The organism is Streptomyces sp. NPDC005017 (assembly GCF_042873115.1).
In the GTDB taxonomy this organism is placed as follows: domain Bacteria; phylum Actinomycetota; class Actinomycetes; order Streptomycetales; family Streptomycetaceae; genus Streptomyces.
Window position 1 is genome coordinate 292,213 of record NZ_JBIALD010000005.1, and the last position, 81,700, is coordinate 373,912.

The following is an 81,700-nucleotide window of genomic DNA, read 5'->3' on the forward strand; positions in this document are numbered from 1 at the left end:
CCGCCGTTGCCGGACCCTGGCCCTGCGCCGCCGGTCCGCCCCGCGCCGCCGGACCGGCCCTGCGCCGCCGGGCGGGTCGGTCCCCCGTTCAGTCCCGTTCTGTCCCCGTTCAGTCCCCCCGGTCCTTCTCCGCCAGGTGGATCACGCACACCGCCACCGCGATCAGCAGGGCCGGGTCGGCGTCCTCGCGCACGACGTCCACGCCGTAGGTGTCGCGGACGTGCAGCCATCTGCGGGAGATCACGGCCAGCAGCTCCCCGTCGTACTCGATCGCGAACTCGCGGTCGGCGATGCGGCCGCTGACGTCGAGCTCGGTGGAGCCGTCCGCGAGGGCGACGCGGTAGTGGTTGCGCAGCAGGGAGAGCCGTTTGCGGCGGATCGTGGCGAGCGGCTCGCCGTCCCGCTCGATGACCATGGTGTCCCGCAGGGCGAACATCTTCTGCCGGATGTCGATCAGCACCCGCCCCTCGGTGTCCTTCACCTCGAACGTGTCCCGCAGGCGCATCGCCTTGCCGTCGACGAGGAACACCCTGTTGCCGTGGTCGTCCTCGATCCAGTAGTCCTCACCGAAGCCGAGCAGCCGGTCGCGCACGAGAAATCTCATGTCACGAGGGGTTCCCCCGCGGCCGGTCCGAAACGCCGCCGGTAGGCCGATGGGCTGAGCCCCGTCCCGCGCCGGACGTGCGCGCGCAGGTTCGCGGCCGTGCCGAGGCCGCTCTCGCGGGCGACCACGTCCAGCCGCTCCTCGCCGCGCTCGATGAGACGGCAGGCCAGGGTGACCCTCCCCCACTGCCTCAAGGGCGTGGGGGGACCCCACCCCCGTCAGCCAGGCCAGCGGCGTCGTGCCGAGCTGGGCCTGGAAGCGCCGGTGCAGGGTCGCGGGGGAGACCGCGGCGCGGGCGGCCAGGTCCGCCACTGTCAGCGACTCGGCCAGCCGCTCCTGCGCCCAGGCCAGCAGCGGGGCCAGGGACTCGTCACGGATCTGCGGGACCGGACGTTCCACGAACTGGCGCTGCCCGCCGTCCCGGTGCGCGGCGAAGACCAGCCGCCGGGACACGGCGTTGGCGAGCTCGGCGCCGTGGTCGCGCCGCACGACGTACAGCCCGAGGTCGAGCGCGGCGGCGCTGCCCGCGGCGGTGAGGATGTCGCCCTCGTCCACGAAGAGCACGTCGGGCTCCAGCCGGACCCGCGGATGCAGCGCGCGGAAGGCGTCGGCCCACATCCAGTGCGTGGTGGCCCGGCGCCCGTCGAGCAGCCCGGCCTCGGCGAGCGCGAAACTGCCCGTGCAGAAGCTCAGCAGCCGTGCCCCGCGCGCGTGGGTGCGGCGGATGGCGTCCAGGACGGCCGCGCCGCGCGGTACGACGCTGTCGGGCCGGCCCGGTACGACGAGGGTGTCGGCGGTGTCCACGGCGTCCAGCCCCGCGGTGCCGGTCATCGTGAAGAAGCCGTGGTTCATGCGCACGGACCGGGTCGGGGTGCACAGCGTCACCTCGTACAGCGGTCCGGGCAGCCCCAGTTCGGGCCGGGGCAGGCCGAACAGCTCGGTGGCGACGCCCACTTCGAAGGGGTTCGTCCCCTCATCGACGATCACCGCCACCCGGTGCGGAGACTGAGAGGATCCTTGCTGTGCGATTACCAGCACTCGCGGCGGCCGCGCACCAGCGGTCAGGATCGGGTCATGACCTACGAACCCGTATCCCTGGCCACCGCCCTCGCGTCCTTCTCGCAGGTGTGGAGCCCGCGCATCGTCACGACCGTCAACGACTACGACGTCCGGGTCGCCAAGGTCGAGGGCGAGCATCTGTGGCACGTCCACGACGACACCGACGAGTTCTTCCTCGTCCTCGCCGGCGAACTGCACATCGCCCTGCGCGAGGAGGCGGGCGAGCGCACGGTGAGACTCCCGCGAGGTTCCGTCTTCACCGTGCCGCGCGGCACGGAGCACAAGCCCTACGCGCCCGTGCCCACCGAGATCCTCCTGCTGGAGCCCACCGGCACGTCCACGGTCGGCGACCGCCACGAGGAGGTCCCTGACCATGTGGACGCGACGACCGGGCACGCGCTCGGCTGACGCGCGCGGCCCGGCCGGCTCACACGCCGTAGCCGTCGCTGTAGCCGTCGCGGTGGTGGCGGCGGTGCGGGTCGTCCTCGACCACCGGCGTCGCCGGCGGCACCACCACCCGGCGGCGCCGGGCGATGCTGCTGAACGTCGAGACGCCGATCAGGCCCACGGCCATGAGGATGATCCCGACCACGTCGAGGTTCACCCCCTTCATGTCCCAGTCCGTCGCGAACGTGAGGATCGCTCCCACGGCGATCAGGATGATGCAGCCTCCGAGGCCCATCCCACCTGCCTCCCTCCCAGACATGCCCTGTGTGTTCGAAGGATCCGGGTACCCGGACCCTTCGATCGAACACCTGGGAGGGGCGGATCAGCCTTCCAGGAACGCCGTCAGAGCCCGCGTCAGGAGGGCGGGGTCCTGCGTGCCGCACAGTTCACGGGCGCTGTGCATGGAGAGGATCGCCACGCCGATGTCGACGGTGCGGATGCCGTGCCGGGCGGCCGTGATCGGGCCGATGGTGGTGCCGCAGGGCATGGAGTTGTGCGAGACGAAGGTCTGGAAGGGCACGCCCGCTCTCTCGCACGCCGCGGCGAACACCGCGCGGCCCGAACCGTCGGTGGCGTAGCGGTTGTTGACGTTCACCTTGAGGATGGGGCCGCCGTCGACCTTGGGGTGGTGCGTCGGGTCGTGCCGCTCGGCGTAGTTGGGGTGTACGGCGTGGCCCGTGTCGGAGGAGAGGCAGACGGTGCCGGCGAAGGAGCGGGCCCGGTCCTCGTAGGAGCCGCCGCGGGCGAAGACCGAGCGCTCCAGGACCCCGCCGAGCAGCGGGCCGTCGGCGCCGGTGTCCGACTGGGAGCCGTTCTCCTCGTGGTCGAAGGCGGCCAGCACCGGGATGGAGGTGAGGCCGGCCCCGCTCGCCGCGGCGGCCGTCAGGGAGGTGACACCGGCGTGCACGGACAGCAGGTTGTCCATCCGCGGACCGGCCAGCAGCTCGCGGTCGCGGCCGAGGTAGGCGGGCGCCTCCACGGAGTGCGTCATCAGGTCCCAGCCGACGACCTCGCCGGCCGGGACGCCGGCCTCCTGCTCCATGAAGGCGATCAGGTCGCCGTCGTGGACGGCGTCACCGAGCCCCCACACCGGCTGGAGGTGGCGCTGCTTGTCGAGCTTGAGCCCCTCCGAGGTCACCGACCGGTCCAGGTGGACCGCCAGCTGCGGCACCCGCATCAGCGGCCGGTCCACGTTGACCAGGCGCGTGGAGCCGTCCCGCAGGGTCAGCCGGCCGGCCAGGCCCAGATCGCGGTCGAGCCAGGAGTTCAGCAGCGGTCCGCCGTAGATCTCCACGGCCACCTGCCGCCAGCCGAACGACCCGGTGTCGGGCTGCGGCTTGACCCGCAGGTTGGGCGAGTCGGTGTGCGCGCCGACGATCCGGAACGGCGTGTGGGGCGCCGCTCCTTCGGGGACGTACCAGGCGACCACGGCGCCGCCGCGCGTGACGTACTTGCCGCCGCTCGTGCCGTCCCAGGCGTCCGTCTCCGCGACCTGGCGGAACCCTGCCTTCTCCAGCCGCTCGGCCACGCTCGCCACGGCGTGGTACGGCGTCGGGCTGGCCGTGAGGAAGGCGATGAGGTCGTCGGTGTGACTGTGGTCGCTGCGGGGGGGTTGGGTCATGGGTTCACCTTAACGACGGACGAGGGCCCGCTCCCCTTGTTGGGGAGCGGGCCCTCGTCAGGACGTGGACCGGCTGCCGGACGTGTCCGGACAGATCGGAAAGGCCGGGCCGGAACCGGCCCGCCGGGTGCCTAGAACGCGGCCTCGTCGAGCTCCATCAGGTCCAGCTCGACGTTCTCGGAGACCTTGCGGGCCAGGGTCACGCCGGGCAGGACGTTGGCCGCGAAGAACTTCGCCGCCGCGATCTTGCCGGTGTAGAACGCCTTGTCCTTCGCGGAGGCCGACGCCAGCTTCTCGGCGGCCACGGCCGCGCCGCGCAGCAGCAGGTAGCCGACGACCACGTCACCGCAGGCCAGCAGCAGGCGGGTGGTGTTCAGGCCCACCTTGTAGATGTTCCTGACGTCCTGCTCGGTGGCGGCGAGGTCGGTGAGCATCAGGCCGACGATGGCCTCCAGCTCGACGGCCGCCTTGGCCAGGTGCTCGCGGGCGCCGGCCAGCTCGTCGCCGCCGGTGCCGACCGCGAGGAACTTCTTGATGTCCTCGGCCAGGCCGTTCAGGGCCGCGCCCTGGTTGCGGACGATCTTCCGGAAGAAGAAGTCCTGGCCCTGGATCGCCGTGGTGCCCTCGTAGAGGGTGTCGATCTTGGCGTCCCGGATGTACTGCTCGATCGGGTACTCCTGGAGGAACCCGGAGCCGCCGAAGGTCTGGAGCGACTGGGCGAGCTGCTCGTAGCCCTTCTCGGAGCCGTAGCCCTTGACGATCGGCAGGAGCAGGTCGTTCAGCGCGTGCTCGGCCTTGGCGTCCTCGCCGTTCGCCTCCTTGACCGCGATCGTGTCCTGGACGGAGGCGGTGTGGAGGACGAGGGCGCGCATGCCCTCCGCGTACGCCTTCTGCGTCATCAGCGAGCGGCGCACGTCGGGGTGGTGCGTGATGGTGACCTTGGGGGCGGCCTTGTCCATGAAGTTCGCCAGGTCGGGACCCTGGACGCGCTCCTTGGCGTACTCCAGGGCGTTCAGGTAGCCGGTGGAGAGCGTGGAGATCGCCTTCGTGCCGACCATCATGCGGGCGAACTCGATGATGCGGAACATCTGGCGGATGCCGTCGTGCTTGTCGCCGATCAGCCAGCCCTTGGCGGGGTGGCGGTCACCGAAGGTCATCTCGCACGTGTTGGAGGCCTTCAGGCCCATCTTGTGCTCGACGTTGGTGGCGTAGGCGCCGTTGCGCTCGCCCAGCTCGCCGGTCTCGAAGTCGAACAGGTACTTCGGGACGAGGAAGAGGGAAAGGCCCTTGGTGCCGGGGCCGGCGCCCTCGGGGCGGGCGAGGACGTAGTGGAGGATGTTCTCCTCCATGTCGTGCTCACCGGAGGTGATGAAGCGCTTCACGCCCTCGATGTGCCAGGAGCCGTCCTCCTGCTGGACCGCCTTGGTGCGGCCCGCGCCGACGTCCGAACCGGCGTCCGGCTCGGTGAGGACCATGGTGGAGCCCCAGGTCTTCTCGACGGCGATCCGGGCGATCTTCTTCTGGACCTCGTTGCCCTCCTCGAAGAGGATGTTGGCGAACGCCGGGCCCGAGGAGTACATCCACACGGCCGGGTTCGAGCCCAGGATCAGCTCCGCGTACGCCCAGATCAGCGACGGCGGGGCGGTGGTGCCGCCGATCTCCTCGGACAGGCCCAGACGCCAGTACTCCGAGTCCATGAAGGCCTTGTAGCTCTTCTTGAAGGACGGCGGGACCGGCGCGGTGTTGGTCTCCGGGTCGAAGACCGGCGGGTTGCGGTCGGCGTCGGTGAAGGACTCGGCCAGCTCGTTCTCGGCGAGCCGCGTCAGCTCCTCCAGAACGCTCTTGGCGGTGTCGGTGTCCATCTCCTCGAACGGGCCGGTGCCGTACAGCTTGTCGCGCCCGAGTACTTCGAAGAGGTTGAACTCGATGTCGCGGAGATTCGACTTGTAGTGCCCCATGGCGACGGCTCCGTAGAGGGATCGGCGAGGCACTGACTCCTCGCGACTGATTCACGTACCAGCAAGTGTCTACGATGATGCTACCCGTCAGTAATAAGACGCAACCCCCATGGGGCCGAGTGTGAGAAGGGTCTACTCGGTACCCTTGCGCCCATGTACGGATACGGCCAGCCGATGGACGGGGGCGCTGCCCAGCAGCAGTACGCCACGTCGCAGCAGCAGATGCCCGGCGGGTACGGGCAGCAGCCGCCGCTGTACCCCGAGCCGTCGCCGCCCTCCCTCGCCGACGCGGTGCGGGCCTTCACCACGGGCCAGGTGGCCGCGGAGGACTTCCAGCAGGTCTTCGCGACCTCGAAGGTCTACTGCCCACGCGGTGACAACCCTGGCTTCCTCGCCCTGCACAACACCCAGCAGCCGGTGATCCCCATGTTCACCTCGCTGAAGGAGCTGCGCCGGTACGCGGGCAAGGAGTCCAAGTACTTCGTCATCACCGGCGCCGAGGTGATCGACCTGCTGCCCACCGGCTACGGCTTCGTCCTCGACATGGAGGGTGAGCACCGGATGGTGTTCGACGCCAAGGCCGTGGAGCAGATGGTCGAGTTCGCCATGCGCCGGATGTACGGCTGACGGCGGTCCCTTCGGTCGGTCCCGCCCCTGTCGGGCGTTCCGCGGTTCGTGCCCCCGCCGCTGGAACCGGCGCTGCGGGGGGCGTTTCCCGCCGTTTCTGCGACAGGCGGTGCGTGGGGGACCGGCGGCGGTGCGGGCGCGGCCCGATCACCCCGCCGGCGCCTCGTGGCGCCTCTTGCCCGGGCCGCGGGAGGTGCGGGGGCTGAGCCGAGCGCCGTCGAGTATCGGCCTGACCGGGTGCCCGGAGGGAATTCCCTCCGGGCATTCTTCGTTCCGAGGTGGCAGGAAGTTCAACACTCAACTAAAATCGGAGCACAAGGAGGTACCGACATGCCTGCAGTGACCGTCGAGAACCCGCTGCTTCTGCCCCGCGTGGCCGCGCCGGGCGAAGCCGTGGCACGTCCCGTGCTCGCCGTCACCACCGCGCCCAGCGGCTTCGAGGGCGAGGGCTTCCCGGTGCGCCGCGCGTTCGCTGGGATCAACTACCGCCATCTGGACCCGTTCATCATGATGGACCAGATGGGTGAGGTGGACTACGCGCCTGGCGAGCCCAAGGGCACCCCCTGGCACCCCCACCGTGGCTTCGAGACCGTCACCTACATCATCGACGGGATCTTCGACCACCAGGACTCGCAGGGCGGTGGCGGGACCATCACCAACGGCGACACCCAGTGGATGACGGCCGGCTCGGGCCTCCTCCACATCGAGGCGCCGCCGGAGCACCTGGTGATGTCGGGCGGCCTCTTCCACGGGCTCCAGCTGTGGGTGAACCTGCCGGCGAGCGACAAGATGATGGCCCCGCGCTACCAGGACATCCGCGGCGGCAGCGTCCAGCTGCTGACCTCCCCCGACGGCGGCGCGCTGCTCCGCGTGATCGCCGGCGAGCTGGACGGGCACGCCGGTCCGGGCGTCACCCACACCCCGATCACCATGCTCCACGCCACCCTGGCGCCGGGCGCGGAGATCACCCTGCCCTGGCGCGAGGACTTCAACGCGCTGGCCTATGTGCTCGCGGGCCGCGGCTCCGTCGGCACCGACCGCCGCCCGGTCCACCTCGGCCAGACCGCGGTCTTCGGCCCTGGCTCCTCGCTGACCGTCCGCGCCGACGAGAAGCAGGACTCCCACACCCCGGACCTGGAGGTCGTCCTGCTGGGCGGTAGGCCGATCCGCGAGCCCATGGCCCACTACGGCCCGTTCGTGATGAACACCCAGGACGAACTCGTCCAGGCCTTCGAGGACTTCCAGAAGGGCCGCCTCGGCACCATTCCCGCGGTCCACGGCATGGACGAGAAGGGCCCCGAGGGCGCCTGACCGGTCGCCGGGAGCACCAGGGTCCGGGGTGTGAGCGCTCCAGGGTCCGGAGGTGAGCGCCCCGGACCCGAACCTCTGACGTCTCGTCAGTCCCCTTCACCCGGGCGGGCCGTCCGCGCAGGACAGCCCGCCCGTGGCGTGATCCGCTGGGAGGATGCCGGACTCCGCAGCCCTGCTGCCCCGCCCCGCCCGCCGGGTCGCCGCCTGGTGCGCGCTCGTCCTGCTGGTCGCGGGCGTCGGCTGGGTCGTCGTGCGGCTGTGCGTGGAGCTGAAGACGGCCGTGGTGCCGGTGCTGCTCGCGCTGCTCGGCACCGCCCTGCTCCGGCCCCTCCACCGGCGGCTGGTCAGGGCGCATGTCCACCGGTCCCTCGCCGCAGCGCTGACCTGTGTCGCCGTGGTGGCCGTCGTCGGCGGCGCCGTCTACATCGTCGTCGCCGCGCTCATCGACTCCGGCGAGCAGATCACCGCCTCCCTCAGGGACGCGGCCGAGTCGATCGCCGAGCACTTCGGGGCGGCCGGCACCTCCCTGGACGACATCGCCTCCAACGCCCGCGGTCTGCTGTCCCGCTTCGGCAGCACCGCGGCCTCCGGGGTGATCAGCGGGGTCAGCGTGGTCGGCGAGACCATCGCCATGGCCGTGCTCGCCCTGCTGCTGGTCTTCTTCTTCCTGCGCGACTCCCACATGGCCGCCGCCACCCTGCGCTCGCTCGCCCCGAAGGGTGGCGGGGACGTCCTGGAGGCCATGGCGCGGCGGGCCTTCCAGGCCGTCGAGGGGTTCATGCGCGGCACCACCCTGATCGCCCTCATCGACTCCGTCTGCATCACCGTGGGGCTGCTCGTCCTCGACGTGCCGGGCGCGTTCGGGCTCGGTGCGCTGGTGCTCGTCGGCGCCTACATCCCCTACCTCGGCGCGTTCGTCTCCGGGGCGGTGGCCGTGCTGGTCGCGCTCGCCGACCGGGGCTTCGTGATCGCGCTGTGGGCGCTCGGTGTGGTGCTCGCCGTGCAGGTGCTGGAGGGGCACGTCCTCCAGCCGGTGATCCAGAGCAGGACCGTGCAGATGCATCCGGCGGTCGTCATGGTCACCATCACCGCGGGTGCCTCCGTCGCCGGCATCCTCGGCATGCTGCTGGCCGTGCCGGTCACGGCCGCGGCCTTCGGTGTGCTGCACGAGCTCCGGGCGCGCTACGCCCCGGGGAAGCCGTCGGAACCCCCGGGCTCGCCGGGCTCCCCGGAACCGTCGCCCTCGTAGAGGTCGAACCAGATGCTCTTGCCCTCGCCGCGCGGCGCGACGCCCCACGCGTCGGCGAGCAGCTCGATCAGCACCAGGCCGCGTCCGGAGGAGGCCAGCTCGCCGGGGTGGCGCTTGTGCGGCAGGTCGTCGCTGGTGTCGGTGACCTCCACCCGCAGCCGCCGCCGGTCGTCCTGCCCGGTGACCTCGGCGACCAGCAGCGCGTCGGCGTCGGTGTGCACCAGGACGTTGGTCAGCATCTCCGACATCAGCAGGACCGCCGAGTCGAGCTGGTCCTGGGAGGCCCAGTCGTGCAGCAGGTCCCGCAGATGCCGGCGGGCCACCGCGATCCGCTCCGGCTCGGCCTGCGCCACCGTCAGCATGGTGCGCCGCACCGGAGCCCGTACGGCCACGGCGTCCCCGCACCCGCAGCCCTCGCCCTGGCGGCACAGCAGCAGGAAGGCGATGTCGTCCTCGCGCCGGTCGGCCAGCGGGCCGGTGGTGTGGTGCGAGGACGGACCGTGCACGGCCTGCACCAGGAGCTCGGCCAGCTCGTCCAGGTCGCCGTCGTGCTCCTCCAGGATGCGGCGGATGCGGGTCCAGCCGGTGTCCAGGTCGTGGCCGCCGGTCTCCATCAGGCCGTCGGTGCAGATCATCATGATCTCGCCCGGCTCCAGGGCGAGCCGGGTGGTCGGGTAGTCGGTGTCCGGGTCGATGCCCAGCGGCAGCCCGCCCGCCGTGACCCGGACCAGGACCGTGCCGTCCGGCATCCGGATCACCGGGTCCAGATGGCCCGCGCGGGCCGCCTCCACCACTCCGGTGACCGGGTCCACCTCGACGTACAGACAGGTCGCGAAGCGCACGTCGGCGGGGTCGTCGCCGGTGTGGCCGATGCCGTGCAGGAAGCGGGAGGCACGGGAGAGCACGGCGTCGGGGCGGTGCCCCTCCGAGGCGTACGCCCGCAACGCTATCCGCAGCTGCCCCATCAGCCCCGCCGCCCGTACGTCGTGCCCCTGGACGTCCCCGATGACCAGCGCGATCCGCCCGTTGGGCAGCGGGATCAGGTCGTACCAGTCGCCGCCCACCTGGAGACCGCCGCCGGTCGGGATGTAGCGGGCCGTCACGGACATGCCCGGGATCTCCGGGCCCAGGGTGGGCAGCATCGAGCGCTGGAGGCCGTCGGTCAGCTCCCGCTCGGACTCCGCGGCCCCGGCGCGCGACAGGGCCTGGGCGAGCATCCGGGCCACCGTCGTCAGCACCGAGCGCTCGTCCGGGGTGAAGGCCACCGGGTAGGTGAAGGCGGCCATCCAGGCGCCGATCGTGCGCCCGGCGACCGTCAGCGGCAGGAACGCCCACGACTGGCGGCCGAACTGCTGGGCCAGCGGCCAGGTGAGCGGATAGCGGCGCCCGTACTCGTCGGGGGAGGGCAGATAGACGGCCCGGCCGGTGCGCACCACGTCGGCGGCCGGGTAGGCGGTGTCCAGGGACATGTGGGCGAAGGGGCCCTCGTCGCCGGGCCGGTGCCCGTGGTGGCCGATGACCGTCAGCCGGTCGCCCGAGACGCCGAACACCGCCAGCCCGTCCGGGGAGAACCCCGGCATCGACAGCGCCGCCGCCACCCGCAGCACCTCGGCGGTGGACCGGGCCTCGGCCAGCGCCCGGCCCGCGTCCAGCAGGAACGCCTCGCGCGAGCGGCGCCAGTCGCCGGTGACCGTGCTCCGGTTCACCGAGGTGCCCGGCAGCGGCTCGGTGACCTCCTGGAGGGTGCCGATCAGCTCGTAGGCCCGTTTCTGACGGTCGAACGAGGGCTTGGAGCGGCTGCGGACGATCCGGACGATCCGGCCCTGCTCGTCCATGACCCGGATGCGGACCTCGGCGAGGGTGCTCTCGGCGGCCGCGAGCTGCACGACGCCGGTGATCTCGTTCCAGTCCACCGGATGCAGCCGGGCCCGCACCTGGGGCTCGGTGAGCGTCGCCTCCTCGGCGGGCAGCCCGAGCAGCCGGGCGGCCTCCGCGTCCAGTCTGACCAGGCCTGTCGACGTGTCCCAGTGCCACAGGCCGGTCGCGAGAGAGGCGAGAACCTGCTCCACGGCGGGCAGGGGCTCACCAGTGCGCATTGCCCCACTTTAGGAAAGAGTGTTCGCATCCTGCCACCGAAGGGTGTCCCGGCCGCCCGCCGCGCATCTCCCGCACCCGGCCCCTAATAGAGGAAGCCGATCTTCGCGTGCCCGGTACCCTGGGTGTGTTTCACGTGAAACATGCCCCCGATCCACGAAGGCTGGATGAACGACGATGCATCGGTACAGGTCCCACACCTGCGGCGAGCTCCGCGCCTCTGACGTCGGCACCGACGTCCGGCTGAGCGGCTGGCTGCACAATCGGCGCGACCTGGGCGGCATCCTCTTCATCGATCTGCGCGACCACTACGGCATCACGCAGCTGGTCGCCCGTCCCGGTACCCCGGCGTACGAGGCCCTGGACAAGATCTCCAAGGAGTCGACCCTCCGTATCGACGGCAAGGCCGTCTCCCGCGGCGCCGAGAACATCAACCCCGAGCTGCCCACGGGCGAGATCGAGGTCGAGGTCGGCGAGGTCGAGCTGCTCGGCGCGGCCGCCCCGCTGCCCTTCACGATCAACGCCGAGGACGGGGTCAACGAGGAGCGGCGCCTGGAGTACCGCTTCCTGGACCTTCGCCGCGAGCGCATGCACCGCAACATCATGCTGCGCACCGCGGTCATCTCCGCGATCCGCCACAAGATGACGGCGCTGGGCTTCAACGAGATGGCGACGCCGATCCTGTCCGCCACCTCCCCCGAGGGCGCCCGCGACTTCGTCGTGCCGTCCCGCCTGAACCCGGGCAAGTTCTACGCCCTCCCCCAGGCCCCGCAGCAGTTCAAGCAGCTGCTGATGATCTCCGGCTTCGACCGCTACTTCCAGATCGCGCCCTGCTTCCGCGACGAGGACGCCCGCGCCGACCGCTCGCCGGGCGAGTTCTACCAGCTCGACGTCGAGATGAGCTTCGTCGAGCAGGAGGACGTCTTCCAGCCGATCGAGCGGCTCATGACCGAGCTGTTCGAGGAGTTCGGCGGCGGCCGCCACGTCACCTCGCCGTTCCCGCGCATCCCGTTCCGCGAGTCGATGCTGAAGTACGGCTCCGACAAGCCGGACCTGCGCGCCCGGCTGGAGCTCGTCGACATCACCGACGTGTTCGAGGCCAGCGAGTTCAAGGCCTTCGCGGGCAAGCACGTGCGTGCCCTGCCGGTGCCGGACGTCTCCGCCCAGCCCCGCAAGTTCTTCGACCAGCTCGGTGACTTCGCGGTCTCCCAGGGCGCCAAGGGCCTGGCCTGGGTCCGCGTCGGCGAGGACGGCGCGCTGTCCGGCCCGATCGCCAAGTTCCTCACCGAGGAGAACGTCAAGGTCCTCACCGAGCGCCTCGGCCTGGAGGCCGGTCACGCCGTGTTCTTCGGCGCGGGCGACTTCGACGAGGTCTCGAAGATCATGGGCGCGGTCCGTGTCGAGGCCGCCAAGCGCGCCGGGCACTTCGAGGAGGGCGTCTTCCGGTTCTGCTGGATCGTCGACTTCCCGATGTACGAGAAGGACGAGGACACCGGCGCCATCGACTTCTCGCACAACCCCTTCTCCATGCCGCAGGGCGGCCTGGAGGCCCTGGAGACCCAGGACCCGCTGGACATCCTCGGCTGGCAGTACGACATCGTCTGCAACGGCGTCGAGCTGTCCTCCGGCGCGATCCGGAACCACGAGCCCGAGATCATGCTCAAGGCCTTCGAGATCGCCGGCTACGACCGGGAGACCGTCGAGGAGAAGTTCGCGGGCATGCTGCGCGCGTTCCGCTTCGGCGCCCCGCCGCACGGCGGTATCGCCCCCGGCGTCGACCGCATCGTGATGCTGCTGGCCGACGAGCCGAACATCCGCGAGACCATCTCCTTCCCGCTCAACGGCAACGCCCAGGACCTGATGATGGGCGCGCCGACGGAGCTGGAGGAGGCCCGGCTGAAGGAACTGCACCTGTCGGTGCGCAAGCCGCAGGCGAAGTAGGGCGACCGCGAAGGCGCCCCGGACCTCGGGTCCGGGGCGCCTTCGCGTTTCCCGGGCCCGTCCTCAGAGACCTGCTACCGGCTCACCCGGGCCACGATGGCCTGCGGCATCACCTGCTCAAGGCGCTTCCGGAGACGCAGCACAGTGAGTTCGTGCTGCCCTACGGGCGTCGGCATGTCGTGGACGATCCCGTGCTTGGTGATCTCGAACTTGCCGGGGACGGTGTCGTCCATCGATTCGAGGAGGTCTCGCATCGCTCTGAAGAGGTGGGGCACGCCCTGGTGAGCGTTGGTCATGGGGCGGGTTCTCCTGGGGTGGGGCGGCAGTCGCGGCAGCGGCCCGGTTCTGGTGCGCGGAAGGCGCGGTCGCAGCGGTCGCAGGTCTGGAGGGGGTGTCTGGGCTCCGGGGCCGGTGGGACCGGGGGCCGGAACGGGGGAGGCGGTGGGAACTGGGCGGTCAGGCGGTGGGCCAGGAGGGCGGCCGGGCGGATCAGGGGTTCCAGCGGCAGGTTCTCGGTGAGGGCGCGGCGTACGGCGGTGGGGGTGAGGTCGCGCTCCAGCCAGGCGGCGACGCCGGGGGCGAGGTGCTCGGCGTCCGTGGCGGAGAGGAGCAGGCGGGGGTCGTGGCGGCGGAGGCCGGCGAGGACGTCGACGGCCGTCTGGAGGAGCTCGGGGGATGTGAACGAGGGCATCGGTACGGGTGGGAGCAGTCGCTTGCGAGGGGGCGGCTCGTCCGGTGCCGCGCGTCGGACGGGCCTGTCGGGGGTGTCGGCTGCGGGCCTGTGGCCCGGCCTGTTGCTGGAGACCGTGCGGGTGACGATCCGCCCGGTCGGTGCCCGCAAGCGGCTACGGCGGAGGTAGCCGTGGGTTTCGAGTTCGCGGAGCGCCGCCGCGATACGGGTGGGGCCCTCCGGGAAGCGAGCGGCGAGGCTCTTGATGTCGATCGCCGTGCCCGGTCGCACGGACTGGATGTGGCAACCCAGCCCGATCGCCAGCAGCGACAGCTCCCGGTGCTGGGCGAGGTCGTTGCCGATCACCGTGAAGTTCTCGGTGAGGCGGACGTTGTCGTGGATCACGCCGGAGTTCGGGCGCCCATGGGGGTGGTTTTTGCCCGGGATACGGGACCGGGTGGACGCGGGCGCGCTAGGGTTTTCGGTATCCATCGGGAAGTTGCCTCTTCCTCGGTGGTCAGGCCCTCGCAGGGATCGCTAGTCCCGGCGGGGGCCGTCCCATGTCTGGGGGGGTGTGTGTCTTGCTGCGGTGAGCGTAAGGCAGGCAACCGGTCCCGAATCCAGTCCAGTTGGGCATATTCACTCGCGGGAGTGAGTTTGCCCGGCGGGAGGGAGGGGTGGGGCTTGGTGGGGTGCTTTCTCCCCAGTGGGTGCTTCATAGGGAGCGCAGGTCGGACCGGGGTGTGGGGCGTCACGCTTCGGTGATTTCGGGGCCGGGAGGGTGAGTTCGGCCCAGACCGTTTCGCGAGGGTGAAGGACCGCATCCTCGGGGATCCGGCGCACCGCACGTGCTCCGGGACGGGCACGCGAAGGCGCCCGGAGGTCGGCCTCCGGGCGCCTTCGGTGGAGTGGTCGGTCAGGAGAGGGACTTGTAGCCGCTCCAGCCCGTGCCGAGCTTCACGCCCGCCGAGAACGTGCCCCTGCCGGTGCCGGAGTGGCGCCACAGGGTGCCGCCGGTGTCGCGGGCGACGAGGTCGGCGTGGCCGTCGTCGGTGAGGTCGCCGACGCCGACCACCACGTTGTAGGCGCCGCCCCAGCCGGCGGAGAGCTTCACCCGGGCGCCGAAGGTGCCGTTGCCCCTGCCGTCGTAGCGGTAGAGGGCGTTGGCCTTGTCCTGCGCGATCAGGTCGACCCGGCCGTCCCCGGTGACGTCGCCGACGCCCACGACCTTCTTGTAGGTCCGCCAGTCCGAGTAGAGCAGCACCGCGGTGGACAGCCTGCCCGTGCTCAGGCCCTTGTACAGGTACACCGCGCCCGTGCTCGCCTTGCGGGCGATCAGGTCCGGGAGGCCGTCGCCGCTGACGTCGCCGGGCGAGGTGAGCACGTCGAACGTCGTCCAGCCGCCGGTCGCCAGGGTCGTGTACGGCGTCGACGTCCTGGGCGCCGTGTTGCAGCCCGGCTTGTACAGCCGCAGGGCCCCGCTGCTCAGCCGGACCAGGACGTCGTTGCAGCGGTCGCCGCTCAGATCGCCGAAGGGGACGGCCGTGACGGTCGAGGGCCAGCCGGTGGCGGTCGTCCGCTCCCCGACCCTGCCCGTGCCGGTGCCCGCGTGGAAGGTCAGGGCACCCGAGGTGGTGAGGGTGAGCAGGTCGCCGCGGCCGTCGGTGCCGTCGGCGCTGACGAAGTCACGGCGGACCGGCATGCCCCCCTGGAAGAAGACCTTGCCCGTGGTCACCGTGTTCGCGGCGGTGCTTCCGACACCGGTCGCCCTGAGCGTCCAGGTGGTCCAGCCGTTGGGGAAGCGGAGCCCGTTCGTCGCCAGGCCGTTCCACCGCGCGGAGACATGGGCCGCGGTCGCTCCGCCGGTGAGCGTGCGGGTGGCCTTGCCGTTCGCTCCGCTCTGGACGGAGGTGAAGGCCAGGGACCAGGAGGTGACCGGACGCGACAGCAGCCACTCGCCGGTCCACGGCGTCGCGTTCGACGGCTGCGCGTAGGACTCGGTCTCGGCGCGGAAGGCCGTGGTCGCGGACGGCGCGATGCCGGTGGTGACGACCTGCGTGCGCTCGTAGCCGTCGAACCAGGCCACCAGGCCCGTGTACTCGTCGACCGTCCAGCGGTAGCGGCGGTCCACGGGCAGCCCGCTGTCGGGCAGGCCGGAGGCGACGACGCGGGTCGCGCCGGTGGCCGCGTCGGTCAGGACCAGCTCGTCGGCCGCGTGGTCGTGGCGGACGGTGAAGCCGTCGCCGAGCAGCACGTCACCGGGGGCGACGGCCCTAGCCGTACCCGCCTTGCTGTCGTACACGCCCGCGGAGGCGGTCCCGCACGCCCAGTACACCCAGCGTCCCGCCGCCTGGAGTTCGCTCGGCACACAGGCCAGGCCCGGGACGGTCACGGTGGCGAGCGTCCTCATCTCGACGAGGCTGTACGAGGAGAGCTTGCCGAGGGTGCCGGGGCTCCACAGGGTGGGGCCGTTCAGGGCGGCGGCGCGCACCGACCGCTTCACCAGCTGGCCGTAGCCGAGCCGGCCGACGTACTGCGTGGGCGTCGCGCCGCCCGAGTCGTAGACGGCGTAGTCGTCGGAGACGTCGACGATCGCGCCGCCCCGCGTCCCGTAGTCCAGGTAGTGGCCGCCGAGGGCGCGCAGGCGGTCGTCGCCGCCGTTCTCGCCCTCGTCGGTGCCGCCGTTGGTGTCGAGGTACACGTCCTCGCCGTCGAGGCCGCCCCACAGCGCCGAGCAGGTGGTGCCGGGGTACGGGCAGACGGGCTCGTACATCGCGCCGCTCTCCGTGGCGGCGGAGGCCGTCAGCACGGTGGAGCCGTTGGTGGAGAGCGTGCGTACGGACGAGGTGTCCGTGGTGGTGCTCGCAGGGTCGTCCTCGGCGACGCGCAGGCTGCCGCGGCTGAGGGCGATGCCGGTCTTGGCGTTCTCCAGGGCCGGGGACCGGTACAGCTTCTCCAGCTTCAGCGTCCCGTCCGCGGCCTGGGTCACGCGCTGGACCCACCGGTCGGTGATGGCCGTGCCGCCGCTGACGAGCGCCTCCCCGTCACCGCCCGCGAGGGCGTACTCGCCGACGCTCGCCAGCAGGGTCTGCTTCACGGACGGGTCGGTGAGGTTCACCGCGAGGAGTCGGGTGACGGTCGGGCTCACATAGCGCGGCAGCAGTACCCAGTCGCCGACCAGGACCGGTTCGCCGTCGAGGCCGCCGGCCAGCTCGGGCACCTCGACCCGTTGTTCCGGTGCGGCGAGGTCCTTGCGGGACTTCAGGTGCAGATAGCCGCTGTAGGTGTCGTACCAGCCGACGCGGTCCTCGCTCATCACGGTCTTGGGGATGTACGAGGTGTCGGTGAACGCCGTGGTGGCCACGGCCGTCTCGACGTCGATGTAGGCGAGCCCGTAGTTGCCGTCCGCCACGAGCACACCGGAGGAGTCCGCGGCGCGTACGTCCGTGCTCCGCACGCTCGTCGAGTCACCGCCGACGGGGCGGGTGCGCCAGGCGCCGTCGACCTCGTCCAGCAGGGCCGAGGTCGTGAGGATCGTGTCGCCGGCGAGGGCACGGTAGTAGCCGTGGTCCTGGGCGTTCCACTCGACGGTCCTGGTGGTGCCCGTGGCCGGGTCCCACAGCGTGGCCTGTGCGTCGGACGCGGTCCTCGGCAGCGCGATCGTGTCGCCGTCCGAGCCGTACCAGGCGTCGCGGCAGGCCGAGTCGACGGTGGCGCACGCGGTGTCCGGCGTGTAGACGCCGGACGCCTCCCCGACCGTGACGGTCCGGCCCGTGGCGTAGTCGGTCCACAGCAGGCCGTCCTTGCCCGCGTGGCGGTGCAGGAAGCCCGTGTCGCCCACGACGTAGGGGCGTTCGGTGCGTGCCGCGGTGGTGCTGGGATCGGTGAGTGTGATCCCGGTGGTGCCGGCGGCGGTCTCGGCGGCCTCGCCGTCCTCCGACGAGAGGACGAACAGGGACGACGCGGCCACCGCGACCACCAGCGAACAGACGGCGGCGGCCTGGCCGCCCCGTCTCAGGGCGTGTCTGCCCACGTGAGAACCCTCCCCGCGAGAGTCTCCGCTCTCGCACAAGTGGGCGAATCCTAACGCGGGCCTACACCACCGGGATCGAGAGGCCTGCCTACCGCGCGACGTACTGCGTGAGGATCGCCTGGACCTCGTAGATGTCGACGCCCTTGGTGAAGGTCTTGGTGATCGGCAGCTGGGTGCCGGAGACCCAGATCTTCAGCTCGGCGTCGAGGTCGAAGGTGCCGGCCGTCTCCACCGCGAAGTGCGTGATGCTGCGGTACGGGACCGAGTGGTACTCGACCTTCTTGCCGGTGATGCCCTGCTTGTCGACCAGGATCAGACGGCGGTCGGTGAACAGGATGGTGTCACGGATCAGCAGGTAGGCGGCGTGCACCGTCTCGCCCTGCCCGAGCAGCCTGGCGTAGTCCTGCGCGGCCTGGGCCGGGTCGATCGGGTGTGCGTTGCCGAAAAGCGCCATGGAAAGAGGGACCCCCCACTCGATGTCACCCGGCCTCGGTCGGCCGGGGTGATCATGGTCAGATATACCTGGTGGGTGAGGGGTCCGAGAAGGGCTGTTACGCGGCTGTTTCCCCGCCGAAGCGCTCCTTGTACGCGGCGAGGTCGTCGTCCGTCAGCTTGGCGAACATGACCGGCGGCACGGTGAAGGGCGTCCCGGCCGGGACGGAGGACAGGGACTTCGCCTCGTCCTCGGAGACCCAGGACGCGGTGTCGTCGGCGAGGGAGAAGGCCTGGCGCATGGCCGCCGCGGTCGTCGGGACGAAGGGCTCGGAGACCACCGAGTAGAGGTGGATGAGGTTCATCGCCGTGCGCAGGGTCAGGGCCGCGGCGTCCTGGTCGGTCTTGATCTCCAGCCAGGGGGCCTTCTCCTCCAGGTAGGAGTTGCCTGCCGACCACAGGGCGCGCAGCGCCGCCGCCGCCTTGCGGAACTGGAGGGCCTCCATCTGGGACTCGTACTCGGCGAGCAGCCGGGCGATCTCCTCGCCCAGCCTGGCCTCCGCCTCGCCCGGCTCGCCGCCCGCGGGGACGTCGTCGCCGAAGCGCTTGCGGGAGAAGGACAGCACGCGGTTGACGAAGTTGCCGAGGGTGTCGGCGAGGTCCTTGTTCACCGTGGCCGTGAAGTGCTCCCAGGTGAAGGACGAGTCGTCCGACTCCGGGGCGTTGGCGATGAGGAAGTAGCGCCAGTAGTCGGCGGGCAGGATCTCCAGCGCCTGGTCGGTGAAGACGCCGCGCTTCTGCGAGGTGGAGAACTTGCCGCCGTAGTACGTCAGCCAGTTGAAGGCCTTGACGTAGTCGACCTTCTTCCACGGCTCGCGCACGCCGAGCTCGGTGGCCGGGAACATCACCGTGTGGAACGGCACGTTGTCCTTCGCCATGAACTGGGTGTACCGGACGTCGGTGTCGACGTCGTACCACCAGGACTTCCAGTCCCCGCCCGTGGCGTCGGCCCACTCCTTCGTCGCGCCCAGGTACTCGATCGGGGCGTCGAACCAGACGTAGAAGACCTTGCCCTCGGCGGCCAGCTCCGGCCAGGTGTCGGCCGGGACGGGGACGCCCCAGTCCAGGTCACGCGTGATCGCGCGGTCGTGCAGTCCCTCGGTCAGCCACTTGCGGGCGATGGAGGAGGCCAGCTGCGGCCAGTCGTCCTCGTGGCGGGCGACCCAGGCCTCGACCTCGTTCTGCAGCCTGGACTGGAGCAGGAAGAGGTGCTTGGTCTCCCTGACCTCGAGGTCCGTGCTGCCCGAGATCGCCGAGCGGGGGTTGATCAGGTCGGTCGGGTCCAGCACGCGGGTGCAGTTCTCGCACTGGTCGCCGCGGGCCTTGTCGTAGCCGCAGTGGGGGCAGGTGCCCTCGACGTAGCGGTCCGGCAGGAAACGGCCGTCGGCGGGCGAGTAGACCTGACGGATCGCCCGCTCCTCGATGAAGCCGTTCTCCTGGAGCCTGCGGGCGAAGTGCTGGGTGATCTCGCGGTTCTCCGCGCTGGAGCTGCGGCCGAAGTAGTCGAAGGCCAGCGCGAAGCCGTCGTAGACCGCCTTCTGCGCGTCGTGCGCCTGCGCGCAGAACTCCGCGACCGGGAGGCCCTGCTCCTTGGCGGCCAGCTCGGCGGGGGTGCCGTGCTCGTCCGTCGCGCAGATGTACAGCACCTCGTGGCCGCGCTGGCGCAGGTACCGGGCGTACACGTCCGCCGGGAGCATGGACCCCACCATGTTGCCCAGGTGCTTGATCCCGTTGATGTACGGAAGGGCGCTGGTGATGAGGTGTCGAGCCATGCCGGCTGCTCCCAGGTCGGTTGTTTTGCGAACCTTGAAATCGTAGCCGAAACGGGTGGGCCGCCCGCTTCCCTTTCTGAGGGGTGGGAAGGGGCGGCCACGGGGGTTGTCCGGGTGGTTCCGGGCGGTGCCTTACGGCTTCCAGCCGGCCAGTACGCCGGTGTAGAGCTCGGCGTCCGTGAGCTCCCGGGGGGTCGGGCCGGCGTGGAAGAACGAGGTGTTGGCCGTCTTCAGCTTGCGGAGGTAGTCGAAGGCCTTGTTGTCGTGCTCGCCGAAGGCGACGAAGGAGAAGAAGACGTCGGGGTGGTTCTTCCCGGCGTCCGTGAGCGCCTGGGTCGCGGGGGTCTTCGCGTCCGGGGCGCCGTCGGTCTGGAAGACGACCAGGGCGGGCGTGGTGGGGGCGGTCTTCGCGCGGTGCGCGAGGACGGCTTCCACGGCGGCGTGGTAGCTGGTGCGGCCCATGCGGCCGAGGCCGGCGTGGGTGTCGTCGACCTTGGTCTCGTGGTCGGCGAGGGTGAGGTCGGTGGTGCCGTCGAGCTCGGTGGAGAAGAACACGACGTGGACCGTGGCCTCGGGGTCGAGGTGGGCCGCGAGGGCGAGGGTCTGGTCGCCGAGGGCCTGGGCGGAGCCGTCCTTGTAGTAGCCGCGCATGGACGCGGAGCGGTCGAGGACGAGGTAGATCTTGGCGGTGGTGTCGGTGAGGTGGTGTGCGGTGAGGGTGGTGTGGGCGGCGTTGTAGGCGGTGAGGAGGGTTTTGGGGATGTCGGGGGTCGCCGCCGGGTCCGCTGCCGCGGGCTGGGGGGTGACCTCCGGGTCCGCTGCCGCGGGGGTGGGCTTTTCGGCCTCGGCCTTGGGCTCGGCCTTGGGCTCTTCGGCCTCGGCTTCGCCTTCGGCCGGGTTTTCGTTCCCACCCGCACCACCCGTGCGGGTCTCGTCGTCGGCTTCCTGTGCCCCCTGTGCCTCGTCCTCGCCGTCGGCGGCCGCCGGCTCCGGGGTCGTCTCCTCCGCCTCGACCACTGCCACGATCTCGGACAGCGCCTCGAGGTCCGGCTCGAACTCGGGCTCGGTCTCGGGGGCGGGCTCGGCCTCGGGGGCGGGGGCCTCGGCCGCGACCGGCTCGGGCTCGGCGACCGGCTCCTCAGCCGCGACCGGCTCCTCGACGGCCGCCTCGGCGGTGACCGGCTCCTCGGCGGCGGCGGCGGTCTCGGGCTCGGCGGCCGGCTCCTCGACGGCCTCCTCGGCTACGGCGGGCTCCTCGGCTGCGGCGGGGTCGGGCTCAGTCGTCGGCTCCTCGGCGACGGCGGGCTCGGGTTCGGCGGCCGGCTCCTCGACGGCCTCCTCGGCGGCGGCGGGCTCCGGCTCCTCGGCGACGACCGGCTCCGCCTCCTGGGCGACGACCGGCTCCGGCTCCTCGGCCGCGACCGGCTCCGGCTCCTCGGCTGCGGCGGGGTCGGGCTCAGTCGTCGGCTCCTCGGCCGTGACCGGCTCGGGGGTCTCTGCCGGCTGTGGGTCCGTTGGCTTGGGGACCGTTACGTTGTCGAAGGCCGCGGACACCAGTTCGTGTTCCGAGGCGTCGGCGTCGGTGTCCGTGTGGGACTCCGGGGCCGTGCGGGGCTCGGGGACCGTGGAGGTCTGGGGGGTGGCCGGCTGCGCGGGGGTCGCGTTCTCGGCGTCGGCGGTTTCGGGTTTGCGTGACCGGCCGAATGCGTTCCGCAGGAGAGTGAGAATGCCCATGAGTGCAACCCTTCGCGCGAGTTGATGTCCGTTAGATCCCTGGCCAGGACGGACACGTAAGGTTAGCGGGACCTCGTGGCGATCTTGGGGAGGGGCGTACCCCGTCCCGGCGGGGACGCACGCCGGAGTGCGCCGGTTACTCCAACTGCAGTTCGGATGTGTCGCGTTCACCGGTAGTTCACTCTGAGTCCCCGCGCGCGCACAAACGTGCTCCTAGCGTCCAGGACGCTGAATCCAAGGGGAAGCCAGGGGAGAACCAAGTGCGCATCCAACTGCCGATCATCGGGACCAACGACTCGCATGCGGGTGGGCGCTCTGCCCTCACCTGCCGATTCCGCTGCGGCGACGCCTGTTTCCATGAGGCACCGAACGCCAGTTCGAACGAATACCTCGGTGACGTCATCGCCGGGGCTCTCAGCCGCCGCTCGGTGGTGCGCGCCGCCGCCGTGGTCACCGCGGCCGCCGCCGCCGGTACCGCCGTCAGCACCGCCGCCGCGCCGCGGGCCACCGCCGCCGAGGGCGTCGGCGCCGCCCACGAGGGGCACACGCCGGCCCGTGGCGCGCGCGGGCTGCGCTTCACCCCGGTCGCGCCGAACACCGCCGACCAGGTCACCATCCCCGAGGGCTACGAGCAGAACATCGTGATCCGCTGGGGCGAGCCCATCCTGCGCGGTGCGCCGGCCTTCGACCCGGCGAAGCAGACCGCCGCGGCGCAGGCCGGCCAGTTCGGCTACAACTGCGACTACCTGGGCCTGCTGCCGCTGCGCGGGGAGCCCGGCCGCCAGATCCTCGTCGCGAACCACGAGTACACCGACGAGATCCTGATGTTCGCCGGGTACGACGCCGCGAACCCGACCAAGGAGCAGGTCGAGATCGCCTGGGCCGCGCACGGCCTGTCGGCCGTCGTCGTCGAGGGCAACCGCCGTGACGGCAGGCTCGTCCCGGTCACCCGGCACCCGCTGAACCGCCGTGTCACCGCCACCACCGAGTTCCGGCTGACCGGCCCGGCCGCCGGTTCGGACCTGCTGAAGACCTCCGTCGACCCGACCGGCACCAAGGTCCTCGGCACGCTCAACAACTGCGCGGGCGGCGAGACGCCGTGGGGCACCACCCTGCACGGCGAGGAGAACTTCAACCAGTACTTCGCCAACGCCACCCGCGCCACCGACAAGCGCTACGGCCTGAACGCCGCCGCCTCCGAGCGCAAGTGGGAGCGTTACGACAAGCGCTTCGACGTCGCCCAGGAGCCCAACGAGCCGCACCGTTTCGGCTACGTGGTCGAGTTCGACCCGTACGACCCGGAGTCCACCCCGCGCAAGCACACCGCGCTGGGCCGCTTCAAGCACGAGGGCGCGACCGTCCGCCTCACCGACGACTGCCGTCCGGTCGTCTACTCCGGCGACGACGAGCGGTTCGACTACTTCTACAAGTTCGTCGGTTCCCGGCGCATGAAGCACGGTTCGTCCCGTGCCGCGCGCGAGCACAACCTCTCGCTGCTCGACGAGGGCACCCTCTACGTCGCCAAGCTCACCGGCGACTCCCCGGCGATCGAGATCGACGGCACCGGCAAGCTCCCGAACGACGGCGAGTTCGACGGCTCCGGCGAGTGGATCCCGCTGGCCACCGCCACCAAGGACGGCGCGGTCTCGCACGTCGACGGCATGACCGCCGAGGAGGTGTTCGTCTTCACCCGTCTCGCCGGTGACAAGGTCGGCGCGACGAAGATGGACCGCCCCGAGGACATCGAGCCGAACCCGGTCACCGGCAGGGTGTACGTGGCGCTCACCAACAACACCCGCCGCGGCACCGCCGGCTCCGCCCCCGTGGACGAGGCCAACCCGCGCATCGGCAACAAGCACGGTCACGTCCTGGAGCTGACCGAGCGCTGGAACCGCGCCGACAGCAAGACGTTCGGCTGGAAGCTGTTCCTGGTCGCCGGTGACCCGAACGACCCGGCCACCTACTTCGCGGGCTTCCCGAAGGACCAGGTCAGCCCGATCTCCTGCCCGGACAACGTGGCCTTCGACCCGCACGGCAACCTGTGGATCTCCACCGACGGCTCCCAGCTCGGCTCGCACGACGGCCTCTTCGGCGTCGCGACCCGCGGCACGCGCCGGGGTGAGCTCAAGCAGTTCCTGACCGTGCCGAAGGGCGCCGAGACCTGTGGCCCGATCGTGCAGGACCGCCGGGTGCTCGTCGCCGTGCAGCATCCGGGCGAGCTCGACGGGGCCACCGCCGAGAAGCCGCTGAGCGCGTGGCCGGACGGGCCGGGCAGGATCAACCGTCCGGCCGTCGTCGTGGTCTACCGCACGGACGGCGACGACATCGGTGTGTGACGGCCGGAAGGCCGGGGCCGGTCGGTGACGGCCTGGGCCGGTCCCGGCCTGGGCCGGTCCCGGCCTGGGCCGGTCCATGACGGCCGGTGGCCGGGAGGCGGGGGCAGGGGGCAGCGTGGTGACGCGATGGCCCTCGCCGCCGGCTCCTGGCGCAGCGGTTCCAGGACGCTGTCCGCCGGGTCCGTGAGGTCCGTGCGGACGGCGACCAGGAGCTCCGCCTCGCGCACTCCCTCGGACAGCTCCCGCAGCTGACGGGCGACCTGCGTGATCTCCGCCCGCGACGGCGGCGCGGCACCGTGCCGGTCACGGACCCGCGCCGCCGTCGTGGCCGTTCGCGTAGTTCCCCGCGCCCCTGAAAGGCTTGCGCAGTTCCTCGCGCCCCTGGGGTGGTGCGTTGTCGGGTGCGGCCCCGTCGTGGCTGGTCGCGCAGTTCCCCGCGTCCCTGAAAGCTTTGCGCCGTTCCCCGCCCCCAGAAGATCCGTGCCCCTGGCGGTCTTGAGGGGGTGTCGCGAAGTGCCCGAAAGGGGCGCGGGGAACTGCGCGAAAGGGGGTCAGGGGGTGTCTGTCCGGGGGAGTAGGGCGGTGAGGGCCTTGTTGAAGGCAGCGGGGCGTTCCAGGTTGGGGAGGTGGGCTGCGTTGGGGATGACGTGGAGGGTGGCGTCGGGGAGGGTGGGGGCTTCGGGGAGGGGGGTGTAGGTGTCGTCGGCGCCCACCACGACCAGGGAGGGCACGGTGGTCCGGGCCAGGAGGGGCCGGTAGTCGGGCCGCTCCGCGCGGCCGCGCAGTGCCGCGGCGGCGCCGCGAGGGTCCGTGGCGGTCATCATGCGATGGACATGCGCCTTGACCCCCGCGTCGGCGTAAGGCGCGACCATCCGCTCCAGCACCTCGTCGGCATACCCCCGCATCCCCTCCCGCAGCAGCCGCTCGGCCATGACGTTGCGCGCCGCCCTGCCCTCGTCGGTCTCCGGCGCGGCGGTCGTGTCGGCGAGCAGCAGCCCCCGCACCCGCTCGCCGAACAGCTCCAGGCAGGCCATGGCGATCTGGCCGCCCATCGACAGCCCGCCCAGGACGAACGTGTCCACCCCCAGCTCGTCCAGCAGCTCCCGCACGTCCTCGGCGAACCGCGGCAGCGGGGTGACGCCCGGGACCACGGGCGAGGCCCCGTAGCCGCGCAGGTCGGGCGCGATCACCCGGCGCTCGGCGGAGAACACCTCGATCTGCGGGGCCCACATCGTGCGGTCGAAGGGGTGACCGTGGATGAGGACGAGCGGGGTCAGGGGGGAATGGGGGCCTTTGTCGTCGAATGACAGGAAGGGTGCCATGTGTTCGACCCTAGGGTTCCCCGACTTCTCGGGGCAATAAGATCTTTGCCCTCGGTGCAATGTGAAGGGGGAGCCGTGCGCGAGGACTTCCGGCGGATCGCCGACCGTATCGCCGAGGACATCGACTCCGGCCGGCTCGCCCCGGGCCGCCGGCTGCCCCCGCAGCGCCGTTTCGCCCGCCGCCACGGCATCGCCGCGTCCACCGCCGAGCGCGTCTACGGCGAACTCGCCCGCCGGGGCCTGGTGATCGGCGAGGTGGGCCGGGGCACCTTCGTGCGGGCCACACCCCCGGCCCCGGCGGGCCGCGCCCTCACGGAGGCGGGGAACACGGCGGCCACGCCCGTGAACCTGGAGCTCAACTACCCCTCCGTGCCCGGCCAGTCCGAGCTGCTCGCCCCCGCGCTGGCGGAACTGCGCCGCCCCGACGTGCTCGCCGAGGCGTTGCGGCCGGCCGGGGCGGGCGGGACCGGGGCGGCCCGGGAGGCGGTCGCCGCGCTGCTGGCCGCGCCCGGCTGGCGGCCCGCGGCGGAGCGGGTGCTGTTCGCGGGCAACGCCCGGCAGGCCGTCGCGGCGGCGCTGGCCGCGCTGGTGCGCCCCGGGGGCCGGGTCGGAGTGGAGGAGCTGACGTATCCGCTGGTCAAGGAGATCGCGGAGCGGCTCGGCGTCGTGCTGGTGCCGCTCCCCCGCGACGACGAGGGACTGTGCCCCGACGCCCTGGCCGCCGCCCACCGGCGGGCCCCGCTCTCCGCGCTCTATGTGCAGCCGACGCTGCACAACCCGACCTCCTTCACGATGCCGGACGCGGTCCGGCGCCGACTGGCCGCCAGGGTGGCCGAGTTGGGCGTGCCGGTCGTCGAGGACCGGATCTGGTCGTTCCTGCGGCCCGGTGACACGCCGCTGGCCGCGTACGCACCGCACCTCACGCATGTCGTCGACGGCCTGTCCAAGCGGGTGGCCCCCGGGTTGACCGCGGGCTTCCTCGTCGTACCGCCCGGCCGGACCGAGCCGGTGTCGGCGGCGCTGCGGTCGGGCGGCTGGGGCGCGCCCCGGTTCGCGCTGGAGGCGGCGGTGCGGTGGATCGCGGACGGCACGGTGGAGCGGCTGGCCGAGGCCAAGCGGGCGGACGCGGCGGCGCGGCAGCGGCTGGTCGCCGGGGAACTGGCGGGCTTCGCCGTACGGTCCGACCCGCACGCCTACTACGCCTGGTGGGAGCTGCCCGCGCCCTGGCGGGCGGACACCTTCACCGCGGCGGCCGCCGCGCACGGCATCGCCGTCACCCCGGGACCGGCCTTCGCCGTCGGCCCCGGCCGCACCCCGGACGCCGTCAGGCTCGGGCTCGCGTCGGCGCCTCGGGACGATCTGGCACGGGCGCTGCGGACGCTCGCCGCCGTCGCCCGGGGCGGACCCGGTCCGCATACCGGGTGAGCCAGGTCAGCCCGGCGACGGCGAGGCCGAGGGCCAGCAGCAGCCAGGACACCGTGCGCAGGGTCCCGGTCAGGGCGTCGTAGACCGCCCCGGCCGCCGCGGCGGACACCTCGGCGGGCAGACCGGTCACGGTCAGGTGCCGCCCCACGGCCACCGCGACCCCGAGCAGCGCACCGCCGAGCGCGGTGCCGAGGGCGGTCGCGGTGACCGCGCGGCGGCGGCAGGTGGCCACCGCGATCCCGGCGACGGCGAGCACGGCCGCGCTCAGCGGCAGCCAGAACGCGGCGATCTCCAGCACCCGCAACCCCTTCCGCATACGGCTCAGTTCGGCGGCCGGCAGTACGGCCACCTCCCGGTGCTCGACCGGGATGCGCCGGGCCAACGGCACGTGCTCGGAGGTCAGTTGGTGTTTCACCCGGGCGGTGACCGGCGCGATGTCCACGGTGACCGGGCCGGTGCCCTCGCCGTGCAGGGCGCGCAGCACGGCGTGGTGCGCGGACCGGTTGGCCTGGTCCCAGCCCGCGCGGAAGGCCGCGGTGCCGGCGAACGACCGTACGGCGTCGCGGAGATAGGACCGCGCTATGCCGGTGCCGGTCTCCCGGGCGAGGCCGTCGCCGACGGTGTCCGCGACGGCGTCCTGCACGGCCGGGTCCTCGGCCAGCGGCCCCATCGCTCGGACGTAACGGCCCGTGTCCGCCAGCCCGTACGCCGCCCAGGCCGCCAGCGTGCCGAACGGCAGCAGCAGACAGGCCAGGCCGACGAGGGCGGCGGAGAGGGCGGTTCGTACGCGGGGGTACACGTCTTCAAGCCAAGTCCCGCCCCGGGGGCGGCGCGAGCGGGGCGCGGCCGTACGGGTGCCAGGGTTCTGGCATATGCCAGACGGGCTTTCCCGGAAGCCCTCGAACAGCCTCGAACGTGCTCCCAACTGGGCGTTCCCGCCTCCGGTGGAGGGTTCACCCGAACGGGTGTTTCCTGGTTCTGGGGAAAGGAGGTCGATCATGCGCACCACTCCGGCCCTGCGGACCCTGACCGCGGCCCTGCTCGCGGGTGGCACCCTCGCCGTCGCGGCGGCGGGCACCCTGGCGGCGGCGGCGACCCCACCGGCGTACGCCGACGGACAGCCCGGCGCACCCGGCGACGGATCGCACGATCCGATCTGGGGCACAGTCGTCTCCCGGACCGACCTCAATCTGAGGCAGGCACCCACCACCCACGCACCGGTCGCCGGCTCGCTCTCACCGGGCAGCCAGGACCGCGTCCAGTGCAAGGTCATCGGACAGAGCGTCAACGGAAACCCGTACTGGTACTGGCTCGTCGGCGCCCAGGCATGGGCGAGCGCGGCCTTCGTCGAGACCGACCGCCATCACGTGCCGACCTGCGCGGACCCCTGTCCGCGATGGAAGGGCGGCGAGTGGACGAACTGGGACGACCCGTTCTGGAACGACTCCTGGAGCGCCTCGGGCTCCTCGTCGTGGAGCGTGTCCGGCACCGGTACCGGATCCGGGTCGTGGAGCGTGTCCGGCTCATGGAGCTGGAGTGCTTCCGGAGCCTCGTCGGGCGGCTGGGACTGACTCCCGGTCACCTGGCGAGTGGAGGGATGAGGGAAACGTGGACCCCGGCGAATCCGCCGGGGTCCACGGCTCTGTCCACGGCTCTCTCCGGAGCCGGAGGGGGTGGACGGGGCGTACGGGGTCAGGAGACGCGATGGCCCTCGGCGTCCTCGTGCGTGTAGTAGCGGTAGAACATCACCGCGAACACGCTCGCCGTGATCACCAGCGACATCATGACCGAGCGCACGATGGACTCGCCGGTCTGTGAGTACAGGAAACCGAAGGCGCAGCCGGAGAACGCCGCCCAGAGCACCGCGTGCAGCTCGCGCATCATCAGGGGGGCCACCGCCCGTACGGCGATCCAGGCCAGGGCGAACGCGGCGGTGCTGGCGAAGCCGAGCAGGACGTTCCAGCCGGTCACCGGGCCGCCGTCGCGGTTGATGGCCGCGACCCAGTAGCCGTACACGAGGCCCAGGCCTATGGGCAGGGCCCAGTGCATGATCTTGTGTGTGCGGAGGCTGAACACGTCGGGGAGTCCGGCCGCGTTGTAGCCCGTGGGGGTGGGTGCCGCGTGAGCCATGAGAGCACTCCTCTCTCCTCGCCTACCAGAGCACACCTACGCAGCCTCGAAGGCAACTCGGTGCCCCTGTCGCCCGCGCGCCGGGGGCGGTGCGTTGTGGGGTGCGGCCCCGTCGCGGCCGTTCGCGCAGTTCCCCGCGCCCCCAAAAGCCTGCGCAGTTCCTCGCGCCCCCTAAAGACTGCGCGGTTCCTCGCGCCCCTCAAAAGCTTTGCGCAGTTCCCCGCGCCCCCAAAAGCCTGCGCAGTTCCCCGCGCCCCCAAAAATCTGCGCCGTTCCCCGCGCCCCTCAAAGACTGCGCGGTTCCCCGCGCCCCTCAAAGACTGCGTGGTTCCTCGCGCCCCTCAAAAGCTTTGCGCCGTTCCCCGTGCCCCCAAGCAGGAACCCCGTCGGTCCCCCTGGAAAGGTGCAGCTCCTCGCACCCCCGAGGGCGCTCGCGCACCTCTAGGGGCGCGGGGAACTGCGCGACCGGCCCACGACCACCCGCGCATGTCCACGCACAGGACCCCGCACCTATCGGCACAGTTCCTGGCCTCCGCCGAGGGCGCCCGCGTACCCAGGGGCGCGGGGAACCGCGCGATCAGCCCGCGATCAGCCGCGCATGTCCACGCGCAGAAGTCCGCGGGAAGTCACCGTCGCTCGCGGTCGCGGGATGCGGGGGGTGTGGGGGCGTGTTTCGCTGGGGCGGTGAGCGGTGACGGCGGGCGGCGCCTGCTCGACCGGTATCCCCGGCCCGGGCGAAGGGCCGCCGTGCACCGCCACGAGATCCTGCGCATCGGCGACCGCAGCGTCGCCTGGCTCCCCCCGCTGATCCTGCTCGTCGCCATCGTCGCCGTCGACTACCGGACCCCCCGCGACTTCCGGATCATCTCCTGGCTGGTGCTCGTGCCCGGCATCGCCGCCGCGATCTGCGGACTGTGGGGCACCGTCGTCTACGCCGTGCTCGCCCCGGCCGTCTACCTGCTCGCCGACACCGCGCTGCCCGGCGAGTACCAGGCCGGCATGGCCGACTTCGTCCTCGCCGCGCTCGGCGGCATCCTCGCCATGGCCGCCTGCGCGGTCCGGGTCCGCGGCGAGCGCCGCATGGTGCACATGCGGGACATCGCCGACGCCACCCGCCGCACGGTGCTGCGCCCGCTGCCGCCCGGCTTCGGCGGCCTCGACCACGCCGTCGTCCATCTCGCCGCCGACACCGACGCCCGAGTCGGCGGCGACTTCTACGACATCCAGCCCGGCCCGCACGGCACCCGCGTGTTCCTCGGGGACGTCCAGGGCAAGGGCCTGGCCGCGGTGGACGTGGCGGCCGCGCTGCTCGGCACGTTCCGCGAGGCCGGGTACCACGAGGCGGACCTGTGCACGGTCGCCGACCGCCTGGAGATCCGGATGATCCGCCACCGCGCCCGCCTCGCGGCCCTCGGCGACCCGGAGGGCGACCGCTTCGCCACCGCGGTCCTGCTCGGCTTCCCCGACGACGCCCCGGACACGGTCGAGGTGATCGTCTTCGGCCACGACCCGCCGATGATCGTCGGCCCCCGGGGCGTACGCGCCCTGCCGCCCGGCGACTCCCTCCCCCTCGGCCTGGCCGAGCTCGGTTCCACGGCCGGCCCGCCGCCCGTCAACCGCGTGCCCCTCGGCGCCGGTGAGACCCTGCTGATGACCACCGACGGCGTCACCGAGGCCCGCGACCGGCACGGCGTCTTCTACCCGCTCGGCGAGGAGCTCGAGGGGGCCGTGGCGGCCGACCCCCGGGTCGTGGAGCCCAGCCGCCTGGTGGCCCTCGTCCGGGACGGGACGCTGCGTCACTGCGGCGGCAGACTGGCCGACGACACCACGGTGTTCGCGGTACGGCGGCTGAGGTAGGAGCCTCGCCGCGAACGCCCTGTGTCGCGACCCGTTACGGTGTGGCACCGGTACGTGATCTACAGGGAGGCGACCATGCCCGGAACCGTGCTGCTGCTCGCGGCCTCACCGGTGGGCCGGGGCAGACTCGTGGACGCGGCCTCGGTGCTGCCGGTCCTCGCGGCCGTCGCGCCCGCCGTGCTCGCGGGCACGGACACCGCGAACGTCGTCGAACTCGCCGACCCGCTGGACCCGCAGGCCGTGCTGACCCGGCTGCGCGCCGCCGCAGCCGCCCCGGGCCCGCTCACCGTGTTCGTCAGCGGCCAGCTCCAGCTCGACCGCCGTCAGCGCCTGCCCCATCTGGCCCTCGCCCGCACCACCCCGGCGACCGTGCGCTACACGGCCCTGCCCTGGCACTGGTTCCGGGAGGAGCTGCGGCTGCGGACGCCGGGGACCACGACCCTGGTCCTCGATCTGCACGCGGACGCCGAGACCTGGGGGCGGCTCGGGGAGCACCCGCTGGACTGCGGCCGCGGCGCGGCGGTGTACGGGCGGCTCGCACCGCCGCCGGGCAGACGGACCGTGGCACGGCCGTCGTACATGAGGGCCGTGGCGACCGTGCTGCGCAGTGGCCTCAGGCCCCCGCCGGAGCGGCTGCACGAGGAGGCGCTCGCCCGGGTGGCCGCCGAGGGCGAGACCGTCGGGACGGTGCTGTGCACGCCCGCGCCCGCCGCCCCCGGTGATCCGCACCTGGCGCTCGCCGACGCCGTGCGGGCCGGGCGGCACGCGGAGGCCGACGCGCTGGCCGCCGGGTGGGAGCAGACGGCCGTACGGGCGCACGGGCCCGGGTCGGCGGAGGCGCTGCACTGGACGGAGGTGCGGGCCGATCTGGCGATGCTGGCCGGGGACCCGGTGCGCAGCTGCCGCACCTGGCTGGCGGTCGCCGCCGCGCGGCTCGCGGCCGGGCAGGCGCCGGACGCGCCGGCCGTGGAGGCGGCGGCCGACCGCGCCCACCACCAGTGGGGCCGTATCGACGACGGAGCGCGGGCCCGTGAACTCGGACCCGCGCTCGCGGAGTTGCGCTCCAGGGTGCCCGGCCGCAGACAGGGCGCCCTGGAGGACGTGCGCGGGCGGCTCGGCCGGCTGGAGCCGGTGGTGCCGCCGCCCGCCGCGGTTCAGTTCGTGAAGTAGAAGTACTTCCAGGCGCCGTGGGTGGTGGAGTTGACCGAGTCACCCGAGGAGCCGTTGACGTACGACGAGCGGGCCCGCAGGCGCCAGCCGGTCTCGTGCGGGCCGAGCAGCTCGACCTTGGAGACACCGGTGGAGCTCAGCTCGAAGTAGTAGCTGTTCGCGTCGTACCACTTGCCCTGGTAGTAGATCTCGAACGCCAGCTTCTGCTGACGGCCGGGGTACCGGGACATGACCGTGGTGAACAGCGGGTTCCTGGTCTTCTTGTAGTAGTGGTAGGTCTGCCCCCACACGGACTGCTTCTTGTAGTAGCCCGTGAGGCCCAGCGAGACCCGCACCTTGGCGCCGACCGTGCTGCTCACCGAGCGCGGCTTGTAGCGGGAGTCGCCCGCGAACCTCGCGGTGACCCGCGTGTCGCGGGTCATGTCCAGGACGACCGAGAGGTTGCCGCTGGAGTTGACCGTGCCGGACCTGACCAGACGGTTGGGCTTGTCGGCGCCGAACGGGTCGGCCCAGATCTCGACCTTGCGGTTCTTGTACGTGGTGCCGAGGTGCGCGGTGAAGCGCACGTCCGCGCCGTACGAGTACACCCTGCCGTTGTTGTTCAGCGTCAGCGACGGCGTGGCCCGGGAGACCTCGACGCTGTCCGTGGCGGAGGCCGCGAGGTGCGTGGCGTCACCGGCGTACGTCACCTTGTAGCTGACCCGGGCGCCGGACAGCGGGGTGTCCGTGAAGGAGAACTTGCCGCCGGTGCCGAGGAGCTTGGTGCCCAGGGACCTGCCGTTCGGGGACTCCATGTCCGTGCGCACGACCGTGAGCGGCGTGCCCGCGGGCAGCCTGGACGCGGAGACCAGCGTGCCGCTGACCGTGAGGGGCTTGGCGCGCGGGGCCGTCGTCGGGACGTTGACCGTCGCCGTCGTCGGGTACTTGCGCGGCTCGTCGACACGGCGGAAGCGGGTGCTGTCGCTGTTGCCGGTGAGCACGAACAGCTTGGCGCCGTCGGTGGACCAGTTCAGCTGGTGGCCCCACTCGGGCATCCACTGGTGGGTCAGGTTGCGCACGCTGGCGGGCTTGGCCGGCCCATCGCTGAAGACGTACGTGTCGCCGAGGTCGTCCACGTCGCGGACGGTCGCCGCGACCGTGCCGTCGGGCGCGACGTCGACCATCAGCGGCTGGTCCTTGGTGGGGTAGGTGCGCACCACGGACAGGTCGGACAGCTTGTACTCGGTCACCGCGCGGGAGCCGGGGCCGGCGACCACGATGGACTGGCCGTCCGGGGTGAGCGCGGCGTCCCGGTGGAAGCCGCCCGGAGTGGCCGAGCGAAGGATCACCGGGGTGCCGGAGGCGACGTCGTAGACGACGATCGGCGCGGAGCTGATGCCGCCGTCGAGCGCGACGAGCGTGCCCGCGTTGTCCGGGTCGGCGTAGAGCATGGGCGGGGTGGACCAGTCGTAGCCGCCGTCGAGGCCGAGACGGACGGTGGGCGCCACGTCGTCGCCCTCGGCCTGCGCGGCCAGGGCCTGCGGCTCGGACGGGGGGTCCGTGGGGTCCGTCGGGCCCGGGGTCTCGGTCGGCGTCTCGCTGTTCGTCGGGTCCGGGGTCTCGGTGGGCGTCTCGCTGTTCGTCGGGTCCGGGGTCTCGGTGGGCTCCGTCGGGGTGTCCGTCGGCGACGGCGGGTCCGTCGGGGTGTCGGTGGGGGTCGGCGGCTCGGTCGGCTCCGTCGGGGTGTCCGTCGGCGTCGGGGTCACCGTCGGCTCCGGTGTCGGAGGCGTCTTCGGGATCAGGTCGACCGCGCCGAGACCGGAGTCCCACCCGTCGCCGTAGCCGAACCAGATCGTGCCCTCGGTGTAGGCGACGGTGGACGGGACGGTGCCGGTGCCGGTCGGGTACTCGGCGGTGAGGGCGAGCGACGCGGTGTCGATGGCGACGATCTTGTCGGCGCCCTGCACGGCCGCGTACAGCGTCTTGGCGTCCGGCGTCAGCACCATGTCGCGGACGCCGGGCAGACCGGTGAACGACTTGAGGACCGTGCCGGAGTAGTTGGTGACGACGATCCGGTTCTCGTACCGGTCGCTGAAGAAGATGTGCTGGTGGACGCCGTCCACGACGCTGTCGTCGGCGTCCTTCACGGCGACCGGCCGGTCCGTGTCGGCGATGGCGGGCGTCGAGGTGAGGACAGCGGAACTGAAGAGGACCGCCAGGGCGGTGGCGGCCGGGAGAGTGCGGATGCGCACGCTGGTTCCCCCCGGAACAAAAGAAAGGTGGGCCGCGCGGCGGTTGGCGAGCGGCTGTCGTGCGCGCTCTGTGTGCCGCGTGTGGCGATTGAGCGAAGAGTAAATGATGACGCTGACATCGAATCCCTCGGGGGAGCGTCGGGCAACGGAATTTCTGGGATTCCCGTGAACGCAGGGGAGTTGTCTCGTTACGCTGGGCTACATGGTTCACGTGCGCGAACTCGACCCGAACGCCTCGCCGTTGGACTACTTCGGCTATGAGCTCCGCAGAAAGCGGGAGGAAGCGGGACTTACGCTGAAGGAGCTGGGCGGCGTTCTCTTCTGTACGGGGTCTTTGGTCGGCCAGATCGAGACGGCCGCGAAAGTGCCGCAAAGGGATTTCGCCGAACGGGTGGACGCGGCGTTGATGACCGACGGGTTCTTCTCACGGCTGGTGGGGCTGGTTCTGCGGAGTCAGTTGCCGAGTTGGTTTCAGCCGTATGCGGAGTTGGAGGCGAAAGCAACCTATATCTCTACGTACCAGTGTCAACTGGTCTACGGACTCCTTCAAACAGAGGAGTATGCGCGAGCGGTCCTGGGTGTGGAGCAAGGCGAGCGGCTCGACGAGATGGTCGCCGCACGGCTGGAACGCCAGCGCGCATTGCAGCGCCAGCAGCCGCCGGTGCTGTGGACGGTACTGGATGAAGCTGTGCTGTACAGAGAGATTGGTGGCGCTGAGGTGATGCGGGGGCAACTCGCTCACCTGTTGAACCTCTTCGGCAACCCGTGGCTGGAGTTGCAGGTGCTGCCCTTCTCCGTCGGGGAGCACACCGGAATGATGGGCTCCTTCACCCTCCTGCGCTTCGACAACCACCCGGATCTGCATTACACCGATCGCTACGACGAGGGCCACATGACAGCCAACCCGGAAGTCATCAAGGCGCGTTCGGTCGGTTACGCTCGCCTCCAGGCCGAGGCACTCTCTCCGAGGGAGTCTCGGGCTTTGATCACACGCGTGATGGAGGAACGCTATGGGAAGCAGCCAGAAACTGACGCGCGCCCAGTGGCGTAAGTCTTCGTACAGCGGAAGCAACGGCGGCGAATGCCTGGAAGTCGCCGAAAAGCCCGACGCCGTCGCCGTGCGCGACTCCAAGAACCCCGCTCACGGCACCCTGTCACTCTCCCGCGAGGCCTGGAACGCCTTCGTGGACTCCGTGGTCGACTGAGGCCGCCCGCGCCGGGACGGCACTCGCGGCCGTGATCAGCGCGACCGCGGCGACGATCGCGGCGGCGAGCGCGCGGGCGAGCCGCGCCGGGGGGCGTCCGTAGCGTTCGGTGGAGCGGTGGACCACGGCAACCTCGCAATACAGCGACGGGTTAAGCACCCTTAATGCGCTCCCCAACCTAGGGGGTTCCGGAGCCCGACCGGAAGAGGGGGATTCCGGCCGGACTCCACCGGGACTCCGGCGTCAGCGGAGCAGCCAGGTCAGGGAGTTGGCCGCGGACGCGAGCGCCGAGGGGTCGCGCAGGGACGCCGACCCGTCGGTGACCGTCGCCCTGATGGTGTGCGGGCCGCGGCCCCGGACGCCGAGTTCGGCCGGAGTGACAGAGAGGTCGTTCGTCGCGCGGTCGACGCGCTTGCCGTCGGCGTACCAGGTGAGGCGGGGTGCGGCCAGGCCGGTGAGCGGGGCGAGGCCGACGGTGAGGCGGGTGCCCCGGGATATGGGGGCCGAGGTCGGGGTGCGGGACGTCAGCGTGTCGGCGTGGGCGTAGAAGCCGGCGATCATCGCCTCGCGGCCGACGAGGTTGAACTCCGTCGAGGTCAGCGTCCGCATGATCGAGGTGTCGGTCGGGCGGAAGACGCCGGTCTCGTAGTACCCGCCGCCCTCGTACGTGCCGACGGCCGAGCCGGTCGGGTCCTGCTCGCCCACCCAGCGGTGCCATTTGGTCGTGCCGAGGTCGCGGTGGGTGGAGAGGTTGATGTCGGTGGCCTCGGGGTCGGGGTAGGCGCCGTAGCCCGCGTACTGGTACTCGTCGGCCAGATTGCCTATGGAGTGGCCCAGTTCGTGCGCGCCGATGAGGTAGGAGCGCTCGTTGTCGGAGGACATCGTGGCGATGCCCCGGTAGGTCGCGCCGTCCGGGGGCGTGGTGAAGGTGTAGCCCGCGCCGCCGTACTTCGTGGAGTTGGCGATCACGAAGACGATGTCGGCGGCCGGGGCGCGGTTCGCCAGGCCGGTGACCGCGTCGGTGTCCACGCAGAGCAGGCGCTCGATCTCCTCGCAGAAGAAGTACGAGCCGAGGACGGTGTCGCGGGTGACGTCGGCGGTGGGGTCGCCCGAGACGCCGGAGACCGGGGAGGCCGCCTCGACCAGCCAGATGTTGAACAGTCCGCGGTAGCTGCGGTACGGCTCGATCGCGAGGATCGCGTCCAGTGAGCGCCGGGCGTCCTCGGTGAAGTCGCCCTGCTCGGAGGCGGTGTAGCCGTCGCCGATGACGACGAGGTCCAGGCGGGCGTTCGCGGGGCCGGTCCGCTGGAGCGGTGTCACCGGTGCGGTGGTGGCGGGGGCGGCCGTGCGATGGGCGCTGTCCCGTACCTCGATGTGGCGGGGCCGGGCGTTCGGGCCCGCGAAGTACTCCACCTCGTGGGTCTCCGTCCGGGCCTGCGGGCGGGTCTCGCCACCGGGTGCGGCCTGGGCGGCCGGGGCCGAGCCGGCCGCCAGCAGGGCCGCCGTCGCCGCCAGTCCCGCGCCGAGCGAGGTCAGCCAGCGTTTCCTTGCGTCTCCGGTCACCGCAACCCCTCGAAAGCAGTCGATTAACTGTGCTTAAGTGGCTGATTAAGTTAGGGGGCGGTTAGGGCAACACGCAAGCGTGGAAAGGAAGTTGAGTGCCTTGATCGTCAAGGGGAGTGGTGATAAGTGCACTTGCTGGCATGATGAGGCGCATGCCTGAGCGGGACGATCCCGAGACCATCGGTCGCCGTGTGCAGCAACTGCGCCGTGAACGCGGGCTGACCCAGAAGCAGTTGGCCGAACCCGCGTACACGCCCGCGTACATCTCCACCCTGGAGGCCGGGCGCGTGCGGCCCTCCGACGACGCCCTGCGCCATCTCGCCGCGCGCCTCGGCGTCGGCTTCGAGGAGCTGGCCACCGGGCGCCCCGCCCGGCTCGCCACCGATCTGCGACTGCGGCTCACCGAGGCCCAGCGCACCCTGGCCGAGGGCGAGGCCGACGAGGCCGCCGCGCTCTACACCGCGCTGCTGGCCGAGGCCGGGACGCACGCCCTGGTGGAGGAGCAGGCCACCGCCCTGCTCGGACTCGGCGAGTGCGGCCTGGACACCGGGGACATCGTCGCCGCCCGCGAGCACTTCGAACGCGCCGAACAGGTGCTGGGCGGGCGGCCGCTGCCCGCGCGGGTACCGGCGCTGAGAGGTCGCGCGGTCGCCCACTACCTAGCCGGTGAACTCCGCTACGCCGTCTACCTCCTGGAGTCCACCCTCGACGAGCTGAACCGGGGCGGACTGCACGACCCGGACGCCCTGCTGCTGCTCTACACCGGGGTCATCGCCCCGTACATGGACATGGGCGCGCACGCCCGCGCGGCGCAGGCCGCCGAGTTCGCGCTCGCGCTGGCCCCGAGGGCGGGCGATCCCGCGCTGGTGGCCCGGATGCACCGGTCGGTCGCCCGGACGCTGCTGGCCGAGGGCCGGGTCGCCGAGGCGGACGCCTCACTGGCCAAGGCCGCCGAGATGTACCGGCAGCTGAAGATCCGCACCGAGCTGGCCAACTGCCACTGGATGCGCGGCTACGTCTGCGCCCAGAACGGCGAGCTGGAGAAGGCCGAGGCCGAGCTGCGGGCCGCGCAGGAGATGCTCGCCTCGCAGCGGTCCGCCCTCTACAGCAGCCAGGTCGCCGTGGAGCTGGCCGACGTGCTGCACCGGCGCGGGCGCTCCGAGGAGGCCGGGGAACTGCTGCGCACGGTGCTCGGCGACCTGTCCTCCGAGCGGGGTGCCGTGCACGCCGCCGCCGCGCACCGGCTGCTCGGCATCATCGCCGAGGACGCCCGGGACACCGAGGCCGCCGAGGAGCACTACGTGCGGGCGCTGAGCCTGCTGGAACGGGCCGGGGCGGCGGGGGATCTCGCCGATCTGTGCCGGCTGCTCGGGGACCTGCTGCGGCGCACCGGCCGGGTCGAGGCCGCCCTCGACGCCTACCGCACCGGCCTCGGCCATCGCACGGCCCCGGGCACCACGACCCTGGGGCCCGCGCCCGCCCAGCCTCCTCTGTGACGCGCCCCTCTGTGACGCGTCAGACCTGGACGCGGCCCTGACGGCGGACCTCCGCCAGGCGTTGCGCGCCGAGGTGCAGCGCCGCCTCCAACGCCTCGGGCGGTACCTCGCCCAGGCCGCCGGTGGTGACCGTGAACGCGTCCTCGCCCACCCGGACCGCCGCCGCGAGCACGGTCAGGGTGACCCATTCGCCCTCGCTCTCCTCGCTGACGGTCACCAGCAGGCCCTGACGCGCGTCCCCCACCTCCGGCAGCGCGATCTCGTCGACCGTCACCGACAGCTGCGTGGCGCGTGAGGAGGTCGCCGTGAAACGGCCGCACTTCTGCGGCAGGGCGCCCAGCCAGGTCAGTGCCCTGTCCAGTTCGGCGGGGGGTCTCGCGGTGACCTGGTGGCGCAGCTGGGCCTCGTCCCAGCCGTCGTCCAGGCCGACCGCCGCGCGGGCCGGCGCGCCCAGCAGTTCGTCCGTGTACAGCGCGTCCAGCAGGCGTCCGCAGTCCGGCTGCGTGGCCGTCGCCTTCAGGAACGCGTCCCGCCAGGTCGCCGCGCCCTGTGTCGGTGCCCAGGGTTCGCCCAGGTCCGCCTCGGTGATCAGGGCGGCCTGGGCCTGGGCCGTCGTCAGGGCGGGGGGTCTGGTGGCGGGTGGGGTCGTGGCTTGGGCGGAGGTCGTCGCCGCGGGTCTTTTCGGGGGGGTGGCGGGGGTGGGGGTGGTGCAGGCGGTTGCGGCCAGGGCGGTGCCCAGGAGGGAGGCGAGGAGGGTGTGCGGGGTCAGTCGGCGGGTCATCGGGGGTGCCTCCGGGGGGGACTTGCGGCGTCTTTGGATCAACGGCACCACCGCCTTGGCCAGGCCACCAGCGCGGCGACCCGTCCGGGTGAGGCGCCTCGCCTCCGGCGGGGGTACGCCGCCGACGTCGGGTGCGGCCCCGTCTTGGCCGTTCGCGCAGTTCCCCGCGCCCCTTGGGGGTGTGTTGTCGGGTGCGGCCCCGTCGTGGCTGGTCGCGCAGTTCCCCGCGCCCCTTGGGGATGTGTTGTCGGGTGCGGGCCCGTCCGGGCTGGTCGCGCAGTTCCCCGCGCCCCTGAAAGCTTGCGCAGTTCCTCGCGCGCCTTAAAGCCTGCGCAGTTCCCCGCGCCCCTGAAAGCTTGCGCAGTTCCTCGCGCGCCTTAAAGCCTGCGCAGTTCCCCGCGCCCCTTAAAGCCTGCGTAGGTCCATGTGCCCCGTGGGTGGAGGGCGGATGAGGGCCCGGCGGCCGGACGGGGCTCAGTTCACCAGCGCCATCGCGTGGTCGGTGTCGTTCAGACGGCGGCCCCCGTCCTCGGTGCACGTCACGATGTCCTCGATACGGACGCCGAACCGGCCGGGCAGATAGATGCCGGGCTCGATGGAGAAGCACATGCCGGGGACGAGCGGCTGCTCCTCCCCCTCGACCATGTACGGCGGCTCGTGCGTGGTGACGCCGATGCCGTGGCCGGTGCGGTGGATGAAGTACTCGCCGTAGCCCGCCTTCTCGATCACCGCGCGGGCCACCCGGTCGATCACCTGGCAGGCCACGCCCGGCCGTACCGCCTCGAACGCCGCCTGCTGGGCCTCCTCGACGATGCCGTGGACGCGGCGCTCCTCGCCGGTGGGCTCGCCCACGTGGACCGTGCGGGTGGTGTCCGAGCCGTAACCGTCCAGCAGGCCGCCGAAGTCCAGGACGACCATGTCGCCGTCCTCGATGACCCGGTCACCGGCCTCGTGGTGCGGATTGGCGCCGTTCGGGCCGGAGCCGACCACCGTGAAGTCGACCTGCTCGTGGCCGTGCTCGCGCAGCAGCCGGGCGAGGTCGGCGGCCACGTCGGTCTCCCGGCGCCCGGCGAAGCGCAGCGACAGCAGCTCCCGGTACGTGGCGTCGGCCGCCGCGCCCGCCGCCGCCAGCCGTGCCACCTCGTGCTCGTCCTTCACCGCGCGCAGCATCGGCAGGGCCGTGGTCAGGGCGCGGTACGACGTCATCGGCAGGGTCTCCTGGAGGCCGAGCAGATGCAGCGCCCAGGCCGAGTCGGAGACGCCGTAGCGGGCGCTGGGGCGCAGCAGGCCGGCCGCGGCCGCGTAGGGGTCCTGGCCGTCGCGCCAGTCCGTCATGCGCAGCGCGCTCGTGCCGGACGCGGCCTCGGCGTCGGGGCGTTCCAGCGCGGGCACCAGCAGCCGGGGTTCGGCTTCGGGGGTGAGGACGAGGAGGGTGAGACGCTCGGTGATCGCGGTGGGCTGGTACCCGCACAGCCAGACCATGTCCGGCCCCGGCGTCACCAGCAGTCCCGCCAGGCCCGCCTCGGCCGCGTCGTGCGCGGCGCGCGCCATCCGTTCGGCGTAGTCCCGCTCGGTGAAGGGCGGGGGTGCGTCGGTCATGGTGTCGTCCCCTCGTCGGGCCGTCCGCGGTCGTCGCCCCGCGAGACGGTGCTCTCTCCATTGGACGGGCCTTTCTCGTCGGCCGCGCGCCCAAACGCCGCCGAACGGGTGAACCCGCGGTGCGGCCTTCCCCTTCTCCCGGCGCCCCGACGCTGCCCTGTGGAGCCGAGGGGAGCGGCGTGGCTCGTGCGTGTCGTCTTCCGCGGGTCGTCCGTGGCCGTTCGCGCAGTTCCCCGCGCCCCTAGGGGGTGGGTGGCTTGCGTCCGTTGTCGGGTGCGGGACTGTCGGTGGTTGCTCGCGCAGTTCCCCGCGCCCCTGAAGGCGGGCCGCGGTTGTCCGGCGGAGAGGGGGACGGCGCTGTTTTTAGGGGCGCGGGGAACTGCGCAACGCTTTCAAGGGGCGCGGGGAACTGCGCGAACGGCCACGGACGGACCGCGGGGGAACTCGACGTAAGCCACCCCATGGCTGTGGGGCGTTCAGGGCCGCGGGGAACTGCGCGGAGTTGGGTCACCCGGATGGGTCCTCCGGGGGGTGGGGGGTGTGGGGGGCGTTGACGCTGGGGGGAGCGTCAGACCCAGCAGAGGGAGGGCTCGATGGCGTCGATGGACGTCCCCGCGGGAACCGCGAAGACCGGCCGGGCCACAGCGAGGGCAGGTGCCCCACCCACCCTCACCTGGCTCACCCTGGCCCTGATGACGACCGCGTCCGTGGCCAGCCTCCGCGCCGCCCCCACGATGGCCGTCTACGGCCTGGCCTGCGTCTTCCTCTACCTGCTCCCCGCCGTCGTCTTCCTGCTCCCCACCGCCCTGGTCTCCGCCGAACTCGCCTCGGGCTGGAGCGGCGGCGTCTACCGCTGGGTCAGCGAGGGCCTCTCCAAACCGCTCGGCTTCCTCGCGGTCTGGTGCCAGTTCGCGATGACGATCTTCTACTACCCCAGCCTGCTGGCGTTCGTGGCCAGCACCATCGCCTACGTCATCGACCCCGCGCTCGCCTCCAACGGCGTCTACACCGCGATCGTCATCATGGTCCTGTACTGGACCGGCGTCTGGGTGTCCTCACGCGGCACCAAGGCGCTGGCCGGCCTGTCCAGCTGGGGCCTGGTCATCGGCACCCTGATCCCCGGCACCCTCCTCGTCGTCCTCGGCATGGTCTTCCTCGCCCAGGGCAACCCCTCCGCCGCCCCGATGACGGCGAACCACCTGCTGCCCCAGTGGACCGGCCTCGCCAGCCTCGTGCTGATCGTCAACAACTTCCTTTCGTACTCCGGCATGGAGATGAACGCCGTGCACGTGTCCTCCCTCAAGGACCCGGCGAAGGAGTACCCGAAGTCGATGTTCCTGGCGATGGGACTGGTGCTGCTGATCTTCATCCTGCCCGCGCTGGCCATCAGCTGGGTCGTCCCGGCCCACCAGCTGAGCCTCACGGCCGGTGTGATGCAGGCGTTCGAGGCCTTCTTCGGTTACTTCCACATCGGCTGGATGACCCCGATCGCCGCGATCATGCTGATCTCCGCCTCGCTGGCCGGCATGCTGACCTGGCTCGCCGGGCCGTCCAAGGGCCTGCTGGAGATCTCGCGGCAGGAGGGCTATCTGCCGCCCTTCCTCCAGCAGCTCAACAAGTACGGCGTCCAGCAGAACATCCTGGTCACCCAGGGCGTCGTCACCTCGGTCATCGCCCTCGGATACGCGTTGATCCCGAACGTCTCCAGCGTCTACTGGATCTTCTCCACCATCACCACGCAGGTGTATCTCATCGTCTACCTGCTGATGTTCGCGGCAGCGGTACGGCTGCGGAGGTCCCAGCCCGACCACCCGCGCGGCTACCGGGTCCCGGCCCTGACGCTGGTGTGCGCGGTGGGCCTGCTGTCCTCCCTCGCCGCGCTCGTCATCGGCTTCGTACCGCCCTCCCAGTTCGGCGGCAGCAGCGTGCTGTCGTACGTCGTGATCGTCGGCGGCGGTCTCGGGATCCTCGGATTCCTCATCCCCTGGGCGTTCCTGAAGTTCCGCAAACCGAGCTGGCGCACCACCACGGAGGGCGGTGGGCAGGCATGAGCCCGACCCGGTTCGCCTCCGAGCACAAGTGGATCTACGTCGGCGCGATCGTGCTGCTCGTCGCGCTCGTCGTCATCGGGCTGATCCAGTACAGCAGCCTGAGAGCCACCAACGAGGCCCAGAAGAAGGCCAACCAGCTCGCCGGCAAGCTCGAGGACGCCGGCTTCCCGCGCCCCGACACCGACACCCTCGCCCGCGCGCTCGGCACCGACGGCGGGCTGGCCTGCGAGGACCCGGGCAGCGCGCTGCGCTCGGCGCTGTGGAAGGTCGGCAACCTCGCCAACGGCGCCACCGGGCCCGGCATGCGCCCGGTCATCGCCGACACCCAGGTCGTGGCGGCCGAGCTGCTGGTGGTGTCGGTGTACTGCCCCGACAAGCTCGACGACGTCCAGGACGACATCGACGACCTGAAGACCGACGACACGGTGAGGCGGTGACCGGACGATGACCGAACTCGCCCAGAAGATCGCGGAGTTGATGCCGCGCGCCAAGGAGGACCTCGCCGAGCTCGTCTCCATCCCGTCGGTCGCCGACCCGCGCCAGTACCCGCCGGAGGAGTGCCGGCGGGCCGCGCAGTGGGTCGCGGACGCCTTCGCCGAGGCGGGCCTCAGGGACGTCCACCTCGCCGAGACCCCCGACGGCAGCCACGCCGTCCTGGGCCACCGTCCGCCACCGCCCGGCGCGCCCACCGTCCTGCTCTACTGCCACTACGACGTCCAGCCCCCGCTCGACGAGGCCGCCTGGACCACCCCGCCGTTCCAGCTCACCGAGCGCGACGGCCGCTGGTACGGGCGCGGTGCCGCCGACTGCAAGGGCAACATCGTCATGCACCTCACCGCCCTGAGGGCGCTCGGCGACGACCTCCCGGTGGGCATCAAGTTCGTCGCCGAGGGCTCGGAGGAGCAGGGCACGGGCGGACTGGAGGAGTACGTCACCCAGCACACCGAGCAGTTCTCCGCCGACGCGCTGCTGGTCTGCGACACCGGCAACGCCGAGGTCGGCACGGGCACCGCCACGGTCTCGCTGCGCGGGCTGACCAACGTCGTGGTCACCGTCGACACGCTGCGCGGCGAGATCCACTCCGGGATGTTCGGCGGCCCCGCCCCCGACGCTCTGGCCGCGCTGATCCAGCTCCTCGGCACGCTGCGCGACCCGGAGACCGGGGCCACCCGTATCGACGGGCTGGACTGCGAGGGGGTGTGGGACGGCGTCGGCTACGACGAGGAGCAGTTCCGCGCGGACGCCGGGGTGCTGGACGGGGTGCGTCTGACCGGCACCGGCACGGTCGCCGACCGGCTGTGGGCGCGGCCGGCGGTCACCGTGCTCGGCGTCGACTGCCCGCCCGTGGTCGGCTCGGCCGCCGCCGTGCCCGCGACCGCCCGTGCCCGGGTCAGTCTGCGGGTGCCGCCGGGCATGGACGTGGGCGTCGCGCGGGAGGCGCTCTCCAGGCAGCTGACCGGGGCCGCGCCGTGGGGGGCGCGGGTGACGGTGGAGACGGAGAGTTCCGGCTCGCCGTTCCGTGCGGCGACCGACGGGCGGGCGTATGCGGCGCTGAGCAGGGCGATGGAGTCGGTGTACGGCAAGCCGCTGGCGTTCCTCGGGCAGGGTGGGTCCATTCCGCTGTGCAACGTGCTGGCGGCGGCGTATCCGCGGGCGGAGATCATTCTGATGGGGGTGGAGGAGCCGCGGTGTCTGATCCATGCGCCGAACGAGAGCGTTGACCCGCGCGAGATCGAGCACATGGCCCACGTGGAGGCCCTGTTCCTCCACCACCTCGCCCACCCCTGACCCCACCCGTTCGCGCAGTTCCCCGCGCCCCTGGAGGAGGTGCGGGGTTCGCGTGCGTCGTCTTCCGCGGCCCGTCGGTGCCCGTTCGCGCAGTTCCCCGCGCCCCTGAAGACGCGCAGTTCCCCGCGCCCCCAAGAGATGCGCAGTTCCCCGCGCCCCTGGAGGCGACGGTCCGCTCAGGGGCGCGGGCCGTGCGCGACCAGCCACGCACGGCCCGCGGGGATGCGACGGCCTGTCCTGGAGGCGCGGGGAACTGCGCAATCTTTTTGGGGTGCGCGGACTGCCGAGGTTTCCGGGGGCGCGGGGAACTGCGCGAAGTCTTTGAAGGGGCGCGGGGAACTGCGCGAGAAGGGCGGTGTGGGTGGGGTCAGTAGCGGACCGCCCGGGCCAGCTCGGTCTTTACCGTGCCCGAGAGGTCACGGTTGCTCGTGGCGGTCGCCTCACCCGTCTCCCCGGAGGCCACGTCGGCCACCGTGACCACCACCGTGTCGAGCAGATTGCCACCGGAGTCCGTGAAGTTCACCTGCACCGCGAAGGACTTCGTGGACCCCGCCGTGTTGTCCGCGTTCACCACGACCGTCGCCTTGCCGGAGGAATCCGTCCGCGGCGCGTCCAGCCGCACGTCCCCCTTCACATCCGTCCCGCCCTTGATGTCGTCCAGCTTCTCCCCCGCCTCCGCGGTCGCCGACGCCAGCGACTCCGGGATCTGGGACGCCGCGGACGCCACCTCGGAGGCCGCCGACTGCACGGCGGACGCCGCCTTGCTGACGGTCGACGAGGGGCTGTCGTCGTCCGAGCAGGCCGTCACGGCCGTACCGACGAGCAGGACCAGCGCGGCACCGGCCGCCCGGCGGGTCAGGGAACCCGGCATGTCGCCTCCAAGGGTGCGGAAGAGTCCCCTCCAGTGAAGTCCGCCGCGCACCCCGCCGCATGCCGGGACCGCCGTACGGCGCACCGCCCGGCCGCCTCGGCGGCCGGGCGACGCCGAAATCCCTGGACCTGGAGTGCGCTTCAGCGCCTACCGTGCCCCGTATGAGCATGCGTTATCGCCCGCTGGGGCGCACGGGGATCGAAGTCAGCACCTACTGCCTGGGCACCATGATGTTCGGCTCGGTCGGCAACGGCGACCACGAGGACGCGGTCCGCGTCGTCCACGCCGCGCTGGACGCGGGCATCAATTTCGTCGACACGGCCGACATGTACTCCGCGGGCGAGTCGGAGACCATCGTGGGCAAGGCCCTCAAGGGACGCCGGGACGACGTCGTCCTCGCCACGAAGGTGCACTTCCCGATGGGTGAGGGCCGCAACAGGAGCGGCAACTCCCGGCGGTGGATCACCCGCGCCGTGGAGGAGAGCCTGACCCGGCTCGGCACCGACTGGATCGACCTCTACCAGGTGCACCGCCCGGACGCGACGACGGACGTCGAGGAGACCCTCGCGGTGCTCGGCGATCTGCAGAGCCAGGGCAAGATCCGCACGTTCGGCTGCTCCACGTTCCCGGCCGAGGAGATAGCGGAGTCCCACCATGTCGCCGAGCGCCGCGCCCTGCCCCGCTTCCGCACCGAGCAGCCGCCCTACTCGCTGCTGGCCCGCGGAGTGGAGCGCTCGGTCCTGCCGACCTGCTCCCGCTACGGCATGGGCGTCCTGACCTGGGCGCCGCTGGCCTCCGGCTTCCTGTCGGGCAGGTACCGCAAGGGTGGTCCCGTCGACCTGTCCTCCGGACGTGCGGCCCTCACCCCCGGCCGGTTCGACCCCGCCCTGCCGGAGAACGCGGCGAAGCTGGAGGCCGTGGAGCAACTGGTCGCCGTGGCAGACGACCTGGGCTGCACGCTCCCCGAACTCGCCGTCGCCTTCCCGCTGGTGCACCCGGCCGTCACCTCGGTGATCCTGGGCCCGCGCACGATGGACCAACTCAAGGGGCTGCTCGCCGGGGCCGAACTGACCCTGACCGACGAGGCCTTGGACCGGATCGACGCGATCGTGCCCCCGGGCACCGACCTCTACCGCGCGGACGGCGCGTGGCAGCCGCCGTCGCTCACGGACAGGTCGCAGCGCAGGCGCGCGGAGGCGGACCGCCCCGCGGGCGCCTGAGCGAACGGGGCACGGGTGCGCCCCCGTGCCCCACTCCCGCGAAGCCCCCGCCCGCCTCTAGGGTCGTAGCCAGGGGAAAGGCCGCGAGGCGGCACACCAGGCGGAATGCCGAAGACGGCGAGCACAGCAGAGGGAGACCGTATGTCGCAGGCGCAGCCAGTCCTGGACCCACCGACCTCCGCGGCGACGTTCCTCATACTCACCGTGAAGGAGGGCGGCGAGCCCCAGACCCGCACGCTGCTGTCGGAACTGGCGTCCCTCACGCGGGCCATCGGCTTCGGTCACCCCACCGCCCGCCTCACCTGCGTCGCGGGCATCGGCTCCCTCGCCTGGGACCGGATCACCGCGGGCGCCCCCCGCCCCCCGGCCCTCCACCCGTTCCGCGAACTCGCGGGCCCGCGCCACCGCGCCGTGTCCACCCCCGGCGACCTGCTCTTCCACATCCGCGCCGAGCGCCAGGACCTCTGCTTCGCCCTCACCACGGAGATCCTCAAGGGCCTGTCCGACCTGGTGACCGTAGAGGACGAGGTACAGGCGTTCTCCTATCTCGACTCCCGCAACCTCCTCGGCTTCGTGGACGGCACCGAGAACCCCGTGGGCCCGGTCGCCTCCGAAACGGCCCTGATCGGCGTCGAGGAACCGGGCTTCGAGGGCGGCAGCCACGCCGTCGTGCAGAAGTACCTGCACGAGGTGGACGCCTGGGACAAGCTCAGCGTCGAGGAGCAGGAACAGACCATCGGCCGCACCAAGCTGACCAACCTGGAGATCAACGCCCCCGGCTCCCACGTGAAGGTGAACACCCTCACCGACGCGGACGGCGACGAACGCCGCATCCTGCGCGGGGCGATGCCCTTCGGCCGCCCGGGACACGGCGAGTTCGGCACGTACTTCATCGCCTACGCCCGTGACCCGGAGATCACGGAGACGATGCTGACGCGGATGTACCTGGGCACGGCGGAGACCGGGCCGGACCCGCTGCTGGACTTCTCCCGCGCGGTCACCGGCACACGGTTCTTCGTACCCTCGGCGACGTTCCTCAGCGACCTGCCCGCCGCCTGAGCGGCTCCGCGGCGGCGCCCGGCTGGCGCGGCAGCACGGTCACCCGGTGCAGATTGCAGCCGCTCGCCGCGGCCCGCGGCACATCGGTCTGCTGGGCCTTGAGGGCGACGCTCACGAGGCTCAGCAGCAGATCCACGTCCGCGTCGCAGTCGAGGTGCACGGTCACCCAGCCCGAGCCCGGCACCAGCCGGATCGCCGTGGAGGCCCCGAAGTTGGAGGCGAGGCGTCCGATGGTGCGGTCGGTGAGATGGAGGTCGACGTCGTGGCCGGTGTGGAAGTGGACGATCTCGCCGTACGAGGAGCGAAGCGCATGGCCCGTACCACAGGTGGCCGGACCCGGAGAGAGGTCGGGCCAGACCGTGAGGCACTCCCGGGCGCGCTGGGCCGGAGTCATGGCTCCATGGTTGCTCTCTTACTCGTCATACACCAGAGGTTGAGCGCACCGTAACCCGGCCGTGAGCTACAACCCGTGTGCCGATTGGCCGGATCCGTACACAACGCACCGCGTCCCCCCGCCCTCTTCCCCGGTGGCAACCGTGGAGGAAAGGACGCGACAAGGTGCGTACAAGACAAGCCGGACGGGTGGTTCTCGCCCTCACCGCGGCGACGGCGGTGCTCGCGCCGCAGGCCCCGGCCCAGGCGGCGGAGCCGCCCCGGATCGACCTGCGGGCGGACGTGGACCGCGACGGGACCGTCGACGTCACCGGTGTCACGGACGAACAGGGCGAGGACACCTGGTCCGTCGGGCGCGGGGCGCTGTTCCTGCCCAACATCGACGACGACTCCCGGCGTTGCCGTCCCCCGGCCGCCGCCACCCCCGACGCGGCACTCGCCCGCTGCAACGACGCCGCCGACGGCAAGGTCAACGGGAGTGCGGACGCCGCCGACCTGGCCCGGGTACGGTCCGTGGCCGCCACCGGCCTGTCCGACGACGCCACCGGCAGCGTCCGCGTGACCACCGGCAACGGGCACGTCAGGGTGTTCCTCAAGCGCGCCGGCGCCTGGACACCGGTCACCACGGCGACCCGGCTGACCGCCCAGGAGCTGCGCGCGGGCGCGGAGTTCGGCGTCGAGGGCAAGGACGTGATCCGCGACAGCGGCGTCTGGGACGGACGCGCGGTGATCCGGCTGACGGTCACCTCCGCGGACGGCACCTCCACCGACGAGGTGACCCTGCGCGCGGCCCCGCTGCTCACCCACCACAACCTCCAGAACACCCAGCGGGTCCTGGTCACGGAGGTCCCCGGCAACGACTCCTACGCCCGCAGCCAGCAGCAGTTCGTCAAGGGCCTGGTGCGCCAGGCCGAGGCGGCCGGGGTGACCGCGCCGGTCGTCAGGTTCCGCCAGTACGGCGACGTCTGGGCACAGGACTTCGTCGAGCCGGCGTACGTCGGGATGACCGGGCCCGGCGGGCGCCCGCAGACGATACGGGTGATGCTGCGCTCGGCCCAGGACCGGCCCGCCGGGCGGGAGCTGTACAGCAGGCTGCGCGGCCCCGGCATCGGTGTGGTGCAGGCGCGCGGGCGGGACATGCGCGGCTGGGAGACGCTGAACTCCTTCGGCAACCTGGAGACCATCCCGCCGTACGCCCGGGGCGGCCGCTCCTACCCGGCCGGCCGGATCATCATGGGCCGGCGCGAGGGCGGCAACGCGCGGCCCTCGCGGGAGATCCGCGCGCTGCTGCGCTCCCAGGGCCTGCAGAACCCGCTGCTGCTGGACACCTCCTGGCTGCACGTCGGGCACGTCGACGAGTTCGTGCAGTTCCTGCCCGCCGACACCCCGCGCGGCTGGCGGATCGGGATCGCCGACCCGCAGGCCGGACTCGACCTGCTGCGCAAGGCCGAGCGCGAGGGCCACGGCGGCACCCGGATGTTCTCGGTGAAGGCCGGCAACGGCATGCTGCCGCCCCAGGAGACCATCGCGCAGGCCCTCGCCTCCCGGCACCTGGTGTCCGACAACACCATGGCCGCCGAGCGCATCCGGGCGAACCTCGACGTCCTCAAGCGGGAGACCGGCGTCACCGACGACGAGGTCGTCCGGGTGCCCGCCCTGTACACCCGGGGCATCGTGGGCGATTCGGCCGGTACCCGGATGCCCCTGCTGCGCCGCGTCGGCGGCACCGTCGGGGACGGGGTGCGCGACCACGGCCAGCAGGGCCTGCTCGCCCGCGAGGGGGCGGCCGCCGCGCCGGTCGTCGCCACCAGCGCCTACGTCCCGGGCGCCGTCAACGGCATCCTGCTCGCGCGCGACCGCTACCTCGCCCCGCGCCAGTGGGGGCCGGTCATCGGCGGCAAGGACATCTTCACCACGGCCGTGACCGCCGCCTACCGCAAGGCCGGCATCAAGGTCTCGTACATCGACGACTGGTACACGTACCACCTCGGCATGGGCGAGGTGCACTGCGGCACCAACACCCTGCGGGACACCTCGGCGCCGTGGTGGGGCGCTCCGGCGGCCCGCTGATCCGGTCCGCCCACTCCTCGCGGGCCTTTGCCGTCTCTTTACAACCCGGCAGGGGCCCGCGTCGTCTCTCCGCTCGATCCGTCACCGAGGTCGTCACCGACCACGACGAAAGAGAGCGAAGCGATGCGACGAACCGTGCTGGGTGCCCTGGCCGTGGCCTGTGCCGCCGTACTGGCGGGAGGCGGCGCCGCCTTCGCGGACGGCTCCCCGTCCCCCGTGCCCACCCTGCCGCCGAGCGAGAGCGCCGACGGCGGGGGCGGCAGCGGCATGCCGAGCGCCCAGCCCACCGCGATGCCCTCGCCCAGCGAGAGCGCCGTGCCCTCCGCCGCGCCCTCCCCGGTGCCGACCGAGGCGCCGGGCGGCGGCCAGGTGTCCGTCGTGCCGAGCGGCGCACCCGACACCGGTGACGTCTCCACGGCCGGGTCGAACGGCGGCGCCACGGCCGCGGGCGCGGGCGCGGCGGTGCTCCTCGCGGGCGGCGCGGCCGTCCTCGTCGTGCGGCGCCGGCGGGCGACCGGGGCGTGAACCGGCTCGTCCGGCGCGTGAACCCGCTCGTCCGGGGCGCGTTGACCGCCGCGGCCGTGACCGCGCTGCTCGCGGGCTGCGGGGGCGGCGGCACGGAACCGGGCGGCGCGGGAGCCACGAAGGCCTCCGGGGCGGGGTCTGGGTCCGGGGCCGAGGGCGGGTCCGGGGGCGCTGCCGCCGTACGGCCCTCCGCGCGCTCGGAGCCGGTGCGGCTGCGCGTCCCCGCCGCCGGGGTCGACACCCCGGTCATGAGCCTCGGGCTGGCCGCGGACGGCGGCGTGCAGGTGCCGCCGGTGACCGAGCACGACCGCGCGGGCTGGTACCGGCACTCCCCGACACCCGGGCAGAAGGGCCCGTCGGTCCTGCTCGGCCATGTCACCGTCGGCCCCTACGGCGACGGCGTCTTCCGCCGGCTCGACCGGCTGCGGCCCGGCGACCGGATCGAGGTCACGCTGGCGGACGGCCGTACGGAGGTCTTCGCGGTCGACGCGGTCCGCACGGTCCGCAAGGCCGAGTTCCCCGTACGGGACGTCTACGGCGACACGGCCCGCCCGGAGCTGCGGCTGATCACCTGCGGCGGTCCGCGCAGCGGGGGCGAGTACCGGGACAACGTCATCGCGTTCGCGACCCTGACGTCCGGCACCCCCTGATCCCACCGGCATCCTTCCCCCGTGCCCTCACGACCCTGGAGAGCGTTGAAACGGTCCCGCGACGAGGCGGCGTCGGAGCTGTTCGCCGCCCTGTACCCGCGTCTCGCCGGCTGGTGCCGCCGTCTCGTCGACGACGACGGGACGGCGCACGAGATCGCCTCGGAGGCGTTCACCCGGCTGTGGGCGCGCTGGACGAAGGTCGACGAGCCGCGCGGTTTCCTCTACGTCACCGCGGCCAACCTCGTCCGGGACCACTGGCGCAAACTGGAGCGCGAGCGCAGGGCCGTCCGCCGGGTCACCCACGAGGCGGCGGTGGCGGGGCCGGTGGAGCAGTCCGATCCGTCCGTGCGGCTGCTGGTCCAGTCGCTGCCTGACCGGCTGCGCACCCCGATCCTGCTGCACTACTACGCTGACATGCCGATCCGGGAGGTGTCCGTGCTGACCGGGCGCAAGGAAGGGACCGTCAAGGCCGATCTGCACGCGGCCCGCGAACTGCTCCGCGTCCACCTGAGGAGAAGCCTTGACCACACGCTTTGACGGCGAGGACGACCTCGGCGGCCCGGACGACCCCCTCACCGTGCTCCTCGGCCCGCCCGCCGGTCATCTCGCCCCGCCCCCGGGGCACTTCGAGAAGGTCCGCCGCTCGGCGTCGCGCCGACGGCTGCTGCGCGCCTCGGCGGGCGCGGCCCTGACCTGCGCGGCCCTCGCGCTCGGCGCGCTGCCCCTGTACTTCACCGGCTCGGACGCCCCGGCGCGCCCGGCTCCGCCGCTGGCCCCGCCGCCGGCGACCGGTTCGCCCACCCCGTCGGACGCGTCGGCGCCGCCGGTGACCGGCCGGCCTTCCCCGGCCCCGTCCGTGCCGCCGTCGGAGCAGCCGAGCCCGGGTTCTGGTTCCGGCATGGTCAGCCCCACGCCGACGGCGACGGCTCCGATGCCGACTCCCACGCCGACGTCGGCACCGCGCTGACGGGCGGTGCGGGTGATGGGGGCCGACGGGGCTGTGTCCGGCGCGTAGGCGCCGCGGCCGGGGCATACCAGGGTGCCGTTGAGGTGCCCCCTGCGGCGCGCTGCCGACTGCGGGCCGTGCCCGCCTGACCGCGCAGTTCCCCGCGCCCCTCAAAAGACCGCGCAGTTCCCCGCGCCCCCAAGAGATGCGCAGTTCCCCGCGCCCCTGAAAAGCCTGCGCAGTTCCCCGCGCCTCTGACAGATCGCGCAGTTCCCCGCGCCCCCGAAGCAGGGCGTGCGTCCCTTGGAAGGGCAGCAGGTCACCCCCTCAAGGGGCGCGGGGAACTGCGCGAGCAACCCCCACGACCCGCACGCGCAGACGCACGCGAGCCACCCACCCCCTCAAGGGGCGCGGGGAACCGCGCGGCCGGCAACCGACCACCCGCACCCGAGAACACAAGGGGCGCGGGGAACTGCGCGAACGGCCGCCGGGGTCCCGCACCCGCAAACGACGAAGAGCTGTCGAGCAATTGCAAAACTGGCGCGACATCTTGCGTCCTCTTGTCGACGATGGTTGAGTGTGCCGCGCCCCACACGCACCGCGAGAGGGGCCTCCTCCACGTCCGCCCGAAGGGGAGCACCATGAGAACTGCCAGGTCCCGCCGTACCCGCCGCGCAGTCACCGCCGTAGCCGTCTCCGCGCTGACGCTGACCGCGCTCGCCGCCTGCGGCACGAGCAGCAGCGACGACGGTGGTGGTGAGCCGTCGGGGAGCGGGTCCTCGGACCCGTCGGCCCCGCTGGACCCGAAGACGAAGGTGACGCTGACGATCGACTGCATGCCCCCGGCGGCGAAGGCTGCGGAGCTGAAGGAGTGGAAGGAGGACGTCGCCGAGTTCAACAAGACGTATCCGAACGTCACGATCGAGGGGCGTTCCACGCCGGGCCAGTGTCTGGAGCCGCCGCGGTTCACGGCGATGCTGAAGGCGAAGTCGCAGCCGGACGTGTTCTACACGTACTTCACCGACCTGCCGCAGGTGCTGTCGGAGGACGGCGCGCAGGACATCACCGCGTACGTCAACGACAGGAGCGTTCCGGCGCTGAAGGACATCGACCCGAACGTGCTGGGCTCGCTGAAGCACGAGGGGAGGCTGTACGGGCTGCCGACCAGCAACTACACGATGGGCCTGCTGGTCAACCGCAAGCTGTTCCGGCAGGCGGGCCTGGACCCGGACGCCCCGCCGCGCACCTGGGAGGAGGTCCGGGCGGCGGCGAAGCGGATCGCGGGGCTCGGCGGGGGAGTCGCGGGGTTCGGTGAGTACAGCGCCGCGAACACCGGCGGCTGGCACTTCACCGCGCAGATGTACAGCCGCGGCGGTGACGTGGTGGACGCGAGCGGGAAGAAGGCCGCGTTCAACGACGGCATCGGCCGCGAAGTCGCCCGGAACCTCCACGCGATGCGCTGGGAGGACGACAGCATGGGCAGGACCCAGCTGCTGAAGTGGGGCGACCTGCAGAAGCAGATCGCCACGGACAAGCTGGGCATGTTCCTGGCGGCGCCGGACGACATCGCGTACATGGTGCAGCAACTGGGCGCGGAGTACGAGAACTTCGGCATGGGCCCGATCCCGGGTGGGAGGAGCACGCTGGCCGGCGGCAACAACTACATGGTCAAGCAGGGCATTTCGTCGGACAAGGTGAAGGCGGCCGTGGCCTGGCTGAACTTCAAGAACCTCACCGTCGGCAAGGGGCAGTTCGACTGGGCGCGCACCAAGGCCGACAAGCTTCCGGTGGGCGTGCCGCAGCCCAACTTCTGGACCGGCGAGTCGAAGAAGGCGGACGACGCGGCCCGTGCCGCCAACGCCACCATGCCGGTGGAGAACTTCCGGTCGTTCATGGACAACCCGGTGGCCGGCAAGGCCGAGCCGCCGAAGGCGCAGGAGCTCTACAAGATCCTCGACAACGTGATGTCCGGCATCCTCACCAACGAGGACGCCGACATCGACAAGCTCCTCGACACCGCCGAGGCGCAGGTCAACCAGGTCCTGGCCGACCAGTGAGCCACCAGGGGGAAGCGACGATGCCGGCCCCGGCCGCGACCCGGGGCGAGGCGGCCCACCGCCTCGCCCCGCCGCCCCCCAGGGGTCCGGCATCGCCCCGCGGCGCCTTCGGCAGAAGCCTGCGGCGGAACCTGACCGCGCACGGCTTCCTGATCGGCGCGGTGATCTGTTTCGCGGTGTTCTCCTGGTACCCGATGGTCCGCGAGTTCCTGCTCGCGTTCCAGAAGACCGAGAGCGGCGACACCGTCTGGGTCGGCCTGGACAACCTCAGGACCGTCTTCAACGACCCCGCCTTCTGGCAGGCCTGGCGCAACACCCTGCTGTTCACCGTGCTCGCGCTGGTCCTCGGCTTCGCCGTGCCGTTCGTGACGGCGGTCGTGATCAACGAGTTCCGCCAGGGCCAGAGCTATCTGCGCCTGCTGGTCTATCTCCCCGTGATGCTGCCGCCGGTCGCCTCGGTCCTGCTGTTCAAGTACCTCTACGACCCCGGCTACGGCCTGCTCAACGAACTCCTGGGCTTCCTGCACCTGCCCGAACAGCAGTGGCTTCAGGACCCGGACCTGTCGATGCTGTCCGTGGTGATCGCCGCGACCTGGATGAACATGGGCGGCGCCACCCTGATCTACCTCGCCGCCCTCCAGGGCATCCCCGGAGAGCTCTACGAGGCCGCGGAGCTCGACGGCGCCGGCCTGTTCCGCAAGATCTGGCACGTCACCGTCCCGCAGACCCGGCTGATCCTGTCGCTGATGCTGCTGATGCAGGTGATCGCGACCATGCAGGTCTTCGTGGAGCCGTTCCTGCTCACCGGCGGCGCCGGACCCGAGGGGTCCACGACCACGGTCGTCTACCTCATCTACCAGTACGCCTTCAACTTCAACAACTACGGTGCCGCGGCCGCACTCGGCCTGATGCTGCTCGTCCTGCTCGCCGGTTTCTCGGCGGCGTACGTGAAGCTCAGCCGCGCCGAGGACGAGTAGGGCGGGAGCCCACCGATGTCGACACGCACCCTCATCTCACCGGCCCGGCTCGCCGAACCGCGCGCCAAGGCCCTGTACCGGACCGTGTTCGCCCTGGTCGTCGGCGGCTTCACGCTCGTCTTCCTGGGCCCGCTGTACTGGCTGGTCTCCAGCGGGTTCAAGGACTCCCAGGAAGTCGTCGCGACCCCGCCGACCCTGGTGCCCGAGAGCTTCACGCCCGACAACCACAGCCGCGCCTGGGAGGTCATGGACCTGTCCTCGCTGCTGATGAACACCCTGTTCTACGCCTTCGGCGCGCTCGCCTTCCAGCTCGTGTTCGACGTGGCCGCCGCCTACTCGCTGTCCAGGCTCCGCCCGGTGCTGGGCAAGGCGATCCTCGGCCTGATGCTCGCCACCCTGATGATCCCGGCGACCGTCCTCGTCGTGCCGCAGTACCTCACCGTGCTGGACGTGCCGATCGTCGAGCGCAACCTGCTGAACACGCCCTGGGCGATCTGGCTGCCGTCCGTGACCAACGCCTTCAACATCTTCCTGCTCAAGCGGTTCTTCGACTCCATACCCAAGGAGCTCCTGGACGCCGCGGCCATGGACGGCGCCAGCCCGACGCGCGTCCTGTGGTCGATCGTCCTGCCGGTCTCCCGGCCCATCCTCGGCGTGGTGTCGATCTTCGCCGTCGTCGGGGTCTGGAAGGACTTCCTCTGGCCGATGCTCACCCTGCCCGACCCGTCCAAGCAGACCCTCAACGTCGGCATCTACTCACTCTCCAGCGGGGTCCCGGTGAACGTCCTCGTCGCCGCGCTGACCATCGCGTCCGTGCCGACCCTGATCGTCTTCCTGATCTTCCAGCGCAACATCATGAGCGGCCTCACCGCCGGCGGTCTCAAGGGCTGACACCCCTCACCCACCGGGGCCGACAGCCGTCCGCCGCCGTGCCCACCGGGGCCGACAGCGCCCGCCGCCGTATCCCGAAGCCTCCGTCGCCGTTCCGTATCCGACACGCCCCGCCCGACCGGGGCGGCGACGGAGTACCCTCCCCTGCCCGAAAGGACCTCACGTGGCAGCCCCTCAACCGCCCCGCACGGACGCCTGGTGGCGCGACGCCGTCATCTACCAGGTGTACCCCCGCAGCTTCGCCGACGGCGACGGCGACGGCACCGGCGACCTCGCGGGCATCCGAGCGAGACTGCCCCACCTCGCCGAACTCGGCGTCGACGCCGTCTGGTTCACCCCCTGGTACACCTCACCCATGATCGACGGCGGCTACGACGTCACCGACTACCGCGCCATCGACCCCGCCTTCGGCACCCTCGACGACGCCGAGAAACTCATCGCCGAAGCCCACGCCCTCGGCATCCGCACCATCGTCGACATCGTCCCCAACCACGTCTCCGACCAGCACCCCTGGTTCCAGGCCGCCCTCACCGCAGGACCCGGCAGCCCCGAACGCGCCCGCTTCCACTTCCGCCCGGGCCGCGGCGAACACGGCCAGGACCCGCCCAACACCTGGCCCTCCCAGTTCTCCGGCACCACCTGGACCCGCGTCCCCGACGGCGAGTACTACCTCCACCTCTTCACCCCCCAGCAGCCCGACCTCAACTGGAACCACCCCGACGTCCGCCGGGAACACGAGGACATCCTGCGTTTCTGGTTCGACCGCGGCGTCGCCGGCGTCCGCATCGACTCCGCCGCCCTCCTCGTCAAACACCCCGACCTCCCCGACCTCCACGAGGACACCGACCCCCACCCCTACATCGACCAGGACGAACTCCACGACATCTACCGCTCCTGGCGCACCGTCGCCGACCAGTACGGGGCCGTGTTCGTCGGCGAGGTCTGGCTGCCCGACGCCGAACGCTTCGCCCGCTACCTGCGCCCCGGCGAACTGCACACGGCGTTCAACTTCTCCTTCCTCACCTGCCCCTGGGAGCCGGAGCGGCTGCGCGCCGCGATCGACGACACCCTCGCCGAACACGCCCCCGTCGGCGCCCCCGCCACCTGGGTCCTGTGCAACCACGACGTCACCCGCACCGTCACCCGCTACGGCCGCACCGACACCGCCTTCGACTTCGCCACCAAAACCTTCGACACCCCCACCGACCTGCAACTCGGCACCCGGCGGGCGCGGGCCGCGGCCCTGCTGACGCTGGCGCTGCCGGGGTCGGTCTACCTCTACCAGGGCGAGGAACTGGGCCTGCCCGAGGCCGACATCCCCCGCGAACGCATCCAGGACCCCATGCACTTCCGCTCCGGCGGCACCGACCCCGGCCGCGACGGCTGCCGCGTCCCCCTGCCCTGGCACGCCGACGCCCCCCACTACGGCTTCAGCACCACCAGCACGCAGACCGGCACGGGTGGCGAGCCGTGGCTGCCCCAGCCCGACGACTGGGCCGACTACGCCGTCGACCGCCAGGCCACCGACCCGCACTCCATGCTCACCCTCTACCGTCGCGCCCTGCACCTGCGCCGCACCGAACCCGGCTTCGGCGACGGCCCCCTCACCTGGCAGCCCACCCACCCCGGCGTCCTCACCTTCACCCGCCCCCACGGCCTCACCTGCACCGTCAACCTCACCGACCACCCCGTCCCCCTCCCCCCGCACACCCACCTCCTCCTCACCAGCAACCCCCTCCACCCCGACGGAACCCTCCCCCCGGACACCACCGCATGGCTGCGCGGACGACGGCCATGAGGACGTCTCCGCGGGATGAGAACGCACGCAATCCATTTGCGCTTCTTGCGTTAACCTTGCGTGCATGACGCGACGACTTGCTCAGGTGGCCAAGAAGGTGGGTGTCAGCGAGGCGACGGTCAGCCGTGTCCTCAACGGCAAGCCCGGGGTGTCCGAGGCGACCCGCCAGTCCGTGCTCACGGCGCTCGACGTGCTCGGCTACGAGCGCCCGACGCAGCTGCGCGGGGAGCGCGCCCGGCTCGTCGGTCTGGTGCTGCCGGAGCTGCAGAACCCCATCTTCCCGGCGTTCGCCGAGGTCATCGGGGGTGCGCTCGCCCAGCAGGGGCTGACACCCGTGCTGTGCACGCAGACCAAGGGCGGGGTCTCCGAGGCGGACTACGTGGACCTGCTGCTCCAGCAGCAGGTCTCCGGCGTGGTCTTCGCCGGCGGTCTCTTCGCCCAGGCCGACGCCCCGCACGAGCACTACCACCGGCTCGCCGAGCGCAGTATCCCGGTCGTCCTGATCAACGCCTCGATAGAGGGCCTGGACTTCCCCTGTGTCGCCTGTGACGACGCGGTCGCCGTGGAGCAGGCCTGGCGCCACCTGGCCTCGCTGGGGCACGAGCGGATCGGCATGGTCCTCGGACCGGCCGACCATGTGCCCTCGCGGCGCAAGCTGGAGGCGGCCAGGGCGGCGGCGAAGGCCACCGGCACGAAGTGGGCCGAGGAGTTCGTGGAGCGGTCGATCTTCTCGCTGGAGGGCGGCCAGGCCGCGACCACACGCCTGCTCGAGCGCGGCGTCACCGGCATCGTCTGCGCCAGCGACCCGCTCGCCCTCGGCGCCGTCCGCGCCGCCCGCCGCCGCGGCCTCGCCGTCCCCACCGACGTCTCCGTCGTCGGCTTCGACGACTCCGCCTTCATGACCTGCACCGAACCCCCGCTGTCGACCGTCCGCCAGCCCATCGAGGCCATGGGCCGCGCCGCCGTCGACCTGCTCTGCGCCCAGATCCAGGGCACCCAGGCCCACCCCGGCGAACTCCTCTTCGAGCCCGAACTCGTCGTCCGCGGCTCCACCGCCCCGCCGCCCGGCGCCCGCTGACCCACCGCCGGCCGACCGGCGACCGAACACCCCTCACCCCACCGGCACCGGTGTCCCGCCCCAGCGGCGGACGACACCGGTGCCGTCGCCGTTCCCGGACCACTCCCGGAGTCCCCGAACCTCTCCCGGGCTCCCCCGGCCTCTCCCGGACTCCCCGGCCCCGCCCCGGATTTCCGTCATGGGCTCTAGCTGGAGCTTCGCAAGTCGTCCGGTCGAATCTGTAGACGCATGAACGAAGCTCTGCAACTCTCTGATCGTCCCGCGCAAACTACGAATGACAAAGTGCCGGATATTCAAGCGCCGGATCTGCGCGGACGCACGTCATCCCTGAGCCGCATCTCGCGCCACGGCCCGAGACCCCATCCCGTGCCGCAGGACGCGCGAGCCCGAGAAGCGAGGACCGATGAGTACCCCCACATGGAGATCACGGGGCCTGAGCGCCGTGGTCGCGACGAGCCTGCTGGCGCTGGGCGGGCCGCTGCTGACCGCCCATGCCGCGGGCGGGCCCAACATCGCGCTGGGCGACACCGCCGCGGCGAGCAGCTCCCACACCGAGTACGGCGCCGGCGGCATCACGGACGGCAACCAGGCCTCGTACTGGCAGAGTTCGGGCACGAGCCTGCCCCAGTGGGTGCAGGCCGACCTCGGTGCGACCGAGCGGATCGACGAGGTCGTGCTGAAGCTGCCGGCCGGCTGGGAGACCCGCAGCCAGACCCTCTCCGTCCAGGGCAGCGCCGACGGCACCAGCTTCAGCACGCTGAAGAACTCCGCCGCCTACACCTTCAGTCCGGGAGCCGGGAACACCGTCACGGTGTCCTTCCCGGCCACGCTGACCCGGTTCGTCCGTGTGCACATCACCGCCAACACCGGCTGGCAGGCAGCCCAGTTGTCCGAGCTGGAGGTCCACTCGGCCGACCGGTCCTCCGTCAACCTCGCCGCGGGCCGCACCCTGACGGCCAGCAGCCAGACCCAGACGTACACCGCCCCGAACGCCAACGACGGCAATCGCGCCACCTATTGGGAGAGCGGCAACCACGCCTTCCCGCAGTGGCTCCAGGCCGACCTCGGCGCCTCCGTCCGCGTCGACCGGGTCGTGCTGAAGCTGCCGGCCGGCTGGGAGACCCGCAGCCAGACCCTGAAGATCCAGGGCAGCACCGACGGCACGGACTTCACCGACCTGACGGCGTCTAGGGCGTACACCTTCGACCCCGCGAGCGGCAACACGGCGACCCTCACCTTCGACGCGGCGACCACCCGCCACGTCCGTGTCCTGGTGACCGCGAACTCCGTGCAGCCCGGCGCCCAGTTGTCCGAGCTGGAGATCTACGGCCCGGCCGGCGGCGACACCCAGGCCCCGACCGCCCCGGCGAACCTGGCCCACACCGAGCCCGGCACCGGCCAGATCAGGCTGACCTGGAACGCCGCGAGCGACGACACCGGCGTCACCGCGTACGACATCTACGCCAACGGCACCCTGCTGACCAGCGTCGCGGGTGACGTCACGGCGTTCACCGACAGCCGCCCCGCGAACCAGACCGTGTCCTACCGGGTCCGCGCCCGCGACGCGGCAGGCAACCAGTCGGGCGACAGCAACACCGTCACGCGCGTCGGCGACGCGGGCGACACCCAGGCCCCGACCGCCCCCGCGAACCTCGCCTGCACCGAGCCCGGCGGCGGCCAGATCCGGCTCACCTGGACGGCCTCCACGGACAACACCGCGGTGAGCGGCTACGACGTGTACGCCGACAACGTTCTGCGCGGCAGCGTCGCGGGCGGCGTCACCACGTACACCGACACCCAGCCCGCCGGCAGCACGGTCACCTACCACGTGGTCGCCAAGGACGCGGCGGGCAACCGTTCGGGCAACAGCAACAGCGTGACCCGCACCGGCGGCGGGGGCACCGGCTCCAACATGGCCGTCGGCAGGCCGATCGAGGCGTCCTCCACCGTCCACACCTTCGTGGCGGCGAACGCCAACGACAACAGCACCGCCACCTACTGGGAGGGCGCGGGCGGCAGCTACCCGCAGACGCTCACCGTCAAGCTGGGCGCCAACGCCGACGTCGACCGGCTCGTGCTCAGGCTGAACCCGGACACCGCGTGGGGTGCCCGATCCCAGACGATCGAGGTCCTCGGCCGCGAGCAGAGCGCCACGGCCTTCACCACCCTGGTCGCCGCCAGGCCGTACTCCTTCGACCCGGCGAGCGGGAACAGCGTCACCGTGCCGGTGTCCTCCCGGACCGCCGACGTCCGGCTGCGTTTCACCGCCAACTCCGGCGCCCCGGCCGGGCAGCTCGCCGAGTTCCAGGTGGTCGGCGTGCCCGCGCCCAACCCGGACCTCACGGTCACAGGGCTGAGCACCTCACCCGCCTCGCCCGTGGAGTCGGACGAGATCACCGTCTCGGCCACCGTGCGCAACGACGGCCCGTCCGCCGCCCCGGCCAGCGAGGTCGCGCTGCGCCTGGGCGGCACCAAGGTCGCCACCGCCGCCGTCGGCGCCCTCGCGCCCGGCGCCCAGACCACGGTCAGCGCCTCCGTCGGGGCCGGCGAGGCCGGCTCCTACGAGCTGAGCGCGGTCGCCGACGACGCGAACGAGGTCGTCGAGCAGAACGAGACCAACAACACCTACACCCGCCCCACCGCCCTGGAGGTCAGGCCCGTCCAGAGCGCCGACCTGGTCGCCGCCTCGGTCACGACCACGCCCACCAGCCCGGCCGCCGGTGACAACGTCATCTTCAAGGTCGCGCTGAGGAACCAGGGCAACCAGGCCAGCGCGGCGGGCAGCCACGGCGTCACCCTGACCGTCGTGGACGACAAGGGTGCGACGGTGAAGACCCTGACCGGTGCCCACAACGGCGTGATCGCCGCGGGCTCCACCGCCGAGGTGAACCTCGGCCCCTGGACCGCGGCCGACGGCTCCTTCACGGTGCGGACGGTCATCGCCGACGACACCAACGAACTCCCCGTCAAGCGCGCCAACAACACCGCCACCCAGCCGCTGTTCGTCGGTCGCGGCGCCGACATGCCGTACGACATGTACGAGGCGGAGGACGGCGCCACCGGCGGCGGCGCCACGGTGCTCGGCCCCAACCGCAACGTCGGCGACCTCGCGGGCGAGGCCTCGGGCCGCAAGGCGGTCAGCCTCGACGCGACCGGCGAGTACGTCGAGTTCACCACCCGCGCCGAGACCAACACCCTGGTCACCCGCTTCTCCATCCCGGACGCGGCCGGAGGCGGCGGCACCGACTCCACCATCAACGTCTACGTCGACGGCGTCTTCAAGAAGAGCCTGCCGCTGACCTCCAAGTACGCCTGGCTGTACGGCGCCGAGGCCTCACCCGGCAACTCGCCCGGCGCGGGCGCCCCGCGGCACATCTACGACGAGGCGCACATCATGCTCGGGGAGAACGTCCCCGCGGGCAGCAGGATCCGCCTCCAGAAGGACGCCGCCAACACCTCCACGTACGCGATCGACTTCGTGAACCTGGAGAAGGCCGTCCCGGTCGCCAACCCGGACCCGGCGACGTACGTCGTCCCGGCCGGCTTCGGCCACCAGGACGTCCAGAACGCGCTCGACCGCGTCCGCATGGACACCACGGGCACCCTGGGCGGCGTCTACCTGCCGCCGGGCGACTACCAGACGTCGAGCAAGTTCCAGGTGTACGGCAAGGCGGTCAAGGTCGTCGGCGCCGGCCCCTGGTACACCAGGTTCCACGCCCCGACGACCCAGGACAACACCGACGTCGGCTTCCGCGCGGAGGGCACCGCCAAGGGCTCCCTGTTCAAGGGCTTCGCCTACTTCGGCAACTACACCTCGCGCATCGACGGCCCCGGCAAGGTCTTCGACTTCGCCAACGTCACCGACATCGTCATCGACGACATCTGGAACGAGCACATGGTGTGCCTCTACTGGGGCGCCAACACCGACCGGATCACCATCAGGAACTCCCGTATCCGGAACATGTTCGCCGACGGCGTCAACATGACCAACGGCTCCACCGACAACCACGTCGTCAACAACGACGCCCGGGCCACCGGTGACGACAGCTTCGCGCTGTTCTCCGCGATCGACGCGGGCGGCGCGGACATGAAGAACAACGTCTACGAGAACCTGACCACCACGCTGACCTGGCGCGCGGCGGGCGTGGCCGTCTACGGCGGCTACAACAACACCTTCCGCAACATCCACATCGCCGACACCCTCGTCTACTCGGGCATCACGATCTCCTCCCTGGACTTCGGCTACCCGATGAACGGCTTCGGCACCGAGCCCACCACCTTCGACAACATCTCCATCGTCCGCGCGGGCGGCCACTTCTGGGGCAACCAGACCTTCCCCGGCATCTGGTTCTTCTCGGCGTCGAAGGTCTTCCAGGGCATCCGCGTCAACAACGTCGACATCGTCGACCCCACCTACAGCGGCCTGATGTTCCAGACCGGGTACGTGGGCGGCCAGGCCCAGTTCCCCGTCAAGGACACGATCCTGACCGACATCTCCATCACCGGCGCCCGCAAGAGCGGTGACGCCTACGACGCCAAGTCCGGCTTCGGCATCTGGGCCAACGAGATGCCCGAGCCCGGCCAGGGCCCGGCGGTCGGCGAGGCGACCGTCAACGGACTGCGGCTGAACGGCAACGCCGTCGACGTCCGCAACACCACCAGCACCTTCAAGCTGAACATCAACCCCTGAGGGGAGGAGTAGCGGGCCGTCCCCGGCCGGCGCCCGTCGCGTTCCCGCGCGGCGGGCGCCACGCCGTTCAGACGGACCGTCGCCGGGCCACCAGCTTGCCCAGCTCCCACAGCAGCAGCAGCGCGATCGCCGTCAGCAGGGCCCAGCCGAACTGCCGCGCATTGATCTCGCTCGTCCCCAGCATGCGGCGGAAGCCGTCCAGCTGCGTCGCCATGACCGCCAGCACCAGCTGGGCCAGGGCCACCCAGTTCATCTGCCTGCTGTCGAACGTGGACGGCGTCAGCACGGACTCCGTCTGGCTGCGGCACTCGAACGCGGCCACCACCAGACAGAGCGCGAACGCCGTGAACGCGATCGACCGGCCGGTCTCCGTGCCGTCGTAGAGCGACTCACCGATCTTGATCAGCCCGAGCAGCCCGCAGGTGATCGCCAGCCCGCCGAGCCCGACCGTGACCAGCACCGGCCGGGTGAGCACCGACTCCCCGCGCGGCCGCGGCCTGCGGCGCATCAGCCCCGGGCTCTCCTTGTCGAAGCCGAGCGCGAAGCCGAACGAGGCGTTGACCACGAAGTGGATCCACAGCACCTGCGGCGGCGTGAAGGGCTCACCGCCCGCGATGTCCAGCACGGTCGCGCCGAGGAACGTCACCACGAAGGTGACCAGCAGAAGCAGCACGAACCGGATGTACTTGGTGAGGTTGTCGAAGATCGTCCGGCCCTGCTCCACCGCGTAGACGATGGTCGCGAAGTTGTCGTCGGACAGGATCATGCGGGCCGCGTTCTTCGCCACGTCCGTGCCGCTGCCCATCGCGATGCCGATGTCGGCGGCCTTGATGGCGGGCGCGTCGTTGACCCCGTCCCCGGTCATCGCCACGACCTCGCCCTTCTTCTTGAGCGTGTCGGCGAGCAGCACCTTGTGCTCGGGCGCGACCCGGCCCACCACCCCGACGCCGTCGATGCGCGCGAGGCGTTCCCGCTCGCTCATCGCCGCGAAGTCGGAGCCCAGCAGGGCCTCGCCGGGGATGCCGATCTGGCGGGCGATGGCCGCCCCGGTGGTGACGTCGTCGCCGGTGATCAGCCGGACCCTGATGTGGGCCGCCTGCGCGTCCGCCACCGCCGCCTTCGACTCCTTGCGCGGCGGGTCGACCATGCCGACGAGGCTCGTCATCCGCAGCTCGGTGACGTATCCGAGCAGGTCGCCGCCCGGGTCGAAGGCGGCCGGGTCCAGATCCCGGGTGGCCGCGGCCATCACCCGGCGCCCCTCGCCGCCCATCCGCTCGGTCTGCGCCTCGGCCCGCCGCCGCAGGTCCGCGTCCCACGGGACGCTCACCCCGGCCGCGAGCGCGGTCGCCGCCCGCGCCGTCACCGCCGGGGCCGCGCCCTTCACGAAGCATCTGACGACCGGCCGTCCGGAGGCGTCGGCCGCCGAGTGGAACGTGGCCATGAGCTTGTACTCCGGGTCGAACGGCAGCGTCGCGAGCCGGGGCAGGCCCTCGCGGGTGGCGTCCGCGTCGAGGCCCGCCTTGTGCGCGAGCACCAGCAGCGCGCCCTCGGTGGGGTCGCCCACGACCTCGCCGTCCACCAGCCTGGCGTCACTGGCGACGACGTAGGGCAGGATCGCGTCCTCGATGCCCGCGGAGGACCCGGCGGCGTGGTGGATCCGTCCCGTGAGCTCGTAGCCCGTGCCCGAGACCGTGTAGCGGTCGGTGGGGCTGATCACCTCGACCGCCGTCATCTGGTTCATGGTCAGGGTGCCGGTCTTGTCGGAGTTGATCGCCGAGGTGAAGGCGAGGGTCTCGACCGACGGGAGTTCCTTGACGATGGCGCTGCGCTTCGCCAGGTTGAGGCTGCCGACGGACAGGATCGCCTGGGTCACGGTCGGCAGGGCCTCCGGGATGGCGGCGATGGCGAGCGAGACCGCGCTCACGAACAGCGCGTCCCATGCCTCGTCCCGGCTGCGCCCCAGCGCGAACATCACGATCATGGTGAGGCCGGCCGCCCCGGTGATCCACAGCGTCAGCCGGTCGAGTTCCCGGGTGAGCGGCGGCACCTCCTTCTCGGTGGCCGCGAGCATGCCGGAGATCTTGCCGAGCTCGCTGTCCGCGCCGACACCTGTCACCACGAGCAGCGCGCTGCCATGGGTGACCGGGGTGTTCATGAACGCCATGCAGGTCTGGTCGCCCGGCGGCAGGTCCCGCCCGCCCGGCAGGGCACGGGTGTCCTTCGCCGCGGGGACGCTCTCCCCGGTGAGCGCCGACTCGTCGATCTGAAGGGCGCTGGCCTCCACGATCCGCCCGTCCGCGGGCACCTGGTCCCCGGCCGACAGGAGCACGATGTCGCCGACGACCAGCTCCTCCGCGGGGATCTCGGCCTCCGTGCCGTCCCTGCGCACCCGCGCGGTGGCCTTCAGCATCGACTGGAGGGCGTTCATCGCGCTCTCCGCCTTGCCCTCCTGCCGCAGCCCCACGACCGCGTTCAGCAGGGTCAGCACGACGAGCAGGATCGCGGTGGTCCACTCCTGGATCGCGAACGACACCACGGCCGCGGCCACCAGGACCAGCTGCATATAGCTGCGGTACTGGGCGAGGAACCGGCGCCAGGTGGGGATCCCGGCCTCCTCGGGCAGGGCGTTGGGGCCGTGCGCGGCCAGCAGGTCGGCCGCCCGCGCGGCGGTGAGACCGACCGCCGGGTCGACGCCGAGGGCCGTGACGACCGCCTCGGGGGACCGGGCGTACCACTCGGCCTCCGGCGCGGCCCGCCCCTGCTCGCCCACCGGCTCCTGATGCACCGTCATCGCTGCCTCCGATCGCCGCCCTGGCGGCGCCTTCTTCCCACCCGCCGGACAGGCCCCGGCGGCGTTTCCCGGCCACGGGCCCGTCCGGCGCGTTCCGCCCGCCGCGGGCCCCGAGGCGCACGCACCGGACGCCGGCCCGGGGCCCTTCGACGGATCTCCGCGGCGTCGCGACGCCCGGCACGCACGCTCGCCCGCCGCTCCTTCGGGGATCCGTCAGAAGGGCCCTAGCGGCGTTTCCTCCCGTCGGCCGTTGTGTGCCGGGCCGCGTAGGGGTCGGCCGGGCGGCCCTCAGGAGCCTCCCGCTCCAGGTTCCGCTTGGCGACGAGCAGCTCCTTGCGGGCCGCCTTCGCCACCTTCGGGTACTGCGGGTCGATGTCCATCAGCGTGTGCGCGAGAACCGCCGCGGTGCAGACCCGGGCGTACCACTTGTGGTCCGCCGGCACCACGTACCAGGGCGCCCACCTGGTGCTCGTCGCCGAGAGCATCTCGGAGAAGGCGTGCTGGTAGTCGTCCCAGTACCGGCGCTCCCGGACGTCGGCCGCGGAGAACTTCCAGTTCTTCTCCGGCAGGTCGAGCCGCTTCAGGAAACGCGTGCGCTGCTCCTCCTTCGACAGGTTCAGGAAGATCTTCACGACCCTGAACCCGTTGTCCGTGAGATAGCGCTCCCAGTGGTTGATCTCCCGGTACCGCTGCTTCCAGAACTTCGCCCCCTCCACGAGGCCGGGCAGCCGCTGCCGCACCAGCAGCTCGGGGTGCACCCGTACGACGAGGACCTCCTCGTAGTGCGAGCGGTTGAAGATAGCGATGTCACCGCGCGCGGGGAGGCGCCGGGCGTAGCGCCACAGGTAGTCGTGGCCCAGCTCCTCGGCGGACGGCACCTTGAAGCTGCTCACCCGCACGCCCTGCGGATTGACCCCGCTCATGACGTGCCGGATGGTCCCGTCCTTGCCCCCGGCGTCGAGCGCCTGAAGACACATCAGCACGCCGTAGGTGTCCTGGGCGGCCAGCCGCTGCTGGTACTCCGCCAGCAGCTCGACGCCGCTGCGCAGCAGTTCGACGCCCTCCCGCTTGCGCAGGCCGCCCTTGTCCCGCGGATCGAAGTCCCGCTCCAGCCGAACCGTGGATCCCGGGCGCACCCTCAACGGCTCGATGAACTCGGCGATCCGCTCAGCTCCCCTGTCCTCCATCACCGATCAGTTCCTCTCCGGCACGTCGTCGGTCCTCGGGGCCGCCCGGTGTCCCCCCGTGTTCGCGCAGCGCCCTGCGGACCCGCCGCTCGACCAGGATCGGCACGAACGCCCTGATCCTGGCGGGCCGGAACGCGTCGTACGCCTCCTTCACCGCGGCCTCGATCACGCCCTCGTCGACCGCGGGCCAGCCGGCTTTGAGCACGGTGACCAGCTCGCTTACGGCGAGGGCTTCGTCGGGCGGGGCGGCGGAGGGGGCCGGGGAGGGAGGCGGGGGAGCCGGGAGGGCGGCGGGGTGCGCCTGCTCACGCGGGTGGTCGGACGGGCCGGGCAGGTCCGACCGGTGGTCCGGCAGGGCCGCCGGCCGGCCCGTCGGTTCCTGCCGGTGGTCCGGCAGGTCCGGCGGGCGGTCCCGGGGGCCGAGCGGACGTGGATCCAGCAGGTGTGAGTCCGGCGGACGGGGACCCGCTGGACGTGGATCCACCGGACGGGGACCCGCTGGACGTGGATCCGGTGCGCGGAGGGGGACGTGCAGCTCCCGTGACCCCTCGCCGATCGTCTCGTCCGCGGTCATGGCCGTGCGGTCCCCGCGCCGGCGTGCCGAGGCACCCGGCCCGCCCGGTCTCGCGCTCCGCCGCGGACTGTCACGCATCTCATACGCCGACGGCCTCCAGCCCCGGGCAGCCCCGCCCGGCGCCGTCGCGGGCGAGCCGATGCCCACCCTCATTCTGGGATCGCCCGCGCAAGATCGCCCGCCGGAAGGCCGGGCGATGTTCACGAACCCCTGCCGTATACGAGCGCGGAACCCGGACCGTAGTCTTTCCGTCTTGCTCCGATGAACCGATGTTCACAGGAAAGAAAGCGGCTCCGCTCGAAAGGTGACGAGCAAAACCGCCTCAATAGGACCCATATCTAGCGAAGCAGCCAAAGTTGACTCACATACCACCGCAGAACCTTTCGCGAATACCCCCAACGCCCGCGCTCCCCCTGTGGCGCCGGCCGCGGACGCGACTCTGGGCGGCGGTGGCCGTCACGGCCCTCGGATTCCTCCTCGCGCTGGAATTCACCGCGCGGCACTACGGCGTGTCGGGACCTATCACCAATCAGGCGCGAGAGGTGATGTTCCGCCCCAAGTCGGGCGGTCTGCTGTATGCCTCGATGGCGTTGATGATGGTGGTGCTCACCTGGCGGCAGCGGTTCGTCGCGCTGGCGGCGGCGATCGGCATCGACCTCGTGTTCCTGGTGGTGCGCCGGGTGGTCGACGCCGACGCGACGGAGGGGCACCCCTTCGGCAACGGCGCGCTGTGGGTGATGCTGGGTGTCGCGGCCTTCGCCGTCACCCGCCGCACCGGCCGGGAGCGGGTCCTGCTGCTGAAGGGCGTGGGCCTGGGGCTGCTCCTGATGACCGGCCGCAAGACCGGTGACATCTGGCTGCTGATCACCTCCAAGACCCGCCCGGCGGTGCTCGACCAGTACGTGGCGGTCGCCGATCACGCCCTGGGCAACCCGTCGTGGCTGGTGGGCCGGCTCGTCGAGGCGAGCGGCCCGATCGGCTTCAACGTCCTCGACTTCGTCTACGGCCAGCTGCCGGTGGCCGCGGTGATCGCCGCGCTGTACCAGCTGCGCCACGTTGCCGCCGAACGCCGCTTCCCGCGTCACCACCTGGTGCGCACGTTCCTGGTGATCGGGCTCCTCGGCCCGGCCTTCTACATGATCTTCCCGGTGGTCGGCCCGCTCTTCGCCTACGGCACGGGCACCGCGCACTGGATGGACGTCAGTCTCTGGGCGCCGGAGATGCCGCCGACCGAGCCCTGGGCCGTGGCCACCGTCTGGCCCCACTCGTTCCCGTCGACCGCCCTGCCGGTCCCCATGCCGTTCGACGGGATCACCCCGCGCAACTGCATGCCCAGCCTGCACACCGCGTGGGCTGTCGCGATCTTCATCCACTCCCGCAGGGGTCCCCGCCTGCTGCGTTTCGCGGGCACCTTCTGGCTGATCGCCACGCTCGCCGCGACCCTCGGCTTCGGCTACCACTACGGCGCCGACCTGGTCGCCGGTGTGGTCTTCACCCTCACCATCGAGGCGGCCCTGCGCACGTCCGACCACGACTGGGACCGCGCGGGACTGCGGTTCGTCGCCTACGGCACGACGGTCTTCACGGCCCTCCTGCTGTCCTACCGCTTCATGCCGGTGCAGATGGCCGAGCGCCCGTGGCTGTTCGGCCCCCTGCTCATCCTGGCGATGGCCTCGGTGATCTACGCCTACGTCCGCACGACCGCCCTGTGGGAACCGAAGCCGGCCCCGGCCGCCGCCCCGGCCCCGGAGCCACAGCCCGAACTGATCTGACCGGCCCCCGGCACGACACCCCCTCGAAGACCCGGCCCGCTTCCCCGTCCTGCGCCTCTACGTCTTCGCCCGGGATTCCCCCGGCGGAGCCGCACTCGGCGGTGACGGCCGCGCGACCTGCCCTGAGCCCGGACGCGGGGCCTCAGCGCACCGGGAAGCCGAAGGCGTAGCCCTGCTCCTTCAGCCAGGGGAGGACCTCGCGCAGGGCGTCGACGGTCTGGGAACGGTCGCCGCCGGCGTCGTGGAAGAGAAGCGTCGGCCCGTTGGGCAGTTCACGCTTGACCGTGGCGACGATGGCGTCCGCGCCCGGCTGTTCGAAGTCCTTGGTGTCGACGTTCCAGCCCAGCGGGCGCATGCCCCGGGAAGCGGCGAGGGTGCGACTGTAGGGGGTGAACGCCCCGCCGGGCGCCCGGTAGTACATCGGCCGTACGCCCCCGGAGGCCTTGGTGATCATGCGCTCGGCCTCGAGGATCTGCTGCGACTGGTAGGCCTGGGACTGCTTGTCCATGGTGGTGTCGTGCGACACCGAGTGGTCGCACAGCCGGTGCCCGGCCGCGACGACCTTCTTCACGAGGTCGGGGTGGGCCTGGGCCTGCGTCCCCACCATGCAGAACGTGGCCTTCACCCCGTACTCCTCGAGCACGTCGAGCACTTGGGGGGTGTACACGGGGTCGGGGCCGTCGTCGATGGTGATGTTGACGCCGCGCTCGCCCTTGTCCGAGGAGTGCGCGATGGTCACGTCGACCGGCTTCACCTTGACCGGGGCGGCCGCGGGCGACTTCGGCGAGCCGTCCGTGTCACCGGCCTGCGCCGTCCACACGGAGGCGCCGACGGCGAGCAGGGTCACCCCGAGCGCCGCCCCGACCACCTTGCCGTACCAGCCCCGCCCGCTGACGTGCCGCCCCATGTCCGCCCCGCCTTCGCCCTGTTCCGCGCCGAATCCCGGTCGCGTCGCGACCACCGGGTGAGACGGGATACGGGGGCTGCGGGATGCGTCCGTTACCAATCGCGGACGATCCCGGGGGAGTTCGCGGACAACTCACCGAGGTGTGCGGCTCCGTGGGAGGAACCGCACCTCTCGCCGCGACCCGACGAACGTCCTGGGCGGGAACTTCCCGGGCGGGAAGGCCCTAGGCGGGATCCTGCGCGTCCTCGAGCAGCAGGGCCTCGTCGTCCCCGAAGTCGGGGGCCTGGAAGGGGTTGGTCACCGGACGCGGCGACGCCGCGGTCGCGCCGCGGGGCTGCCCCTCCAGGGCGGAGAACAGCGATGTCGAATCGATGGGAGGACTCTCTTTCTCTACAGGCCCCGGAACGGGCCTGGTGTGCCGTGACCGGGCACGACGGTGCTACAGCTTGGTCATCTTGGCGTAGGGGCTCAAGATCCGCATCTGCGCCGAGCCGAAATCCACGTGAGCCGCGATTCCGTCCTCGATGCCGACCACCCGGCCGAGGCCGTACATGTCATGGGTGACCTGATCCCCCACGGCGAAGTGCTTGGGGGCCGGTACGACCGGGGCCTTGAAGGGGCTGGTGGGCAGATGACGCTTCGGCGCGGCAGGCTTTGTCATGGCTCAGTATGAGCCCATCGGCGCCGTGTTTGCTGTGGCCATCGGCACAGATCACCACGGAAACACCCGCCGCACGCCGCTGACCTGGGGTTCGACGATCCGCCGCGGCAAAAAGACAACCTGGCGAACGTCGAGGACGCGCCAGGTACCGGGCACGAGGGCGGCCCGGCCCGACTTTTCGGTGGCGTCGCCCGGTGTGCGGCGCGGGCCCTGGTGGGGGTACTGCGCCGCCTGTGCCGCGACGAACCCGGGCCGTCCTCGCCGCACTTCGCCGAGCCGCCCCGCAGGCCGCGGACGCCCGGTCGCGGACGCACCGGTCATCGCCCGGACAGCAAAAGACCCCAGGCGGTCGGCCTGGGGCTTCGGGAAGAGCGGGTGACGAGGGTCGAACTCGCGCTCTCGGCTTGGGAAGCGACGGCGCTTGCGCGGCCGTATGGCCGCTGACCTTGGTGGATGCGCTGCGCAGCGGCAGGGGTGAGGATCTTTTGGCACCGCTGTCGACCGTGGTTGTCCGCTCTGAAGGGCACGCTGTGGGCACGACGGGCGAGAGGTGGACGACCGTGGAGGCGCGCCCCCGCCGTCCCCCGCCGCGGGACGTGGGCTCACGGTGCACGACCTGGTTCCCGTGCGGGCGCTCATGGTCGATCGGGCGTAGCGGGTGTGCGAGCCGACCGGCACGCTTTCACGTGATCAGCCGGCACCGGGGACGGAATCGCCGGGAGCCTCATGTCCGGCCCGGCGGTACTCGGCGTTGATGCGCTGGGCTTCCTCGAGCTGGTCCTCGAGGATGACGATGCGGCAAGCGGCCTCGATCGGGGTGCCCCTGTCGACGAGCTCGCGGGCGCGTGCCGCGATCCGGAGTTGGTAGCGGGAGTACCGGCGGTGTCCGCCGTCCGAGCGCAGCGGCGTGATCAGACGAGCCTCACCGATGGCCCGGAGGAAGGCCGGGGTGGTGCCGAGCATCTCGGCGGCCCGCCCCATCGTGTATGCGGGGTAGTCGTCGTCGTCCAGACGATCACTGAGGGGGGTATCTGCTGTCATGTCACCTCGTTGTGCAACGCGTCGAGGGGCCCTGGTGCCGTACGGCACCAGGGCCCCGAAGGAAATTCAACACCATCTGTCGGCCCTCATGCTGTGCCGACCTTCTGTTTCCGCTACCGGCCCTGCAGAAGGGGGGTGCGGGGATCGCGGCTGCGTGACCGGGGACCACCTTCCAATCCGGGGTCTTGCGGTACCCGGGGCGAGTGCTTCCCGGCCCGGGCGATCCTGATGGCGTCTGCTCCTCCGTCCTTGTCTCCGAACTTGATGAACCGGTACTTGCGGTACTGCTCGGTGGTGCTGTTGGCGGCCCCTCGACCTGCGAGCCGCCCAGTGCGGTCCTCAGTCCCGTCACCGTCCTGCGAACACCTTGGCTTCGGGACTCCAGAACCGCACTGACCTGCGAACCTCATGTACTGCAACCCGCCAGTTCGTGTCTGCCGGGCTTCGCTCGACCGATGTCTACGGGAAAAAGGCTAACCGCGCCAGAGCTCAATGTCTACTCTGGCAAGGACAGATTTAAGCCCTGTGGGGGAACAGGTAGCTTGCGACCTGCAGCAACGGATGGCGCAGGTTTCGTGAGTCGCCTCACGCCCCTGAAATCCGGGTCGGGCCGTCGGGCGTCACTGCGTGTCGCGGCGAGGCGGTCCCGCCGCGGAGAACGGACGGCGAGACAGCCGTGAGGGCCCTGCCGACGCGGACTGGAGGGGAGAGGCGACACGCACTGGCGCGGCGACGGGGTGGGCGTGCCAGGGGAAGCCGAGGCGGGTCATGGCCCGGACGACCTCGCCGCCGGTGAGGTCACGGCGGTCCTGTCGCCCTCGGAGCGCCGGGGGACCCCCGAGCGCTTGGCGGCGGAACCCCGGGCACGGTCGTTGGTACGGGTCGTGCGGGGGCGCGTGCGCGGTTCGAGCGGAGCCTTTCCTCGATGTGGGCCACGTAGGCACGTGGCAAGGAATTTCCGCAGCAAAACGAACGGCGCAGAGAAATCGTGAGAACGAGCCGGAGACGATGGGCGCCGAGTCGTATCGACGGGGGAACGCGTCACCCTTTGGTGATGGGGTGGGTCTTCCCGTCACGCGCCCTGAAATGCGACGAGCCGGGGCCCGCACCCCAAGGTGCGGGCCCCAGCTGCGAAGTATGCGTTGCTGCCGGCGTCAGGCGGGAACGATGTTCTCGGCCGTCGGGCCCTTCTGGCCCTGCGCGACGTCGAACGACACCTTCTGGCCTTCCTGCAGCTCGCGGAAGCCCTGTGCGGCGATGTTCGAGTAGTGGGCGAAGACGTCGGCGCCGCCGCCGTCCTGCTCGATGAAGCCGAAGCCCTTTTCCGAGTTGAACCACTTCACAGTGCCGGTAGCCATTTCATTTCTCCTTCGGAGACGATGTCCGGAATCCACCCTGTGCGGATTCCGCGTCGCCGTGCTGATTACCCCGTCGGAAAATGAACCTTCTGGCAACCACACTGCAACTGAGATCGACGTTAGCATGACGCGGTCGGCTCTGCGTGGTCGACAATTCCGCTCGGGTTGGCGGTCCAGGAATACTCGCCGCGTGCCGCACCTATTTCTCGCTTCACGGATACAGATATTGAGGCCACAGGGCCGTGACCTCCGTCGACGAGCTGTGCGCCGCTGCCATCGTCGTCAAAGGATGGGACGACGGCGAACGCGCCGGTACCTCACATCGCGATGAAGGCCACATCGGCCCAGAGGAGACGACGCCGATGGCAGCGCGCGCGGTCCGCGCTCGGTCGGCCTGCCCGCCGATGACGCCGTGTCACGTCGTCCTTCGTGTGCGGCACCGGAGAGACGAGAGAGCGCCTGCACCAGGACTCCTGCGCTCTGTGGGGCCAGGGGGCATGCAACCTCTCCTGACCGGCGCTTTCGGCGGTCCAGGTGATGTGCGGGGCTCGACTCGTACGCACAGGGGCCCGCCCTGCCCGTCGGTCGGACCGAGTCGTCCGGCCAGCAGCCCGGCGCGTGCGGCGGCGGCGAGTACGTCGGCGGGTATGACGTCGAGCAGGAGCTCGGCACGGCGGAACATCGTGAAGGTGCCCGACTCGTCGACCGTGCCCCGCGACAGATAGATGAACCGCCGGCCCGGACGGTCCTGACACGTAGAGGCCTTTGACCTCGGCTCCTGCCGGGACGGTGGTGGTACCGCCGAACTGACCGCTGCACCTGCTGCGCGCAGAGGGGCGCGCCAGCCCCAAATCAGTGCGAACAAAAGAACCCCAGGCCGTCGACCTGGGGTTCCGTCATGGAGCGGGTGACGAGAATCGAACTCGCGCTCTCAGCTTGGGAAGCTGATGTTCTACCATTAAACTACACCCGCGTAAGACGCCGAGATGATCGGTGTCGTGAACGCTCGCCCACTCTACCCCATGCCAGGTCCCCGGTGTCTCGGCCGCGGGACCTGAGTCGGTTTCAGGGGAGCGATGTGGCTGCGGGGAGCCGGAGTTGGGGCGTACGGTGGGGGCTTCGTGGCGGGGCCCGGCGGGTCGGAGTGCCGCCTGGAGGGGCGTCCCTTTCATCCCGTAATGTGGCCCTCCGTCGTCACCGGATTCCAGCCGGAGTGACGCGGCTCTTGGGGAAGGGACTCTAGGACTTGATGGAAAACACCCTCGTCCGCTGTGCCGACGGGCACGTCTTCAGCACCGCTTCGTTCCCGATGCAGCAGGCCGAGCGGCTCGGCCCCGGCCGGCTGGTGCGGTGTCCGCGCTGCGCCCGCCTGCGCAGCGTCGTACCGGTCACGCTCCAGAAGCGGTGACCGCCGGGCGCGGTGACCGCCCGGTTCCCGAGGCCGCTCCGGTGGTCCGTCCCGAGCGGTGACCGGCGCTTACCTGCGGTGACCGGCGGACGCCGGCCGTCCGCATCCCCCGCGCGCGGAGTCGTCACGATTGTGGCGGGTCCGCGCGCCTTGCGTATCCTCGGGGCGTGCTTCTCTCAGACAAGGACATCCGGGCCGAGATCGACGCCGGGCGGGTACGGATCGATCCCTACGACGAATCCATGGTGCAGCCGTCGAGCATCGACGTACGGCTGGACCGTTACTTCCGGGTGTTCGAGAACCACCGGTACCCCCACATCGACCCCGCCATCGAGCAGGCCGACCTCACGCGGATGGTGGAGCCCGAGGGCGACGAACCGTTCATCCTGCACCCGGGCGAGTTCGTCCTCGCGTCGACGTACGAGGTCATCACCCTGCCCGACGACCTCGCCTCCCGGCTGGAGGGCAAGTCCTCCCTCGGGCGGCTCGGGCTCGTCACCCACTCCACCGCCGGGTTCATCGACCCCGGGTTCAGCGGTCATGTCACCCTGGAGCTGTCGAACCTGGCCACGCTCCCCATCAAGCTGTGGCCCGGGATGAAGATCGGCCAGCTGTGCATGTTCCGGCTCAGCTCCCCGGCCGAGTTCCCGTACGGCAGCGAGCGGTACGGGTCCCGTTACCAGGGGCAGCGCGGGCCGACCGCCTCCCGCTCCTTCCTCAACTTCCACAGGACCCAGGTATGAGCGACGTCCGCGAGAACCTGACCTACGAACGCTTCGGCACGGCCGTCCGCGAACTCGCGCAGACCATCGCCGACGACGGCTACGAGCCCGACATCGTGCTCTCCATCGCCCGCGGCGGCGTCTTCGTCGCCGGCGGCCTCGCCTACGCGCTGGACTGCAAGAACATCCACCTCGTGAACGTGGAGTTCTACACCGGCGTCGGCACCACCCTCGAGATGCCCGTCATGCTCGCCCCCGTGCCCAACGCGATCGACTTCTCCGACAAGAAGATCCTGATCACCGACGACGTCGCCGACACCGGCAAGACGCTCAAGCTGGTGCACGACTTCTGCCTCGACCACGTCGCCGAGGTCCGCTCCGCCGTCATCTACGAGAAGTCGCACTCCCTGGTGAAGTGCGAGTACGTGTGGAAGCGCACCAATGAGTGGATCAACTTTCCGTGGTCCGTGCTGCCTCCCGTCGTGAAGCGCGCCGGTCAGGTGCTCGACGCCTGAGCGGCCGCGACGGCGTCCGGTCCCGTTCGGGGACGTGAGAGGGACGCGAGAGGTACCTGAGGCACGAGAAGGCCCCCCGGCGGAGCGCCGGGGGGCCTTCTCGTGCCGTCGGTGACGGTCTCAGAACGTGCCCAGCTTCACGATCGACAGCAGGGCGACCAGCTGGATCGCGGAGGCGCCCAGCGCCTTCGGCCAGGGCAGGTCGTGGGAGCGGCTCACCATCATCGTCAGCAGGGCGCCCGCGGCGATCCAGGTGGCCCAGCCGACCACCTGGACGAACGTCGCGTCGCCGCCCGCGAACATGGCGAGCACCAGCCGCGGTGTGTCCGTGATGGACATGATCAGCATGGAGAGGCCGACCGTCGGCTGCCACGCCCCGTCGCCGCCGAGCTGACGGGCCAGGGTGTGGGTCACCACGCCCAGGACGAAGGCCGCGATCACCATGGCCACGCCCGTCGTCAGGACGATCGGCACCGCGTTGGAGATCGTGGCGTTGATCGCGTCCGAGCGGGTGTCGTCGAAGCCGAAGACGGCGAGCAGCCCGTAGAGGAAGGTGACGACCACGGCCGGGCCCCAGACCGCGTAGTCGCGCATCTGGAGGAAGGTCTGGCCGGGTGCGAACACGATGCCGCGCAGCAGGGCCTTCCAGTGCAGCCGGGGCCCGATCGGACCGGCCGGGGTCGTGCCGCCGGCGTGGTACGTCTCGCCCTGGTTGTAGTGCTCGTCGATCGAGAAGGCCTGGGTGTGACCCGGGTTGTTCGCCGCGTACGGGTCGTGGGCGCCCGGACCGTACGGGTCCTGGCCGCCGAAGTACTCCGGCTCGCCGTGGTTCCCCCAGTCACCGCCGCCGCCCTGCCCGCCCGGCGGCTGCTGCCGCCTGGCCTGCGGGTACGGCTGTGGCGCCGCGGGGTAGCCGTACGACGGGCCGCCTTGCGGGGCGCCGCCGTACGACGGGCCGCGGGGCACCTGCCGTCCGTGCGGGGGGTGTTGCGGTCGCGCTTGCGGGGCGCGGTCGTCCCGGCCGCCGCGTCCGATCCTGAATCCAGCCACGCCTTCGAACGTACCTGGTCCCGCGGAACGACGCGGCGGACCCGGCCTTTCGGGCCGGGCTTTGCGGCCGAGCTGTGACATCCCCTACGGCCTTCCCGTACGGGTCGGGGCCCCGTGCCCCGTGTATCCCTCACACATCCCCTACGGGGCCGCCCGGCGAGCTCCCGGGCGGTTTCCCTCCCGGCTCCCGCGGCGCCCGTCCTACGACCGCTCAGTCGGCGAAGTTCGCGCCGAACAGCGGCTGGCCGGCCGTGGAGACGCCGGCGGCGGTGGGCGTGACCACGCGCGAGCCGGTCGCGGTGATCCTCGTCCCGCCGGAGGGCAGGAAGGTGACCGTGCCGTCGCCCGCGTTCTCGGCGGAGCCGACGATCAGGTCGGCGCGGCCGTCGCCGGTGACGTCGTCCAGCTTCACGTCGTAGCCGAACATGTCCTTGTCCTCGCTGGTGTCCGGCACCCCCGCGGTGTCCTGGGAGAAGGCCTGGCCGCCGGAGGTCACGTTCAGGCCCGTCCGGGAGCCGTACAGGACGGTGACGACGCCGGTGTCCGCGTCGTCGCCGATGCTCTCGCCCGCCGCGCCGACGGCCAGGTCGGCGAACCCGTCGCCGTTGATGTCGCCGAGGTCGAGCTCGAAGCCGAACCAGTCGTTGTTCTCGGCGGTGCCGGGGACGTTGCCGGTGTCCTGGGTGATGCCGACGACGGAGCCCGGGCCGGTGGCCGAGCCGTAGGTGATCCAGACCTTGCCGCCCTTGCCCGCGTACGGGGTCGCGGTGCCGTCCGGCTGGGTGGTGTCGGCGTCCCAGCCGCTGACGATGTCGCCGAAGCCGTCGTCGTTGATGTCGTCGACGCCGGTGATCACGCCGGGCTTGAGGGACTTGGCGGCGGAGACGTTCAGGCCGCTCGCGGTGCCGGGGACGTAGAAGTTGCGGTTCCAGCCGGCCCGGGACGTGGTCTCGTAGCCGTCGACGATCAGGTCGGTGCGCCGGTCGCCGTTGACGTCGCCCGCGGTGAGGTTGATCGGGCCGCGGGCGGTGCCGCCGGACTTCACCGGGGCCTTGAAGGCGGTGCGGGCGCGGCCCGCGGCGCCCGAGGCGGTGATGCCGCCCTTGTACACGTAGACCGTGCTGGTGGTGTTGCCGACGGCCAGGTCCGCCTTGCCGTCGCCGTCGAAGTCGCCCGCGGCCAGGTTCTTGCCCCAGTTGTCGTGCGCGCCGGGGGCCGGGTCAGGGATCAGCACGCCCCGGCCGGTGATGCCGGAGCGCGAGCCCCACAGCACGGTCAGGGTGCCGCTGTCGGCGTCGCCGCGGACGTCGTCCCAGGGGGCGGAGACGGCGATGTCGTCGTAGCCGTCGCCGTTGAAGTCGGCGTAGGCGTGCTCGGAGCCGAAGCCGTCGCCGGTCTCGGCGGCGTCGGGGGTGCCGGTGGAGTTCTGGCTGATCAGCGACCGCTTGGCGGAGGATATGCCGCTGCCGGAGCCGTACAGCACGGCCAGCTGTCCGGCGCGGGCCTTGCCGGACACGGTGGCGCCCCAGACGGAGAAGGCGACGTCACCGATCTTGTCGCCGTTGAAGTCGGCCTGCGGGACGTGGGCGGAGTCGGCGGCCGTGGCCGGGGCCGACGTGAACGCGAGGAGACCGCCCGTCAGCGCGGCCGCCGTGGCCGTCGCGAGGGTCAGTCGCAGATGCTGCTGCATGCGGAGCTCTCCTGCTGCATGCGCGGAACCCGGTCGGGGTGTCCGCGGAACGGGGTGGACCGGCCGGCGCGCACCGTCGTCGGCGCGCGGCACGGGTCGACGATCATGTGACCTGTGTGAAGCCCCGTGGGTTGTAAGGGATTTCGGCCAGGTTGTGGGGTCGCTGTGGCCGGCGGGACGTGCCCGTGCCGGCATACGGAGGTCCAGGGCGCCCGAGCCCTCGGCCCGGGAGCGGGGGGACCTCAGTTCGGCAGGAACTCGCGTGTCGAGAACGTCGCGGCCGGGGTGTCGGCGATCACCGTGTCCTTCGCGCCCGGGTACACCGCCACCGTGTCCTTCGTCTCCCCGAGGTACGTCCGCACCACCAGGTCCGCCAGGCCGTCCCCGTCGAAGTCCGCCGCGGCCAGCACCCGCGAGGTGCCGCGGGCGGTGGGCTCGACGCGCGTCAGGTCCTCGGCGGACGGTCCCGCCGCACGGCCGTGCAGGACGCGGATGCCCGAGCCGCTGGAGACGAGTTCGCCGAGGCCGTCCCCGTCGAAGTCGGCGGTGTCCAGCAGGGAGCCGCCGACGGCCAGCGTGGCGCGGGTGGGGGCCGGGAGGTCGTAGCGCAGGGCGGTCTCCGCGATGCCGCCGACGGCCGCGTCCAGGTTCGCGCCGCGGCCGAAGCGGCCGAGGGCCACGTCGAGGCCCTCGGGCAGGAGCGTGCCGGGGCCCGCCGGGCCGGTGGGGCCGCCGAGGACGAGCGCGGCGGCGGAGCGGCCCTCGGCGACCCGGACGACCAGGTCGTCGTCGCCGTCGCGGTCCACGTCGGCGACCGGGCCGGTCGGCAGGTTGCCCGGGACGTGGACGGGCGCGCCGGCCGCGCGTGGGGCGCCCTTGCGGCTGAACGGGCCGCGCAGGAAGCTCAGTTGCCAGTCCGAGGCGTGCACGACCAGATCGGCCCTGTCGTCGCCGTCGAAGTCGCCGCACACCGGTTGGTCGGGCCAGTCGTTGCCGGCCCGCGCGGCGGCGGGGATCACGAGCTTGACCGCCTTGCCGGTCAGTCCGCGCGGCGAGCCGAAGAGGATCTGGAGCGGGACGGGCGGCTGCCCCTGCCCGTCGAAGGGCGGGTCGGTGGAGACGACGAGGTCGGTGAACCCGTCCGCGTCCAGGTCGCAGCTCGCCTCCGCGTCGAACACGGCGGGCAGCTCACCGTCGGTGGGGACCGCGTTGCGGGCCGGGCTCAGCAACTGCCGGGCACCGGGCGTGAGTCCCTGCGGGCCGCCGTAGACGATGCCGATCCCGGCGTCGTCGCTGTGCGCCTGCGCCTTGACCAGGTCGTTGAGGACGAGGTCGCGGCGGCCGTCGCCGTTGAAGTCGTCCGGGACCTCGCTGCCCTTGCCGCCGGGGACCGGGAGCGAGGCGGGTGCCTGGGCGGCCTTGACCGCCGGGGTCTTCTCCGGGGCCTTCGCGTCGTCGCCGGGCAGGGGCCCGCAGGCGGCGAGGAGAACAAGACAGCCGACGGCCGTCAGACCCGTTCCGAGGGTGCGCATGCTCACCGTCCGTCCCGCCAGCCCCGTCGACAACGACTCAGTAGTGAAGCACGCGTTCGAACGGGGCGACACCCCCGGGTTACCTCCCGGTCACCACTGGGCCCTTATGGGCCGATTGCGGCCCGGGGATGTCGCCGCGGAGAGCCTTCACAGGGCCCTGGTCGTCGATCACCGCACCGGCGCGGTGCCGCCCGGAGACCGTGGCGTCCGGGGCGCCGACCAGCACGTCGTCGTAGCCGTCGCCGTTGAAGTCGGTGTCGCGGTCGTCGGCGCGGGTGCCGCCGGGGGCGCCGGCGGCGAGCAGGAACGCGGCGGCCGCGACCGCGGCCGAGCGCGTACGAAGGGTGCGCATGAGCGGCTCCTCGTCTGAGGGACGACCCCGGAGGCAGGACGCGGCCGGGTGCTCGGGAAGCGCGGGGGTGTACGGGGGTCCGGAAAGGTCCCGTTCCTTGACCGGCCTCGTGTTCGACGCGAGGTGGGGGGAAGGGTTGTACGCCCCTCGAGGCCCCACGGCGGCCACGGCGTACGGCGGTTCGGCACGGGTCCCGTGAAACGCCGACGCCCCCTGCCGGTGCGGCAGGGGGCGTCGGAAGGCGCCTTCGACGAGGGTCACTTCACGGGTTCGGGTTCCGGGGTGTGTTCCTGTTCGGGGGTGCCGGTGGGGTCGGCGGGGGTCTTGACGGATTCGAGGAGGAGCTGGG

64 protein-coding genes, 1 tRNA gene and 3 pseudogenes are annotated in these 81,700 nt (G+C 71.7%); 33 read left to right on the forward strand and 35 right to left on the reverse strand.

Features of this window, described 5'->3' with window-relative positions:
- Positions 1-109: 109 nt before the first annotated feature.
- Together ACFYR0_RS10595 and ACFYR0_RS10600 are read right to left on the reverse strand one after the other, a co-directional pair.
- Positions 110-604, reverse strand: a complete 495-nt coding sequence (locus ACFYR0_RS10595) for an LURP-one-related/scramblase family protein (protein WP_389324443.1) — start codon at positions 602-604, stop codon at positions 110-112.
- Positions 601-1,591, reverse strand: a pseudogene (locus ACFYR0_RS10600) (GlxA family transcriptional regulator). The gene ACFYR0_RS10595 and the pseudogene ACFYR0_RS10600 overlap by 4 nt, the downstream one beginning before the upstream one ends.
- Before the next feature lie 87 nt (positions 1,592-1,678).
- Here ACFYR0_RS10600 and ACFYR0_RS10605 point away from each other — a divergent pair.
- Positions 1,679-2,071, forward strand: coding sequence for a cupin domain-containing protein (locus ACFYR0_RS10605; RefSeq protein ID WP_389324446.1), 393 nt, complete (start codon positions 1,679-1,681; stop codon positions 2,069-2,071).
- Positions 2,072-2,090: 19 nt separating this feature from the next.
- Here the strand turns inward: ACFYR0_RS10605 and ACFYR0_RS10610 are convergent, their stop codons facing one another.
- The 3 genes from ACFYR0_RS10610 to ACFYR0_RS10620 all read right to left on the reverse strand — a co-directional run bounded on the left by ACFYR0_RS10610 (position 2,091) and on the right by ACFYR0_RS10620 (position 5,689).
- A complete protein-coding gene (locus ACFYR0_RS10610) occupies positions 2,091-2,345 on the reverse strand; it encodes a DUF6458 family protein (RefSeq protein WP_389324448.1) in 255 nt (84 codons plus the stop codon).
- An 87-nt stretch (positions 2,346-2,432) separates the two neighbouring features.
- Positions 2,433-3,731: a M18 family aminopeptidase gene (locus ACFYR0_RS10615; protein ID WP_389324450.1), complete on the reverse strand. Its 1,299-nt coding sequence runs from the start codon at positions 3,729-3,731 to the stop codon at positions 2,433-2,435.
- 131 nt (positions 3,732-3,862) lie between these two features.
- Positions 3,863-5,689, reverse strand: coding sequence for an acyl-CoA dehydrogenase (locus ACFYR0_RS10620; RefSeq protein ID WP_389324631.1), 1,827 nt, complete (start codon positions 5,687-5,689; stop codon positions 3,863-3,865).
- A gap of 153 nt (positions 5,690-5,842) precedes the next feature.
- Between ACFYR0_RS10620 and ACFYR0_RS10625 the strand changes: the two genes are divergently transcribed.
- The 3 genes from ACFYR0_RS10625 to ACFYR0_RS10635 all read left to right on the forward strand — a co-directional run bounded on the left by ACFYR0_RS10625 (position 5,843) and on the right by ACFYR0_RS10635 (position 8,876).
- Positions 5,843-6,316 (forward strand): SseB family protein, encoded by a 474-nt coding sequence (locus ACFYR0_RS10625; protein ID WP_389324452.1) that lies wholly within the window; start codon positions 5,843-5,845, stop codon positions 6,314-6,316.
- Between the two features lie 330 nt (positions 6,317-6,646).
- Positions 6,647-7,627 (forward strand): pirin family protein, encoded by a 981-nt coding sequence (locus tag ACFYR0_RS10630; protein WP_389324455.1) that lies wholly within the window; start codon positions 6,647-6,649, stop codon positions 7,625-7,627.
- A 154-nt stretch (positions 7,628-7,781) separates the two neighbouring features.
- Entirely contained in the window at positions 7,782-8,876 is a 1,095-nt protein-coding gene (locus ACFYR0_RS10635; protein ID WP_389324458.1) for an AI-2E family transporter, read from the forward strand.
- Here the strand turns inward: ACFYR0_RS10635 and ACFYR0_RS10640 are convergent.
- The gene (locus ACFYR0_RS10640) at positions 8,810-10,972 is read right to left on the reverse strand and encodes a SpoIIE family protein phosphatase (RefSeq protein WP_389324461.1); all 2,163 of its coding nucleotides are present in this window, start codon (positions 10,970-10,972) and stop codon (positions 8,810-8,812) included. The two genes, ACFYR0_RS10635 and ACFYR0_RS10640, sit on opposite strands and share 67 nt — an antisense overlap.
- A 175-nt stretch (positions 10,973-11,147) precedes the next feature.
- Here ACFYR0_RS10640 and aspS point away from each other — a divergent pair, with 175 nt between their 5' ends.
- Complete coding sequence (gene aspS, locus ACFYR0_RS10645; protein ID WP_389324464.1) at positions 11,148-12,911, forward strand: aspartate--tRNA ligase; 1,764 nt, start codon at positions 11,148-11,150, stop codon at positions 12,909-12,911.
- Between the two features lie 74 nt (positions 12,912-12,985).
- Here the strand turns inward: aspS and ACFYR0_RS10650 are convergent, their stop codons facing one another.
- The 6 genes from ACFYR0_RS10650 to ACFYR0_RS10675 all read right to left on the reverse strand — a co-directional run bounded on the left by ACFYR0_RS10650 (position 12,986) and on the right by ACFYR0_RS10675 (position 21,612).
- Positions 12,986-13,207 carry a hypothetical protein gene (locus tag ACFYR0_RS10650; RefSeq protein WP_389324467.1) on the reverse strand — a complete coding sequence of 74 codons (222 nt, stop codon included), beginning with the start codon at positions 13,205-13,207 and terminating at the stop codon, positions 12,986-12,988.
- Positions 13,204-14,073 (reverse strand): helix-turn-helix domain-containing protein, encoded by an 870-nt coding sequence (locus ACFYR0_RS10655; protein ID WP_389324470.1) that lies wholly within the window; start codon positions 14,071-14,073, stop codon positions 13,204-13,206. The genes ACFYR0_RS10650 and ACFYR0_RS10655 overlap by 4 nt, the downstream gene beginning before the upstream one ends.
- Before the next feature lie 424 nt (positions 14,074-14,497).
- Positions 14,498-17,614 (reverse strand): FG-GAP repeat domain-containing protein, encoded by a 3,117-nt coding sequence (locus ACFYR0_RS10660; RefSeq protein ID WP_389324473.1) that lies wholly within the window; start codon positions 17,612-17,614, stop codon positions 14,498-14,500.
- An 88-nt stretch (positions 17,615-17,702) separates the two neighbouring features.
- Positions 17,703-18,068: a PH domain-containing protein gene (locus tag ACFYR0_RS10665; RefSeq protein ID WP_389324476.1), complete on the reverse strand. Its 366-nt coding sequence runs from the start codon at positions 18,066-18,068 to the stop codon at positions 17,703-17,705.
- A 97-nt stretch (positions 18,069-18,165) separates the two neighbouring features.
- Entirely contained in the window at positions 18,166-19,878 is a 1,713-nt protein-coding gene (metG, locus tag ACFYR0_RS10670) for a methionine--tRNA ligase (protein ID WP_389324479.1), read from the reverse strand.
- Positions 19,879-20,010: 132 nt separating this feature from the next.
- On the reverse strand, positions 20,011-21,612 hold the full coding sequence (locus ACFYR0_RS10675) for a VWA domain-containing protein (protein WP_389324482.1): 1,602 nt from the start codon (positions 21,610-21,612) through the stop codon (positions 20,011-20,013).
- 260 nt (positions 21,613-21,872) lie between these two features.
- Between ACFYR0_RS10675 and ACFYR0_RS10680 the strand changes: the two genes are divergently transcribed.
- Entirely contained in the window at positions 21,873-23,948 is a 2,076-nt protein-coding gene (locus ACFYR0_RS10680; RefSeq protein ID WP_389324485.1) for a PhoX family protein, read from the forward strand.
- 551 nt (positions 23,949-24,499) lie between these two features.
- Here ACFYR0_RS10680 and ACFYR0_RS10685 read toward each other — a convergent pair.
- A complete protein-coding gene (locus ACFYR0_RS10685; protein WP_389324488.1) occupies positions 24,500-25,270 on the reverse strand; it encodes an alpha/beta fold hydrolase in 771 nt (256 codons plus the stop codon).
- A gap of 75 nt (positions 25,271-25,345) precedes the next feature.
- Between ACFYR0_RS10685 and ACFYR0_RS10690 the strand changes: the two genes are divergently transcribed.
- Positions 25,346-26,695, forward strand: a complete 1,350-nt coding sequence (locus ACFYR0_RS10690; RefSeq protein WP_389324491.1) for a PLP-dependent aminotransferase family protein — start codon at positions 25,346-25,348, stop codon at positions 26,693-26,695.
- Here ACFYR0_RS10690 and ACFYR0_RS10695 read toward each other — a convergent pair.
- Complete coding sequence (locus tag ACFYR0_RS10695; RefSeq protein ID WP_389324494.1) at positions 26,595-27,494, reverse strand: hypothetical protein; 900 nt, start codon at positions 27,492-27,494, stop codon at positions 26,595-26,597. The genes ACFYR0_RS10690 and ACFYR0_RS10695 overlap by 101 nt on opposite strands.
- 199 nt (positions 27,495-27,693) lie before the next feature.
- On the opposite strand from ACFYR0_RS10695, the gene ACFYR0_RS10700 reads away from it, so the two are divergent.
- A complete protein-coding gene (locus tag ACFYR0_RS10700) occupies positions 27,694-28,266 on the forward strand; it encodes an SH3 domain-containing protein (protein WP_389324497.1) in 573 nt (190 codons plus the stop codon).
- 121 nt (positions 28,267-28,387) lie between these two features.
- Here the strand turns inward: ACFYR0_RS10700 and ACFYR0_RS10705 are convergent, their stop codons facing one another.
- Positions 28,388-28,825 (reverse strand): hypothetical protein, encoded by a 438-nt coding sequence (locus ACFYR0_RS10705; RefSeq protein WP_389324501.1) that lies wholly within the window; start codon positions 28,823-28,825, stop codon positions 28,388-28,390.
- A 684-nt stretch (positions 28,826-29,509) separates the two neighbouring features.
- Here ACFYR0_RS10705 and ACFYR0_RS10710 point away from each other — a divergent pair.
- Together ACFYR0_RS10710 and ACFYR0_RS10715 are read left to right on the forward strand one after the other, a co-directional pair.
- Positions 29,510-30,682: a PP2C family protein-serine/threonine phosphatase gene (locus ACFYR0_RS10710; protein WP_389324504.1), complete on the forward strand. Its 1,173-nt coding sequence runs from the start codon at positions 29,510-29,512 to the stop codon at positions 30,680-30,682.
- Between the two features lie 75 nt (positions 30,683-30,757).
- Positions 30,758-31,852, forward strand: a complete 1,095-nt coding sequence (locus tag ACFYR0_RS10715) for a hypothetical protein (RefSeq protein ID WP_389324507.1) — start codon at positions 30,758-30,760, stop codon at positions 31,850-31,852.
- On the opposite strand, the gene ACFYR0_RS10720 is transcribed toward ACFYR0_RS10715, so the two are convergent.
- The gene (locus ACFYR0_RS10720; protein ID WP_389324510.1) at positions 31,837-34,083 is read right to left on the reverse strand and encodes a YncE family protein; all 2,247 of its coding nucleotides are present in this window, start codon (positions 34,081-34,083) and stop codon (positions 31,837-31,839) included. The two genes, ACFYR0_RS10715 and ACFYR0_RS10720, sit on opposite strands and share 16 nt — an antisense overlap.
- Before the next feature lie 202 nt (positions 34,084-34,285).
- Here ACFYR0_RS10720 and ACFYR0_RS10725 point away from each other — a divergent pair, with 202 nt between their 5' ends.
- Both ACFYR0_RS10725 and ACFYR0_RS10730 read left to right on the forward strand, forming a co-directional pair.
- Positions 34,286-35,134, forward strand: coding sequence for a Scr1 family TA system antitoxin-like transcriptional regulator (locus ACFYR0_RS10725; RefSeq protein ID WP_389324513.1), 849 nt, complete (start codon positions 34,286-34,288; stop codon positions 35,132-35,134).
- The gene (locus tag ACFYR0_RS10730) at positions 35,094-35,288 is read left to right on the forward strand and encodes a DUF397 domain-containing protein (protein ID WP_389324516.1); all 195 of its coding nucleotides are present in this window, start codon (positions 35,094-35,096) and stop codon (positions 35,286-35,288) included. Before ACFYR0_RS10725 ends, ACFYR0_RS10730 begins: the two co-directional genes overlap by 41 nt.
- 243 nt (positions 35,289-35,531) lie before the next feature.
- On the opposite strand, the gene ACFYR0_RS10735 is transcribed toward ACFYR0_RS10730, so the two are convergent.
- Positions 35,532-36,851, reverse strand: a complete 1,320-nt coding sequence (locus tag ACFYR0_RS10735; protein ID WP_389324519.1) for a M64 family metallopeptidase — start codon at positions 36,849-36,851, stop codon at positions 35,532-35,534.
- Positions 36,852-37,003: 152 nt separating this feature from the next.
- Between ACFYR0_RS10735 and ACFYR0_RS10740 the strand changes: the two genes are divergently transcribed.
- Entirely contained in the window at positions 37,004-38,347 is a 1,344-nt protein-coding gene (locus tag ACFYR0_RS10740) for a tetratricopeptide repeat protein (protein ID WP_389324522.1), read from the forward strand.
- Positions 38,348-38,366: 19 nt separating this feature from the next.
- Here ACFYR0_RS10740 and ACFYR0_RS10745 read toward each other — a convergent pair whose 3' ends face one another.
- Together ACFYR0_RS10745 and ACFYR0_RS10750 are read right to left on the reverse strand one after the other, a co-directional pair.
- Complete coding sequence (locus ACFYR0_RS10745; protein WP_389324526.1) at positions 38,367-39,128, reverse strand: hypothetical protein; 762 nt, start codon at positions 39,126-39,128, stop codon at positions 38,367-38,369.
- 474 nt (positions 39,129-39,602) lie between these two features.
- A complete protein-coding gene (locus ACFYR0_RS10750; protein ID WP_389324529.1) occupies positions 39,603-40,727 on the reverse strand; it encodes a M24 family metallopeptidase in 1,125 nt (374 codons plus the stop codon).
- Positions 40,728-41,320: 593 nt separating this feature from the next.
- Here ACFYR0_RS10750 and ACFYR0_RS10755 point away from each other — a divergent pair.
- From ACFYR0_RS10755 to ACFYR0_RS10765, 3 genes are read left to right on the forward strand one after another with little or no spacing between them, the layout of a single operon-like run.
- On the forward strand, positions 41,321-42,778 hold the full coding sequence (locus ACFYR0_RS10755; protein WP_389324532.1) for an APC family permease: 1,458 nt from the start codon (positions 41,321-41,323) through the stop codon (positions 42,776-42,778).
- On the forward strand, positions 42,775-43,215 hold the full coding sequence (locus ACFYR0_RS10760; protein ID WP_389324535.1) for a hypothetical protein: 441 nt from the start codon (positions 42,775-42,777) through the stop codon (positions 43,213-43,215). Before ACFYR0_RS10755 ends, ACFYR0_RS10760 begins: the two co-directional genes overlap by 4 nt.
- Before the next feature lie 7 nt (positions 43,216-43,222).
- Positions 43,223-44,566 (forward strand): dipeptidase, encoded by a 1,344-nt coding sequence (locus ACFYR0_RS10765; RefSeq protein WP_389324538.1) that lies wholly within the window; start codon positions 43,223-43,225, stop codon positions 44,564-44,566.
- A gap of 367 nt (positions 44,567-44,933) precedes the next feature.
- Here the strand turns inward: ACFYR0_RS10765 and ACFYR0_RS10770 are convergent, their stop codons facing one another.
- On the reverse strand, positions 44,934-45,437 hold the full coding sequence (locus ACFYR0_RS10770) for a hypothetical protein (protein ID WP_389324541.1): 504 nt from the start codon (positions 45,435-45,437) through the stop codon (positions 44,934-44,936).
- A gap of 167 nt (positions 45,438-45,604) precedes the next feature.
- On the opposite strand from ACFYR0_RS10770, the gene ACFYR0_RS10775 reads away from it, so the two are divergent.
- A complete protein-coding gene (locus ACFYR0_RS10775) occupies positions 45,605-46,657 on the forward strand; it encodes an aldo/keto reductase (RefSeq protein ID WP_389324634.1) in 1,053 nt (350 codons plus the stop codon).
- A 141-nt stretch (positions 46,658-46,798) separates the two neighbouring features.
- The gene (locus ACFYR0_RS10780; protein WP_389324544.1) at positions 46,799-47,716 is read left to right on the forward strand and encodes a Dyp-type peroxidase; all 918 of its coding nucleotides are present in this window, start codon (positions 46,799-46,801) and stop codon (positions 47,714-47,716) included.
- On the opposite strand, the gene ACFYR0_RS10785 is transcribed toward ACFYR0_RS10780, so the two are convergent.
- On the reverse strand, positions 47,694-48,110 hold the full coding sequence (locus ACFYR0_RS10785; RefSeq protein WP_389324547.1) for a luciferase family protein: 417 nt from the start codon (positions 48,108-48,110) through the stop codon (positions 47,694-47,696). The genes ACFYR0_RS10780 and ACFYR0_RS10785 overlap by 23 nt on opposite strands.
- A 164-nt stretch (positions 48,111-48,274) precedes the next feature.
- Between ACFYR0_RS10785 and ACFYR0_RS10790 the strand changes: the two genes are divergently transcribed.
- From ACFYR0_RS10790 to ACFYR0_RS10840, 11 genes are all read left to right on the forward strand, one after another.
- Complete coding sequence (locus ACFYR0_RS10790) at positions 48,275-50,179, forward strand: protein-arginine deiminase domain-containing protein (protein ID WP_389324550.1); 1,905 nt, start codon at positions 48,275-48,277, stop codon at positions 50,177-50,179.
- 123 nt (positions 50,180-50,302) lie between these two features.
- A complete protein-coding gene (locus tag ACFYR0_RS10795; RefSeq protein WP_389324553.1) occupies positions 50,303-50,704 on the forward strand; it encodes a sortase-dependent protein in 402 nt (133 codons plus the stop codon).
- 17 nt (positions 50,705-50,721) lie between these two features.
- Complete coding sequence (locus ACFYR0_RS10800; RefSeq protein ID WP_389324556.1) at positions 50,722-51,354, forward strand: class F sortase; 633 nt, start codon at positions 50,722-50,724, stop codon at positions 51,352-51,354.
- Between the two features lie 45 nt (positions 51,355-51,399).
- Positions 51,400-51,891, forward strand: a complete 492-nt coding sequence (locus ACFYR0_RS10805; RefSeq protein WP_386386751.1) for an RNA polymerase sigma factor — start codon at positions 51,400-51,402, stop codon at positions 51,889-51,891.
- Positions 51,875-52,321 (forward strand): hypothetical protein, encoded by a 447-nt coding sequence (locus ACFYR0_RS10810; protein WP_389324559.1) that lies wholly within the window; start codon positions 51,875-51,877, stop codon positions 52,319-52,321. The genes ACFYR0_RS10805 and ACFYR0_RS10810 overlap by 17 nt, the downstream gene beginning before the upstream one ends.
- A gap of 620 nt (positions 52,322-52,941) precedes the next feature.
- On the forward strand, positions 52,942-54,357 hold the full coding sequence (locus tag ACFYR0_RS10815) for an ABC transporter substrate-binding protein (RefSeq protein WP_389324563.1): 1,416 nt from the start codon (positions 52,942-52,944) through the stop codon (positions 54,355-54,357).
- 20 nt (positions 54,358-54,377) lie between these two features.
- On the forward strand, positions 54,378-55,334 hold the full coding sequence (locus tag ACFYR0_RS10820) for a carbohydrate ABC transporter permease (RefSeq protein ID WP_389324566.1): 957 nt from the start codon (positions 54,378-54,380) through the stop codon (positions 55,332-55,334).
- Positions 55,335-55,349: 15 nt separating this feature from the next.
- Positions 55,350-56,225 carry a carbohydrate ABC transporter permease gene (locus tag ACFYR0_RS10825; protein WP_389324569.1) on the forward strand — a complete coding sequence of 292 codons (876 nt, stop codon included), beginning with the start codon at positions 55,350-55,352 and terminating at the stop codon, positions 56,223-56,225.
- A gap of 163 nt (positions 56,226-56,388) precedes the next feature.
- The gene (locus tag ACFYR0_RS10830) at positions 56,389-58,023 is read left to right on the forward strand and encodes a glycoside hydrolase family 13 protein (RefSeq protein ID WP_389324572.1); all 1,635 of its coding nucleotides are present in this window, start codon (positions 56,389-56,391) and stop codon (positions 58,021-58,023) included.
- A 64-nt stretch (positions 58,024-58,087) separates the two neighbouring features.
- On the forward strand, positions 58,088-59,101 hold the full coding sequence (locus ACFYR0_RS10835) for a LacI family DNA-binding transcriptional regulator (protein ID WP_389324575.1): 1,014 nt from the start codon (positions 58,088-58,090) through the stop codon (positions 59,099-59,101).
- A gap of 403 nt (positions 59,102-59,504) precedes the next feature.
- Entirely contained in the window at positions 59,505-63,791 is a 4,287-nt protein-coding gene (locus ACFYR0_RS10840) for a discoidin domain-containing protein (protein ID WP_389324578.1), read from the forward strand.
- A gap of 67 nt (positions 63,792-63,858) precedes the next feature.
- Here ACFYR0_RS10840 and ACFYR0_RS10845 read toward each other — a convergent pair whose 3' ends face one another.
- The 3 genes from ACFYR0_RS10845 to ACFYR0_RS10855 all read right to left on the reverse strand — a co-directional run bounded on the left by ACFYR0_RS10845 (position 63,859) and on the right by ACFYR0_RS10855 (position 68,253).
- Positions 63,859-66,582, reverse strand: coding sequence for a cation-translocating P-type ATPase (locus ACFYR0_RS10845; protein ID WP_389324581.1), 2,724 nt, complete (start codon positions 66,580-66,582; stop codon positions 63,859-63,861).
- A gap of 224 nt (positions 66,583-66,806) precedes the next feature.
- A complete protein-coding gene (locus ACFYR0_RS10850; protein ID WP_389324584.1) occupies positions 66,807-67,769 on the reverse strand; it encodes a polyphosphate kinase 2 family protein in 963 nt (320 codons plus the stop codon).
- Positions 67,750-68,253, reverse strand: coding sequence for a three-helix bundle dimerization domain-containing protein (locus ACFYR0_RS10855; RefSeq protein ID WP_389324587.1), 504 nt, complete (start codon positions 68,251-68,253; stop codon positions 67,750-67,752). Before ACFYR0_RS10855 ends, ACFYR0_RS10850 begins: the two co-directional genes overlap by 20 nt.
- Before the next feature lie 503 nt (positions 68,254-68,756).
- Here ACFYR0_RS10855 and ACFYR0_RS10860 point away from each other — a divergent pair.
- Positions 68,757-70,115 (forward strand): phosphatase PAP2 family protein, encoded by a 1,359-nt coding sequence (locus ACFYR0_RS10860; RefSeq protein ID WP_389324637.1) that lies wholly within the window; start codon positions 68,757-68,759, stop codon positions 70,113-70,115.
- 142 nt (positions 70,116-70,257) lie between these two features.
- On the opposite strand, the gene ACFYR0_RS10865 is transcribed toward ACFYR0_RS10860, so the two are convergent.
- From ACFYR0_RS10865 to ACFYR0_RS10895, 7 genes and pseudogenes are all read right to left on the reverse strand, one after another.
- Positions 70,258-71,022: a polysaccharide deacetylase family protein gene (locus tag ACFYR0_RS10865; protein WP_389324590.1), complete on the reverse strand. Its 765-nt coding sequence runs from the start codon at positions 71,020-71,022 to the stop codon at positions 70,258-70,260.
- A 439-nt stretch (positions 71,023-71,461) separates the two neighbouring features.
- Positions 71,462-71,683, reverse strand: coding sequence for a hypothetical protein (locus ACFYR0_RS10870; protein ID WP_386387439.1), 222 nt, complete (start codon positions 71,681-71,683; stop codon positions 71,462-71,464).
- 690 nt (positions 71,684-72,373) lie between these two features.
- A complete protein-coding gene (locus tag ACFYR0_RS10875; RefSeq protein WP_389324594.1) occupies positions 72,374-72,724 on the reverse strand; it encodes a MerR family transcriptional regulator in 351 nt (116 codons plus the stop codon).
- 620 nt (positions 72,725-73,344) lie between these two features.
- A pseudogene (locus ACFYR0_RS10880) lies at positions 73,345-73,539 on the reverse strand (hypothetical protein); the annotation flags it as partial.
- A gap of 339 nt (positions 73,540-73,878) precedes the next feature.
- Positions 73,879-74,082 (reverse strand): cold-shock protein, encoded by a 204-nt coding sequence (locus tag ACFYR0_RS10885; protein ID WP_389324598.1) that lies wholly within the window; start codon positions 74,080-74,082, stop codon positions 73,879-73,881.
- A gap of 515 nt (positions 74,083-74,597) precedes the next feature.
- Positions 74,598-74,867, reverse strand: a pseudogene (locus ACFYR0_RS10890) (DUF5990 family protein); the annotation flags it as partial.
- Between the two features lie 114 nt (positions 74,868-74,981).
- Positions 74,982-75,055 (reverse strand) — tRNA-Gly (locus ACFYR0_RS10895).
- A 276-nt stretch (positions 75,056-75,331) separates the two neighbouring features.
- Here ACFYR0_RS10895 and ACFYR0_RS10900 point away from each other — a divergent pair.
- The 3 genes from ACFYR0_RS10900 (at position 75,332) to ACFYR0_RS10910 (ending at position 76,727) form a co-directional block, all read left to right on the forward strand.
- Complete coding sequence (locus ACFYR0_RS10900; protein ID WP_386387447.1) at positions 75,332-75,490, forward strand: hypothetical protein; 159 nt, start codon at positions 75,332-75,334, stop codon at positions 75,488-75,490.
- A gap of 167 nt (positions 75,491-75,657) precedes the next feature.
- Entirely contained in the window at positions 75,658-76,233 is a 576-nt protein-coding gene (gene dcd, locus ACFYR0_RS10905; protein WP_386387449.1) for a dCTP deaminase, read from the forward strand.
- Positions 76,230-76,727 (forward strand): phosphoribosyltransferase, encoded by a 498-nt coding sequence (locus ACFYR0_RS10910; RefSeq protein ID WP_389324601.1) that lies wholly within the window; start codon positions 76,230-76,232, stop codon positions 76,725-76,727. Before dcd ends, ACFYR0_RS10910 begins: the two co-directional genes overlap by 4 nt.
- Positions 76,728-76,847: 120 nt before the next feature.
- Here the strand turns inward: ACFYR0_RS10910 and ACFYR0_RS10915 are convergent, their stop codons facing one another.
- The 4 genes from ACFYR0_RS10915 to ACFYR0_RS10930 all read right to left on the reverse strand — a co-directional run bounded on the left by ACFYR0_RS10915 (position 76,848) and on the right by ACFYR0_RS10930 (position 81,351).
- The gene (locus ACFYR0_RS10915; protein WP_389324603.1) at positions 76,848-77,858 is read right to left on the reverse strand and encodes a Yip1 family protein; all 1,011 of its coding nucleotides are present in this window, start codon (positions 77,856-77,858) and stop codon (positions 76,848-76,850) included.
- Between the two features lie 130 nt (positions 77,859-77,988).
- On the reverse strand, positions 77,989-79,467 hold the full coding sequence (locus ACFYR0_RS10920; RefSeq protein WP_389324605.1) for a VCBS repeat-containing protein: 1,479 nt from the start codon (positions 79,465-79,467) through the stop codon (positions 77,989-77,991).
- Between the two features lie 242 nt (positions 79,468-79,709).
- Positions 79,710-80,999, reverse strand: coding sequence for an FG-GAP repeat domain-containing protein (locus ACFYR0_RS10925; protein ID WP_389324607.1), 1,290 nt, complete (start codon positions 80,997-80,999; stop codon positions 79,710-79,712).
- A gap of 79 nt (positions 81,000-81,078) precedes the next feature.
- Positions 81,079-81,351 (reverse strand): FG-GAP repeat protein, encoded by a 273-nt coding sequence (locus ACFYR0_RS10930; RefSeq protein ID WP_389324610.1) that lies wholly within the window; start codon positions 81,349-81,351, stop codon positions 81,079-81,081.
- Between the last annotated feature and the right edge of the window lie 349 nt (positions 81,352-81,700).

What these genes read in the sequence shown, in the direction of transcription:
- aspS (WP_389324464.1), top strand. Translation starts at nt 11,148, where the DNA reads ATGCATCGGTACAGGTCCCACACCTGCGGCGAGCTCCGCGCCTCTGAC.
- ACFYR0_RS10915 (WP_389324603.1), bottom strand. Translation starts at nt 77,858, where the DNA reads ATGTCACAGCTCGGCCGCAAAGCCCGGCCCGAAAGGCCGGGTCCGCCG.
- ACFYR0_RS10610 (WP_389324448.1), bottom strand. Translation starts at nt 2,345, where the DNA reads ATGGGCCTCGGAGGCTGCATCATCCTGATCGCCGTGGGAGCGATCCTC.
- ACFYR0_RS10825 (WP_389324569.1), top strand. Translation starts at nt 55,350, where the DNA reads ATGTCGACACGCACCCTCATCTCACCGGCCCGGCTCGCCGAACCGCGC.
- ACFYR0_RS10795 (WP_389324553.1), top strand. Translation starts at nt 50,303, where the DNA reads ATGCGACGAACCGTGCTGGGTGCCCTGGCCGTGGCCTGTGCCGCCGTA.
- ACFYR0_RS10920 (WP_389324605.1), bottom strand. Translation starts at nt 79,467, where the DNA reads ATGCAGCAGCATCTGCGACTGACCCTCGCGACGGCCACGGCGGCCGCG.
- ACFYR0_RS10785 (WP_389324547.1), bottom strand. Translation starts at nt 48,110, where the DNA reads ATGACTCCGGCCCAGCGCGCCCGGGAGTGCCTCACGGTCTGGCCCGAC.
- ACFYR0_RS10595 (WP_389324443.1), bottom strand. Translation starts at nt 604, where the DNA reads ATGAGATTTCTCGTGCGCGACCGGCTGCTCGGCTTCGGTGAGGACTAC.
- ACFYR0_RS10885 (WP_389324598.1), bottom strand. Translation starts at nt 74,082, where the DNA reads ATGGCTACCGGCACTGTGAAGTGGTTCAACTCGGAAAAGGGCTTCGGC.
- ACFYR0_RS10835 (WP_389324575.1), top strand. Translation starts at nt 58,088, where the DNA reads ATGACGCGACGACTTGCTCAGGTGGCCAAGAAGGTGGGTGTCAGCGAG.
- ACFYR0_RS10685 (WP_389324488.1), bottom strand. Translation starts at nt 25,270, where the DNA reads ATGGCACCCTTCCTGTCATTCGACGACAAAGGCCCCCATTCCCCCCTG.
- ACFYR0_RS10900 (WP_386387447.1), top strand. Translation starts at nt 75,332, where the DNA reads ATGGAAAACACCCTCGTCCGCTGTGCCGACGGGCACGTCTTCAGCACC.
- ACFYR0_RS10635 (WP_389324458.1), top strand. Translation starts at nt 7,782, where the DNA reads ATGCCGGACTCCGCAGCCCTGCTGCCCCGCCCCGCCCGCCGGGTCGCC.
- ACFYR0_RS10650 (WP_389324467.1), bottom strand. Translation starts at nt 13,207, where the DNA reads ATGACCAACGCTCACCAGGGCGTGCCCCACCTCTTCAGAGCGATGCGA.
- ACFYR0_RS10655 (WP_389324470.1), bottom strand. Translation starts at nt 14,073, where the DNA reads ATGGATACCGAAAACCCTAGCGCGCCCGCGTCCACCCGGTCCCGTATC.
- ACFYR0_RS10705 (WP_389324501.1), bottom strand. Translation starts at nt 28,825, where the DNA reads ATGGCTCACGCGGCACCCACCCCCACGGGCTACAACGCGGCCGGACTC.
- metG (WP_389324479.1), bottom strand. Translation starts at nt 19,878, where the DNA reads ATGGCTCGACACCTCATCACCAGCGCCCTTCCGTACATCAACGGGATC.
- ACFYR0_RS10625 (WP_389324452.1), top strand. Translation starts at nt 5,843, where the DNA reads ATGTACGGATACGGCCAGCCGATGGACGGGGGCGCTGCCCAGCAGCAG.
- ACFYR0_RS10775 (WP_389324634.1), top strand. Translation starts at nt 45,605, where the DNA reads ATGCGTTATCGCCCGCTGGGGCGCACGGGGATCGAAGTCAGCACCTAC.
- ACFYR0_RS10930 (WP_389324610.1), bottom strand. Translation starts at nt 81,351, where the DNA reads ATGCGCACCCTTCGTACGCGCTCGGCCGCGGTCGCGGCCGCCGCGTTC.
- ACFYR0_RS10665 (WP_389324476.1), bottom strand. Translation starts at nt 18,068, where the DNA reads ATGGCGCTTTTCGGCAACGCACACCCGATCGACCCGGCCCAGGCCGCG.
- ACFYR0_RS10615 (WP_389324450.1), bottom strand. Translation starts at nt 3,731, where the DNA reads ATGACCCAACCCCCCCGCAGCGACCACAGTCACACCGACGACCTCATC.
- ACFYR0_RS10630 (WP_389324455.1), top strand. Translation starts at nt 6,647, where the DNA reads ATGCCTGCAGTGACCGTCGAGAACCCGCTGCTTCTGCCCCGCGTGGCC.
- ACFYR0_RS10745 (WP_389324526.1), bottom strand. Translation starts at nt 39,128, where the DNA reads ATGACCCGCCGACTGACCCCGCACACCCTCCTCGCCTCCCTCCTGGGC.
- ACFYR0_RS10840 (WP_389324578.1), top strand. Translation starts at nt 59,505, where the DNA reads ATGAGTACCCCCACATGGAGATCACGGGGCCTGAGCGCCGTGGTCGCG.
- ACFYR0_RS10750 (WP_389324529.1), bottom strand. Translation starts at nt 40,727, where the DNA reads ATGACCGACGCACCCCCGCCCTTCACCGAGCGGGACTACGCCGAACGG.
- ACFYR0_RS10640 (WP_389324461.1), bottom strand. Translation starts at nt 10,972, where the DNA reads ATGCGCACTGGTGAGCCCCTGCCCGCCGTGGAGCAGGTTCTCGCCTCT.
- ACFYR0_RS10760 (WP_389324535.1), top strand. Translation starts at nt 42,775, where the DNA reads ATGAGCCCGACCCGGTTCGCCTCCGAGCACAAGTGGATCTACGTCGGC.
- ACFYR0_RS10850 (WP_389324584.1), bottom strand. Translation starts at nt 67,769, where the DNA reads ATGGAGGACAGGGGAGCTGAGCGGATCGCCGAGTTCATCGAGCCGTTG.
- ACFYR0_RS10870 (WP_386387439.1), bottom strand. Translation starts at nt 71,683, where the DNA reads ATGACAAAGCCTGCCGCGCCGAAGCGTCATCTGCCCACCAGCCCCTTC.
- ACFYR0_RS10875 (WP_389324594.1), bottom strand. Translation starts at nt 72,724, where the DNA reads ATGACAGCAGATACCCCCCTCAGTGATCGTCTGGACGACGACGACTAC.
- ACFYR0_RS10845 (WP_389324581.1), bottom strand. Translation starts at nt 66,582, where the DNA reads ATGACGGTGCATCAGGAGCCGGTGGGCGAGCAGGGGCGGGCCGCGCCG.
- ACFYR0_RS10780 (WP_389324544.1), top strand. Translation starts at nt 46,799, where the DNA reads ATGTCGCAGGCGCAGCCAGTCCTGGACCCACCGACCTCCGCGGCGACG.
- ACFYR0_RS10755 (WP_389324532.1), top strand. Translation starts at nt 41,321, where the DNA reads ATGGCGTCGATGGACGTCCCCGCGGGAACCGCGAAGACCGGCCGGGCC.
- ACFYR0_RS10740 (WP_389324522.1), top strand. Translation starts at nt 37,004, where the DNA reads ATGCCTGAGCGGGACGATCCCGAGACCATCGGTCGCCGTGTGCAGCAA.
- ACFYR0_RS10700 (WP_389324497.1), top strand. Translation starts at nt 27,694, where the DNA reads ATGCGCACCACTCCGGCCCTGCGGACCCTGACCGCGGCCCTGCTCGCG.
- ACFYR0_RS10605 (WP_389324446.1), top strand. Translation starts at nt 1,679, where the DNA reads ATGACCTACGAACCCGTATCCCTGGCCACCGCCCTCGCGTCCTTCTCG.
- ACFYR0_RS10865 (WP_389324590.1), bottom strand. Translation starts at nt 71,022, where the DNA reads ATGGGGCGGCACGTCAGCGGGCGGGGCTGGTACGGCAAGGTGGTCGGG.
- ACFYR0_RS10675 (WP_389324482.1), bottom strand. Translation starts at nt 21,612, where the DNA reads ATGGGCATTCTCACTCTCCTGCGGAACGCATTCGGCCGGTCACGCAAA.
- ACFYR0_RS10765 (WP_389324538.1), top strand. Translation starts at nt 43,223, where the DNA reads ATGACCGAACTCGCCCAGAAGATCGCGGAGTTGATGCCGCGCGCCAAG.
- ACFYR0_RS10730 (WP_389324516.1), top strand. Translation starts at nt 35,094, where the DNA reads ATGGGAAGCAGCCAGAAACTGACGCGCGCCCAGTGGCGTAAGTCTTCG.
- ACFYR0_RS10815 (WP_389324563.1), top strand. Translation starts at nt 52,942, where the DNA reads ATGAGAACTGCCAGGTCCCGCCGTACCCGCCGCGCAGTCACCGCCGTA.
- ACFYR0_RS10910 (WP_389324601.1), top strand. Translation starts at nt 76,230, where the DNA reads ATGAGCGACGTCCGCGAGAACCTGACCTACGAACGCTTCGGCACGGCC.
- ACFYR0_RS10770 (WP_389324541.1), bottom strand. Translation starts at nt 45,437, where the DNA reads ATGCCGGGTTCCCTGACCCGCCGGGCGGCCGGTGCCGCGCTGGTCCTG.
- ACFYR0_RS10925 (WP_389324607.1), bottom strand. Translation starts at nt 80,999, where the DNA reads ATGCGCACCCTCGGAACGGGTCTGACGGCCGTCGGCTGTCTTGTTCTC.
- ACFYR0_RS10725 (WP_389324513.1), top strand. Translation starts at nt 34,286, where the DNA reads ATGGTTCACGTGCGCGAACTCGACCCGAACGCCTCGCCGTTGGACTAC.
- ACFYR0_RS10820 (WP_389324566.1), top strand. Translation starts at nt 54,378, where the DNA reads ATGCCGGCCCCGGCCGCGACCCGGGGCGAGGCGGCCCACCGCCTCGCC.
- ACFYR0_RS10715 (WP_389324507.1), top strand. Translation starts at nt 30,758, where the DNA reads ATGCCCGGAACCGTGCTGCTGCTCGCGGCCTCACCGGTGGGCCGGGGC.
- ACFYR0_RS10620 (WP_389324631.1), bottom strand. Translation starts at nt 5,689, where the DNA reads ATGGGGCACTACAAGTCGAATCTCCGCGACATCGAGTTCAACCTCTTC.